Annotated in this window: 94 protein-coding genes and 3 pseudogenes (2 of these 97 running past the window's edge); 45 read left to right on the plus strand and 52 right to left on the minus strand. The window is 69.8% G+C overall.

The annotated features are described in order from the left end of the window. Both LXT21_RS32065 and LXT21_RS32070 read left to right on the plus strand, forming a co-directional pair. A protein-coding gene (locus LXT21_RS32065; protein ID WP_254042022.1) for an alkaline phosphatase D family protein crosses the window boundary here: on the plus strand, positions 1-451 show its final stretch. It extends 1,271 nt beyond the left edge of the window; the window shows 451 of its 1,722 coding nt (coding positions 1,272-1,722); its start codon lies beyond the left edge, outside the window; the stop codon is at positions 449-451. Positions 452-591: 140 nt separating this feature from the next. Continuing rightward, on the plus strand, positions 592-888 hold the full coding sequence (locus LXT21_RS32070) for a hypothetical protein (RefSeq protein ID WP_046710224.1): 297 nt from the start codon (positions 592-594) through the stop codon (positions 886-888). Positions 889-943: 55 nt separating this feature from the next. On the opposite strand, the gene LXT21_RS32075 is transcribed toward LXT21_RS32070, so the two are convergent. Together LXT21_RS32075 and LXT21_RS32080 are read right to left on the minus strand one after the other, a co-directional pair. Then, complete coding sequence (locus tag LXT21_RS32075) at positions 944-2,458, minus strand: insulinase family protein (RefSeq protein WP_254042023.1); 1,515 nt, start codon at positions 2,456-2,458, stop codon at positions 944-946. Next, positions 2,458-3,864, minus strand: a complete 1,407-nt coding sequence (locus LXT21_RS32080; protein ID WP_254042024.1) for a M16 family metallopeptidase — start codon at positions 3,862-3,864, stop codon at positions 2,458-2,460. The genes LXT21_RS32075 and LXT21_RS32080 overlap by 1 nt, the downstream gene beginning before the upstream one ends. Before the next feature lie 197 nt (positions 3,865-4,061). On the opposite strand from LXT21_RS32080, the gene LXT21_RS32085 reads away from it, so the two are divergent. Both LXT21_RS32085 and LXT21_RS32090 read left to right on the plus strand, forming a co-directional pair. Continuing rightward, positions 4,062-4,862 carry a B-box zinc finger protein gene (locus LXT21_RS32085; protein WP_254042025.1) on the plus strand — a complete coding sequence of 267 codons (801 nt, stop codon included), beginning with the start codon at positions 4,062-4,064 and terminating at the stop codon, positions 4,860-4,862. 114 nt (positions 4,863-4,976) lie between these two features. Beyond that, positions 4,977-5,456: a DUF2267 domain-containing protein gene (locus LXT21_RS32090; RefSeq protein ID WP_254042026.1), complete on the plus strand. Its 480-nt coding sequence runs from the start codon at positions 4,977-4,979 to the stop codon at positions 5,454-5,456. Positions 5,457-5,522: 66 nt separating this feature from the next. On the opposite strand, the gene LXT21_RS45510 is transcribed toward LXT21_RS32090, so the two are convergent. Both LXT21_RS45510 and dnaA read right to left on the minus strand, forming a co-directional pair. Next, positions 5,523-7,259, minus strand: coding sequence for a HEAT repeat domain-containing protein (locus LXT21_RS45510; protein ID WP_254042027.1), 1,737 nt, complete (start codon positions 7,257-7,259; stop codon positions 5,523-5,525). A 78-nt stretch (positions 7,260-7,337) separates the two neighbouring features. Next, a complete protein-coding gene (dnaA, locus tag LXT21_RS32100; RefSeq protein WP_254042028.1) occupies positions 7,338-8,690 on the minus strand; it encodes a chromosomal replication initiator protein DnaA in 1,353 nt (450 codons plus the stop codon). 520 nt (positions 8,691-9,210) lie between these two features. Here dnaA and rpmH point away from each other — a divergent pair. The 8 genes from rpmH (at position 9,211) to LXT21_RS32140 (ending at position 15,160) form a co-directional block, all read left to right on the plus strand. Then, positions 9,211-9,363: a 50S ribosomal protein L34 gene (gene rpmH, locus LXT21_RS32105; protein WP_015353655.1), complete on the plus strand. Its 153-nt coding sequence runs from the start codon at positions 9,211-9,213 to the stop codon at positions 9,361-9,363. Positions 9,364-9,375: 12 nt separating this feature from the next. Next, positions 9,376-9,798, plus strand: coding sequence for a ribonuclease P protein component (rnpA, locus tag LXT21_RS32110; protein WP_046717247.1), 423 nt, complete (start codon positions 9,376-9,378; stop codon positions 9,796-9,798). Further along, positions 9,795-10,013, plus strand: a complete 219-nt coding sequence (gene yidD / locus LXT21_RS32115; protein WP_046717246.1) for a membrane protein insertion efficiency factor YidD — start codon at positions 9,795-9,797, stop codon at positions 10,011-10,013. The genes rnpA and yidD overlap by 4 nt, the downstream gene beginning before the upstream one ends. 48 nt (positions 10,014-10,061) lie before the next feature. Then, positions 10,062-11,876, plus strand: coding sequence for a membrane protein insertase YidC (gene yidC / locus LXT21_RS32120; RefSeq protein WP_254042029.1), 1,815 nt, complete (start codon positions 10,062-10,064; stop codon positions 11,874-11,876). Beyond that, positions 11,873-12,649, plus strand: a complete 777-nt coding sequence (locus LXT21_RS32125; protein ID WP_254042030.1) for a hypothetical protein — start codon at positions 11,873-11,875, stop codon at positions 12,647-12,649. Before yidC ends, LXT21_RS32125 begins: the two co-directional genes overlap by 4 nt. 8 nt (positions 12,650-12,657) lie before the next feature. Continuing rightward, positions 12,658-12,885: a hypothetical protein gene (locus tag LXT21_RS32130; RefSeq protein ID WP_015353650.1), complete on the plus strand. Its 228-nt coding sequence runs from the start codon at positions 12,658-12,660 to the stop codon at positions 12,883-12,885. 70 nt (positions 12,886-12,955) lie between these two features. Next, a complete protein-coding gene (locus LXT21_RS32135; protein ID WP_254042031.1) occupies positions 12,956-14,470 on the plus strand; it encodes a tRNA modification GTPase in 1,515 nt (504 codons plus the stop codon). A 78-nt stretch (positions 14,471-14,548) separates the two neighbouring features. Beyond that, entirely contained in the window at positions 14,549-15,160 is a 612-nt protein-coding gene (locus tag LXT21_RS32140; RefSeq protein WP_254042032.1) for a Uma2 family endonuclease, read from the plus strand. Between the two features lie 12 nt (positions 15,161-15,172). Here LXT21_RS32140 and LXT21_RS32145 read toward each other — a convergent pair whose 3' ends face one another. Both LXT21_RS32145 and sppA read right to left on the minus strand, forming a co-directional pair. Further along, on the minus strand, positions 15,173-16,222 hold the full coding sequence (locus tag LXT21_RS32145) for a GspE/PulE/PilB domain-containing protein (RefSeq protein ID WP_254042033.1): 1,050 nt from the start codon (positions 16,220-16,222) through the stop codon (positions 15,173-15,175). A 349-nt stretch (positions 16,223-16,571) separates the two neighbouring features. Continuing rightward, the gene (gene sppA / locus LXT21_RS32150; RefSeq protein ID WP_254042034.1) at positions 16,572-18,365 is read right to left on the minus strand and encodes a signal peptide peptidase SppA; all 1,794 of its coding nucleotides are present in this window, start codon (positions 18,363-18,365) and stop codon (positions 16,572-16,574) included. 326 nt (positions 18,366-18,691) lie between these two features. Between sppA and LXT21_RS32155 the strand changes: the two genes are divergently transcribed. Continuing rightward, the gene (locus LXT21_RS32155) at positions 18,692-19,657 is read left to right on the plus strand and encodes an aldo/keto reductase (RefSeq protein ID WP_254042035.1); all 966 of its coding nucleotides are present in this window, start codon (positions 18,692-18,694) and stop codon (positions 19,655-19,657) included. Here the strand turns inward: LXT21_RS32155 and LXT21_RS32160 are convergent. Continuing rightward, positions 19,654-20,307, minus strand: a complete 654-nt coding sequence (locus LXT21_RS32160; protein WP_254042036.1) for a metallophosphoesterase family protein — start codon at positions 20,305-20,307, stop codon at positions 19,654-19,656. The genes LXT21_RS32155 and LXT21_RS32160 overlap by 4 nt on opposite strands. Before the next feature lie 85 nt (positions 20,308-20,392). Next, on the minus strand, positions 20,393-21,223 hold the full coding sequence (locus tag LXT21_RS32165; protein WP_254042037.1) for a hypothetical protein: 831 nt from the start codon (positions 21,221-21,223) through the stop codon (positions 20,393-20,395). Between the two features lie 277 nt (positions 21,224-21,500). Here LXT21_RS32165 and LXT21_RS32170 point away from each other — a divergent pair, with 277 nt between their 5' ends. Next, positions 21,501-24,329 carry a M16 family metallopeptidase gene (locus LXT21_RS32170; RefSeq protein WP_254042176.1) on the plus strand — a complete coding sequence of 943 codons (2,829 nt, stop codon included), beginning with the start codon at positions 21,501-21,503 and terminating at the stop codon, positions 24,327-24,329. A 139-nt stretch (positions 24,330-24,468) separates the two neighbouring features. Here LXT21_RS32170 and LXT21_RS32175 read toward each other — a convergent pair. Both LXT21_RS32175 and LXT21_RS32180 read right to left on the minus strand, forming a co-directional pair. Beyond that, a pseudogene (locus tag LXT21_RS32175) lies at positions 24,469-24,612 on the minus strand (ClpX C4-type zinc finger protein); the annotation flags it as partial. A 229-nt stretch (positions 24,613-24,841) separates the two neighbouring features. Then, positions 24,842-26,062: a multidrug effflux MFS transporter gene (locus tag LXT21_RS32180; RefSeq protein WP_254042038.1), complete on the minus strand. Its 1,221-nt coding sequence runs from the start codon at positions 26,060-26,062 to the stop codon at positions 24,842-24,844. A gap of 831 nt (positions 26,063-26,893) precedes the next feature. Here LXT21_RS32180 and mnmG point away from each other — a divergent pair. The 5 genes from mnmG to LXT21_RS32205 all read left to right on the plus strand — a co-directional run bounded on the left by mnmG (position 26,894) and on the right by LXT21_RS32205 (position 32,791). Further along, positions 26,894-28,744 carry a tRNA uridine-5-carboxymethylaminomethyl(34) synthesis enzyme MnmG gene (mnmG, locus tag LXT21_RS32185; protein WP_254042039.1) on the plus strand — a complete coding sequence of 617 codons (1,851 nt, stop codon included), beginning with the start codon at positions 26,894-26,896 and terminating at the stop codon, positions 28,742-28,744. 98 nt (positions 28,745-28,842) lie between these two features. Beyond that, on the plus strand, positions 28,843-29,496 hold the full coding sequence (rsmG, locus tag LXT21_RS32190) for a 16S rRNA (guanine(527)-N(7))-methyltransferase RsmG (RefSeq protein WP_254042040.1): 654 nt from the start codon (positions 28,843-28,845) through the stop codon (positions 29,494-29,496). Between the two features lie 116 nt (positions 29,497-29,612). Next, the gene (locus LXT21_RS32195; protein ID WP_254042041.1) at positions 29,613-31,178 is read left to right on the plus strand and encodes a poly(ethylene terephthalate) hydrolase family protein; all 1,566 of its coding nucleotides are present in this window, start codon (positions 29,613-29,615) and stop codon (positions 31,176-31,178) included. Between the two features lie 210 nt (positions 31,179-31,388). Beyond that, positions 31,389-32,057, plus strand: coding sequence for a hypothetical protein (locus tag LXT21_RS32200; RefSeq protein ID WP_254042042.1), 669 nt, complete (start codon positions 31,389-31,391; stop codon positions 32,055-32,057). A gap of 347 nt (positions 32,058-32,404) precedes the next feature. Further along, positions 32,405-32,791 carry a VOC family protein gene (locus LXT21_RS32205; protein ID WP_254042043.1) on the plus strand — a complete coding sequence of 129 codons (387 nt, stop codon included), beginning with the start codon at positions 32,405-32,407 and terminating at the stop codon, positions 32,789-32,791. Between the two features lie 454 nt (positions 32,792-33,245). Here the strand turns inward: LXT21_RS32205 and LXT21_RS32210 are convergent, their stop codons facing one another. After that, positions 33,246-33,395 (minus strand): hypothetical protein, encoded by a 150-nt coding sequence (locus LXT21_RS32210; RefSeq protein ID WP_254042044.1) that lies wholly within the window; start codon positions 33,393-33,395, stop codon positions 33,246-33,248. A gap of 1,005 nt (positions 33,396-34,400) precedes the next feature. Next, positions 34,401-34,949 (minus strand): hypothetical protein, encoded by a 549-nt coding sequence (locus LXT21_RS32215; protein ID WP_254042045.1) that lies wholly within the window; start codon positions 34,947-34,949, stop codon positions 34,401-34,403. Between the two features lie 4,637 nt (positions 34,950-39,586). Between LXT21_RS32215 and LXT21_RS32220 the strand changes: the two genes are divergently transcribed. From LXT21_RS32220 to LXT21_RS32250, 7 genes are all read left to right on the plus strand, one after another. Next, positions 39,587-39,907 (plus strand): hypothetical protein, encoded by a 321-nt coding sequence (locus tag LXT21_RS32220; RefSeq protein WP_254042046.1) that lies wholly within the window; start codon positions 39,587-39,589, stop codon positions 39,905-39,907. Between the two features lie 283 nt (positions 39,908-40,190). Then, entirely contained in the window at positions 40,191-41,003 is an 813-nt protein-coding gene (locus LXT21_RS32225) for a ParA family protein (RefSeq protein WP_255653697.1), read from the plus strand. A 94-nt stretch (positions 41,004-41,097) separates the two neighbouring features. Next, positions 41,098-41,991, plus strand: a complete 894-nt coding sequence (locus LXT21_RS32230; RefSeq protein WP_254042047.1) for a ParB/RepB/Spo0J family partition protein — start codon at positions 41,098-41,100, stop codon at positions 41,989-41,991. 3 nt (positions 41,992-41,994) lie between these two features. Further along, positions 41,995-42,444 carry a bactofilin BacM gene (gene bacM, locus LXT21_RS32235; protein WP_046717230.1) on the plus strand — a complete coding sequence of 150 codons (450 nt, stop codon included), beginning with the start codon at positions 41,995-41,997 and terminating at the stop codon, positions 42,442-42,444. 3 nt (positions 42,445-42,447) lie between these two features. Beyond that, positions 42,448-42,987, plus strand: coding sequence for a hypothetical protein (locus LXT21_RS32240; RefSeq protein ID WP_254042048.1), 540 nt, complete (start codon positions 42,448-42,450; stop codon positions 42,985-42,987). Between the two features lie 484 nt (positions 42,988-43,471). Beyond that, positions 43,472-43,939 carry a CoA-binding protein gene (locus LXT21_RS32245; protein ID WP_254042177.1) on the plus strand — a complete coding sequence of 156 codons (468 nt, stop codon included), beginning with the start codon at positions 43,472-43,474 and terminating at the stop codon, positions 43,937-43,939. Positions 43,940-44,136: 197 nt separating this feature from the next. After that, the gene (locus LXT21_RS32250) at positions 44,137-44,322 is read left to right on the plus strand and encodes a hypothetical protein (protein ID WP_223750918.1); all 186 of its coding nucleotides are present in this window, start codon (positions 44,137-44,139) and stop codon (positions 44,320-44,322) included. Positions 44,323-44,395: 73 nt separating this feature from the next. Here LXT21_RS32250 and egtD read toward each other — a convergent pair whose 3' ends face one another. Both egtD and egtB read right to left on the minus strand, forming a co-directional pair. Further along, the gene (gene egtD, locus LXT21_RS32255; RefSeq protein ID WP_254042178.1) at positions 44,396-45,418 is read right to left on the minus strand and encodes an L-histidine N(alpha)-methyltransferase; all 1,023 of its coding nucleotides are present in this window, start codon (positions 45,416-45,418) and stop codon (positions 44,396-44,398) included. A gap of 18 nt (positions 45,419-45,436) precedes the next feature. Continuing rightward, positions 45,437-46,780: an ergothioneine biosynthesis protein EgtB gene (gene egtB, locus LXT21_RS32260; RefSeq protein ID WP_254042049.1), complete on the minus strand. Its 1,344-nt coding sequence runs from the start codon at positions 46,778-46,780 to the stop codon at positions 45,437-45,439. A gap of 223 nt (positions 46,781-47,003) precedes the next feature. Here egtB and LXT21_RS32265 point away from each other — a divergent pair, with 223 nt between their 5' ends. Continuing rightward, positions 47,004-47,393: a response regulator gene (locus LXT21_RS32265; protein WP_254042050.1), complete on the plus strand. Its 390-nt coding sequence runs from the start codon at positions 47,004-47,006 to the stop codon at positions 47,391-47,393. A gap of 18 nt (positions 47,394-47,411) precedes the next feature. On the opposite strand, the gene LXT21_RS32270 is transcribed toward LXT21_RS32265, so the two are convergent. Continuing rightward, positions 47,412-47,603, minus strand: a complete 192-nt coding sequence (locus LXT21_RS32270; protein WP_254042051.1) for a hypothetical protein — start codon at positions 47,601-47,603, stop codon at positions 47,412-47,414. 400 nt (positions 47,604-48,003) lie between these two features. Here LXT21_RS32270 and LXT21_RS32275 point away from each other — a divergent pair, with 400 nt between their 5' ends. Both LXT21_RS32275 and LXT21_RS32280 read left to right on the plus strand, forming a co-directional pair. Then, positions 48,004-48,534, plus strand: coding sequence for a hypothetical protein (locus tag LXT21_RS32275; RefSeq protein ID WP_254042052.1), 531 nt, complete (start codon positions 48,004-48,006; stop codon positions 48,532-48,534). A 183-nt stretch (positions 48,535-48,717) separates the two neighbouring features. After that, on the plus strand, positions 48,718-49,098 hold the full coding sequence (locus tag LXT21_RS32280; protein WP_046717224.1) for a helix-turn-helix domain-containing protein: 381 nt from the start codon (positions 48,718-48,720) through the stop codon (positions 49,096-49,098). Positions 49,099-49,139: 41 nt separating this feature from the next. Here the strand turns inward: LXT21_RS32280 and LXT21_RS32285 are convergent, their stop codons facing one another. Beyond that, complete coding sequence (locus tag LXT21_RS32285) at positions 49,140-50,759, minus strand: serine/threonine-protein kinase (RefSeq protein WP_254042053.1); 1,620 nt, start codon at positions 50,757-50,759, stop codon at positions 49,140-49,142. Between the two features lie 297 nt (positions 50,760-51,056). On the opposite strand from LXT21_RS32285, the gene LXT21_RS32290 reads away from it, so the two are divergent. Next, a complete protein-coding gene (locus LXT21_RS32290; RefSeq protein ID WP_254042054.1) occupies positions 51,057-51,551 on the plus strand; it encodes a hypothetical protein in 495 nt (164 codons plus the stop codon). A gap of 7 nt (positions 51,552-51,558) precedes the next feature. Here the strand turns inward: LXT21_RS32290 and LXT21_RS32295 are convergent, their stop codons facing one another. Further along, a complete protein-coding gene (locus LXT21_RS32295; protein ID WP_254042055.1) occupies positions 51,559-54,420 on the minus strand; it encodes an Ig-like domain-containing protein in 2,862 nt (953 codons plus the stop codon). Positions 54,421-54,961: 541 nt separating this feature from the next. Between LXT21_RS32295 and LXT21_RS32300 the strand changes: the two genes are divergently transcribed. Continuing rightward, the gene (locus LXT21_RS32300) at positions 54,962-56,137 is read left to right on the plus strand and encodes an ankyrin repeat domain-containing protein (protein WP_254042056.1); all 1,176 of its coding nucleotides are present in this window, start codon (positions 54,962-54,964) and stop codon (positions 56,135-56,137) included. Positions 56,138-56,226: 89 nt separating this feature from the next. Here LXT21_RS32300 and LXT21_RS32305 read toward each other — a convergent pair whose 3' ends face one another. Both LXT21_RS32305 and LXT21_RS32310 read right to left on the minus strand, forming a co-directional pair. Beyond that, a complete protein-coding gene (locus LXT21_RS32305) occupies positions 56,227-59,076 on the minus strand; it encodes an Ig-like domain-containing protein (RefSeq protein WP_254042057.1) in 2,850 nt (949 codons plus the stop codon). A 507-nt stretch (positions 59,077-59,583) separates the two neighbouring features. Then, positions 59,584-60,543 (minus strand): ornithine cyclodeaminase family protein, encoded by a 960-nt coding sequence (locus LXT21_RS32310; protein WP_254042058.1) that lies wholly within the window; start codon positions 60,541-60,543, stop codon positions 59,584-59,586. Positions 60,544-60,621: 78 nt separating this feature from the next. Between LXT21_RS32310 and LXT21_RS32315 the strand changes: the two genes are divergently transcribed. Further along, entirely contained in the window at positions 60,622-61,572 is a 951-nt protein-coding gene (locus LXT21_RS32315) for a DUF1152 domain-containing protein (protein WP_254042059.1), read from the plus strand. A 20-nt stretch (positions 61,573-61,592) separates the two neighbouring features. Continuing rightward, positions 61,593-65,261: a protein kinase domain-containing protein gene (locus LXT21_RS32320; RefSeq protein ID WP_254042060.1), complete on the plus strand. Its 3,669-nt coding sequence runs from the start codon at positions 61,593-61,595 to the stop codon at positions 65,259-65,261. 8 nt (positions 65,262-65,269) lie between these two features. Here the strand turns inward: LXT21_RS32320 and LXT21_RS32325 are convergent, their stop codons facing one another. The 6 genes from LXT21_RS32325 to LXT21_RS32350 form a co-directional block, all read right to left on the minus strand. Beyond that, positions 65,270-65,839: a hypothetical protein gene (locus LXT21_RS32325; protein ID WP_254042061.1), complete on the minus strand. Its 570-nt coding sequence runs from the start codon at positions 65,837-65,839 to the stop codon at positions 65,270-65,272. A gap of 77 nt (positions 65,840-65,916) precedes the next feature. Beyond that, on the minus strand, positions 65,917-67,536 hold the full coding sequence (locus LXT21_RS32330; protein ID WP_254042062.1) for a sigma 54-interacting transcriptional regulator: 1,620 nt from the start codon (positions 67,534-67,536) through the stop codon (positions 65,917-65,919). A gap of 62 nt (positions 67,537-67,598) precedes the next feature. Next, positions 67,599-67,994, minus strand: coding sequence for a hypothetical protein (locus LXT21_RS32335; protein ID WP_254042063.1), 396 nt, complete (start codon positions 67,992-67,994; stop codon positions 67,599-67,601). 210 nt (positions 67,995-68,204) lie between these two features. After that, a complete protein-coding gene (locus tag LXT21_RS32340) occupies positions 68,205-68,633 on the minus strand; it encodes a DUF4326 domain-containing protein (RefSeq protein ID WP_254042064.1) in 429 nt (142 codons plus the stop codon). Positions 68,634-68,647: 14 nt separating this feature from the next. Beyond that, positions 68,648-68,929 carry a hypothetical protein gene (locus LXT21_RS32345; RefSeq protein ID WP_254042065.1) on the minus strand — a complete coding sequence of 94 codons (282 nt, stop codon included), beginning with the start codon at positions 68,927-68,929 and terminating at the stop codon, positions 68,648-68,650. Positions 68,930-69,122: 193 nt separating this feature from the next. Beyond that, positions 69,123-69,878 carry an SAM-dependent methyltransferase gene (locus LXT21_RS32350; RefSeq protein WP_254042066.1) on the minus strand — a complete coding sequence of 252 codons (756 nt, stop codon included), beginning with the start codon at positions 69,876-69,878 and terminating at the stop codon, positions 69,123-69,125. Positions 69,879-70,382: 504 nt separating this feature from the next. Here LXT21_RS32350 and LXT21_RS32355 point away from each other — a divergent pair. The 3 genes from LXT21_RS32355 (at position 70,383) to LXT21_RS32365 (ending at position 73,612) form a co-directional block, all read left to right on the plus strand. Beyond that, on the plus strand, positions 70,383-71,765 hold the full coding sequence (locus LXT21_RS32355; protein ID WP_254042067.1) for an FAD-binding oxidoreductase: 1,383 nt from the start codon (positions 70,383-70,385) through the stop codon (positions 71,763-71,765). A 187-nt stretch (positions 71,766-71,952) separates the two neighbouring features. Continuing rightward, positions 71,953-72,348, plus strand: coding sequence for a YciI family protein (locus LXT21_RS32360; protein ID WP_254042068.1), 396 nt, complete (start codon positions 71,953-71,955; stop codon positions 72,346-72,348). A gap of 1 nt (position 72,349) precedes the next feature. After that, positions 72,350-73,612: an RNA polymerase sigma factor gene (locus LXT21_RS32365; RefSeq protein WP_254042069.1), complete on the plus strand. Its 1,263-nt coding sequence runs from the start codon at positions 72,350-72,352 to the stop codon at positions 73,610-73,612. Positions 73,613-73,693: 81 nt separating this feature from the next. On the opposite strand, the gene LXT21_RS32370 is transcribed toward LXT21_RS32365, so the two are convergent. The 3 genes from LXT21_RS32370 to LXT21_RS32380 all read right to left on the minus strand — a co-directional run bounded on the left by LXT21_RS32370 (position 73,694) and on the right by LXT21_RS32380 (position 78,011). Further along, positions 73,694-75,283: a serine hydrolase gene (locus LXT21_RS32370; protein WP_254042070.1), complete on the minus strand. Its 1,590-nt coding sequence runs from the start codon at positions 75,281-75,283 to the stop codon at positions 73,694-73,696. 175 nt (positions 75,284-75,458) lie between these two features. Then, positions 75,459-76,289, minus strand: coding sequence for an alpha/beta hydrolase (locus LXT21_RS32375; protein WP_254042071.1), 831 nt, complete (start codon positions 76,287-76,289; stop codon positions 75,459-75,461). Positions 76,290-76,424: 135 nt separating this feature from the next. Next, complete coding sequence (locus tag LXT21_RS32380) at positions 76,425-78,011, minus strand: serine hydrolase (protein WP_254042072.1); 1,587 nt, start codon at positions 78,009-78,011, stop codon at positions 76,425-76,427. A 230-nt stretch (positions 78,012-78,241) separates the two neighbouring features. Between LXT21_RS32380 and LXT21_RS32385 the strand changes: the two genes are divergently transcribed. From LXT21_RS32385 to LXT21_RS32395, 3 genes are all read left to right on the plus strand, one after another. Then, positions 78,242-80,452, plus strand: a complete 2,211-nt coding sequence (locus LXT21_RS32385) for a phosphodiester glycosidase family protein (RefSeq protein WP_254042073.1) — start codon at positions 78,242-78,244, stop codon at positions 80,450-80,452. A gap of 442 nt (positions 80,453-80,894) precedes the next feature. Then, a complete protein-coding gene (locus LXT21_RS32390; protein ID WP_254042074.1) occupies positions 80,895-81,824 on the plus strand; it encodes a single stranded DNA-binding domain-containing protein in 930 nt (309 codons plus the stop codon). After that, the gene (locus tag LXT21_RS32395; protein ID WP_254042075.1) at positions 81,821-82,285 is read left to right on the plus strand and encodes a type II toxin-antitoxin system VapC family toxin; all 465 of its coding nucleotides are present in this window, start codon (positions 81,821-81,823) and stop codon (positions 82,283-82,285) included. The genes LXT21_RS32390 and LXT21_RS32395 overlap by 4 nt, the downstream gene beginning before the upstream one ends. Before the next feature lie 7 nt (positions 82,286-82,292). Here LXT21_RS32395 and epsA read toward each other — a convergent pair whose 3' ends face one another. The 5 genes from epsA to LXT21_RS32420 are packed head-to-tail and all read right to left on the minus strand — an operon-like array spanning position 82,293 to position 87,439. Then, a complete protein-coding gene (gene epsA / locus LXT21_RS32400) occupies positions 82,293-83,105 on the minus strand; it encodes an exopolysaccharide biosynthesis glycosyltransferase EpsA (protein WP_254042076.1) in 813 nt (270 codons plus the stop codon). After that, positions 83,102-85,303 carry a GH44 family glycoside hydrolase EpsB gene (epsB, locus tag LXT21_RS32405; RefSeq protein WP_254042077.1) on the minus strand — a complete coding sequence of 734 codons (2,202 nt, stop codon included), beginning with the start codon at positions 85,301-85,303 and terminating at the stop codon, positions 83,102-83,104. Before epsB ends, epsA begins: the two co-directional genes overlap by 4 nt. Positions 85,304-85,332: 29 nt before the next feature. Then, the gene (gene epsC / locus LXT21_RS32410) at positions 85,333-85,896 is read right to left on the minus strand and encodes a serine O-acetyltransferase EpsC (protein ID WP_254042078.1); all 564 of its coding nucleotides are present in this window, start codon (positions 85,894-85,896) and stop codon (positions 85,333-85,335) included. After that, on the minus strand, positions 85,893-86,921 hold the full coding sequence (gene epsD / locus LXT21_RS32415) for an exopolysaccharide biosynthesis glycosyltransferase EpsD (RefSeq protein ID WP_254042079.1): 1,029 nt from the start codon (positions 86,919-86,921) through the stop codon (positions 85,893-85,895). Before epsD ends, epsC begins: the two co-directional genes overlap by 4 nt. After that, the gene (locus LXT21_RS32420; protein WP_254042080.1) at positions 86,918-87,439 is read right to left on the minus strand and encodes a hypothetical protein; all 522 of its coding nucleotides are present in this window, start codon (positions 87,437-87,439) and stop codon (positions 86,918-86,920) included. The genes epsD and LXT21_RS32420 overlap by 4 nt, the downstream gene beginning before the upstream one ends. A gap of 153 nt (positions 87,440-87,592) precedes the next feature. On the opposite strand from LXT21_RS32420, the gene epsE reads away from it, so the two are divergent. The 4 genes and pseudogenes from epsE to sitA5 all read left to right on the plus strand — a co-directional run. Beyond that, complete coding sequence (gene epsE, locus LXT21_RS32425) at positions 87,593-88,819, plus strand: exopolysaccharide biosynthesis GT4 family glycosyltransferase EpsE (RefSeq protein ID WP_254042081.1); 1,227 nt, start codon at positions 87,593-87,595, stop codon at positions 88,817-88,819. A gap of 180 nt (positions 88,820-88,999) precedes the next feature. Continuing rightward, complete coding sequence (locus LXT21_RS32430; protein WP_254042082.1) at positions 89,000-90,349, plus strand: hypothetical protein; 1,350 nt, start codon at positions 89,000-89,002, stop codon at positions 90,347-90,349. A 276-nt stretch (positions 90,350-90,625) separates the two neighbouring features. After that, complete coding sequence (gene epsF, locus LXT21_RS32435) at positions 90,626-92,194, plus strand: response regulator EpsF (RefSeq protein WP_254042083.1); 1,569 nt, start codon at positions 90,626-90,628, stop codon at positions 92,192-92,194. 123 nt (positions 92,195-92,317) lie between these two features. Next, positions 92,318-93,292, plus strand: a pseudogene (gene sitA5 / locus LXT21_RS32440) (SitA5 family polymorphic toxin); the annotation flags it as partial. A 36-nt stretch (positions 93,293-93,328) separates the two neighbouring features. On the opposite strand, the gene wzy reads toward sitA5, so the two are convergent. Beyond that, positions 93,329-94,924: an exopolysaccharide repeat unit polymerase gene (wzy, locus tag LXT21_RS32445; protein WP_254042084.1), complete on the minus strand. Its 1,596-nt coding sequence runs from the start codon at positions 94,922-94,924 to the stop codon at positions 93,329-93,331. Positions 94,925-94,978: 54 nt separating this feature from the next. Here wzy and epsH point away from each other — a divergent pair, with 54 nt between their 5' ends. Then, positions 94,979-96,286, plus strand: a complete 1,308-nt coding sequence (gene epsH, locus LXT21_RS32450) for an exopolysaccharide biosynthesis glycosyltransferase EpsH (protein ID WP_254042085.1) — start codon at positions 94,979-94,981, stop codon at positions 96,284-96,286. An 11-nt stretch (positions 96,287-96,297) separates the two neighbouring features. Here the strand turns inward: epsH and LXT21_RS32455 are convergent, their stop codons facing one another. The 16 genes and pseudogenes from LXT21_RS32455 to LXT21_RS32525 all read right to left on the minus strand — a co-directional run bounded on the left by LXT21_RS32455 (position 96,298) and on the right by LXT21_RS32525 (position 112,917). Then, positions 96,298-97,206: a nucleotidyl transferase AbiEii/AbiGii toxin family protein gene (locus LXT21_RS32455; protein ID WP_254042086.1), complete on the minus strand. Its 909-nt coding sequence runs from the start codon at positions 97,204-97,206 to the stop codon at positions 96,298-96,300. Further along, positions 97,203-97,787 carry a type IV toxin-antitoxin system AbiEi family antitoxin domain-containing protein gene (locus LXT21_RS32460; RefSeq protein ID WP_254042087.1) on the minus strand — a complete coding sequence of 195 codons (585 nt, stop codon included), beginning with the start codon at positions 97,785-97,787 and terminating at the stop codon, positions 97,203-97,205. The genes LXT21_RS32455 and LXT21_RS32460 overlap by 4 nt, the downstream gene beginning before the upstream one ends. Positions 97,788-97,877: 90 nt before the next feature. Then, on the minus strand, positions 97,878-98,252 hold the full coding sequence (locus LXT21_RS32465) for a carboxypeptidase-like regulatory domain-containing protein (RefSeq protein ID WP_254042088.1): 375 nt from the start codon (positions 98,250-98,252) through the stop codon (positions 97,878-97,880). A gap of 216 nt (positions 98,253-98,468) precedes the next feature. Beyond that, entirely contained in the window at positions 98,469-99,035 is a 567-nt protein-coding gene (locus tag LXT21_RS32470) for a hypothetical protein (RefSeq protein WP_254042089.1), read from the minus strand. 172 nt (positions 99,036-99,207) lie between these two features. After that, complete coding sequence (locus LXT21_RS32475; protein ID WP_254042090.1) at positions 99,208-101,307, minus strand: YfbK domain-containing protein; 2,100 nt, start codon at positions 101,305-101,307, stop codon at positions 99,208-99,210. A gap of 129 nt (positions 101,308-101,436) precedes the next feature. Beyond that, on the minus strand, positions 101,437-102,645 hold the full coding sequence (gene epsU, locus LXT21_RS32480) for an exopolysaccharide biosynthesis GT2 family glycosyltransferase EpsU (RefSeq protein ID WP_254042091.1): 1,209 nt from the start codon (positions 102,643-102,645) through the stop codon (positions 101,437-101,439). A gap of 24 nt (positions 102,646-102,669) precedes the next feature. Then, complete coding sequence (gene epsV / locus LXT21_RS32485; RefSeq protein WP_254042092.1) at positions 102,670-104,196, minus strand: PCP family exopolysaccharide biosynthesis protein EpsV; 1,527 nt, start codon at positions 104,194-104,196, stop codon at positions 102,670-102,672. Then, positions 104,193-104,597 (minus strand): exopolysaccharide biosynthesis response regulator EpsW, encoded by a 405-nt coding sequence (gene epsW / locus LXT21_RS32490; RefSeq protein WP_254042093.1) that lies wholly within the window; start codon positions 104,595-104,597, stop codon positions 104,193-104,195. The genes epsV and epsW overlap by 4 nt, the downstream gene beginning before the upstream one ends. A gap of 30 nt (positions 104,598-104,627) precedes the next feature. Next, on the minus strand, positions 104,628-104,804 hold the full coding sequence (locus LXT21_RS32495; RefSeq protein ID WP_170300513.1) for a hypothetical protein: 177 nt from the start codon (positions 104,802-104,804) through the stop codon (positions 104,628-104,630). Positions 104,805-104,819: 15 nt separating this feature from the next. Beyond that, on the minus strand, positions 104,820-106,052 hold the full coding sequence (epsX, locus tag LXT21_RS32500; RefSeq protein ID WP_254042094.1) for an exopolysaccharide export protein EpsX: 1,233 nt from the start codon (positions 106,050-106,052) through the stop codon (positions 104,820-104,822). 3 nt (positions 106,053-106,055) lie between these two features. Continuing rightward, a complete protein-coding gene (epsY, locus tag LXT21_RS32505) occupies positions 106,056-106,673 on the minus strand; it encodes an exopolysaccharide export protein EpsY (protein ID WP_254042095.1) in 618 nt (205 codons plus the stop codon). A 9-nt stretch (positions 106,674-106,682) separates the two neighbouring features. Continuing rightward, the gene (wzx, locus tag LXT21_RS32510) at positions 106,683-108,233 is read right to left on the minus strand and encodes an exopolysaccharide biosynthesis flippase (RefSeq protein WP_254042096.1); all 1,551 of its coding nucleotides are present in this window, start codon (positions 108,231-108,233) and stop codon (positions 106,683-106,685) included. Positions 108,234-108,341: 108 nt separating this feature from the next. Then, the gene (gene epsZ, locus LXT21_RS32515; RefSeq protein WP_254042097.1) at positions 108,342-109,835 is read right to left on the minus strand and encodes an exopolysaccharide biosynthesis polyisoprenyl-phosphate hexose-1-phosphate transferase EpsZ; all 1,494 of its coding nucleotides are present in this window, start codon (positions 109,833-109,835) and stop codon (positions 108,342-108,344) included. A 342-nt stretch (positions 109,836-110,177) separates the two neighbouring features. Further along, the gene (locus LXT21_RS45515; protein WP_323395252.1) at positions 110,178-111,047 is read right to left on the minus strand and encodes a formate dehydrogenase accessory sulfurtransferase FdhD; all 870 of its coding nucleotides are present in this window, start codon (positions 111,045-111,047) and stop codon (positions 110,178-110,180) included. 27 nt (positions 111,048-111,074) lie between these two features. Beyond that, positions 111,075-111,683: pseudogene (mobB, locus tag LXT21_RS45520) on the minus strand (molybdopterin-guanine dinucleotide biosynthesis protein B); the annotation flags it as partial. Next, complete coding sequence (locus tag LXT21_RS32525) at positions 111,655-112,917, minus strand: molybdopterin molybdotransferase MoeA (protein WP_254042179.1); 1,263 nt, start codon at positions 112,915-112,917, stop codon at positions 111,655-111,657. The gene LXT21_RS32525 and the pseudogene mobB, both read right to left, overlap by 29 nt. A gap of 518 nt (positions 112,918-113,435) precedes the next feature. Between LXT21_RS32525 and mobA the strand changes: the two genes are divergently transcribed. Beyond that, positions 113,436-114,053: a molybdenum cofactor guanylyltransferase gene (mobA, locus tag LXT21_RS32530; RefSeq protein ID WP_254042099.1), complete on the plus strand. Its 618-nt coding sequence runs from the start codon at positions 113,436-113,438 to the stop codon at positions 114,051-114,053. 23 nt (positions 114,054-114,076) lie between these two features. On the opposite strand, the gene LXT21_RS32535 is transcribed toward mobA, so the two are convergent. Further along, positions 114,077-115,240 carry a hypothetical protein gene (locus LXT21_RS32535; protein WP_254042100.1) on the minus strand — a complete coding sequence of 388 codons (1,164 nt, stop codon included), beginning with the start codon at positions 115,238-115,240 and terminating at the stop codon, positions 114,077-114,079. Further along, positions 115,237-115,343, minus strand: partial view of a hypothetical protein gene (locus LXT21_RS32540; RefSeq protein WP_254042101.1) — the end only. The gene runs 298 nt beyond the window's last position; the window shows 107 of its 405 coding nt (coding positions 299-405); its start codon lies beyond the right edge, outside the window — the gene reads right to left on this strand; its stop codon occupies positions 115,237-115,239. The genes LXT21_RS32535 and LXT21_RS32540 overlap by 4 nt, the downstream gene beginning before the upstream one ends.

Below are 115,343 nucleotides of genomic sequence, written 5' to 3' on the forward strand. Positions count from 1 at the left end.
CCGGTTGATGGTGGACCTGCTCCAGTTGGCGAAGGCGTCGTGCTGCGCGGTGACGGTGGTGTCCGGGGACGTGCACGTGGGAGCGCGAGGGCTCATCCGCTCGCGCAACCCGGAGCACGTGCCGGCGGGGCTCGCGGAGGCGGCCATCGAGCAGGTGACGTCGTCGGGCATCGTCCACCCGCCGCCGAGCATGCTGCAGTTCATGGGCATGCGGATGCTGGCCGAGGAGTCGGTGGACGACCTGCCCTCGTACATGCAGACGGAGATGCTGCCGGTGGGCAAGAGCCGCTACCTGCGCGAGCGCAACTGGCTGTCATTGAGGGTGGAGCCCGCGCGATCGAAGGTGTCCCGACCCAAGCTGTGGCTGCGCTGGGAGGCTGAGCACACCGCGCTGTCCATGCAGGTGGTGGTGGAGCCTCCGCCGCTCGCGACGACGATGACGGCGGCGTGAGCCGGCCCGTCCACCGGGCATGCGGCCGGGCCCCGCTGTCGTCGCCCGGAGCTTGGTGTGTGCCCGCGTCGCTCCGACATTGTGCCCATGGGGATGCGGCGCGGGGATGCACCTCGCGCCCTTCGCGCGAGGAGCGCCACATGGGCACCGACAACAAGAAGAACGACCCCTCGAAGGGTGGCAAGGCCTCGGGTCATCGGCCCACCTTCGCGAAGGACCGCGTGGAGCGCGGCCTGGAGGCGGATGACACCCGGCCGCTCTACGCGGCGGACTCCATCCACAGCACCCAGGAGGCGAAGTTCGCGCTCGACAGCGACGCGCCCGTGGGCGGCGACGTGCCCGACATCCGCAGCCCCATCGACGAGGCGGACGAGCTGGAGCGCGAGCGGCGCGGTCGTGAGCGCTCGCTGGAGCGACAAATCGAGGAAGGGGACTGAAGCACCCGGCTCCGCCCGGAGGACACACCGGGCGGAGCGAAGCGACTTTGGGAGACTACGGCCCCGCGCGCGTCACGCCGGGCTGGGTGTCCGGCTCCACGGGCACCAGCTTGCCCAGGTTGAGCGGCGACACCTGCTCCTGGATGAGGAGCGGGTCACCCACGAGCACGATTTGCAGCGTGGCCGGGTCCAGGTACTTCTCGGCCGCGCGCTGCACGTCCGCGGCGGTGGCGGTGCGCAGCCCCTCCACGGTGCGGTTGAACTCGTCCATCGGCCGGCGCTTGCGGAACAGCTGCGACGCGCTGGAGCCCAGGCCCTCCACCGACTCGAAGGCGCCCGGGAAGGCGCGGATGAGGCCCTCGCGCGCGGCCTCCAGCTCCTTCTCGGTGATGGGCCGCGACTTCAGCCCGCTCACCTCACCCATCGCCTCCTTCACCGCGGGGCCCGTCACGTCCGAGCGCACCGAGGCGTACGAGGTGAGCGGCCCCACGCCCAGCCGCGGGTCCAGGCTGGCGCCCGCGCCGTAGCTGTAGCCCTTGTCCTCGCGCAGGTTCATGTTGAGCCGGCTGCCGAAGAAGCCGCCGAACACGGTGGTGGCCAGCTCCAGCGAGAACTCGTCCGGGTTGCCCGCGGCGATGGCGGGCCGACCCATGATGACCACCGTCTGGTCCAGGCCGGGCTTGGGCACCACGTTCACCTGCTCGCGGTTCGTGAGCTTCGGCGTGGGCGGCGCGGCGGGCAGCGTGGCCTGCGACTTCCAGGTGCCGAAGTGCTTCTTGGCGAAGGCCACCGCCTCGTCCAGCGTGACGTCGCCCGTCATCACCAGCGCCGCGGCGGCAGGGCCGACGTGCTTCTTGTAGAAGCCCTGCACGTCCTCCAGCGACAGCGCCTGCACGGTGTCCGGCATGCCCGCCGCGGAGTGCCCGTACGGGTGCGCGCTGCCGAAGGCGGCGGACAGGAACACAATCTGCCCCAGCGCGGTGGGCTGCCCCAGCCGGCGCACCAGGTCCGCCAGCTGCTGCTTCTTCCTGCGCTCGAAGGCCTTGGGCGCGAAGGTGGGCCGCAGCGTCACGTCCGACAGCAGCCCCAGCGCCGCGTCCACGTTGCGCGTCAGTACACGCACGCCCACCTGGGCGCCGTCCGCGGCGACGTCCTGGAAGGGGGACACGCCCAAATCCCCGAAGGCGTTGTCCAGCGCCACGGTGTCGCGGCTGCCCGCGCCCTCCAGCAGCATGCGGTACGTCAGGTCCGCCAGGCCCTGCTTGCCCGCGGGGTCCTGCGCGCTGCCCGCCGCGAAGGTGAGGCCCGCGAACACCAGCGGCAGCTCGCGCCGGGTGCTCACCAGCACGGTGAGCCCGTTGTCGAGCGTGGCCTTCTGGAAGCTGGGCAGCACCAGCTCCGGCGGCTTGCCCGGCTCGGGCTTCGTCGCGCGGAAGGACTCGGCGTCCGCGGGCGCGGTGGGCTGCGTGGCCTGGGGCGGGGTGGCCGGAGTCTCGCTGGAGGCGGGCTTCTGCTGGCTGGCGCAGCCGGCGAGGGAGACGGTGACGAGGGTCGTGATGAGGCGGCGCATCAGCGGCGCTCCTTCGGTTCGACGGGTGCCTGCTTCCGGGCGGGCGGCACGGCGTGGAGGATGACGCGTGAATCAGGGCTCAGGGTCTCTTTGGCGAACTGCTTCACCGCCTCTGGCGTCACCGTCTCGTAGCGCGTCAGGTCCTGCGCGACGTAGCTGGGCTCGCCGACGAAGTGGTTGTAGCTCTGGAGCACGTCCGCCTTGCCGCCGAAGCCGCCGATGGACTGCAGCCCCGCGAGCGTGCGCGTGTCGAAGCGGGTGCGCGCGCGCTGAATCTCCTCGGCCGTGATTCCGTTCTTGCGGACGTCGTCCAGCACCGCGTCCACTTCCTTCTGAATCGTGTCCGTGGACACGCCGGGCCGGGCCACCACGTTGAGGGTGAAGACCGACTGCGCGCCCTGGCTCTGCTGGGTGACGTCCACGCTCTGCGCCAGCTGCTTGTCCAGCACCAGGCGGCGGTACAGCCGGCTGGCCTTGCCCGTGCCCAGGGCCGTGGCGAGCACGTCCGCGGTGGCGTCGCCCTGCTCGAAGTACGCGGGCGTCAGCCACTGCATGGACAGCAGCGGCAGCTGCGCGATGCGCTCCTCGTGGCGGATGACCACGGGCTTGGTGAGCTTCACCGGCGCCACGGTGGGCCGCGTGGGCTTGGGGTGGCTGGGCAGCGAGCCGAAGTACTTCTCGATGAGCGCCTTCGTCTTCGCCACGTCGAAGTCACCCACGACGGCGAGCGTGGCGTTGGAGGGCGCGTACCACTTGCGGAAGAAGTCCTTCACGTCGTCCAGCGTGGCGGCGTCCAGGTCCTTCATCGAGCCGATGACGTCCCCGTGGTACGGGTGCGGCAGCGGGAACAGCGCGTGCCACGCGGCCTCGCGGGCCAGGCCATACGGCGCGGCCTCGGTGCCCTGGCGGCGCTCGTTCTTCACCACCTCCTTCTGGGTGGCCAGCTTCTCGGGCGTCATCGCATCGAGCAGGAAGCCCATGCGGTCGCTCTCCAGCCAGAGGGCGGTCTCCAGGTGGTGGGTGGGCACCGTCTCGAAGTAGTTGGTGCGGTCGAAGCTGGTGGTGCCGTTGAGGTCGGTGGCGCCCAGCTGCTCCAGCATGGAGATGTGCACGTCGTCGGCCACGTTGCGCGAGCCCTGGAACATCATGTGCTCGAACAGGTGGGCGAAGCCGGTGCGGCCGGGCTGCTCGTGGTAGGCGCCCACGTGGTACCAGACGTTGACGGAGACGACGGGCAGCTTGCGGTCCACGGACAGGATGACCTCCAGTCCGTTGGGCAGGGTGTACTTCTCGTAGGGGATGGCGAGCGCTTCGCGCCCGGGCTCCAACGGCTTCGCCTCTTGAGGGGATTGGGCGAGCGCCGGGAGCCCGAACAGGACGAGGGCTGCGGCGACGAGGGCCTTCATTCGGGACAAGGTTCCTCCGGGGGCTTTTCGTGCCAGGGAATCACCTCTCGCGCTTAGCACGCGTGCCTCGGGGCGTGGGCAAGGAATGACCGGGGGAATGGGTGGAGGGGCGCAACTGTTGAGGGCCGCGCTCAGGCGTGGCGAGGTGCGGCGTGACTCGTGCCCGCGAGAGCGGGGCTCCATGTCACACTGGGGCCATGGTCTCCTCCGTCGGTGTCGTGCCCCGCTGCGCGGTCCACCCCGAGGAGGAAGCGGGGGCCACCTGTCAGCGGTGTGGCGCGTTCACCTGTGACACGTGCGCGACGTGGGTGATGGGCGTGCTGTATTGCGCCACCTGCGCGGCCCGGCCGGAGGTGAACTACCTGGAGGCCTTCCGCCTGGAGCGCTGGGGTCGGCGCGACGCGAATGCCTGGACGGTGGCGGCCGTGTCGGTGCTGCTCGTGGGCCTGGCGGCGCTGGCCCTGTACCTGGAGGAGTGGAGGCTGGTGCCGCTGCTGCTCGGCGCGGCGGGGGTGGGCGCGGCGTTCTTCCTGGGGGAGTGGTGGGCGAGGCCGGGCCTGGTGCTCACGCCCGTGGTGGGAGGGCTCTGGGCCACGTCGATGTATGGCCCGGGGGCGCTGGTGGTCGGGTTCCTGATGTTCATCTCCTCGCTGCAGATCTTCCTCGACACCCGCACCCGGCTCTTCTTCTGCGTGCAGGTGTCCGAGAAGGACCTGCGGCGGTTGTGGAACCTGCAGGTGAACAACCCGCTGGCGCGGCACGCGTTGTCCGCGGGGGTTGCGTCGGTGGCCTTCCCGTTGATGGTGCCCATGGCGTTGGTGCTCGGCTTCCTCGGGCTGCGGGCGGTGGATGCGCAGGCGAGACCGCCCATCGGGCGCAAGGGGCAGGCGCTGGCGGGCATCGCGCTGGGGTTGGGCGCGCTCGCGCTGTGGGGGCTGGTGCTGTGGCGGCCGGTGTTGCAGGTCGTGTTCGACCGGGTGTTCGCCGACTGGCCCTGAGTGAGCGGGCGCGCCATGCGTCCGGGCCCTGGGATGTCGCCCCGGCGAAGGACGGAGGTCCCGTGTCTTCCTCTCCGCCGGTGGTCACGGTGAGGAGGAAGGGAGGGCCACGACATGGCGAATGAAACCGAAGGGCAACAGCAGCAGGCGGACGGGCGTGCGAGCGAGGAGCTGCGTGCGAAGCGGCACGCGTCGAGGACATCGCGCACGTATGCGTTCTTCATCCGGGACTTGGAGGCGAGGGCGGGCGTCGACCGGGCGCTCGCGGAGCGGGCGGCGGAGTCGGTGCTCTGCACCCTGGAGCAGCGGCTCATGGGCGGAGAGGTGAAGGACCTGGAGGCGCAGCTTCCCCAGAAGGTCCGGGACATGCTGCAACGGTGTCCGCGTCACGAGGGCCTGCCTCCTCGCAAGTTCAAGATGCTGGAGTTCGTGCAAAGGGTCGCGGACGACCTGGACACCACGCCGAACGAGGCGGAGCGGCTGTGCCGCGCGGTGTTCGTCACGGTGCGCGAGCACATCTCCGAGGGCGAGGCCGACGATGTGATGGGCCAGCTCCCCGCGGACCTGCGCGCGCTGTGGATTCCGGACGTGTGAGGCACGGGCCTCGTGTCGCCTCGTGCGAGGTCAGGTGCGCGACGGCGCGAGGGGGACGAGGTCGGGCTACTCCTGCTCCTTCGCGAGGAGTGAGGAGGCCAACCGACGGAGGTCCTCCGCGTCATCGCGCGCGGCCACGTCGCGAAGCAGCTCGGTGGCCAGGGGCTCCACAGTGAGCACCTGGCCCAGCATCCGCACCAGCTCGGCGCGGACGCGGGGCTCGGGCTCCGTGCGCAGGCACTGCGCCACCGTGCGCAGATGAGGGCCGGAGACGCGCTGGGCCATCAGGGTGGCGGCCTGCTCGCGGACACCGGCGTCCTTATCCGTGAGGATGACTTCGTCCAGCAGGGCTTCGATGCTCGCGCCCTTCATGGCGCCGAGTGCCCGTGTCGCGGCGGCGCGCACCTCGGGCGAGGTGTCCGCGAGTGACCTCCGAGCGTAGTCCCTGCCTCGGGAGGAGCCTGTCCGGGCCAGCACGTGCAGACACTCCCGTGCGTCGAGGCGCCTGGCTTCGCAGCGACGAAGCAACCCGTCGAGGAGCTCGACGGCACGGGCCGGCTCGCTGCGCTCGAGGCCTCGCACCACGGTGCCCAACGCCAGTCCCACCGCGTCCCTCAACGCGGGTTCCGTCGTCGTCCCGACGGCCCGAGCAAGTGCTCGAGCGAGCTCGAATGAGGGGCGCTCCACCCTCCCCACCATCGTGGTCATGGCCTGCGCCAAGGCGTGGGCCTGCTCGGGCGAGGGTGGATTCGTCTTCGACACGGCTCGGGCCAAGGTCTGGAGCAACTCCGACGAAGGTTGCTCTCCGCTCTCCGTCGAGAGGGCCCGCGAAGTCTCCGGTGAGGAGAGGACCTCGGCGCTCCACCGGGCGCGCGCGGCATGGAAGTCCTTCAGCGTGCTCACCGCGCGCTGCTCCGAGCCCAGGTGCGTCATCGCCACCCGCGTCTCCGTACGCACCAGCGGCAACCCCGTCGCGCCCCCTCCGGACTCCACCACGTCCGAGCCCGTCACCTCACGCACGAGCCCGTCCTCATCGAGCGTGAAGTCCCAGTGCCCTCGCGGCCTCGGAACGACGAGCCCCGGCCCACCAGCCCCCGAGGGCGCCCACACGGGCACCGCCGTGCGCAGGTACCGCCGCTTCGTCTTCACGTAGGTGTGGGCGCTGCCCCCGGCGCGGTACTCGGCCTCGAAGTCCCCCGTGGTGTCCTCCTCCTGCGTGGTCCACGCGCGTCCCTCCTCCGCCACGAACTGGGTCGCCGCCACCAGTCGCCGAATGAAGCGCCGGGCCCGCTCACCCACCGACAGGTCGAAGTGCACGGCCACCACCTGTCCACGCTCGTCCTGTGTCACGTACACGGGCCGCTCGAAGCTGGCGCGGAAGTCGCGCAGGGCCCCGTCCACGAGCGGCTCCGCGTCCTCCACCCACGTGGGCTTCACCCGCGCCACGAAGAAGTGCTGCCCTCCCTCCGTGCCCGCCCAGGTCACCGCCACCTCCCCGCTCCAGCCGGAGTGCCGCCAGGTGCGCCCCGCCTCCGCGCCGGGGAGCTGCTCCGCCGTCCGCGTGTCCAAATCGAAACGGTAACGGTGTGTCAGCCCGGCCTTCAGCACCCGCCGCACCCCCTTCACCCCGAAGGGGATGACGGGCGGCGTCAGCACGGGCGGCGGTGGGAAGCGCGGTGCGGGCTGGAGGGGCGCGAGCGAGGGCCGCTCACGAGGAAGGTCCCTCGCGGACTCGAGACTCCACAGCCCCACCACCGCCAACACGGCGAGCAGGGTCAGCAGGCTCTTGAGTCGAGGGGACACGGCACCTGGGATACGGGCGCGAGGCCCGTTCCTGGTTGTACCGTGCGTATGACGTGATGACTGACGGTGGGTGGGCGCTCAGTGCCCGCCGAGCCGCAGCTCCAGCTCCGCCAGCTCGCGCTTCACGGTGGGGTCCGACTCACGCAGGCCCTCCACCTTGCGCACCGCGGAGATGACGGTCGAGTGGTCCTTGCTGAAGCGCGACGCGATTTCAGGGAAGGAGCTCTTGGTCAGCTTGCGGCTCAGGTACATGGCCACCTGCCGCGCGTGCGCCAGGGCCTTGTGACGGCGGTCCTCCTTCAGCGACTCCACCGTGACCTTGTAGAAGCGGGCCACCTCGCGCTGGATGGCCTCCACGTCCACCACGTGCTGGGCGGGGAGGATGTCGCGGAGGACCTCGGCGGCGAACTCCTCCGTCACCGGCTGGCGCGTCAGGCTGTGCACCGCAGACAGCTTCACCAGCGCGCCCTCGAGCTCGCGCACGTTCTTCTGGATGTGCTTGGCGATGAAGTGCGCGACGGAGTCCGGCAGGTCCAGGTTCTCCGCCACCGCCTTCTTCTGGAGGATGGCGACGCGCGTCTCGTACGTGGGCTCGCGGATGTCCGTCATCAGTCCCATGGTGAAGCGGCTGCGCAGCCGCTCCTCCAGGCCCGGAATCTCCGCGGGCACCGTGTCGCTGGTGAGGATGATGGCCTTGCCCAGCTCGTAGAGCGTGTTGAAGGTGTAGAAGAACTCCTTCTGCGTCTCCTCGCGCTTGCCCAGGAACTGGATGTCGTCGATGAGCAGCACGTCGCACTCCTCCCGGAACTTGCGCCGGAAGTCGGTCATGCGGTGCTCGCGCACGCTCTCCACGTACTCGTTGGTGAACTGCTCGCTGGAGAGGAACACCACGCGCTGCGAGGGGTCCTTCTCCCAGATGTGGTTGCCCACGGCCTGGAGCAGGTGCGTCTTCCCCAACCCCGTGCCGCCATAGATGTAGAGCGGGTTGTAGTGGTGGCCCGGCTTGTCCGACACCGCCTGCGCCGCCGCCGCCGGCAGCTGGTTGCTGTCCGCCACCACGAAGGTGCTGAACGTGAAGCGGCTGTTCAGGCGCGAGGGCCGGCCTACACTGACCTTCACGGTGGGTATGGGCGGGAACTGGGGGTCGGGGACGAGTCCCTCGACGACTTCATAGGTCACCGAGGACAGGCCGTTGTCCATCCGGGCCAGGTGTCCTTCGAGCAAACCGCGGTAGTGGTCGTCCACCCAGTCGCGGAAGAAGCGGTCGGGGACACCCAGCACGAGGGCGTTGTCGCGGACCTCCAGCGCGCGCACCCGGTCCAACCACTGGAGCGCGTACTGACGGCCCTCCTGACGGACGGCCTCCAGCAACTTGTTCCAGAGAATTCCAGCACTTGGAAGGGGGGCGGAGGCCTGGGCGAGGGCGTTCAAGTGTGTCTCAACCGTGCAAAGCGGGCGGGACTGCGAGCGTCCGGCGGTGCTAACAGAGGGGTCCAGGTGGATCAAGCTATCGACCCAAAGTGGCGCCGCTGAAGGATCTTTTCCAGACCTCACGAATTGGCAACGGACGTGCCGAGTCAGGGCCGTTGTGGGGATCCGCTCCCCTCCCCCCAACCGCTGGGGCTCCGCCTCCCTGGGTTGACTGGGAGTACGGAACGCAAAACGCCCAAAGCCCTGTCGTGGGCCCTCGAGAAGGTGCGCGCGGATCCGCTCCCGGGTTGATCGAATCCGGTGCTGCCTGGTCGCTTCATATGGATCCACCCAGGCGGGCGGACGCTCCCGGGAGGATTCAGGCGCCTGGAATCCGTTCCCTGGATCTGGAAAATGGGGGTGGTCCAGGTGGTCCTTCGTTGACTTGCCCCGGAAATGGGGCTACGGACCCGGCCCTTTCCCTAGTTCAGGTCGCGCCGAAGCCGTAGGAGGCGCCACCCCTCATCAAGGAGTTCGAGCCGTGTCCAAGCGCACGTATCAGCCGTCGAAGCTGCGCCGCAACCGCACCCACGGGTTCCGCAAGCGCAATGGAACCAAGTCCGGCCGCGATGTCCTCAAGCGCCGCCGCGCGAAGGGCCGCAAGCGGCTGGTCGTGTCGGCCGCCAAGAAGTAAGCGAGTCCGCGTGTGAGGGCCGAGGGTGCGACGCCGGGCCGAGAAGGCCCGGCAGACCAGCGCTTCCCCAAGGCCCTTCGCCTGCTCAGCAGGCGTGAGTTCCTCGAGGTGCAGGACGGCGGGCAGAAGCTCCCCTCCGACTGCCTCCTCGCCCTCTACAAGCGCAATGGCCGGGCGTACTCCCGTGTTGGCCTCACCGTGTCGAGCAAGGTGGGAAACGCGGTGGTGCGAGCGCGCCTGAGGCGTGTGCTGCGGGAGCTGTTCCGCAAGCGGCGCACGCAATGGCCCCAGGGCCTGGACGTAGTGTTGGTGGCGCGCTCATCCGCGAAGGAGGCCTCTTTCGTGGCGCTGTCGCGCGCCTTCGACGGTGTCACCCGTAAGCTGCAGCGGCTCCCGCCGGCCGCCGAGCCGAAGCCGAAGGAGCCTCCCCGATGAGCCCGCTCGCCTTCGTCATCTCGCTGCCCATCCGGTTCTACCGGAGGTTCCTGGGGCCGCTGCTCCCGAAGGTGTGCCGCTTCCATCCCTCGTGCTCCACCTACGCCATGGAGGCGCTGGAAAAGCATGGAGGGTTCAAGGGTTCCTGGCTCACCGTGTGGCGTCTGATGCGCTGCCAGCCCTTCCACCCCGGTGGCATCGATCCGGTGCCTTGACGGGGTCTTCACCCCTTGCCGCACCCTCCCCCGCGGGGAGGGACACTTATGAACGATCCGCTCTCGCCCCAGTCGAACGACTCCCAGAAGCGGCTGCTGGTCGCCCTGCTGCTCTCCTTCGCGGTCACCGCCGGATGGATGTTCCTGTTCCCGCCCCCGCCGGCCGCCCCTGGCGCCGATGACGCGGGTGTGGCGGCCGCAGGCACGCAGGACGCAGGCACGCCGCCCGCACAGGCCGCGCAGCCCCCCACGGGTGAAGACACGCCTCCCATGGGCGGCATCAACCTGCCGCCTCCGCCCGCGAAGGAGGTCGACTCGCACCGCAAGGAGTCCGTGTACCGGTTCTCCTCCGTGGGCGCGGGCCTGACGTCCGCGCAGTTGCAGGGCGTGAAGATGCGCGAGCAGCACTCGCTGACCCTGGCCCAGGGCTACCAGCAGCTGCTCGGCAAGGAGGTGCCCCCCGCGCCGCAGATGAACCTGGCGCAGCCGGTGCCCAACCAGCCGCTGCCCCTGTCCGTCACCATCGAGGGCCAGAGCCCGCTGGGCGCCGGTGTCCCCTACGCCGTCGACGAGAAGACGGGCGGCGACGTGGAGACGCTCACCTTCACCGGCCGCCAGGGCCCGTGGGAGGTGGTGAAGGTGCTGACGTGGCCGAAGGAGGGCTTCGAGCTCACGTACACCGTGCAGGTGAAGAACACGTCCGGTCAGGCGCAGAACGGCGAGCTGCTGGTGCACTACGGCCGCGCCATCGACCCGAACTTCGAGCACGCGCCGTCCTTCTTCGGCGGCGTGGGCAACCTGAGCCGCTCCGCGTGCTGGGTGGATGACAAGCTCCACAACATGAACCCGGGCGACGACGCGCTCGACGTGGAGAAGAGCAAGGGGCAGATCCACTACTTCGGCATCAACCAGCAGTACTTCCTGTCCGCGCTCTATCCGCTGGAGGGCCCGCGCCCCGGCCGCTGCATCCTGGCCGCCACGCCCACCGCGCGTCAGGTCTCCGTGGCCTTCCCGCTGAGCGCCGCCGCGGGTGAGACGGTGACGCTGAAGCTCGGCGGCTACCTGGGCCCCAAGGACCCGGACCTGATGGCCGTGGTGCCCGGGCCGGAGCTGCGCAAGGTGGTGGGCCTGGGTGACGCGGCCTTCCACCCGAAGCTCGAGGACACCGTCGACTTCGGCATCTGGGCCGTCATCTGCAAGATTCTGCTCGGCATCATGAAGTTCTTCCATGGCATCACCGGCAACTGGGGCGTGGCCATCATCCTGCTCACCGTCGTGGTGAAGCTGGTGCTGCTGCCGCTCACCTACCGCTCCATGGTCAGCATGGAAGAGGTGAAGAAGCTCCAGCCGCGCATGGACGAGATTCGCAAGAAGTTCGCGGACAACCGCGAGCAGCAGAACCTCGAAATCATGAAGCTGTACCAGGAGGCGAAGGTGAACCCGCTCGGCGGCTGCCTCCCGCTGGTCATCCAGATGCCGGTGTGGATCGCGCTCTTCACGGCGCTGCGCAACAGCTTCGACCTGTATGGCGAGCCCTTCTTCGGCCCCATCTGGAGGGACCTGACCTACAAGGACCCCACGTACCTGCTGCCCCTGGCGCTGGGCGTGTCGATGATCATCACGCAGAAGATGCAGCCGCAGATGATGGATGCGACCCAGGCGAAGATCATGACCTGGTTCGTGCCCGGCATCTTCACGCTGACGCTGCTGCAGTACCCGGCCGGTCTGTCGCTCTACATCTTCACCAACAACATCTTCTCCATCGCCCAGCAGTACGGGTTGAGGAAGTGGTTGGACCGCAACAAGCCGAAGGCCGGGGGTGGTACGCCGGTGGTCGCGACAGCGGGAGGAAAGCGCAAGTGAGCGAGCAGCCGGTTTCCCAGCAGGCTCCCGTCGCCGGGGGCGCGGATTTGCGCCCCCGCGTGGAGAAGCTCCTCGGTGACATCCTGGGCCTGATGGGCTTCCCGGCCCGCCTGGACATGCAGGACGCGGCGGACGGCAGCCTGTCCGTCGCGCTGCACTTCGAAGCGGGGCCTCCGCCCGGCGTCGAGCAGGGCCGTCGCAGCCAGGTCCTGGATTCGCTCCAGTTCCTGCTCAACAAGATGCTGCACCGCCCGGGCGTCGACCGGCGCTGGGTGGTGCTGGGCTGTGGCGCGCACCCGGAGCCCCGTCAGCGTCGCGAGCCGCAGCAGCCGCAGGCCGCCGCGGAGAAGGTCCCCGCGCAGGCCGCGGCTCCGGCGCCCAAGGCGCAGGCGGCGCAGCCTCCCCCTCCCGCGAAGCAGCAGGCGCAGCGTGGGGCGGCTTCTCAGGCTCCCGCGCAGCGTGGGGCGGCCTCCAAGGCGCAGGCGGATGGGGACGAGCGGACGCTGGCGGTGGAGGAGGATGCCGCGTTGCGAGAGGCGGTCCGCAAGCTCGCGGAGAAGTCCGCCAGCCTGGGGCGTTTCTACGCGCTCGCCGCGATGAAGCAGGAGGACCGCGCGCGGGTGCTGAAGGCGGTAGAAGGAGTGGTGGGGTTGAAGGTCGCGGCCGAGGGTGAGGGCCGCAACCGCCGAGTGGTGTTCACGCCGGAGAAGCCCGCGCCGCTGCCCAAGCGGAGCCTGCTGCCGGACGATGACGAGGACGACTTCGACGAGTGAGGGCGTGCATGGGCAAGGCGAAGGGTCTCAAGGACAAGCTGTACGGCGCGGCGGTGCTGAAGATGAGCTTCCGCCTGCGCGGCGATGAGGAGTCCCCCGCCTTCCGCTTTGTCTACCCGGGCGTGCTGCGGGACTTGGACATCGAGGACGCGGCCGTGGAGAAGTACATCGAGGAGAACCGCGAGGCCGTCGAGAAGGCCGCCCGTGGCTCCACGCCCCCGATGGGGCCTCGGTAGGCCTGGCTCGAGCGCTTCCGGGGATGCGTGTCCCCGGCAGCGTGCCGAACGGCCGCCGTCTTCCGCTGACATGACGTCCGTCTCCCCCACCATCGTCGCCCTCGCCACCGCGCCCACCGCGGGGGCCGTGGGCATCCTCCGGTTGTCGGGTCCCGCCGCGTTGGAGGTGGGGCGTCGGCTGGCGCCGGGCATCCCCGCGGAGCCGACGCCGCGTCACGCGTACCTCGCGGCCTTCGTGGATGCGCAAGGGCGGCCGCTGGATGAAGGGCTCTTCCTGTACTTCCGCGCGCCGGCCTCGTTCACGGGCGAGGACGTGGTGGAGCTGCAGGCGCATGGGAGCCCGCGTCTGTTGCAGCTCTTGCTGGCGCGTGCGCTGGAGGACGGGCTCGCGCGGCTGGCGACGCCGGGGGAGTTCACCCGGCGGGCGTTCCTGAACGGGCGCATCGACCTGACGCGCGCGGAGGCGGTGGCGGACCTGGTGGCCGCGGACTCGGAGTCCGCCGTGCGCGCCGCCGCGGCCGGGCTGTCGGGGGCGCTGAGTGAGCGGGTGCGCGCGTTGGAGGAGCCGCTGCGCGCGCTGCACGCGGACCTGGAGGGCGTGCTCAACTTTCCGGATGAGGCCGAGGGCGCGGACGAGGACGCGGAGGCGCGAGTCCAGGCGCTGCGTGCACAGGCGGAGTCGCTGCTCGCGGAGGCGGGACACGGTCGACTGGTGCGGCGAGGCGCGCGCGTGGCGCTGTTCGGGCCGGTCAACGCGGGCAAGTCCACGCTGTTCAACCGGCTGGTGGGTGAGGCGCGCGCGCTCGTGGACGACGAGCCCGGAACGACGCGCGATGCGCTGGAGGCCCGTGTCGAGTGGAGCGGCCTGGGCGTGACGTTGTTCGACACGGCGGGCCTGCGCGAGACGCCGGGCCGCGTGGAGGCGCTGGGCATCGCGCGCACGCGGGAGCTGCTCTCGGGCGTGGACCTGGCGGTGCTCGTGCTGCCGCCGGGGACGTCCGAGGTGGACGCGGAGCGCTGGCTCGCGGAGGCGGGTGCCACGCCCGTGCTGCGCATCGATGGCAAGTGCGATGTCGAGGCGCGGTCCTCGGAGATGGCCGAGGTGCGCGGCGTGGATGCGCGCTCGGGAGTTTCGAAGATGACGCCTCCGCACCCGGGTGTCAGCGCCATCCCGGCCTCTGTGGACACCGTGCCGTCCGAGTCGTTGTCGACTCCGCGAGCTCCCTCCATGAGCTCATCGGCCTCCCCGTTCGAAGCGGACACGCCCCCAGGCACCCCACCCCGCCTCCGCGTCAGCGGACTCACGGGCGAGGGCGTGGACACCCTGCGTGAGGCACTGCTCTCACGCCTGTGGGGCGGCGGGACTCCCTCGGCGGTCGCCCTGGTGTCCGAGCGTCACGCCGATGCCCTGCGTCGCGCCTCCGAGGCGTTGTCCCGCGCGGAATCCGCGTCGCGACTGTCCACCCTGGAGGTCGTCTCCGGCGAGGTGGCCCTGTCCCTGGAAGCCCTCGGCGAAGTGTCCGGAACCTCCGCTTCCGAGGCGCTCATCGACGCAATCTTCCAGCGGTTCTGCATCGGAAAGTGACGCGCCGCCGCACGGCCCAGGCCGTGTCAGACCCCTCCCTAGAATGCCGCCCTCAACCGCCGCACTTTCGGAGGCGCTGTGACGGAAGGCATCATCCACCTGGCGAACCACTCCATGCTCCAGGCCCTGCCCGCGGGCTGGGTCGGAGAGATACTGGACGAGGAGCTCGTGGCTTCTCCCAGGCTGACGCCCGCTCAAACCCGCGCCGCCTTCATGCTGGGCGTGGAGCTGGGTGAGCAACTCGACCGGCGCCGCGGTGGCAGCGGACGCTGGTGCTTCCTTCGCGCCCCCGAGCTGCGCCTGGGCCACGACGTGCTCGTGCCCGATGTGGCGGGGTGGCGCCGCGACCGGGTGTCCTCACCCCTCGACCCGGACGTGCCCTTCCTCACGCTGGCGCCCGACTGGGTCTGCGAGGTGCTCGCCCCGTCCACCGTCGCCCTGGACCGCACGCGCAAGCTGCCCCTCTACGCGCGCCAGGGCGTCTCCCACGTCTGGCTGGTGGACCCGGCCGCGCGCACGCTGGAGACCTACCAGCGCGTCAAGCGAGGCTGGCTCCTCACCGGCTGCTACGACTCGGACGCGCTCGTGCGCGCCGAGCCCTTCACCTCCGCCCCCGTGGAGCTCGAGTCGCTGTGGCTCCCCGAGTCCTCCCTGGGCAACGTCTCCGCGATGCTCTCCGTGGTGCCGTGAGGTCCGCGCGCCTCAGCTGGCGCGCCTGAGAAACGTGGTGTCGACGGGCGCATGGGCCAGTCGACGCACCGTCCTGAGCAGCAGTTCCGCGTCCACCGGAGCCGCCACGAAGCCCCGCGCTCCCACCGCCTGCGCCCGGGGAAGGTCCACCTCGGGCGTCTTGCCCGCGGCCACCACCTGCGCGCCCACCCGCCGGCCCAGCGCCTCCAGCGAAGGCAGCGGCGCCACCACCACCTGCGTCTGGCTCGACGCCAGCAGCTCCTCGGTGCTCGCCACCCGCGCGGTGAAGCCCGCATCGGTCAGCACCCGCACCAGCCCCGACGCCGCCTGCGCGCCCCAGCCGTACACCAGCACCTGCGCCAGCGCCTGGGCGGGAGCCGCCGTCACCGTGGGCAGCTTCGTCTGGGAGGGCGTGCGGGGCCGAGGCACCGCAGCGATGACGGGCCGCGCCGTCTCCTCCTCCAGCGAGGACAACAGCGGCAGCTCACCCTCGGCGGCCACCACGGGCGGCGCCATGTTCGTCAGCTCCGCCATGCTGCCGCTGAGCACCATGGGCATCTGCTCGTCCGCCTCCGGCAGGGAGAACCCCTCCATGCCAGGACGACGGGGCGCAACCTCCGTCTCACCCCGGTACATCCGGCCGATGGCGCGGCGGATGGACGCGTCCGTGGCCAGCTTCGCCACCACCCGCGTCCGCCCCGTCACGCTCTTCACCGCGTCCACCGACGCCAGGCTCGCCGGCGCGGCGATGGCCACCACCAGCGTGTCCCGAGGAGCGTGTCCCTCCAGCCGCAGCGGCACCACGCGGTGCGTCTCCGCCACCCGCTCCGGAATCAGGCGCGCCAGGGCCGCCTCGGGGGGCTGCGCGTCCAGGTCCACCGTCTGCATCCCCACCTGCTCCGCCAGCGCCTCCAACACCTGCTGCGCCGTGCAGAAGCGCTGGTCCACCACCACCTGTCCCAGCGGAACGCCCCACTTGCGCTGATACGCCAACGCGGAGTGGAGCTGCAGCGCATCCATCATCCCGCGCTCGAGCAGGATGTCCCCCAGTCGCTTCTTCATGATGCCTTGCTCCTCAGGCCCCCCACGGCGGCCCCCTGCCCCTGGGAACGCATGCGTCCCGGAAACTTGAGTGTTCTCTACGCCCGCACCACCCGCGCGGCTTCCTCCGCCGCGACAGATGGTTCCACGTCCGCGACATCTGCAAGGAAGGGGCCCGATGCCCCCACCCGCCATGCCGCGTCGTCATGTCTCGATTTGAAACGGAGCACGTCCACGAAAGGTCTGTCGTGGAGCAGAGAAACACACGAGGCGGGAAGGACCCACGCACCTCGGGAAGCCAGGCGTCCGGACATCACGCCCGCGCGTCCAGAGGGCACGCGCGGACATGACGCCGGAGTGTCGCGGACGACTACCAGCGCGTCTGCGGAATCGGCGCGTGGAGCGAGCCACGCTCCGGTGCGAAGACACCCATGCGCACGCCCACCTCGTGCACCACGCGCGTGGCCTCCACCCACGGCGCCCACGGCGTCGCGAGTGACGTGGTGGCGGAGGCCTCGTCATCGCTGTTGTCGCCCGTCTCTCCCAGCATGGAGGACAGCACCTCCGCGGGGCTCTTCTTGCGCGGGTACTCCTCGACCCGGACCTTGGCGTCGGCGGGGAGCTTCGCGGCCTCACGCGCCAGCTCCAGCGCCTTGGGGTAGCCGCCGAGCGCGTCCACCAGGCCGTTCTCCAGCGCGTCCTCACCCGTCCACACGCGGCCCTTGGCCAGGCCCTGCAGCTTCTCCACCGGCATCTTCCGGGCGCTCGCCGCGCGCGTGGTGAAGTCCGTGTAGATGCGGTCCAGCTCCGCGTCCACGCGCGCCTGCTGCTCCGGCGTGTAGTCGGCGTCCGAGCTGTCCAGCGTGGCGTTCTTCCCGAAGGCCACCGTGTCGAAGTTGACGCCGAGCTTCTCCCAGAAGCCGTGGGTGACGAACTTGCCGGTGTACACGCCGATGCTGCCCGTCAGCGTGCCGGGCTGGGCGACAATCTTGTCCGCGTCCATGGCGAAGTAGTAGCCGCCGCTGGCCGCGTACGTGCCCATGGTGGCGATGACGGGCTTGCCCGCCTCGCGAGCGCGCTGCACCTCGCGGCGCACGGTGTCGCTGGCCACGTAGCTGCCGCCGGGGCTGTCCACGCGGAAGATGATGGCCTTCACCTGCGAGTCCTGCGCCGCCTTGCGCAGCGCCGCCGCCACGCTGTCACCGCCGAGCGCCTGCTCACCGAAGGGGCTGGAGTCGCTCTGGCCCCGCGAGATGGTGCCCACGCCGTACACGAGCGCGATGGTGTCGCCCGTGGTGTTCGGCCGGCCCGCGCGGTCCAGGTACTTCTTCACATACAACAGCTCCGCGCCGTCACCCGCCGCGGCCTTCTGCGCGGCGTAGACCTCGTCGCGGTAGAGCAGCCCGTTGAGCAGCTTGCCGTCCACCGCCTCCGGCGCGAGCAGCGGCGCCCGGTCGATGAGCGCGCGCACCTCGTCCTCCTTCAGCCCGCGCCCCTCGGCGATGCCGCGCACCATCTGCCCGTAGAGGCTGCCCGCGAAGCGCTCCGTGGCCAGCAGGTGCTCGGGCGTGTAGCCCTGCTCGGTGTAGCTGTTGACCGCGTTCTTGAACTCGTAGCGCTTGTCGAAGCGCGGCGTGACGCCCAGCTTCGCCAGCGCGTCGCGCGCGAAGGGCGTCTCGAACGCGAGGCCGATGACGTTCACGCTGCCGGACGGCTGCATGTAGATTTCATCGAACGCCGACGCGAAGTAGTACGCGCCCGTCGCGTTGCCCTCCTCGCCGAACGAGTCCGTGTAGGCGACGGCCTTCTTGCCCTTGGCCCGGAACGCCTTCACCGCGTCCCGCAGCTCCTGCGTCGTCGCGGGGCTGCCGGGGCTGGTGCCCACGCGCACCACCAGCGACTTCACCCGCGAGTCCTCGCCCGCCTTCTCCAGCGCGTCCACCACGTCGCGCACGGTGAGCGGGTCCTCGCCGAAGGCCCCGGCCAGCGAGTCCGCGGAGCTGCTCTCCGCGAGCGGCTTCGACAGGTCCAGCTCCAACACGAGGTTGGACGGCACGCTGGGACGGCTCGACGACGCGAGCACCACCAGGGCCACCAGGCCCACCACGAAGAGGACGGACATCGCGCCGATGACGGCCAGCGCGCCGATGAGAAAGCGTTTCATCCGAAGGAAGCTCCTGGTCCGCGCATGGGACTCGAATCCAGCAGCGGTCCTTACTACTTAACGGACCAGCGCGCCGGTGCTTGCACTCCGCCCCGTGTTCCCCCACCGTCCGAGTGACATTCCAAAGGCTGGAGAGCGGACTTACGCCCGGGTCGCAGGGCCCTCGTCGGGCGGCGCGGCGCTCGTCCCCACCCAAAGCGTTCCCGGGGGCGAGCATCCCTCCTCTCCAGGAGGGCGCCGAGGTGACAGGCTGGCCGGCCTGGGGACAGACCGCCATCCAAAGCGGGCCGGGGCCCGCACGACTGTGCAGCGGACAGGAGGAGTGTATGCGGACGCGGAGGCTGGGGTCATCCGACCTGGACATCACCCCGCTGGGCCTGGGGGCCTGGGTCATCGGAGGCAGCGGTTGGCAGTACACCTGGGGTTCGCAGGATGACGCGGAGTCCATCGAGGCCATCCGGCATGCGCTGGACTCGGGCATCAACTGGATAGACACCGCGGCGTTGTATGGCCTGGGGCACTCGGAGGAGGTGGTGGCGCGAGCGCTCGAGGGCCGACAGCCACGGCCGTATGTCTTCACCAAGTGCGGCATGGTCTGGGACGCGCAGGGGCGCATCTCCAAGGTGCTCGAGGCGGACTCGGTGCGCCGTGAATGCGAGGCCTCGCTGCGCCGGTTGAGGGTCGACGCCATCGACCTGTACCAGATTCACTGGCCGGTGGAGTCGCTGGACGTCATCGAAGAGGTCTGGACGGCGATGGAGGCCCTCAAGCGCGAGGGGAAGATTCGCTGGGCTGGCGTGAGCAACTTCAACACCGCGCAATTGGAGCGCGCGGGGAGCATCGCGCCTCCGACAGCCCTCCAGCCGCCCTACTCGCTCATCCGCCGCGACATCGAGCAGGACATCCTGCCCTTCTGCGAGCGACATGGCATCGGCGTCATCGTCTATTCGCCCATGGCCTCCGGTCTGCTCACGGGCTCGATGACGCACGCGCGCGTGGCGGGCTTCTCCGAGGATGACTGGCGCCGTAGAAACGCGAGCTTCCAGGAGCCGGAGCTCACGCGCAACCTGGCGTTGGTGGAGTTCCTGCGCGAGGTGGGGCAGCGACACGGACGCTCGCCCGCGGAGGTGGCCATCGCGTGGACGCTGCGGAACCCCGTCGTCACGGGCGCCATCGTCGGCGCGCGCAGCGCCGCGCAGGTGGATGGCTTCATCCAGGCCGGGGAGTTCCGCCTCACCGCCGACGAGGTGCGCGAGGTGGAGGACTTCCTCCGGAGACAGCGCGCGTCCTAGGACTCGGGGGCGCGCGCGTCGAGCTCCACCTCGACGGGCGGACGGATGCCGAAGGGGTGGAGGTGGCAGTTGGACACGTTGAGGAAGCGCGTGGGCACCTCGGGCAGGGACTGCTCGCCTGGGGCCTCGTGGATGTGGCCGTAGACGTGCAGGCGCGGGTGGACCTGCTTCACGCGGGCGAGCAGGTCCTCGCAGCCCACGTGCGCGCCGAGGAACGTGCGGTCCCCGAGGCCCTTGGGCGGGCCATGGGTGACGAGTACATCGAGCCCCTCGGGGATGCGGTCCCAGTGCGTGCGGATGTCGGCGCCGCGCTCGCGGTTGAAGGCCATGCCGCCGAAGCGGGGCGTCACCGGTGAGCCCCAGACGCGCAGGCCTCGGACGAGCACCTCCTCGTCGTCGAGGTAGTGCACCCCGGCCTCTTGGGCGAGCCTGCGCGTCAGCTGCGGCGCTCTCTCGCAGATGAAGTCATGGTTGCCGGCGACGAACACCTTCTCGCGCGCGGGGCAACGGGAGAACCAGCCGAGGAAGGACTCCAACTCCTCCTGCTTGCCTCGGCGGGAGAAGTCACCCGCGTGGATGAGCACGTCGCACACGGGGACCTCGAGCTCCTCGTGCCGTCGATGCGTATCGGAGATGAGCACCAGCTTCATGCGTCGCCCCTTGCGGACCTGGGCGCGACGCTACACCGACGCGAGGGGAACCGCGTGGAGTTCCCCTCACGGTGTCATCGCGGGGTCAGTTCTTGAGCAGCTTCGTCAGGATGCTCTCGTGCGCCTGCAGGCGCTTCTCGGTGGTGTCCTGCTCCACGGAGAGTCGGGCCACCTTCTCGTTGACGTGGAACAACCCCCGGCGCATCTCCGAGGCGTTGATGCCCATGGTCGCGGCGAGCTTCGCGAGCGTCTCCACGGATTCCTCGAAGCCCGCGCGCACCACCCGGAGGTCCCGGGAGAAGAGGTCCACGCGCTCGTTCATCTCCTCGTAGAGGCGGTCCGAGCGTTGGAGCTTGACTTCGATGGCCTGGTACCCGGTCTCCATGATGCCGAGTCGGGAGTCGATGGCATCGATGCGCTTGTCCATGGCGTCGAGCCTTCTGTCGATGCCCTCCAGTCTTGCATGCACGGCCTCCATCTTCCGCTCCAGGGAGAGGACCTTCACCTCCAAGGCCTCCACCTTCTGCTTGAGCAGAATCACGTCTTGTTTCAGCTCATGGACGTCGAGGCGGATCTCCTTGACGTCCTGCTTCAGCCCGCCGACTTCGCCCTTCAACCCCGAGACGTCGCCCTTCAGCCCGCTGACTTCCTGTCGCGTCTCCGCGATGGCCACGTGATGCTCGTGGACCATCTCCCGCAGCTCGCCGTACTCCCGCTGAGCCGCCTGGATTGACTGCCTGAAGTCCGCGTGACTCCGGTCCAGCGCGTCCAGGTTCACCCGCGTCCTGTCCATGTGCTGCGACAGCTTCGCGATGGCCGCGAGCGACTCCTCGTGCGCCTTGCGCAGGCGCTCCTTCAGCTCCTCCATCTCCCGTTGGAACATCGGCCCCAATCCCCCACCGTCATTGCGCGCCATCTCGACGTCCTCCTTCGAGCGACCCCATGTCGCTTTTCAGGTGGAAGGCACCCTAGCAAACCGACCTGACATGGAGGCAAGGCAGAGGACAACCCTTGGGGTTGTCACCGGAAAACACGACGAACCCGCTTCGAACCCACGGAGCGCGCCTCGCATGAGCCCCCTCGCCTGTCACACCGAGGACGCCTTCCTGGAGGAAGTGCTGGCTTCCGGGATGGCGGATGGGGTGTGCCGGGTTAGAAGCGCCGTGCACTTCCTGAAGACCCGCGAGGACCGCATGAAGCGTCGTACCCCGCTTTCCCTGCTGGCGCCCCTGATGCTGGTGGCCAGCCAGCCCGTCTGGGCCCAAGCCCCTGCCCCCTCTCCTTCCGCCGCCAAGGCCCCCGCCCCCGCCGCGAAGGCCGCCGCCCCCGCCACCAAGGCCAGCTCGCTCTCCCCCGTGACGAGCGTGGAGGGCATCACCGAGTACCGCCTGCCCAACGGCCTGCGCGTGCTGCTCTTCCCCGACCCGACCAAGCCCAACGTCACCGTGAACGTGACGTACTTCGTGGGCAGCAAGCACGAGGGCTACGGCGAGACGGGCATGGCGCACCTGCTCGAGCACCTGTTGTTCAAGGGCACGCCCACCACGAAGAACGTGCCCCAGGCGCTCACCGAGCGCGGCGCCCGTCCCAACGGCACCACGTGGCTGGACCGCACCAACTACTTCGAGACCCTGCCCGCCACCGACGAGAACCTCCAGTGGGCGCTCTCGTTCGAAGCCGACCGCATGGTCAACAGCTTCATCGCGAAGAAGGACCTCGACAGCGAGATGACGGTGGTCCGCAACGAGTTCGAGTCCGGTGAGAACGACCCGGGCAGCATCCTCCAGGAGCGCGTGCTCAGCGCCGCGTACATCTGGCACAGCTACGGCAAGTCGACCATCGGCGCGCGCTCCGATTTGGAGAACGTCCCCATCGACCGGCTCCAGGCGTTCTACCGGAAGTACTACCGCCCGGATAACGCGATGCTCGTCGTCGCCGGCCGCTTCGAGGCGTCCAAGGCGCTGGGCTACATCCAGGACACCTTCGGCAAGCTGAAGAAGCCCGACGAGCCCGTGCCCGCCACGTACACCGCCGAGCCCACCCAGGACGGCGAGCGCGAGGTGACGCTGCGCCGCGTGGGTGACAACCCGATGCTCGCCAGCGTGTACCACGTGCCCGAGGGCGCCCACCCCGACTTCGCCGCCATCGACGTGCTGACGCTGGCCATGGGGCACAACCCCTCGGGCCGCCTCTACAAGTCGCTGGTGGAGGGCAAGAAGGTCGCGACGGTGTCCGCGTACAACCTGCAGTTCCGCGACCCGGGCGTCATCGGCTTCAGCGCGGAGCTGCGCGAAGGCCAGCCGCTGGGCCCCGCGCGCGAGGCGCTCATCAAGAACGTGGAGGAGGCCGCCCGCAAGCCCTTCACCGAGGAGGAGGTCACTCGCGCGAAGACGACGCTGCTGAAAATCATGGAGCTGACGCTCAACAACTCCGAGCGCGCCGCCATCGGCCTGTCCGAGTGGGCCGCCACCGGCGACTGGCGCCTGATGTTCCTGCACCGCGACCGCATCGAAGCGGTGAAGCCCGAGGACGTCACCCGCGTGGCCACCGCCTACCTCAAGTCCTCCAACCGGACGATGGGCTCGTTCGTGCCGACGGCGAAGCCGGACCGCTCGGAGATGCCGCCGGCGGTGGACCTGGCGAAGGTGCTGGAGGGCTACAAGGGCCGCGCCGCCGTGACGCAGGGCGAGGCGTTCGACCCCTCCCCCGCCAACGTGGAGGCGCGCGTGCAGCGCGGTGAGCTGCCGGGCGGCATGAAGTACGCGCTGCTCTCCAAGAAGACGCGCGGCGAGATGGTGAACGCGTCGCTGTCCTTCCACTGGGGCACCGAGGCTGGCCTGCGCGGCAAGGCGGACGCGGCGGCGTACACGGGCCGCATGCTGATGCGCGGCACGAAGAAGCGCACGCGCTCGCAGCTGCAGGATGAACTCGACAAGCTCAAGGCGCGCGTGAGCGTGGACGGTGGGCTGTCCGGGGCTTCCGCCAACATCGAGTGCCCGCGCGCCAGCCTCCCCAAGGTGCTGGAGCTGGTGGCGGAGGTGCTGCGCCAGCCCGCGTTCGACGCGAAGGAGTTCGCGCTGCTCAAGCAGGAGCGGCTGGCGGGCCTGGAGGCCCAGCGCAGCGAGCCGGAGACGCAGGGCAGCATCGCCTTCTGGCGCACGCTGTCGGGCCACTACCCGAAGGGCCACCCGTACTACGTGCCCACGCTCGACGAGCGCATCGCGGGCGCGAAGAGCACCACGCTCGAGCAGGCGCGCGCCTTCCACAAGCAGTTCTACGGCGGCGCCAACGCGGAGCTGTCCGTCGTCGGAGACTTCGAGCCGAAGGAGCTGACGGGGGTCGCGGGCAAGCTCTTCGGCGACTGGAAGAGCCCTTCGCCGTACCAGCGCGTGCCGGAGGTGTTCAACGACGTGGGCGCCAAGGCCCTGGTGGTGGAGACGCCGGACAAGGCGAACGCGTACTACTACGCGGGACAAGCGCTGCAGCTGCGCGACCAGGACGAGGACTGGCCCGCGCTGATGCTCGGCAACTTCGTGCTGGGCGGCGGCTTCCTCAACTCGCGGCTGGCCACGCGCATCCGTCAGAAGGACGGCCTGTCCTACGGCGTCAACAGCAGCCTGAACCCGGGTGACATCGACGCGGTGGGCACGTTCATCACGTACGCCATCTACGCGCCGGAGAACGCGTCGCGGCTGGAGCTGGCCATGCGCGAAGAGGTGACCAGCGCGCTGCAGAAGGGCTACTCCGCCGAGGAGCTCGAGAAGGCCCGCTCGGGGCTGCTCGAGTACCGTCAGGCGGGACGCGCGCAGGACGGGAGCCTGGCACGCAGGCTCGCCAGCTACCTGTACCTGGGCCGCACGCTCGCGTTCGACGCGGAGCTGGAGCAGAAGCTCGCGAAGCTCAAGCCGGACGACGTGCGCCAGGCCATGGCGCGACACGTGGACTGGGCGAAGGTCACCCAGGTGAAGGCCGGCGACTTCGTCGGCGCGGAGAAGAAGGCCAAGGCGCCGGTCGCGCCGTGATGCCCTGACGACGCGTTCTCTCGCGTCATCCGCCCCGAGGTGCCCGCTGTGGCGCCTCGGGGCTTTTTCATGTCCGCGTGGCGTCAATCCGGAGCAGCGGCGTCGCTGACGCTCAAGTCGAAGAACCCTCTCGTTCTTAGTCCTCTTGGAGGATGTCGTTGCAGAGGCCCACGCATTCGTCGCAGATGTACGCGTGGGCGGCGGCGATGAGCTTCCTCACTTCGCGCTGGGGCTTCTCGCAGAACGTGCACTGCAAGTTGACGTGGTTGCCTGGCCCCCCGATGGAATTGGCAATCGAGAGGATCCAAGGCGCGCACCAGTCCGACAGCGACTTCTTCTCATCCTCGGGGTGGAGTGGACCGGCGCGACTCCACACGTGGGTATCGACCCGGGTCTTCGTCACGAGAGCAAAGCTCCCATGAGGAGCGGACCCACGGGCGGTCCACACACCACGTTAGCCTTTTCATGTGAGGCTTTCTCGCGGGTGGCCCCGTCCGGTGCGGGCTACGGGCTCACGCCGCCACGGTGGGCTCCGGCTTCGCCGCCCCCGAGCGGTGCCGCAGGAACGCGCACAGCCACGCGAGCGTCGCCGCCGCGGCCAACACCCCACCCATGGGCCTCGCGGTGCCGTCATCGAGCGCGCTCACCGCCCACGACGCCGTGGCCGCCGCGGCGAACTGCAGCGCGCCCAGGAGCGCGGACGCGAGCCCCGCGTGCGCGGCATGCCGCTCCAGCGCGATGGCCACCGAGTTGGGCCCCACCAACCCAATCGTCGGCACGAAGAGGAACAGTGCCGCCGCCAGTCCCCACAGGCCCCCTGCCCCGCTCCATGTCACGGCGAAGACGACCAGCGCCGTCAGCCAGCACCACGTCAATGCCAGACGCAGCATCCGATGCAGCGGGATGACCCCGAGCAGCTTGCGATTGAGCTGCGCCATGGCCACCAGTCCCACCGCGTTGGCGCCGAAGAACCAACCGAAGTCCTGCTCCGGCACGCCATGCAGCGTGATGAACACGAAGGGTGACCCGGCGATGTATGCGAACATCCCCGCGTACGCGAAGCCGCCCGCGAGCGCAGGGCCGACGAAGTCCGCGTCCTTCAGCAGCGCCCCCAACTGCGAGCGCACGCTGCGCGGCCCCGAGTGCGCGGGCGCCGTCTCCGGCAACACCCGCACCGTGGCCACCAACGCCACCGCGCCGATTCCCGCCAGCAACACGAAGATGGCGCGCCAGCTCGTGTACTGGAGCACGAGCCCTCCCAACAGCGGCGCGAGCACCGGCGCCACGCCCACCACCAACATCAACCGGGACATCGTCCGCGCCGCGTCCGCGCCGGACCACAGGTCCCGCACCACCGCGCGCGGCGCCACCAAAGCCACCGCTCCACCCAGCGCCTGGAAGAAGCGCATCGCCACCAACGCCGTCGCCGAGGGCGCGAGCGCGCAGCCGAGCGAGCCCAGCACGTACACCGCGAGCCCCACGTACAAGGGCCGCGTGCGTCCGAAGCGGTCAATCAGCGGCCCCGTGAAGAGCTGCCCCAGCGCCAGCCCCGCGAAGCACGATGCGAGCGTGAGCTGGATGACCGAGGCCGACGAGTGCAAATCCTCCGCGATGCGCGGCAGCGCCGGGAGGTACATGTCGATGGACAGCGGCGCGAACGCGGTGAGCGCCCCCAACAGCAGCTCCATCGACAACGTGCCCGAAGGGGGCGACTTCTTCGTGAGCGGGTTCATGCGAACTCGAGCGTGAGGCGCGCCCTCGTGGGGCGTGCGCGTCCATCGGGGCTCCGGGCCTGGGACGGTCGCTCGCGCGCGGCGCGGAAGACGACCTGTCGGAGAGGACCTCGGAGCGGATTCATCGTGAGCGGTGTGGATAGCGGCGCGGACCTCGGCTGACCAGCACTCCCCACCGTCAACGGTGTGTTCCCCACCTGGAACAATCCAGCGGCCCGAGCCTCCCCTCAGGGCCGTCTTCCGAGGGGAGCGCCCGCCTCCCACCTCCACCTCCAGGCCCCCTGCCCTGCGGAGGCCGGCATGTCAGACCCTCCGGTTATTCATATCCCCGTCGCGCACACGGGGGCGCAGGGCCCCTCAAGAGACTCGAGCTCTCCGTAGCGTCCTCACCGCACGGCCAAGGCTCGCCCTCCGTGTGTGCGACACCTGTAGGGGCCATGAACAAGCGAGGGGGCATGGGCCCGCCTCGTGAAGAGGGGGATTCGAGCGACCGCGTGAGGACGCGAGGCGCTCAACCGCAGGACCGGCGAGCCCGAGGAGGCCCGCCCGACATTCTTGGATTCGCCATCCAGGCCGAGGGGGGAAGCCCGTCGTACGGGACTGAACCTCACGGAGGATGGCCGGTGCGCGCGAGGCAGGCAGCTCCTCAACCCCTCCCACTGCCCGCCTCGCGCGCTCCCGTAAACCTTCCCTTTGCTTGCCAAGGGCGTCCGCCGGAGACATACGGACACGCACGGTCGCGGAGCGCCCGGAGCCAGGGTGCTCGGGGTGCCATGACGGAATGCACGGGCCTGGTCAGGCCCGGTGGCCCTCCGGCGACCCTCGTGAGCGATGGGACTCCGGTACGACGTCATCGTGGTGGGCCTGGGCCATGCCGGCAGCGAGGCGGCGCTCGCGTGCGCGCGGCTGGGGCTCTCGACGCTGGCCGTGACGCTGAAGCGCGAGCGCTCCGCGGTGATGAGCTGCAACCCCGCGGTGGGCGGCACCGCCAAGGGTCACCTGGTGCGCGAGCTGGATGCGCTGGGCGGACAGATGGGCCGCGTGGCCGACGTGGCCGGCACGCACTTCAAGATACTCAACGCCTCCAAGGGCCCCGCGGTCCAGGCCACGCGCATCCTCTGCGACCGCGAGCAGTACGCCGCGCTGATGCAGGACGTCCTCTTCCACACGCCGAACCTCACCGTGCGCGAGGGCGAGGTCAGCGCGCTGGTGACGGAGGGTGGTCGGGTGACGGGCGTGCGGATGGGCGACGGCACCGACGTGGCCGCGCCCGCGGTGGTGCTCACCACGGGCACGTTCCTCCAGGCGCTGATGCACGTGGGCGAGAAGAAGGAGGTCGGCGGACGGCTCGGGGACGACGCGGCCAAGGGCCTGTCGGATTCGCTGCGCGCGCTGGGCTTCACGCTGGGCCGCTTCAAGACGGGGACTCCCGCCAGGCTCTCCCGCGCGAGCATCGATTGGGACCGGGTGGAGCCTCAGCCTGGGGACTTCCCGCCGCGCCCGTTCTCCTGGCGCACGCGCGTGGAGCAGGCCGCCGGTGTGCCGTTCCCGCGTCAGCGCGAGGTGACGTGCGGCATGACGCAGACGACGCTCGAGACGCATCGGGTGCTTCGCGACAACCTGCACCGCTCGCCGCTGTACCAGGGGGAGATTGTCGGCCGGGGGCCGCGCTACTGCCCGTCGCTGGAGGACAAGGTGGTGCGCTTCGCGGACCGCCAGCGGCACCAGGTGTTCCTCGAGCCCGAGGGCCCGGACTCCCCACTCGTCTACCCGGCGGGGCTGTCCACCAGCCTGCCCGCGGACGTGCAGCTCGACTTCCTGCGCACCATCCCCGGGCTGGAGAAGGTGGAGGTCGTCCGCTTCGGCTACGCGGTGGAGTACGACTACTCGCCGCCCACGCAGCTGCACCCCACGCTGGAGACCAAGTCCGTCGCGGGCCTGTACTTCGCGGGGCAGCTCAACGGCACCTCCGGCTACGAGGAGGCCGCCTTCCAGGGCCTGTGGGCGGGGCTCAACGCGGCGCTTCAGGTGAAGGGGGAGCCGGCGCTCGTGCTCGGCCGCGACGAGGCGCACGGCGCGGTGCTGGTGGACGACCTGGTGACCAAGGGCGTGGACGAGCCGTTCCGCATGTTCACCAGTCGCTCCGAGCATCGCCTCAAGCTGCGCGAGGGCAACGCGGACCTGCGCCTGGCGCGCCATGGGCACCGCGTGGGGCTGTTGCCGCGCGAGGCACTGGAGCGGGCGGAGGCGCGGCAGCGGGCGGTGACGGAGGAAGTCACGCGGCTCAAGCGCACGGGGCTGGCGGCGCGGCTGAAGCGGCCCGAGGTGACGTACCTGGCGCTGGGGGAGGGGAGGGCGGACTGGCCCTCGGTGGGCGAGGACGTGGCCGAGGAGGTGGAGGTGGAGGTGAAGTACGAGGGCTACATCGCCCAGGCCGCGCGGGCGGCGGCGCGCGAGTCGGAGGCCACGGACCGGTGGCGGATTCCGGAGGGCTTCCGCTTCGGCGAGGTGCGCGGGCTGAGCAAGGAGGCGGCGGAGAAGCTGGCGTCGCACCGGCCCTCGACGGTAGGGCAGGCCCGGAGGATTCCCGGCCTGACGCCCACCGCGGTGTCCCTGCTGCTGGTGGCGCTCAAGCGCGTCTCGGGGCCCTCGGGCGGCGGGGACGGACACCCCCTGGAGTGATCAGGACTGGGGGTGTGGATAACGTGTGGGAAACTTTGGGGATGAAAATCCCCTGAATGATTCCGGGGGGTTGCGACTCCGCCGGCTGTGGAGGGGCTGTGGATAACACGCGGTTCGACGATCTGCTGGCATCCGGTTGCCAGGCGCTGGGCGTGTCGGTGGGGCCGGACGTGGGGCCCCGGTTGCAGCAGCTGATGGCGGAGCTGCTCAAGTGGAACGCCAAGGTGAACCTGACGGCGATTACCGCCCCGGAGGAGGTGCTGGAGAAGCACTTCCTGGACTCGCTGGCGGTGCTGCCGGAGGTGACGGGGGCGGCGTCGCTGCTCGATTTGGGCGCGGGCGCGGGCTTCCCGGGGCTGCCGTTGAAGATTGCGCTGCCGTCGCTCGGCGTGACGCTGGTGGACACGGTGGGCAAGAAGGTCGCGTTCATCAAGGCGGCGGCGGCGAGCCTGCGGTTGCAGGGCGTGCGCGGGCTGCATGCGCGGGCGGAGGGACAGCCGGAGACGGAGGGCATCCCCCGCGCGGAGCTGCTGATTGCCCGAGCGTTCATGGACCTGCCGGACTGGTTGGGATTGGCGCCCGCGTACGTGGCGGAGGGCGGGCGCGTGGTGGCGATGCTCGGCAAGGCGCAGACGGACGCGGAGCTGGCGGCGCGCGCCGAGGAGCGTGAGCTGCGCGTGGTGTCCGCCCGTGCGTACCGGCTGCCGTTCTCCGGCGCCGAGCGTCAGGTCGCGGTGTTCGCGCGGCGGTAGGGCAGGGGAGGACCCTGGGCACCGGGCCGCTCCGGTGCGGTGTGTTCCTCGGTTGCAATCGCCACCCGGTCTCTTCGTGAGGAGAAGGTCCGGGTGGGGGAGCACGGGGAGGCAAGGTGTATCGAGCGGTGGTCGGTATGGTGTTGTTGGTGGGGCTGCCCGCGGCGGCGAAGCCCGCCCCCAGTCCTCTGTGGGGTGAGCTGGTCCCCGGGCCTCATGCCGTCGGGTATCAGGTCCTGTATCGGTTCGACATGAGCCGCACGTGGGAGGTGAGCCGTCCCTACGGCAAGGCCTTCACTCCGGACTCGAGGGGCCGACCGCTGCGAATCAGCGTCTGGTATCCGGCCGCGAGCGCCACGGGTCGACGGCTGCGTTTCGAGGACTACTTCCGGGGCGGCACCGCGCCCAAGGGCTTCGCCGACGTCGAAGCGCTCCTCGTCGAGCGGGAGGGTGGCACGTACCAGCGCAACTTCCGCGAGGCCTACTCGACGCTCGCGGCCACGCCGGTGAATGCGTTCGCCAACGCGCCCGCCGCCACGGGCCGCTTCCCGCTGGTCCTCGCCACGGGAGGACAGGGGGCGATGCTCACGACGAACGCCACGCTGGCGGAGTACCTCGCGAGCCACGGCTACGTCGTCGCCACCGTCTTCACGTTGGGGGTGAGCCGTGATGAGCCGTCATTGGGGCTGAGCCCCGCGGAGGTCTCGGTCACGGTGAGGGACCATGAGTTCGCGTGGTCCGTGGTGCGGGCGTTGCCCAACGTGGACCCCGCGCGTCTGGCGATGGTGGGGCACAGCCTGGGTGGCAGCGCGGCGCTGCTCTTCGCGATGCAGAACGCGAACGTCTCCGCGGTGGTGGGGCTGGACGGCACGTATGGGTTTCCCAACCCGCCCGCCGAGCCGGGAATCCTCTCGGTGACGCAGGGCTATCACCATGCGCCCCGGAAGATGCGGGCCGCGCTCCTCGACCTGCGACGTCAGCAACCGTGGATGGATTTGAGCGCGGTCCGCTCGTATCGACACTCGGAGCGGTACCTGGTGACGCTCACCCAGATGTTCCACACCAGCTTCACGGAGGGCACGCTGCATCAGCGCTTCTCTCCGGAGTTCTCCGCGAACCCCGAGGGGACGACGCCGCGCTCGAGCGGAGAGGGCTTCACCTGGTCCTGCGCGTTCATCGAGGCGTTCCTGGATGCGCAGCTCGGCGTGGATGCGAGTGGACTCCGTCGGATGAAGGAGGCGGTCGCGAGCAACCCGAGGGCGACCCTGGCTCATGAGCCCGCGTTCCCCGCGAGGCCACCGCCCGCCGTCGTTCTCGACGACGTGGCGGCGCGGGGGCTGGACGCGGTCATCGCGACCGTCGAGCAGCTCCGCCGGGAGCTCCCCGAGGAGCCCGTCGTCGAGGAGTCTGTCTTCGTTGCGTTGGGTTACTCGTTGTTGGGACAGGGCAAGGCCGAGCGTTCGGTGGTGGCCTTCCAGCTCGCCGCGCACTTCTCGCCGAAGTCGGCGAACGCCGCGGACAGTCTGGGCGATGGTTATCTGGCGGCGGGTCGGAAGGAGGATGCGTTGAAGGCTTTCGAGTGCGCCATTCAACTGGCTCCAGAGGACCCCGCGCTCAACGCCGAGTCCCGGGCCTCGCTCCTCGCGGAGAGCACCCGGAAGAAGAAGGCGCTGAGTCCCTGAGCGCGGTGGGGGAGGGGAGGGGTTGTGACGGTCCTCCTCCCGAGTCGTGCCGTGGGGCTTCGGACAACGGTCATCGGGTTGCGATGGGGTGGTGGGCCAGGGGCCTCATTCGAGCAACTGTTGTGAGGTGTCAGTGGGCGTCTCCGGAGCGAGGAGGCGCTGCTGAAGACCGTGGGTGTCGACGTTAGGTTCGAGGTGGAGGTGCCCTGGATGAAGCCGCTTCCGACGGACCGCCCCGTGGTGTGGGGCGATGACGAGCCCTCGATTCCTTTCATTGTCGCCGCCGCGGAAATACCGCTCGCGGACTTCGAGCGACGCTGGGGACCTGCGCATCTGCGCGACGAGGATGGAGACGGTTTGGGTCCCACCCGTTATTGGGGATGGTGCGCGGATTGTGGCTTCAAGTTCGTCGTCGAGTTCCTGGAGGTGAAGAACCTCTTCCATGTCATCGCGCGAGAGGACGAACTGGACCACGCGCTCGCGCACCTCGACTGGTGGCGAGGCGAAGTGATGTGGCGGGTGGATGCCGACAAGCCTCGCGCGAAGGATGGCTGGGCGGTGTACCGGCAGGACGACACGGGCAACCGTCATGATGTCTGTGTGATGGGGCAGCGAAGTCATGCGGAGTGCCTGGCGCGCAGGTTGGAGGCACGGGCGCACAAGCAGTGGTACGCGGTGGAGGCGCGCGGAACACCGCCTGTTCCACCGTCGCGCCCGCGTGAGGGTTGGGCCGTGGTCCGACAGGATGAGCACGGCAATCGCGCGGAGGTGGCCGTGTTCTCGAGCGAGCCGCGCGCCCGGGAACTCGCCACCGCGTACGACGCGGAGCCTCGACACAAGCAGGCCTACTTCGTGGAACGTGTGCCTCCGAAGTCCTGAGTCGGAGAGAGGACCTTCAGGGTCGGATGGCGGGTCGGCCGCGCGCGGAGGGGGACGGTCCGTGAGGTGAGCTCGCGGGCCCCGCTTCGGAGGCCCGTGTTGCTCGACTCGATGTGCGCGTCGCGGTGTGACAGGTCTCGGGCCGTGAGGTGCTCCGAGCGCGCGGTGGCTCTCCTGGTCATGCACTGACGATGGGGTGGATTCCTGCCATCGCATTGCCGCGTGAGCACATGGCTGCCGTGGACAACGCCATGCTGGTGGCACGTCGTCGAGCGCGTGGTGGCGCGCATCACCTCGGTCATGCGAGTGGATGCAGTCCTCGACGCGAGGATGGAGTTGGGATGGACATGGGCAAGATGAGGGTGGCGCGTCCGACACGGAGTCTCGCGCCCGTGGTGAGGTTCTATCGGGAGGGACTCGGCTTCGAGCTGCGAGGTGGCTTCGAGGACCACGCGGGCTTCGACGGAGTGATGCTCGGTTGCCCCGGCATGCCCTACCACCTGGAGTTCACGGTGGAGCAAGGTCACGAGGCTCCGCGTGCGCCGTCGAAAGACCACCTGTTGGTCTTCTACGTGCCGGAGCGCGACGAGTGGAAGGCGAGGGTGACACGCATGGTGCAAGCGGGCTTCGAACCCGTGCGCTCACACAACCCTTATTGGGATGTGAATGGGGTGACCTTCGAGGACCCGGATGGGTACCGCGTGGTGCTCTATCAAGGAGAGTGGACGCGGTAGTGCGGTGCATGCGTTGGCGCGGTGATGAGGGGGCCGTGCCATGCGTGGACTTCGATGAGGCACGAGCTGCACGGTGATGCGTACGGCTCGCGCGGAACGAGGGTCACTCGGTGGGCACCGAGGACGTGTTCGTACACGCATCGGTGAGAGCCACGAGAGTTCCGACGACGATTGAAGACGAGCAGTCGAGGCGGCGAGCGCTCTCCGAAGTGGAACGGTGCACATGCGAGGGGCCCACGGTTCGCTGCCGCGACGAGCGAGCAAGTCAGTGCTCCTTTGAGTCAGGCAGCGCCCTGCTTGGAGGCCAACGCGGGATGCGTGCGTGCATGCGCTCCGTTGCATGCAGTGGGGTGCGGTGTGCCTGGTGCCGCGTCGAACCGTACGTGCACCGGGACGACACGAGCGCCGCCGGATTTCGAGTGGCCGCGCGTGGTGTTTCGGGACGTCGACGGGGTCACTCGAACCATGTCGATGAGGCGTTCTCGGGCGACACCGCGGAGGGCTCGGTCAGCCAGTTCTTGCTGTATCCGCGGAGGTGTCCACCCACGCGCACGCTTCGAGACCGCGTGAGGCGCCCGCTGAGGTCCTCGGGTTCGAGCGACATGGGCACCGACTCATGCATGAGTCAGTGGCTGCGAGGATGCTCGTTGTCGGAGTGAAGTGATGGAGGCACTGCTCACGGGGAACGCGAGCACTGCGACTCGATGGAACGAGCCCACGCTCGCTTGCCCGACTGCATCCTGAGCGAGGTGGACACCGGCAGGTCGCGAAGTCGAGTGCAGTTCGCGCGAGAGGAGGCTTTCCAGCGCGGGATGAGTCGACCTTTCGAGCCGATGAATCGCGCTCGTGTCGTCAGCGAACCGGCGAAGGGCTCGGTCCGTTGCATGAAGCGCAGGCCTCCCTTGGACCGGCTGGCCCCTGGAGCCCCGAGGTCGACGCGGGACTCCGGTGCTGCGCGCCGTCCGAGTCACCCATGTTGGAGCGACAAGACGAACAGTTGCAGATGCGTGAGCGACTGATGCGCGAGCTGGGTTCCACGTGGAACGCGGGTGGAGACGGGGTCAGGTCCACGTCGGGACGGTGAGGGGCTTCTCGACGAGAGCCCCAGTCCACGAAGTGCTGGCCTCTCGGTCCCTGTCATGGAGTGGCGGAGGCCTGGTGCTGAGTGCACGGTGGAGCACCGCACCTGCACGATGCCATCGACGTTGGCGGAGTATCCGACTGCGTTGCATGCGGAGCTCGGCTGGGCACCGAGGAGACGAGTCCGACGCTGACGACGCTCGTGTTTTCAAGGACGCGAGCCAACGAAGGATTCGGTGTGGTTCCTTGGCCGGTCACCTGGGCCGCGTCCTCCCGGACCAGCGAAGCGATGCGCGGTTGGACGAGCCCGGCCTGTCCCATCTGGAACGCAGCGTGCCCGAGCCGTGACCTACGCTTTCGCGCAGCGGTTCGGATGGCGGGTCGCCGAGAACGGGGGCACGGAGAGGACCGAGTCGCTGACCTCATGTGGAGACCGCCGACCCTCCATGAATCGCGTCCAACACGGGGGGGATGCCAGACCTCGTTGCGCGTGGGGTGAGGCATCGGTCCATGACGGGGAGGCGCGCCGTCAGTGCCCGCCTTCAGGGGCGGTTCGAGGAGTCGGCCGATGCCAGTCCGGGTTCGACAGGTCCACGAATGCGGCACAGGCAGCGGCAACATGTGTCCTGGGGCTCGCCATCGCGATGCGGTTCGACCGGATGAAGGTGGGTTGAGTCGCTGGCCGTCTTCGCGGGAAGAAGTCGGACACCACAACGAAGACTCGCGCCGCCATCACCGCGTGGACGCGATGAAGGGCGAGCAGCCCGCCGATGACCACGAGGCGTTCCACGTGGAACGCGCATCCGCATGTGGCGAGCGCCGTCGCCTCGACGGCCTCGAAAGGCATGAAGGCGAAGGAGTCCGCACCAAGGGCCATGCCGTGGACCAAGTCGAACCGCGCACCCGCATGCCGCGAGTGCCATCGGCTCGCTGGCTTCGACGCCGAGAAGGCGAAGAAGTCCGCATCGAGGTCGTGTTCCACGTGGAACGTGCATCGGCATGTGGCGTGTGCCGGCACCTCGTTGATGTCGTTGCCGCGCAGGCGGGAAGTCCACGGCCAGGTCATCTCGTGTTCCATGTGGAGCCGTGCGTCCGCATGGAGTTCAGGCGGGTGCTCCGCTGGCTGCACCGCCACGAAGGTGGAGAGGTCCGCACCCAGTCCCGTCGTGTTCCACGTGGAACGCGCGTCCGCCTGTGTCGCGTGCAGTTGCTTTACTGGCCGCCCCACCACGAACGCGGAGAGGCCGCGTCGAGTCCCGTCGTGTTCCACGTGGAACGCGCATCTGACTGCGTCGCGTGCCGGCGCATTACTGGCCGCCCTGCCACGAAGGAGGAGAGCTCCGCACCGAGGTCGTGTTCCACGTGGAACCGTGCATCCGCCTGCGGCGAGTGCTGTCGCCAACGGCCCCGCCTCGAAGGCGGAGAGGTCTGCATCGAGGCCTCGTCGTGTTCCACGTGGAACGGCGCATCGGCATGGTGCGTGTGACGGCATCCATGCGCTTCGTTGTCGCGAAGGTGGCGAAGGACCGCACGTCGGCCATGTCGTGTTCCACGTGGAACCACGCATCGGCATGGTGCGTGTGACGCACCCATGCGCTTCGTTGCCGCGAAGGTGGCGGAGGACCGCACGGAGACCATGTCGTGTTCCACGTGGAACGTGGAAGAGCACCGCGAAGAAGTCCCTGTCCGAGGTCCATCACGAACCCAGAAGAAGGGCAGGGTGGCCGGTCCGAGCCTCAGTCGAACGGGACGAGTGACCACGCGAAGGACTGCTGAAGCCCATGCGGATGAGGGACTCGTGAAGGCGGTGCCGTGTTCCACGTGGAACTCGCGCATGCGCACGACGAAGGTGGCTGCGTACCTGAGGTCGCATCACGGCGAAGCAGGATGACGGCTGCGACAGCCTGGGCGTGTTCCACGTGGAACGAGGAATGGCTCCTCGGATGCCACGCGTTCCGATGTGAAGCGGCATGGGCTGCAGGTGAGGCGCGTTCGTGTTCCACGTGGAACGTGGAACGTGGATGAGGCCAGCTGGCGGATGCGTGCGCCCATCAAGCGCAGGCGCGCGCGAAGCAGGCGGACGCCTGTTCGTGTTCCACGTGGAACGTGGAACGTGGATGCGGCCAGTTGGTGGGCTCGTGAGCCCATCAAGTCGAGCTTCACGAGAAGCAGGCGGACGCCTGTTCGTGTTCCACGTGGAACGTGGATGAGGCCAGTTGGCGGATGCGTGCGCCCAGCAAGCGCAGGCGCGCGAAGCAGGAGGACGCCTGTTCGCGTTCCACGTGGAACGTGGATGAGGCCAACTGTCGGATGCGTGCGCCCATCAAGCGCAGGCGCGCGCGAAGCAGGCGGACGCCTGTTCCACGTGGAACATGGATGAGGTTAGTTGGTGGGCTCGTGAGCCCATCAGGTCGAGCTTCACGAGAAGCAGGCGGACGCCTGTTCGTGTTCCACGTGGAACGTGGATGAGGTCAGTTGGTGGGCTCGTGAGCCCATCAAGTCGAGCTGCACGAGAAGCAGGTGGATGCCTGTTCCACGTGGAACGTAGATGGGCCTCACGAAGATGTGCACGCGCAGGGGTCCATCGACCTGGAGCAACACAGGAGGCACGTGGATGCCTGTTCGTGTTCCACGTGGAACGTGGATGAGGCCAGTCGGCGGATGCGTGAGCCCACTGGCGTGGAGCAACACAGGCGCCACGTGGATGCCTGTTCGTGTTCCACGTGGAACGTGGATGAGCATCGCGCAGGTCGTCACCTGGGCTCGCTTGTGGAAGGTCGAGCCGTGTTCCACGTGGAACGCAGAACGGACGCCATCCCTCCGAACCCGGCGTGACACCGCGAGATGAAGGTGTCGATGGTGGCTCCGTGGCTCCACCGTTCCGCGTGGACCGTGGATGGGCAGCACGGAGGCGTACTCGCGCAGGTCGTCACCTGGGTTCGAGCGTGGAAGGTCGTTTCGTGTTCCACGTGGAACGCCACGGGATGGGCACCCTCAGGTCGAGCACCACGCGAACGCATCGATGAAGGTTGCGAGGACGTGCGGATGGCGGCTCCGCGGTTCCACGTGGAACACGACCTGAGTACGGCGAGGCCATCGCATGTGTGGCGCGGCATCGGCGCCAAGTGGGTCGAGAAGCCTGGAGGGTCGAATCGTGTTCCACGTGGAACGCCACGGGATGGGTCCACGACCTTCGCCTTGAGCACGGCAGAGGCTTGGCGGATGCCAGGACCTGTTCCACGTGGAACGTGGATGGGCACCGCGAGGTGAGTGGATGACGGTGCCGCCTCGATGGCGCGCGGCGCCGCACGTCAGTTGATGGCCTGACCGTTCCACGTGGAACGTGGAGGCGGGGCGTGAAGGCGCGTGGTGACTGAACGGCGTCGGCGCGAAGTGTGAAGGATGCCGAAGGATGGCCAGCCGGGTTCCACGTGGAACGTGGATGCGCGCGACGCGGGCTCCAAGGTTCGGATGCCGCATCGCCGCGAAGCAGCGGGAATCCGATGGAGGTGAGTCTCCGGCGCAACTGGAACGCGGATGCGTGTGATGCAGGTCCACAGGTGCAGCGGCCGCATCGCCGTTTGGCGGTGAGAGGTCGATGGAGGTCGGTTCCTGTTCCACGTGGAACGTGGACAGGCCTCGATGCACGTCAGTGGTGGGGACACGGCATCGGCATGCTGCGGGCGGGAGGCTGATGGAGGTCAGCTCCTGTTCCAGGTGGAACGTGGACGACTTCGATGCGTGTCAGCGGCGCGGACACGGCATCGACATGAGGCAGGCGCGAGGCTGAAGGAGGTCAGCTCCTGTTCCAGGTGGAACGTGGACGGCCTGGATGCACGTCGGTGGTGGGGACACGGCATCGACATGAGGCAGGCGCGAGGCTGAAGGAGGTCAGCTCCTGTTCCAGGTGGAACGTGGACGACCTCGGTGTGCGCCAGCGGCGTGGACACGGCATCGACATGAGGCAGGCGCGAGGCTGAAGGAGGTCAGCTCCTGTTCCAGGTGGAACGTGGACGACCTCGATGTGCGCCAGCGGCGTGGACACGGCATCGACATGAGGCAGGCGCGAGGCTGAAGGAGGTCAGTTCCTGTTCCAGGCGGAACGTGAACGGCCTGGATGCACGTCGGTGGTGGGGACACGGCATCGACATGACGCAGGCGCGAGGCTGATGGAGGTCAGTTCCTGTTCCAGGTGGAACGTGGACGACCTCGATGCGCGTCAGCGGCGCGGACACGGCATCAACGTGAAGCAGGCGGGAGGCTGATGGAGGTCGGTTCCTGTTCCATGCGGAACGCGGACGAGGTCGATGCAGGGCGGAGGCGCGGCTGCGGCATCGGCGTGAAGCGGCGAGGAGTCGATGGGAGGCCCGTCCCTGGTCCAGGTGGAACGTGATGAGGCGCATGACGGGCCAACAACACGTAGCGCGGTGGCGAAGAGGCGCTGTCAGAGGCTGGTCCCTGTTCTTCATGAACGTGGATGAACTCGGCGCAGGTCAGTACACGGATGCGGCATCGGCCTGAACCTGGGGAACGATGGGTCGGTCATCGGTTCACGTGGAAAGTGGATGAGGCAGGAAGGCTCTGCCCTCCGTCACGCGGCGTCGGCTCAAACGAGGTCGATGGAGTTGGGCTCCTGCCCCAGGTGGAACCCGGATGAGGAACAGGAAGGTCCAGCCCCGTGCGACCTGTCATCGGCAGGGAGCAGGAGAAGTCGAGGGAGGTCGGTCGCTGTTCCTCGTCGAACCCGGATGACCGGCACGAAGGAGGTCAGCCATCCATGGCGCGGCATCAACGCGATGCTGAAGCGAGGTCGATGGCGGTCGGCTCCCGCTCCACATGGGTGAGGAAGTCTCATCCATGTGTGGCGTGGCATCGGCGCGGAGCCGCGAGAAGTTGATGGCTGTCAGCCGCTGGTGCGCGTGGCTGAGGAACTGGAATGCCCCATCGGCGCGGAGCCGCGAGACGTCGATGGAGGTCGCCCTGTTCCAGGGGGAGCTTGGATGAGGAGCGCTGAGTCCCGGCCCCGCGTGACGCGACATCAAATCGGAGCTGACCGAAGTCGCTGAAGGTCAGTGCCTGTTCCTCATCGAACCCGGATGAGGAACACGAAGGCTCAGCCATCCATCACGCGGCATCGGCGCGAAGTCGATGGAACTCGGTCCGCGGCCCACGCGGGAACTCAAGCGGGGCGGGGCGAACCGAGTCCGGGTGGAACTTGGGTGGCCGTCGCGACGGTGAGTCCCTGTGGCGCCGCATCCGTGTGACGCAGTTCGCGAAGTCAGCTTCGAGTCCAACCGAACTCCCCGTGGCCTCCCTCCAGGTGTCACGCAGCTTCGTTCACGCAATGGGGTGCGAACCCACTGGTCCTCGAGGTCCGCGCGGAACTCGAAAGACCAAGGTCGCATGCGCGGAAAGTGGCGTCGTCGCGATGCTGACCAGGTCGCATCTGCCTCAACGCGGTGTTCCGCGTGGAACGCCGGCGCGGCTCACGTGAGGGACCGCATGACGCGCAGAACGAACCTGCGGACGATGCGCACGACCTCCGTCACGCGAACACCAAGAGCAGGGACGCCATCCTCAGTCAGCCAGATGAAGCCGTGCTGACTCCCACCACCCCGAGGCGCGAACACGGAACCCCCACCCATGTTCCACGAGGAACGTCGTGTCCGGACACCCTCCATCCCCACGTCCCCCTCCCACTGGAAGGAAGACCCCATGTCTCCAGCTGATGACGAAGCGCTGTCCGACATCTCCCGGCGGTGGAAGTCCGCGCTCCTCATCGAGCGTTGGAGGTCACTCCCTGCCGCGTCCCGCGAAGAGGTCCTCGCCGACATGGAGGACTCATCACGCACGCTCCGCGACCACGACCGCCAACTGTCCGAGTCCTTCGTCGCCGCGATGGACGCGCTCGATGTCGTCGGCCTCGATGGAACGCTGCACCTCTGGACCCAGGCCACGGAGGATGTGCGGCACCTGCTCGACGAAATCACGCGCCTTCGCGCCGAGCTCCAACGCGAGCGCACCCGCCTCAAGTAGCCCACGCGCCTCCTTATAAGGAGGGCATCCGAGCGGGCTCGAGCCCACACCCCGAACCCAGGATGCCAAGGCACCGCTCGCCGGGTTCTCCAGCATGAAGACCACTCTTCCAAGTCTTCGGAATCAGGCCGTTTGGCCGGCTGGCAGGCCCTCGGATGAAGCGTCCGCGTAACGTGCGCCGCGAATTTGATCCAACACCGAGGCGCATGTTAGCAGCGGGATCAGCGTGCAACCGTGCACCGCATCACGCACGGCGCCTGGCTCTCGCCGGGCATGAGAGAGGATGGGGCTCGTGGGTCGAATCATCTGCATCTCCAATCAGAAGGGCGGCGTGGGCAAGACGACCACCGCCATCAACCTGGCCGCGAGCCTGGCCTCCGCCGAGCGGCGCACGCTCCTGGTGGACATGGACCCGCAGGGCAACGCTGGCAGCGGCCTGGGCCTCAAGCAGGACAAGCTCCACGGCACCATCTACGACGCGCTCCTCAATGGACGCCCCATGAAGGAGCTGTTCCACCCCACCGAGCTGCGCTACCTCCAGGTCGTCCCCGCCACGCCCGACCTCACCGGCGCCGAGGTGGAGCTCGTCGGCCAGGAGAACCGCGAGTTCCGCCTGCGCGACGCCTTGCGTCCGCTCGCCGCCGAGTTCGACTACATCATCATCGACTGCCCGCCCTCGCTCGGGCTGCTCACCCTCAACGCGCTGTCCGCCGCAGACTCCGTCCTCATCCCGCTGCAGTGCGAGTACTACGCGCTCGAGGGCCTCTCCCAGCTGACGCACACCATCGACCTGGTGAAGCAGGGCCTCAACCCGGACCTGAAGATGGAGGGCATCCTCCTCACCATGTTCGACGCGCGCGCCAACATCGCCCACCAGGTGGTGGAAGAGGTGCGCGGCTACTTCAAGGACCAGGTCTTCCAGGTCGTCGTCCCGCGCAACGTGCGCCTGTCCGAGTGCCCGTCCTTCGGCAAGCCCATCATCCTCTATGACATCAAGTCGAAGGGCTGCGAGAGCTACCTGGCGCTCGGCCGCGAGTTGATGAAGCGCGACACCCCCAAGTCCCCCCGTCAGGCTCCCCGTCGTCGGGTGGCCTGAAACCCTTGCCGCGCGCCGTGCGCCACCGTCACGCGCGGTCCGCTCGCGCCGCCCATGCCCGCCGTGAGCCGACTCATGGCGCTGGAGTCATGTCTTGGTGAAAGCAGACACGCAGAAACGCGCCCTCGGTCGCGGCCTCTCCGCGCTCATCCCCCAGGCCGCTCCCGGTGGCGGCAAGGCCGCCGAGCAGGCCGCGCTCAAGGCCGGCGTCCTCAAGCTCCCGATTGAGTCCATCCACCGGGACAAGGACCAGCCTCGTCATCACTTCGACGAGGAGAAGCTCAAGGAGCTCACCGAGTCCATCCGCGTACAGGGCGTCATCCAGCCCATCCTCGTGCGCAAGGACCAGGACGGCTACCGCATCATCGCGGGTGAGCGCCGGTGGCGAGCGTCCCAGGCCGCGGGCCTCAAGGAGGTCCCCGCCATCGTCAAGGAGGTCACCGAGGTCCAGGCCTTCGAGCTGGCCCTGGTCGAGAACCTCCAGCGCGCGGACCTCAACCCGATTGAAGAGGCCGAGGGCTACAAGCGCCTCTCCGACGAGTTCAAGCTCACGCAGGATCAGATCAGCCAGCGCGTGGGCAAGGAGCGCTCGACGGTGGCCAACGCCCTGCGCCTCCTGGCCCTGCCCGCGGACGTCAAGGGTATGGTGGCGGACGGTTCGCTGAGCATGGGACATGCGCGCGCGCTGTTGGGCGTGCCCCGGCTGCCGGAGCTACAGAACCTGGCCAAGCAGGTGGCCGAGAAGAAGCTCTCCGTGCGTGACACGGAGCGGCTGGTCCAGCAGAGTCGCTCCAACGGCAAGAAGGATGCGGGCAAGACGCCGCCGAAGCAGAGCCCGCAGGTGAAGTCCCTGGTGGAGGAGCTCCAACGTCGATTGGGGACGAAGGTCCGGTTGACCGAACGAAGCCCCGGAAAGGGCACCATCGAGGTGGACTTCTTCTCCTACGATGACCTGGACCGGCTGTTGAAGCTGCTCAGGAAGGAGTAGCGCGTGGCGCTCCTTGGCGGGAAGAAAGACGAAGCACCCAGCAGGCCCTTGTTCAAGCGGGAGGAGGAATCCGTGTCGCAGCGCTCTGGTGAGGTCCATACGCTTCTGGGCAAGGGAAGCGAGTTCGAGGGGAAGCTCACCTTCGAGGGACAGGTCCGTATCGACGGGAAGTTCCAGGGGCAGATCATCACCAAGGACGTGCTCGTCATCGGTGATGGCGCCAAGGTCCAGGCCGAAATCCAGGCCGGCACCGTCATCATCAACGGGCAGGTCGAAGGCAACGTGAAGGCGACGCAGATCATCGAGCTCAAGACGCCCGGTCGCGTGAAGGGCAACCTGGAGACGCCGTCCCTGTCGATGGACCGGGGCGTCATCTTCGAGGGCTCGCTGAAGATGGAGAACCTGGGCGGCAACACCACCCGTCCTCCTCCTCCTGGCGGCGAGAAGAAGTAGCCGGTGCGGCGCGCCAGGCACATCGCGTCCGGCGTGGTGCTGGCGCTGTCGATGCTGTCCGGGTGCAAGGGCTGCGACGGGGGGAAGGACTCCCCCGACGCGTCCTCCCCGGAGCAGACGTCGCGCTCGGGTGTGAAGGTGCCGCTGCCCGAAGGTTGGTCCGCGCAGGTGGCTCCCGATGACAGCTTCCAGGCGGGCCCTCCCGGCCGCCCGGTGCTGCGGGTGGACCTGCGACGCGGCAAGGGCGAGGAGATGTCCTCCGTGGAGGACCTGGCGGACCGGGTGCGCTCGGAGTCGAAGAACTTCGAGGTGTCCCTCGACCAGGAAGAGGAGAAGGACACCTACGCGCTGTTGCGCGTGACGCTGGCGCCCAAGCACGGTGACGGCGGCATCGGCGCCGCGGCGCCCGCGCTCTTCGGGGCGCGCCGCGTGGGCAACGACTTGTTCCTCTGCGCGACGCTGCCGGGGGCCACGCCGGAGGATGTGCGGCTGGCCACCGAGGCGTGCCGCGAAATCGAGATCCAGGCGGCCCAGCCGCGCTGAGCCTCACGGCGCACCGGGGTCTCCCGGGCGCGATGTCCCCGCTCATCTCCGCGCGTCTTCCGCCGTCGTGCCTCGGCGGGGCCCGTCCTTCGCACGTCCCATGCTCACGCGGCGTCGTGTCTCGGCGGCATCCGCCCTTCGAGTGTCCCATGCTCACGCGGCGTCGTGCCTCGACGGGAGCGCACGAGACGCTGTCTGCTCGGGGCGCTCCCTTCGCCGCGGCACCACTGCTCCTCGTGGAACATCTGCCTCGGCGCCATCGGCGCAGACCCAGACGGTGCTCCCTCCCCACTGCGAGCAGGCGGGCAGGAGGGCCCCGTTCCACTCGCCTCCCCCACGAGCGCAACGCGGCATGCGCTGGGGCGTCTGTGCCTGGGACTCGGACCTCACGGGTGGGCTGTTCCCCGGGGGTGACGGCTTCGCGAGGATGGGCGGGTCGCTGCTCGAGGCCGGCGTTGAACGGTGGTTCGTGGTGGAGGTGGTCATGGACTGGAGAGCGAATCTCATCGAGGACGACGCGGGCGTCCGGGACGTGCTCACGCGCTCCCGACGGGTGGCGGTGCTGGGCATCCGCCCAGAGAGCCACGCGCACAAGCCCGCGCACTCGGTGCCCGCCTATCTGGCGAAGCACGGCTACGACATCGTGCCCGTGCCCGTGCACGGTGAGACGGAGCCCATCCTCGGACGGCCCGTGTATCGCGCGGTGGCGGACATCCCCGGACCGGTGGACCTGGTGCAGGTGTTCCGTCGCCCGGAGGACATCGATGCGCACGTGTCCGACCTGCTCGCCAAGAAGCCGCACGCGGTGTGGTTCCAGCTGGGCATCCGCAATGACGCAGCGGCCGAGCAGCTCGCGCGCGCGGGCATCCGCGTGGTGCAGGACCGGTGCATGAAGGTGGAGCTGGCGCGGCTGTCCCAGGAACGGGAGCTGTCCGGAGCGAGTCCTTCGTGACGCCCGGGAGCAAGCAGGCGTGGCGCGGTCCTGAACATTCCGCGAGCGCCAAGCGTCCCACGCATTATGGAAGGATGGAGTGGGGACTTCCCCATTCCGTCGCGAGTCCTTAACCTTGTCGTTACCCCGGCCCGTGGTGGGTGAACACCCCGACCCATCCCAGGACCTCCACGCAGCGCCCAGCAAGGAGTCCCCGCATGTCGTTCACCGGAATGCTCCCCCTCCACCTTGCCACCGTGGACCTCAGCCCCGTGGGTGAGCGGCTGTTCGCCGCGAGCGGGCTGGCCGTCACCGTGCTGGCCGCGCTCTGGTACGCGTGGACGCGCCCCGTCGCGCAGCCCGTGCCCGTGCGCGTCTCCTCGCGTCGCAACCCGCGCCGTTAGTCGCGGATGGGCCGTGAAGCCCTCGGGCCCGAGGGCCGGGTGACACCCGACCCCAGGCCCGAGTCCGGACGTCTCAGCCGCGCTTGAGCGCGAGCGACAGGGCGAAGTCTCCCGCCTCGTCCGTCCACCACGCGGCGAGCCCCAGCCCGGCCGCGTCCAGCTCCGCCTCCACGCGCTGCTGCTCGAACTTGCAGCTGACCTCCGTGCGCAGCACCTCGCCCGCGGCGAAGTCCACGCGGCGCTTGAGCGACTGCATCCACACGGTCTGCTCGCGCCGCGACACCAGGCGCATCTCCACCCAGCGGTTGTGCTCGTCGAAGGGCGCGAAGTGCTCGAACCCGTTCGGGTCGAAGTCCGCGCCCAGCTCGCGGTTGAGCACGCGCAGCACGTTGCGGTTGAACTCCGCCGTCACGCCCGCGCTGTCGTTGTACGCGGCGTACAGCCGCTCGCGGTCCTTGATGAGGTCGGTGCCCAGGAGCAGTCCGTCACCGGGGCGCAGGCCCGAGGACAGCTCCGCGAGGAAGCGCGCGCGCTGCGCGGGCTTCAGGTTGCCGATGGTGCCTCCGAGGAAGGCCACCAGTCGCCGTCCCCCCTGGGGCAGCCGGTTGAGGTGGTGCTCGAAGTCGCCCACCACCGCGTGCACGCTGATGCCCGGGTACTCACGCGCCAGCGTCCCCGCCGCGCGGCGCAGGAAGGACTCGCTCACGTCGAAGGGCACGAAGCGCGACAGTTGCCCCGCCGCCTCCATCGCGTCCAGCAAGAGGCGCGTCTTCTCGCTGGTGCCACTGCCCAGCTCGATGAGCGTCGTCGCGCCGCTCAGCCGCGCCACGTCCCCGGCGTGGGCGAGCAGGATTTCGCGCTCGCGCCGCGTGGGGTAGTACTCCGGCAGGCGGGTGATGTCGTCGAAGAGCTGGCTGCCGCGCTCGTCATAGAGCCACTTCGGCGACAGCTCCTTGGGGGTGTTGCACAGCCCCTGGAGCACCTCCTGCTTGAGCGCGCGCCGGGCATCTCCCGGCTTCACGTAGACCTCCACCTTCACCCCGGGGAAGCCATTGGGCTTCTCCTCGAGCGTCGTCGTCTCCACCGCCTCCACCATCGAGCTCATCGCCTCTCCTCACGCCTCTGACGCACAACGAAAGCCGGCGAAAATCTGCCGGCGGATGGGGTAGTCCCAGTTGCGGAATCCATTGCGGACCGCCACCGGCGCGCTCGCCCACGCTCCTCCTCGCAGCACCTTGTATTCGTCGCCGAAGAACACCTCCGAGTACTCGCGATATGGGAACGCGCCGAAGCCCGCGTAGGGCTGGAAGTCGCTCGCGGTCCATTCCCACACATCACCCAGCAGGCCCCAGACCCCCTCGGCGCTCACGCCCTCCGGGTGGCTGCCCACCGGCAACGGGCCCCACGTGTCGCCGCCCAGGTTGGCGTGCGCGGCGGTGGGAGCCGCGTCACCCCACGGGTGCTCACGCGTCACGCCGCGGGCGCCGTGCGCGGCGCGCTCCCACTCGGACTCCGTGGGCAGACGCTTGCCCGCCCATCGCGCGTAGGCGTCCGCTTCGTACCAGCACACGTGCTGCACGGGCTCGTCCGTGGGCAGCGGCTCCACCTGACCGAAGCGCCTGCGCAGCCAGGGGCCCTCCCGCTGCGGCAACCAGAACTGCGGATGGGCGAGCTTCTGTGCGCGCACGAAGTCCCAGCCCTTCGGGTGCCACCAGCGTGGCGCGTCGTAGCCGCCGTCCTCGATGAAGGCCTGGTACTCGCCGTTGGTGATGGGGTGCGCGTCCATCAGGAACGGGCGCACTTCGCGCGTGTGCACCGGGCGCTCGTTGTCGAAGGCCCACGGGTGCGTGCTGCCCAGTCGCGCGACGCCGCCTTGGATGAGCACGGGGTGTCGAGACACGGACACGGGCGTGGGGCGCGCGGGCGTCGGCGGCAGGCGGTACTCCACCTCCGTCATCAACTGGAGCGTGGCCGCGAGCGTCTCCGCGTGTTGCTGCTCGTGCTGCGCCACCATGCCGAAGACGTATCCACCGGCGAGCAGCGGTGTGTCGCTGTCCTCCGGCACGCGCTCGGACAGGTGCGCGCGCACGGCCTCTCGCACGCGCGCGGCGTAGGCGAAGGCGGACTCGGGCGGCAGCAATGGGAGCGTGGAGCGTGTGCTCCGGGGATGTCGGAAGGCGTCGTAGATGGTGTCGAAGGCCGGGTCCGTCAGGGCCGGGGCGCCGAGCGCGCGCAAGAGCCACTGCTCCTCGTAGTTCGCCACGTGCGCGACGTCCCAGATGAGCGGCGACATCAGCGGCGAGTGCTGGTTCATCAACACCCGCTCGGGCAACCCGGCGAGCATGCGCAGCACCCGCGCGCGCGCGGTCTCCAATTGGGCCCAGGCGCGCGCCTTCCACGCCTGCCTCGTTCCATCCCCTGTCGGTGCTGTGGTCGAGCGGCCCATCGTGCGGGACATGGCGGACTCAACCTAGGGAGTGCCTGGGCGCGGAGGTAAGTCCCAGGCCCCCGGGGCCCGAGACCCTCGTGTTGGAATGTACGTTTCCGTGGAGAGCGGCCGACGCGCGAGGTGTGTCGTCACCTCGTCGACACCTCGCGCGGGGCGTGCGCCGCTCGGAGTTCTGTCCACTATCCCCGCGTCGTACAGGGCCCCCGGTCGCGGCGAGGGGGAGGGGGCCTCTATGCTGCGCGCCATGTCCAGTGCCGCGAAGCACAGCACCGTGCTCGTCGTGGAGGACGAGGACGACATCCGGGCCGCCATCGCTGAAATCCTCGAAGTGGAGGGCTACGACGTCACCGTGGCCTGCAACGGCCGCGAGGCCATGGAGGAGCTGACGGACGTGCGCTACGTGCCGGGCCTCATCCTGCTCGACCTGATGATGCCGGAGATGAACGGACACGAGTTCCTCGAGCGACGTAAGTCCATCGCCAGGCTGCGCAACGTGCCGGTGATGGTGCTCACCGCGGTGACGACGGACATCCCCCATGGCGCCAACGGCCTCCTGCGAAAGCCCTTCTCCGTGGAGGAGCTGCTGGACGCGGTGCGCAGCATGTTGCCCATCGCCGCGTGAGGCAGGCCGCGTGCCCGCTCACGGCTCGCGCTCCAGCGACAGGAGCGTCAACGTGCGCGAGCGGTCATCCCACGCGTAGCCCAGCACCAGCCCGTGGCGTGAGAGCCGGTGGTGCCCCGCCCCGCCGCCCTCCGGCAACGGCCCCCTGACCGAAGCGTCCCCCAGCCGCTCCAGCGCGCCCTGGAGCTCGCCGAAGGCCTCCGCGCTCATGCGCCCCACCTCTCGCCACGCTTGGGGCGAGTAGTGGATCCGATGAGGTCCTTGCGGACGCTGGCGAAGCTGCAGGGGCATCGGCCGGAGCCCTATGCCAATGCCGTGCCCACGCGATGGCGCCTGGGACTCGGAGCCCAGCTGCGGGGGAGAAGGTTTGAGCCTGAAGGAGTTACAGATCAGCGCCCTGGGAGACGGAAGAAACGACAGGTGGCGAGCGGGCGGGGGCCTGGGAGTCCGGGCGGGGGCAGGGCGAGCGCCGGGGCCCCTCTGAGCGCCGTCCGGGTGCCCGAGGGGGAGGCGACATCCCGAGCCGTCGCCGTGCGCTGGCTGCCCGTGGATGGCGTACGTGCTCACGTTGACACATGGGGCGACGTGTCCCCGGACAAGGAGAAGCCAAATGGCGGCACGGAGGCGGTACACCCCCTGGTCTGCCACGAACGGGCTGCTGTTCGGAGTGGCCGCGGGCGTGGTGCTGGCGCTCGCGGAAGTGGTGATGGCCCTGGCCTCGGGTGACAGCCCGTGGCGGCCGGTGCGCATGTCCGCGAGCGTGGTGTTGGGGCCTCGGGCTTTCGGCGAGGACTACCCGCTGGGGACGTTGGTGATGCTGGGCGTGGGGATGCACCTGGCGCTGGCCGCCATCGTCGGGGTGTTCTACTCGTTCCTGGACGCGATGCTGCCGCCGGATGGACGCGGGCGTTGGGAGTTCCAGGCCGCGGTGGGGATGCTGTTCGGCATCGGTGTGTGGCTGGTGGACTTCCAGTTCGTCGCGCGCGGCTACTACCCGTGGTTCCTCGACGTGCCGCAGTTCGCCCAAATCGTGTTGCACGCCGTCTTCCTGGGGCTGCCGTTGGCGATGCTCTTCACGGCGGCGGAGCGGCGTCGCGCGTTGATGGACATCGCGGAGAGCACACCGTCGTCAGCGCCGTGAGGCGGGGGCTCGCCGGAGCGCGTGGAGGCGTGCCACCAGAGGCGTGGGCGGGCGCGACGCGAGGCGTCGCGCGTGTTTGAAAAAACGCTGAAGGTATGGTGAAAGTACCCGACCTTCAGGGTTATCCAGGAGCCCTCGTGGCACCTGGGTAGGGCCCCCCTTTCGTGGACGACTGACACAGGCATGGACACAGAACTGGCGAGCATGCTGGGCGCGGCGGCGAGGGCCGCCCGGGTGCGGATGGGACTGACGCAGGCGGATGTGGCGGAGCGCATCGGCATGGCGTCGGAGGTGTATGGGCGCCTGGAGCGGGGCCACATGCTCCCCAGCGTGCAGAACCTGCGGCGACTGTGCGTGGTGCTCAACGTGCCGCCGCACCAGTTGCTGGGGTTGGGGGATGACCTGGCGGCGCCGCCTCCCGCGAAGGACAAGTCGGGCGCGAAGGCGCGCGAGGACGACACGCCGGAGATGCGGCGGCTGATGCGCAACCTGCGCAAGCTGTCCCCGGTGCAGCTGAAGCTGATGAACCTGGTCGCCTCGGCGATGCAGCAGAAGAAGAAGTGACGCGTCGCGGCCCCGTGTGCACGGGGCCGTGGGTGACGGCGTCACGGGCGCCGGTCGCGGATCCGCTCGGGGCGGGGTGACTGGAGGGATGCGCCCGGGTGCGCGGCGCTCTCGAGGGCCGTCTCCAGCGTGCAGCGCAGGGCGGCGAAGGTGCCCCCGAACAAGAACAACAGGCCCAGCCACGTGCCCGCCATCCAGAGCTTCCGCGCGCGGCTCCAGTGAGCGGGGTCCACCCGGCGCAGCCACGCGAGGGCGAGGGCCTCTTCCGTCGGAGTGATGCGCCTGGGGACGGTGCGGGTTCCACGGGGTGGGGTGGAGGCGCGCGGGTGGGCGCGCCTCGCCTCGGAGGAGGGCCTCGGGTGCGAGTGGGTGCCCTCGGACGAGGTCCTCGCGCGACGACGCGCGGCCTCGCGTGGATCCACGGAGTGCTCATGTGCGTGGGCGTCCTCGGAGGGGGTCCTGGTGCGGGGGCGTCCACCCTCGCGCGGCTCCTCGTCGCGCTCATGTGAGCGGTCGCCCTCGGACGGGTGCCTCGTGGGGGGATGCGCATCCGAGCGTGGATCCACGGAGTGCTCGTGCGCATGGGCGCCCTCGGATCCACTGCTCACATGGGAGCCTCCCGACGAAGTCGCGTGCCGCAGGTGTCTTCGCGCCAGTCGCACGGGCCACGGACTCGCGGAGGCGTCGTCCGGTGGCACCTTCCTCCGATTCACCTCCGAGTCCGTGGGAGACGGAGTCCGTGGGAACAACGGCCGGTCCCACTCGGGCGTCGCCGCGCGCAAGGCCGCCTCGAGCGCCGCGTGCAGCGAGCCTCCCTCCTGGAACCGCTCCTCGGGCTTCTTGCGCAGCAGCCGCTGGGTGATGGCGTCCAGCTCGTTCGGGACGCGCTCGTTGAGCGAGGACGCGGGCGCGGGCATGCGCGTCTCGATGTGCTCGGAGAGGACCTCGCGCGGCAGCGTGAGCGAGAAGGCCGGCGCACCCGTGAGCATCTCGTGCAGCGAGACGCCCAGGGCATACAGGTCATCCGTGGCGCGGAAGGCGTAGCGCGCGGCGCGCTGGGCGTGGTGCTCGCGGTGGAAGCGCAGGGCCTCCGGGCTCCGGTACTGGGGCGTGCCCGGAGGCAGCGGGCCCTCGGTGAGGGGCAGCGACTCCGCGTGGTTGGCGCTGCCGAAGTCCACCAGGACGGGCGACTCGTCCGAGGCGCGCACGAGGATGTTGGAGGGCTTGAGGTCTCGGTGGAAGACGTGGCGCGAGTGCAGCTCTCCGAGCGTCCACGCGAGCTGGGAGAACAGCCGGGCCACGCGCCGCGCGGAGGGGGCCTCGCGCTTCACCCACGTGGCCAGCGTGGCGCCCTCCACGTAGTCGAGCACCACGTAGTGGTAGCCCGTCCGGACATCCGGCCAGCGCCCGTGCGCCCAGACGCGCACCACATGCGGATGCACGGCGTGCAGCAGACACGCGAGCTCGCGGACGGCGCGCGCGTCCGTGCGGTCCAGGTCCTCGCTGCCCGGTCCTCGCAGCGCGAACTTGAGCGCGTGGAGGCGCCCGCCCTGCTCCACCTGGAACACCGCGCCGAAGGCGCCCTGGCCCAGTCGGGCACGGACGCGCCACGGGCCCACCTTCATCCCGGGACGCAGCGCGAGGGGATGGCCCGTCATCATGGGGTGCCTCGGGGGCTGTGGGCCATGAGGGTGATGGGGGACGCAACGGGCCGGTGTGCAAAGGGGGCAATCATCGGCATGACCCTGGGGTGGGGTTGGAACACTGGGTGACGACCTCCTGGGTAGCGAACCTAACAGGGAGGCACCACATTCAGTGATGGAACAGGTCGTGTCCTGTCACGCCGTGGATGAAACCCCCGGAAATCCCCGGGCTGTAACCCGTGGGCGCGTCCCGGCGTAGCGAGGAAGTCCCGCTCGGGCCGGCTCCGGTCCGCGCCTCTTCGCTCGAGGTCCCGCGTGCGTCCCACCTCCCTGCCGTGCACCGTGCTCCTGGCGCTGGTCGCCTGTGGACCCTCGTCGTCCGTGGACGAGGGCCTGGGGGAGGTCGGCGGGCTGGACACGTCCGAGGCGGGCATCACCGCCTTCGTGCGGGAGGGGCGCTACCGGGAGTGGCTCGCGGAGCCGGCACCGCGTCGCTCGGTGCGCTCCCATGGCGACCGGGTGCGCGTGTTCTTCAACGACGTGCTGGCCCGCTCCATGGCGGAGGGGAACCGCGTCCACCCCGTGGGCAGCATCACCGTGAAGGAGCTGTTCGAATCGGATGGCCGTACGTCGCGAGGCCACGCCCTCGACGTGAAGGTGGCCGAGGGGACCGGCAAGGACACCTGGATCTTCTACGAGGGCTTCGGTCCGGACTACGACGACAACTACTACGGCCGGGGACACGACACGTGCCACGGCTGCCACGCGGACCAGGGGACGGACTACGTGGCCACGCCCCTGCCTCGCTGACCTCGGGCTACGGCCGGTTGAGGGTCACGAAGGGGAAGGTCTGGATGACGAAGTTCCCCGCGTGGTCCTCCAGCCACACCTCCACGGTGTGCGGGCCGTCCAGCAGCTCCCGCGTGTCCAGCTCCGCCGTCCAGAGGCCGTCCCCCCAGTCCGTCCCCGCGCGGATGCCCGAGCCGTCCCGCGTGAACGCGACGCTCCTCACGCCGCTCACGTCGTCCGTCACCCGGACCTCCAGCACCACGATGCCCGACACGGCCTCGTCCGGTCCCGGCGAGAGCAGCTGCGCGCGCGGGGGCATGTTGTCGTAGCGCACCGTGCGGGTGAGGGTGGTGCTCAGGCCCGTCTCGCTCGTCGCGACCATCGTGAAGACGTTGTCCCCGGGCACCAGGGGCAGCCGGGCCATGAAGACGCCGCCGCCGCGCGGCACCTCGTACGTGCCTCCGCCGGGCGTCACCTCCACCCGCGTGGCCGACTCCGAGTACACGGCCAGCTCGTAGTCCATCATGTCCCCGGGCTGCGGCCCCACGAGCCACCCGTCCGGCAGGCCCGCCACGAGCCACGGCGCCTCGGCGTCCACCCAGAAGGTGAGCACGTGCTCCGTCACGTGGCCCGCCGCGTCCGTCGCGCGAATCAACACCTCGTTGGCCCCGGGGTTGAGCGCCAGCTGGTGCGCCACCAGTCCTCCGCCCGCGGGCACCTCCGTCACGTGCACCCAGTTGGTCTCCACGCGCACGGGGGAGGCATCGTCCACCCACACGCGGACCTCCGTCAGCAGCGAGCCCACCATCGAGCCCTCCGCGGGGTACAGCACCGTGAGGGTGGGTGCCACCGCGTCCACGCGCACCGTGGCCTGCTGGCTCGCGCGTCCGCCGAACGTGTCCGTGGCCACCAGCTGGATGACGTTGAGGCCGTCGCGCAGCGGGAGCTCCGTCCACACGAAGCCGCCGCTGTCCTGGGGCACCACCGGGTACTCCTCGCCGTGGAGGATGAACGCGGCGGACTCGATGAGGGCCCCGGGCGCCAGCGCCGTCACGAAGCCGCACACGCCCAGGCTCGTCTCGCCCATGAAGTCGGGCAGGCCGCACAGCGTCACCGAGGGCAACGGGTCGGGCGATGGGAGGATCTCCACCGCGCGCGTCCCGGTGCTGCCCAGGCGGTCCAGCTCCCGCGGCTGGAGCGTCACGCCGGAGAACACCGCGCGCACCTCCGAGTCGCCCAACACGCCCCAGCTCCCACGCGGACGCCACACCACCGAGTAGACGCCGTCCCCATCCGCGTCGTGGTCCGTCCCCACGGTGACGCCAGCCACCTGGAACGTCACCTGCCCCAGCCCTGGCCCTCGCGCACTCCAGCCATCGGCGCTCGTCACCCGGGCGGAGAGCGGGTTGTCCCGCCCCACGGTGAGCTGCGCCCCCGCGAGCACGGTGGTGATGGTCTCCACACCCTCGGTGGGCGGCGGAGGATTCGTGTACGCCGTGAGCAGCGTGGCGCCCGACACGCCGGGCCGGCTCATCGACGTGGCCGTCACCCGGACCTCCGAGGTGAGGGACGGAGCGAGCTCGATGGGCGTTCCCACCGAGAGCGTGAGGGACGTCCGCTCGCCAGGAGCGAGCGTCACGGTGGTGCGGTCCAGCGTCGCCGTCCAGCCCGGCAGTCCGCCCGAGGCCTCGAGCGCGAACGTGTCCGCGCGGAGCCCCAGGTTGAGGACCGTCAGCGTGTACGTGACGCGCTGGGGGTGGGGCAGGGCCTGGGCCACGGGCTTGCTCGCGGCGTCGTCCACGGTGACGCTGACGCCGTCACCCTTCTCGGGGAAGCAGGACAGCGCGAGCGTGGCGAAGGTGGTGGGGATGTCCGGATGGCGGGAGGTGCCCACGCCCCAGCCGCCGTCCTCGGCCTGCCGCGAGGTGAGCCACTCGAGCGCCCGGGCCACGCGCGGCTCCTGCTCCGGCGTGCGGCCCGCGAGGCACAGCGCGTACAGGGCGAAGCCGGTGGAGGTCTCGTCCGGAGTGTCTCCGTCGATGCTGCCCCAGCCCGGCGCGTCGTCGAGCGTGCGCGTGGCGAGCAGCCGCGTGGCCACGGACTCCAGCGCCACCGTGTTCTCACCCTGCTCACCGGGGCCCGCGGCCTTCAGTCCCACGGCCGCCCAGGCCACCTGATACGTGTACCGCTGGGCGTCGTCGAACGGGCCCTCGGACAGGTCGTTCAGGTGCTCGCGCAGGTACGCGGCGGCGCGGCGGAGCGCGTCCTGGTACCTCGCGGCGCGAGCGGGGTCCGCGCGCACGCGGGCCTGGGCGAGCGCCGTCATCAGCCGCGCGGTGACGCCCATGGTGGAGGCGCCCACGGGCCTGAGGGGATAGTCCTCCACCCAGCGTCCGCTCATCTCCTGCGTGCTCACGGCCCAGTCGGCCGCGCGCGCGAGCGCCTCCGAGTGCCGGTTGCCCACCTTCGCGTCGTAGCCGGCGAGCCCGAAGGCCGCGTAGCTGGTGTACGCGTTGCGGTAGTGCATGCCCTCCAGCGACCACGAGCCGCTCGTGTCCTGGCCCACGAGCAGGTCGCGCGCGAGCCGCTCCATGTTCTCGCGGTTGGTGCGCCCGTTGGTGGTGACGGTGTCCAGGTCGAAGCCGTTGGCGCTGGCCTGGGTGAGGCCGAAGAGCGTGGCGCCGTGGCGGTGGCACGACGTGCAGCCCTGGTCCTTCGTCCACGTGACGGCGTCCGCGCTGACGAAGTCGAGCGCGCGCTGGGCCGCCTCCACGCGCTCGTTCGCGCGAGAGGTCGTGGCGGACAGCAGCGTGACGAGCACGAGCCCCAGCAGCGAGGGCGAGACGGAACGAAGCGAGAGCGCGCGGATGGACATCGGACGTGTACCCATGGAGCCGGGCCCGCGCGCGGTTCACGCCCAGAGACTCAGCGCCCGGGATGAATCATGACCCGCACGCGCTCAATCACAAACAAAGGAGCGCGCACTTTCGAGCCTGCCTGGAGGGCTTGTGTAGAAGGTGTCATCAGACCCAGCACCGGGCCGCGAAAAGGTTGTCCGTGAGAGCGGCATACTGGGTGAGCGCGGGGGATTTGATTGGGAATCCACGAGTCGATTCCGCCTGTCCATGGAATCCCGAATGACAGTCATTGTGTAACGTGCCCGAGCACCCAGTCGCTCAGCGGGCGAGGAGCCGGGCCCTGTGCTCTCGCGGCGCGCGAGCCGGGGCTCTCACAATGTCAGACTCCAGGGTGTGTCCGGACTCGCGAAGTCCCGATGCACCGCTCGCGGGGGTGGATGCATCGTGTCATCGCGGTTGGCTGCTGACGGTGCGCGCTGAAACATGCGAGGAAGGCCGCCTGTCTCGCGCCTCATCTCGCGGCCCATCCCGGTGCTCGTCGCTCGCGCGTGGGGACAGGAAGGAAGACCCTCGATGTCGCAAGCGCTGCTCGAAGCCATCTCCCAGGACGATGTCGCCGCCGTGAAGGCTCGGGTCGCGACGGCGGATTGGAGTGTCCGCGACGGGTTCGGTCGTGCCCCGCTCGGCGTGGCGGCCTCGCGCGAGGGTGCCCAGGCGCGGGACATCCTGGCGGTCCTGCTGGACGCGGGCGCGGACGTGAACGCGGCGCAGGGCGCGGACAGTGACGAGGAGGAGGGCTGGACGGCGCTGCACCAGGTCTGTGTGCGCGGCACGTCGCCGGAGACGCTCGGGGCGGTGGAGGTGCTGCTCGCGCGTGGGGCGAAGGCGGATGGGGTGAGCGACAAGGCGTCGGTGACGCCGCTGGAGCTGGCGCTGCGCACGCACCACCTGGGCATCGCGGAGGCGCTGTTGAAGGCGGGGGCGAACCCGGACGCGGTGGGCACGTCCGGCCTGGCGCCGCTGCACCTGCTGGTGCAGCTGTACCGCGAGCGTGAGGGGGACCGGTACAAGAAGGGCGAGCGTGAGCACATGGCGGGGGCGGCGGTGAAGCTGCTGCTCGCGCACGGCGCGAAGGCGGGGACGAAGGACCGGAAGGGTGAGACGGCGCTGGCGAAGGCGCTGCTGTCCCGGCTGCCGGAGGACTTCGTCCTGGCGCTCGTCGCCGCGGGCTCGCCGTTGGATGAGTGGGTGGATCTGGGCACGCCGCCGGAGAAGGTGCTCGTCACGCCCGCGTCCATGGCGGTGGGGTTGGGGCAGCCGCCCTCGGTCATCAAGGCGATGCTGGAGACGGGGCTCGACACCACGAAGCCCGTCGGGCCGGACCAGCAGAACCTGCTGCACTACGCGGCGATGAAGCGCTTCGCCGCGCTGGCGCTGGTGCTGGAGCACCGGCCCACGCAGGACGTCGACGCGCGCGACGAGTCGGGCTCGACGGCCCTGTTCCTCGCGTCGTGGAAGGGGCTCACCAACAGCGTGCAGGCGCTGCTCGCGCGCAAGGCCAACCCGGACATCCCGGATGTGGATGGGAACACGCCCCTGCACACGGCTGCGCGCAACGGCCTGCAGGAGGTGGTGGAGGTGCTGCTCGCCGCGGGCGCGAACAAGTCGCTGCGCAACCAGGCGGGAGAGACGGCGGCCGACCGCGCCCGGCAGAAGGGCCACGAGAAGCTGGCCGCGCTCCTGGGCTGAGCGGTCCCGCGTGGGCCCACGGGGATGGGGCTCACATGAAGCAACGGGGTGGCCTCCGACGAAGAGGCCACCCCGGACCTACGGATGCATCAGTTGTCGACGAAGAAGTTGAAGCGCTGGACCGTGGAGTTGCCCACGCCGTCGCTCATCCACACGTCGACGGTGTGCGAGCCGTCCAGCAGCTCGGTGGTGTCGAGTGACGCGGTCCAGTCACCGTTCGCCTGCTGCGTGCCCGGGCGGATGCCGGACATGTCGCGGCTGAAGCCCACGTTGGTGATGGGGCCGAAGTTGTCGGTGACACGCGCGCGCAGGGTGATGGTGCCGCTCACCGTGGCGCCCGAGGCGGGCGACAGCAGCGTGGCGGTGGGGGCCTGCACGTCGTAGTTCACCCGACGCGTCGTGGTGGTGGAGACGCCCGTCTCGCTCAGCGTGACGATGGAGAGGTTGTTGACGCCCGGGGTGAGCGTCAGCGTGCTCTGCACCGCGCCGCCGCCGCGGCCCACCGACAGGGGCGCGCCGCCGTTGATGCGCACCGTCGTGCCGGACAGGGACTGCACGTTGACCGTGTACACGAGCTGGTTGTTGGGCTGCGCGCCGAAGGTCTGGTTGTCACCGGGGTTGGTGGAGACGACGGGCGTGCCCGGGTCCACCCAGATGAACACCAGCTTCTCCGTCACGTTGAAGGCGCTGTCCGTGGCGCGCACCAGGATGACCTGGTCGCCGTAGTTCATCGGCACCGTGTGCTCCACCGTGCCGTTGCCGAACTCCAGGATGGACGACGCCACCCACTGCGTCTCCACGCGCACCGGCGTCTGGTCCTGCACCGACGACGTCACCGTCACGTTGAGCTGGCCCAGCGCCGCGCCGTTCACCGGCGACTGCACCGTGAGAACCGGCGGCACGCGGTCCACCGTGAGGTTGACCTGCTTGGTGGTGACACCGCCGAAGCTGTCGCGCGCGGTGAGCTGGATGATGTTCGGGCCTTCCTGCAGGGTGATGGTCGTGTAGATGAGGCCGCCGTTGCCCGGCGTGAGCGGGATGACGGTGGCGCCGTTGATGATGAAGGCCGCGTAGGTGACGTAGGCGCCCGGAGCGCGCGGCGTGGCGTAGCCCCAGATGTCCAGCGTCGTCTCGCGCGTGAAGGCGGGCGGGTTGCCGATGGTGACCGACGGCGTCAGGTGCGGGAACGGGTCGATGATGACCGTGCGCGCGTCGGTGCTGCCCAGCAGGTTGGACTGCGGCGCCGAGCGCTCGATGCCCGAGTACACCGCGCGGAAGTCCTGCGCGCCCGTCACCGTCCACGAGTCCGCGGGCGGCACCCAGTCGAAGGTGAACAGGCCGTCCGCGTTGACGTCCGCGTCCGCGCCCACCGGGACACCGGCCACGTAGAACGTGACGACGCCGTTGGTGGGGCCCACGACGGGGTTGTTGTTGGCGTCACGCACGCGCGCGGACAGGATGTTGCCCGTGCCGATGGTGATGTGCGCGTTGACCGCGGGCGTCTGGATGGTGGTCGTGGTGGCCATGCCCGTGACGGGCGGCAGCGGCGGCGTGTAGGCGTTGACGCGCGCGGAGCCGGACACGCCCGGGGCGCCGCCGGAGACGGCGGTGAGGGTGAACTCGGACGTCAGCGCGGGCAGCAGGTTGGACGGCGCGTTGACGGTGACGGTGACGGTGCCCTCGCCGCCCGCGGGCAGGAAGAGGCTGACGGGGTTGGGGAAGGAGGCCCAGCCGGGCAGACCGCCCGACGTGCTCAGCGTGTACGTGTCCGCCTGGTAGCCGTGGTTCTTCACGTTGAAGGTGAACGTCGTCTGCTGGCCCTGCTGCGAGCCGATGAGCAGCTGCTTGCGCGCCTCGCCCACCACCGTGACGTGCACGCTGAAGTCGCCGTAGCAGGACAGGCCCAGCGCCGCGAACGTCGTGGGGATGTCGAACGTGACGGAGCCCGTGCGCCAGCTGCCGTCCGCGGACTGGCGCGTCTTGAGCCACTCGATGCTGCTGCGCACGCGCGGGTCCGTGGCGGGCTCGCGGCCGGCCAGGCACAAAGCGTAGATGGCGCTGCCGGTGGCCATGTCGTTGGCCGCGGCGTTGTGCAAGTCACCCCAGCCCGGGTTGCCGGGCGAGGCGCGCGCGAGCAGCCGGTTGGCCAGCGTGTCGATGGCGGTGAGGTTCGCGTTGGAGGGGCCGGGGCCCGCGGCCTTCAGGCCCACCACGGCCCAGGCCACCTGGAAGGTGTACGGCATGCCGTTGCCCGTGGCGCCCTGGTCCGCGTTGTCCAGGTTGGCGCGCAGGTAGGCGGCGGCGCGGTCCAGCGACGCCTGGTACTGCGCGGCCCGGGCCGGGTCCACGCGCTGCTTCGCCTGGGCGATGCCCACCATGATGCGCGCCGTGGTGGGCACGCTGCCGTGGTTCACCGGGAAGTTGGTGTAGTCCGACGGCCACCGGCCGCTGGCCTCCTGCGTGAGCAGCGCCCAGTTGGCCGCCGCCACCAGCGTGGCGCTGTACTGCGTGGACACGGACTGGTCATACCCGGCCAGGCCGAACGTGGCGTAGGACGTCTTCTCGTTGCGGAACGAGGAGCCCTCGTGAATCCACGAGCCGTTGGCCAACTGCTCCGTCGCGATGCGCTGGCCGAGGAACTCCAGGTTGTACTGGTTGGTCCGCCCGTTGGCGACGACGGCCGTCATGTCGTAGCCGTTGGCCCGCGCGGCCGCGAGGCCGAACGTCGAGGCGCCCACGCGGTGGCACGCCGCGCAGCCGTTGCCCGTCACCCACGTGGCGACGTCCGAGCTGAGGAAGTTGACGGCGCGCTGGGTGGACTGCGTGTTGGTCTGCGTCTGCGCGGACGCAGGCGTGGACAGGAAGGCGAGCAGCACCGTCAGCAGGCCGACGAGGGCCGACGGACGCGTGACACGCCGCGACGAGGCGGGGTGGAACATGGGTCTCCGGACAGGCGAAGAGCCGGTGCCAGTCATTGGCACAGGGCGCGGCACCTCCGGGGGCGCCTGGACGCACGAAGACCCGTCCTGAAGGAGGACCCAAGGCCCTCCGCCAGAGCGGACACGTCCAGGATGTGTGGATGGCTCCCCCCCGCAGGCAGCGCGTATTGGTGGAATACTCCACAGTGGTTGAAATTGTCCAGTCACCGAAAATCGGACAGTTTCAGTGATAACGGTGTTTTAAGTGACACCCACCGTCCGTGGGAGAGCGGCGCGCTCGGAGTGGTCTGGAAGGACCCGCAAGCGAGACTTGCGTGACACTCCCGTCACATGGCCCGGGGGCACGCCGGGGATTCATGGTGAAGACGGCGCGCTCGAGCGGGAGGGTTGGCCTCGCGGTGGGGCCGCTTCGCGCGACGTGAGGTGCTGGCCGCGGCGCGCCCGCGTGGGGGCCCCACCCGCGCGCGAGGGTGTCTGCTCGCGCGCGGGGACTGGAGACGCGGGACTTCAGCCGCCGACGATGTCGAGCGTCTGGCCGACGCCCTTCGCGCGGGCGACGTCGTAGAGGGCGCGGGCGAGGGCCACGTCCTGCAGCGCGAGGCCGGTGGAGTCGAAGATGCTGATCTCCTCCCCGGAGCGGCCGGGCTTCTTGCCGGCCACGACTTCGCCGAGGGTGCCGGCGATCTGCTCGGCGCGCAGCACGCCGTCATGCAGGGGGACGTTGACCTCGCCGGAGTGCAGGGCCTGCTCGGTGTCGTCGATGAAGACGCGGCCCTCGGTGAGGATGCGCGGGTCCAGCTCCTGCTTGCCGGGGGCATCCGCGCCCATGGCGTTGATGTGGGCGCCGGGCTTGACCCACTCGCGCTTCACCACCGGGGTGCGCGAGGGCGTGGAGGTGCAGACGATGTCCGCGCCGGAGGCCTCCTGGAGGCTGACCACGCGGCCGCCCTTCTCGGACTGGAGGGCCTTGGCGGCGGCGTCGGAGGCATCGGCGAGCAGCAGCTCCAGCTCCCCGAAGAGGGCGCGGTGCGCGTCGATGAGGACGCGGGCCTGCACGCCACAGCCGACGAGCCCGAGCGTGCGGGGCTTGGGCTTCGCCAGGTACTTGGACGCGACGCCGCCCGCGCAGCCGGTGCGCCACGCGGTGAGCCAGGTGCCGTCGAGGATGGCGAGCGGGGACGCGGTGTCCGGGTCGCTGAGGATGTAGAGGGCGCGCACGGTGGGCAGGCCGTGCTTCTTGGGGTTCTGGGGATGGGCGTTGACCCACTTCACGCCGGCCGCGCCGTCGAGGAACGCGGGCATGGCGCGGAAGTCGCCGTCGTACTGCGGCAGGGAGAGGTACACCTTGGGCGGCATGAGGGACTCGCCGCGGCCGTGGGCCCGGAAGGCCTTCTCGACGGCCTGGAGTCCGAGCTCGACGGTGTAGAGACCGCGCAGCTCTTTCGCGCTGAGGATGAGGGTGGACATGGCGGCGCTATATACCGGAGGTGTCGGTACGCCGCCCTGTGGGTGATGCTCCAGGGCCTGGTGAAGGGAGCTTCTTCCGTGGACTTGTGCACTTCCCCGCTGTTCGAGCGACTCGCCTCCGCCCGCCACGTGCTCATCGCCGGGGGCGGTGGAGGCTTCGACGTGTTCAGCGGGCTGCCGCTGTACTTCCGGCTGCGCGCGCAGGGGAAGACGGTGTCGCTGGCCAACCTGAGCTTCACGCGGCTGGAGCGCGTGGAGGGGGAGTGGACGGCCCCTGGGGTGGTCCGCGTGGACTCCACCACGGTGGGACCGGAGCACTACTTCCCGGAGGGGTGGCTGGCGCGCTGGTTCGCGCGGCAGGGGGAGGAGGTGTCCATCTACTGCCTGGACCGGGGCGGCGTGGCGCCGGTGCGGAAGGCCTATGCCACGCTGCACTCACAGCTCGGGTTCGACGCGGTGGTGTTGGTGGATGGGGGCACGGACATCCTGATGCGCGGGGATGAGGTCGGACTGGGCACGCCGGTGGAGGACATCTCCAGCCTGGGCGCGGTGCACGCGCTGCCGGAGATGACGAAGCTGGTGGTGTGTCTGGGCTTCGGCGTGGACCGGCACCATGGCGTCTGCCACGCGCACTTCCTGGAGTCGGTGGCCGCGCTCAGCAAGGACGGGGGCTACCTGGGCGTCACCGCGCTGCTGGAGTCGATGCCGGAGGTGGCCCGGTACAAGGACGCGGTGTCGTTCGCGTGCGAGCGGATGCCGAGCGCCCCGAGCATCGTCTCGCTCTCCGTGGTGTCCGCGCTGGAGGGGGAGTACGGCGACGTGCACCGCACGGTGCGGACGCAGGGCAGCACGCTGTGGATCAACCCGTTGATGAGCATGTACTGGGCGTTCGATTTGTCGGCGGTGGCGCGCAGGTGTCTGTACCTGGAGGCGCTCGCGGACACGCAGACGCCGTGGCAGATGGGCCTCATCATCGAGAAGTTCCGCGAGGAGCGTCCCATCCGGCCGTGGATGGACATCCCGGTGTGACGCGCGAGGAGTGCGCCAGCGTGAGTGAGCAGGACGAAGCGCAGCTGCGGCAGGCCGTCGCCGAGGGGGTGCTCGCTCGCGACGAGGTGGAGGCGCTGCGCGCGGAGGCCGTGCGGCTGGGACAGCGTCCGCTGGAGTTGCTCCGGGCGCGAGGGCGGCTCTCCGAGGACACGTATGTGTCCCTGCTGCGGATGGGCCGGGATGCGCGGGAACCGGTGACGCCAGGGGCACCCGTGGCTGGCGCTGACACGGCGGAGGTCGTCCCCGGACGCCCCGGCGATGCGCCCGTCTCCGACGACACGCCCGGCCTTCCAGGCGGGAGCCCCGGTCCCTCGGACAGACTCGGCGTCGACGTGTCACCCGGACGAGGGACCTCCGACGCCGACGTGCCCGCGTTCCCGGTGCCGGGGTGGGAGCGCTACTCGCCCGTGCGCTTCCTCGGTCAGGGCGGGATGGGCCGCGTGTTCCTCGCGTGGGACGCGCGGCTTCATCGTCACGTGGCGCTGAAGTTCGTGCGCGGGGACGAGCCAGAGCTCACGCGTCGGTTCGTCTCGGAGGCCCGTGCGCAGGCGCGGGTCTCGCACCCTCGGGTCTGCGAGGTGTACGAGGTCGGCGAGGTCCAGGGGCGCGTCTACATCGCCATGCGCTACGTGGACGGGTTGCCGCTGCAGTCGCAAGTGGAGTCGCTCGGCGTCGAGCAGAAGGCCCGCGTCCTGCGCGACGCCGCCGAGGGTGTACACGCCGCGCATCGCGCCGGGCTCATCCATCGCGACATCAAGCCCTCCAACCTCCTCGTCGAGCGCTCCGCCGACGGCGAGCTGTCCGTGTACGTCATGGACTTCGGGCTCGCGCGCGACTGGAAGGAGGGGGCCACCGCGACGGGCACCGTGCTCGGCACGCCGCACTTCATGTCGCCCGAGCAGGCCCGAGGTGAGGTCGCCCGGCTGGACCGACGCGCGGATGTGTACAGCCTGGGCGCCACGCTCTACGCGCTGCTGACGGGGCGCGCTCCCATCCCCGGTGAGAACGGGCTGGAGGTGCTGGGCAACATCGCCACCGTGGAGCCGCGTCCTCCGCGGGCCCTGGACGCGGACCTCCCCGTGGACCTGGAGGCCATCACCCTCAAGTGCCTGGAGAAGGACCGCTCCCTGCGATACGGCTCGGCGCGCGAGCTGGCGGAGGACCTGTCGCGCTTCCTCGACGGCGCGCCCGTGCTCGCGCGCACCGGCCCGGGCTACCGCGCGCGCAAGTGGCTGCGCAGGCACCGTCGCTCCGTGGCGCTGGGGACGGGGGCGCTCGTCGTGGTGTCGCTCGCCCTGGGGCAGGCGGTGCTCGCCCGTCGCGAGGTCTCCCAGCGCGAGGCCCTGACCCGCCGCTTCACGGAGCAGGTGGAGCGCATCGAGGCCCAGGCCCGCTACACGGGCATCGCTCCCGTGCATGACACCCGCGCGGACCGCGAGGCCCTGCGCGAGCGCATGCGCGAGCTGGAGGCCGCGATGCGTGAGGCGGGGCCCATGGCCGATGGCCCGGGGCACTCTGCGCTGGGGCGAGGCCACCTCGCGCTCGGGGATGACGTGCTCGCGCACCATCACCTGGACGCGGCGTGGCGGGCGGGGAACACCGAGCCGCGCGTGGCGTACTCGATGGCCCTGGTCCTGAGCCACCTGTACCAGCGCGCGCGGCTGGACGCCGAGCGGACCCGGGACGAGAAGACCCGCGCGAAGCGGCTCCACGACGCCACCCGTCGGTTCGGTGAGACGGCGCGCGACTTCCTGCGCCGGAGCGAAGGGGCCCAGGTCCCCTCGCCGGAGTATGTGGCCGCGCTGCTCGCGTTCCTGGAGGACCGTCACGACGAGGCGCTGGAGAGGCTGGAGGCGCCGGGCTCACGGCTGCCCTGGTTCCATGAGGCTCCGTTGCTGCGCGGGGACATCCTGGTGACGCGGGCCGCGAGTCGCTGGAACACGGGGCAGCGGGACGGCGCGCTCGCGGACCTGGAGGAGGGACGACGGGCCTATGCGCGCGCGGCGGACATCGGTCGCAGCGTGCCCGCCGTGTCTCTCGCGCGGGCGCGCCTGGAGGGCTGGGCGTTGTTGCTCGCGCTGTATGGCCAGGGCGAGGTGGCGCCTCACTACGAGCGGGGCATGGCGGCGGTGTCCCAGGCGCTCGTGCTCGCGCCGGACAACGCGGAGGCCCATGAGCTGGAGGCGGGCTTCCATCGACGCCTCGCCGAGCACCAGGCCCGCCTGGGGGGTGAGGTGGAGCCGCTGTTGGACCAGGCCCTGGCCTCGGCGCGCCGGGCGATGGAGTTGTCGCCGCTGCGGCTGGAGGGCTTGCATGAGCTGGCCCTGGTGCACTGGCAGCGGGCCCGGCTGCGACAGGAGAAGGGGTTGGACCCGCGGGACTCGTTGCGGGAGGCCGTCGCCGCCTTCGACCGCATGGTCCCCGAGACGTGGGACTACGACTTCCACGCCGACCATGGGCAGGTGTTCCGGGTGTGGGCGGACTACGAGGACGGGGTGGGGGGCGATTCGCTGCCCTATCGGCAGCGGGCCATCGACTCGCACGAGCGCGCGGTCGGGCTGGATGCCAAGCGGCCCGAGGCGTGGATCAACCTGGGGACCGAGTACCTCGCGCGCGCCACGAATCCTCGGGCGCCGAGCCCCGGGGAGGACCTGGACAAGGCCGTCGCGGCCCTGGAGCGCGCGCGGACCCTCAATCCCGAGCACGTGGTGCCTTGGTTCTACGAGGGCGAGGTGCAGCTGGCCCGGGCCGCGAGGCAGCGGGACTCGGGCGCGGACCCGGGGCCGGCGTTGAGGCGAGCCCATGAAGCGTATCTGCGGGGCGTGGCCATCAACCCGAGGCTGCCTCCGCTGCACAACGGTCTGGGCACCGTGTGGTTCGAGCAGGCGAAGGACACGTGGGAGCGCGGGGGAGACCCGGGGCCGTCGTTGCGTGAGGCGCTGAAGTCGTTCGAGCAGGCCATCGCGTTGGCGCCGGCCCAGGGCTACGGACAGAACAACGTGGGGGAGGTCCACGCGTGGCGTGCGCGGATGCGAGTGCTCGAGGGGCGCTCTCCCGAGGCCGAGGTGAAGGCGGCCCGCGCCGCGCTGAAGGACGCGTTGGAGAAGGTGCCGGACCTGGCCCCGCCGTGGATGAACCTGGGCACGGCGCTCCTGGCGGAGGCTGAGTGGAGGAGTACGCGGGGACAGTCGGTGGAGCCCGTTCTGGCGGAGGCGGTCCAGGCCCTGCGCCGCGCGCTGAAGCTGAACCCGAAGCAGGCCCAGGCGTGGCGGGTGCTGGGCGAGGCGCTGGCCGTGGATTCGCTGGCGAAGGGAGACGCGGAGTCGCTCACGCAGGTGGACCACGCGTTCCAGCAGGCCCTCACGCTGGAGCCGACCCAGCCCGAGCATCGTCTGGCCTTCGCGCGCTTCTGTCTGCTCTGGGGGCAGCGGCCTGGTGCGAGTGATTCCAAGAGGCTGGAGCGTGGACGGGTGCTCACGGAAGAGGTCCTCGCGGTGAGGCCGACGTGGCCACGAGCGCGGGCCATGCGAGCCGGAGCGCTCCTGGCCTCGGAGGAGTCGGGACTCGCCCAGGTGGAGGCGCGCGAGATGTTGTCCCGCGCGCTCGGCGACAATCCGCACCTCACGCGTGGGTGGGGCCCGGTGCTCTCCGTGGAGAAGTCTCCGTGAGGAGAACTTCAGTCCGGGTCCTCGGTGGGCTCGGGCACCTTGGTGACGACATCGAGGTTGCCGCGGATGGTCTGGTCATCCGTGACGCAGTCGGCGCTCTTGCAGCCCTGGGAGCAGTGGTCGTCCGTGTCGTTGCAGATGCTCAGGCAGTACTCGCCCGAGGGCAGGTCGGGGGCGGACCACGAGCCCTTGCCGCGCAGCTTCGTCAGGGCCACGACGCCTCCATCCGCGGAGGAGCGCACATCGCGCAGGTCGATGCACAGGTCCTTGCTCAGGTCGGAGGTGATTTCGATGCCCTGCCCGGAGCACAGCGTCCAGCCCTTCGAGCCGGGCCCCGGGTCGAACCGCTTCCCCGCGCCCCCGGTCTCCACGAGGAGCTCCAGGCAGCCCCCGTCTTGCGCCATGCACGGGTCCACCGCGCAGCCTCCATCGGTCTGCTGCAAGCGGGGCAGGCCGTCCGCCCGTGCATGCTGTTGATTCGACTCCGACGCGTTGCTGACTGGCTCACGCGTCCGTGATGCACACGCCGCCCAGCCCGCCACGAGCAACACTCCCAGCACCCCGCTTCTGTTCCTCACGTTCCCTCCCATCGACACATGTCGCGATGCACGTGGAGAGAGCATGCACCGTGCCACGCGTGTCGCGTGGGAACGTGTCACTCACCGCGAGGCGTGAGGCCCAGCTCCTTCATGCGCCGGCCCAGTGCCTTGCGAGACACCTCCAGCGCTCGTGCCATCGCGTCCAGGTCACCGCCGTGTGCCTCGTATGCCCGAGCAATCTCGTCCGGGCGCAGGTCGCCCGCGGTGCGCAGGTTCGGGCTCTTGTCGATGAGGTCGTAGAGCGACGGCCTGGGAATGCCCAGCGCCTCGGCGGTGGCCTTCAGGTCCCATGCATGTTCGCGCAGCGCGGCCAGCAGCTCCTGCTCCGTCACTTGTGAAGCCTTGCGACGCGGCGTCACCGGAGTCCGAGTCTCCGCGACAGGCTCGGGTGAAGACACCGGTGCGCCAGGGGTCGAGGCCGCGGCCACCTCCAGCTCGTGCTCCAGCCGAGGCTCGGCCTGGAGCGTCGGCTCCCCACGGCTGCCGATGACGAGCTGCCTCGCGAGGTTGCGGAGCTGACGGATGTTGCCCGGCCAGGGGAAGCGCACCAGGCGGGTCGCCAGCGGCGCGGGCAGCCACGGCGCCGCATACGCGTCCTCGTTGTCGAGCCGATGCGACTCCCCCAGCGTCGCCAGTTCCTCGCGCGCGAAGTGGAAGAAGAGCCGGCCCAGATCCTCGCGCCGCTCGCGCAGCGGAGGCACGTGCACCTCGTAGCCCGCGAGCCTGTGCAGCAGCGGCGCCTTGAAGCGTCCATCACGGATGCGCTCATCCAGGTCCGCATCCGTGGCGGCGAGCAGCCGCACGTCCACGGCCACGGGCGTGGTGCCTCCGACGGGATACAGCTCGCCCGTCTCCAGCACGCGCAACAGCATCACCTGGACCTCGGGCGGCGCCTCGCCCACTTCGTCCAGGAAGAGCGTGCCCCCATGCGCCGCGCGGAAGAAGCCATCACGGCTCTGCGCCGCGCCCGTGTACGCGCCCTTCTGCGTGCCGAACAACTCCGCCGCGGCCAGCTCCTTCGGAATGGCGCCCAGGTTGACGCTGAGGAAGCGGCCCTCGCGTCGACGGCTGCGTTGGTGGATGGCCTGGGCCACGCGCTCCTTGCCCGTCCCTGTCTCTCCTCGGATGAGCACGGGCACATCCAGGTCCGCCACCCGCTCGATGTGCCGACGCAGCCGTCGCACACCCGTGCTCTCGCCCACCATGCCGAGCGCATCCCCCGTGGCCGAGTCATCCCCCGCATCCATCAGGTGCAGCAGCACCACCACGCGCCCACCCAGCTCGAGCGGCACACCCTGGACGAGCTCCGCCTCGGACAACTCCCAGGTTCCCTCGAGCACCGAGCCGGCGATGACCACGCGCTCGCCGCCCTCCGTGCACGTCAGCCGCACGCTCCCCGGCTTCGAGCCCGGAGCGAGCGTCAACGGCTTGCGACTGATGAACGGGTCGTTCAGCGGCTGCCCCAGCACGGACCCGGGACGCGTGAAGTCGGGCGCGTTGCGAGACAGCGCCACCTCGCGCCCCGCCACCAGCGCATCCAGCCGGAGCCGCTCGCCCACGCGCGCCGGCACGGGGTGGGAGACGAGCGTCAGCGCGGGCACGAGACGAGGCCCCTGCGGACCTCCGCCGCGTTGGGGCATGGCGGCGGTGGACACATCGGCGAGCGTCGGAGACATGGTGGCCGGGCCTCATGCTAGCCGAGTCGGGAGCATGAGGCCCTCGGGCCCGCTCGCGTGCCTCAGCCCGCGCTGACGAACCAGGACGCGGAGATGTTCCAGCCGCTCAGCGAGCCGCTCTGGTTCGCGACCAGCCCCGGGCTCGTCGGCCAGCTGAAGTTGTTGGAGCCCACCGAGGGGATGTCCCAGTTCAGCGTGAAGGTGGCGTTGTTCACCGCGGAGGCCTGGTACACGACGAAGCCGGCGGCGGGATTGCTGAAGTCGCCGGGGCTGGTGAAGCGACCGGACTGTCCCGCGGGGATGACGCTCGGGGGCGGCAGCGTCCACTGCTCGTCCGTGGAGGACTTCACCAGCACCAGGTCGCCCGAGGTCTGGTTGACGATGGTGGCGGTGAGGCTCTCGGTGGACTCGGGGCCGGGCTTCGTCTGGTTCGGCTTCTCGACGCTCACTTCGGGCATGACGCACTCCTGAGGAATGGGGGAACGGGTCCCGTGGGCCGGAGGCGCATCCACCTCCGGTGCCTGCCCTCAGTGCAGCGCGTGTGCCGTGCGCCCCGTGTCCGCGTCTCCGAGGAGGCCCCCTGTCGACACGGCCTCCGACACACGGGCCGACACGGCCGCCGACACGTCGGACCGCGAGCCCGACGTGTCGACACCGGGCGTGGGGCCTCAGCGCTTCGCGCGCGAGTCCAGCCAGGACACCAGCACGTCGGCGTGACAGGGGCCGGGCTTGCACCAGCAGCCCAGGCGCTTGCCGCGCAAGGCGAGCACGTCCTCGTGCCAGGCGGCGTCATGGCGGGAGCGCAGCTCCAGGTACCAGCGGAACGACTCGAAGGCGTCCACGTCCGGCCCCATGCGATGGAGGGCCTCCTCGTGGATGCGCTGCTGCTCCGCCTCCGGCAGTGCGGCGACCCAGGGGGCGAAGTACTTCTTCCACATCGCGCCTGGTGTGCCGACGCCACCGGGCTTGAAGGGGTTGCCGAAGTGACCGGGCACGGGGTTGGTGGGGCTGGGCTTCGCCCACGCGCGGAAGGCCCGGCCCACGTACACGTCACAGCCGTCGTGGACATGGACCGCCTGGGTGCGCGTCCCGGTCATCGGCGTGTCCCCGACTACTTCTTGCGCTTCTTGCCGGCGGACTGGGCAGCGGCGGCGGCCTCGGCGGCGGCCTGCTCGACGGCGACCTTCAGGTCATCGCGCTCCTTGGTGACGCTGGCCACCTCGCCCTCCAGCTCGGTCACCTTGGTCTTCAGCGCCTCGTTCTCCGAGCGCAGCTCCTCCGTGGTCTTCTTCAGCACGTTCGTCTCGGCGCGCGCGCGGTTGAGCTCACGCGAACCACCGCAACCGACGAGGGGAACCACCGCCAGCATCGCCACGGCCATCCAAGCCTTCATCTGAGTCTGCTCCTGTGTGGCCCCGGAAGGGGGATTTCCGGGGACCTGAGTCATCCGGCACGGAAAAGGGGGGACGCACCACTCCAATGTCCTTCCGCCCGGCATCGGACCGGCGAGCCTAGACAGTAAGGCCCACGAGAGGAAGCCACTGCAGGGTGGGGTGCACCCGCTCCCTCGGACCGGAGAGGGATTCTCACGGAGTGGAAGTCGGGACCCGGGAGGTGGAGTCCAGGACTTCGTGAATCCAGACAGGCTCCAGGCCCCAGGTGAACAGGCCCTGGTGACGGGCGCGCGGGGGGAAGTCCGGAGCCTCGATGGGACGGGTGACGGTGAGGACGCGAGTGCCGGGGCGGCAGGTGCGCAGCCGGTCGACGAGTCGGGTGCGCGTCTCCGGGGCCAGGGCCGTCCAGTTGACGAGGACATGGGTGGCCTCGTCCAGGTCGGCCAGGGCCGCGTCGCCCTGGCGCAGCACCGCGCCCGCTCGGGACAGGGGGACCGAGGCGAGGGTGACGTGCTCCTCGAGCAGCTCGATGCCCGTGGCCCGGGCCCCCAGCCAGCGCGCGGCGAGCAGGGCCCGGCCGCGTCCAGCGCCCAGGTCCACCAGGTGGCCGTGGGCGGTGAGCCCGGCCTTCTGGAAGAGGCGCAGGGCGGTGTGCACGGGCGTCTCGCCGTACATCAGCTCGTCGAAGTCCTGGCCGCTGGCCTGGAGGAGGCGAACCACCTCGAAGGAGCGACGCGGCCGGTAGGGCGACACGAGCAGCTCGCGCAGCCACAGCGACAGCGCGGGCCCGAGGAGGCGAGGTCGCCACACGAGCACGGCCAGGTCCGCGGCCCGGTTCACCGCGTCCAGCCACAGGCTCCAGAGCCGCACGAGCAGGAGCCGGGGGAAGGACAGTCGGGGGACCTGGGGCCGGGTGGATGTCGTCGGGGTGGAGGCGTCCTCGGCCATGTCTTGGAGGCAGAGGTTAGCCGAATCCGGTGCGAGGGCTCGGTGGGTGTCGAGCCCGGTGACGCGGATGCAAGGCGTTGCGCCGTGAGGACGTGTGCGGCCACCGCATCCGCGCAGAGGGGCGCGAGGGCCATGCGTCGAGACATTCGTCGCGCGGTCTTGGGGCTCAGGCCTGTCTGGCAAGGGCCTCCCAGTGGCCATCCCGAATGCGCTCCTCGGCGGAGGAGGTGGGTGGCGTGGCGTACTCGCCCGCGGGCAGCTCGGAGCGGTTGCTGATGAAGCTGACGTCCTGAGGTGAGAGGTGCGACGTGAAGGGCGCCGTGGCCCGCTCGTGCCAGAGGTCGTCCGCGGCTCGGGGGGCGAAGACGGCGGCAGGTCCGCGGCACCGAGTTTAGAAATCGTTCGAGAAAGGGCTTTTGCCGAGGAAGTCGTTACGGCTTTGTAGAAATCGTTGGAAACGGCGCCTCGGCTTCAGAAATCGTTACGCGGCCGTGAGGTCACTCCATGACGAAGGACACGAACGCAACCCTGTTGCGAGAGCTGTCGGCGGTGCTCCCCGTCGAAGCCCTCGTCACCGACGCGGACGTGCTGGAGGCACACCGTCGTGATCAGGCCGAGTGGGCCCCCGCGGGGACCCCTGGTGTCCTGGTCCGCGCCACCTGCACGGAGGACGTGCGCGCGGTGCTCCGGGTCGCCTCGGCGCACCGGGTCCCGGTGGTGCCCCGGGGCGCGGGCTCGGGACTGTCCGGCGGAGCCAACGCGGTGGACGGCTGCATCGTGTTGTCGCTGATGCGGCTGAACCGGGTGCTGGAGGTCGACGCGAAGGGGATGCTCGCCGTCGTGCAGCCCGGGGTGCTGAACGCGGAGGTGAAGGCGGCCGCGGCGGCGCACGGGCTCTGGTACGCGCCGGACCCCGCGAGCTGGGAGTTCTCCAGCCTGGGCGGCAACCTGGCCACCAACGCCGGCGGCCTGTGCTGCGTGAAGTACGGCGTCACGGGGGACGCGGTGCTGGGGCTGGAGGTGGTGCTCGCGGATGGCTCGGTGGTGCGCACCGGCGGGCGCACCGTGAAGAACGTCGCGGGCTACGACTTGACGCGGCTGTTCGTCGGCTCGGAGGGAACGCTCGGCGTCATCACCGAGGCGACGCTGCGCCTGCGCCCCAAGCCGCCCAAGGCGACGACGCTGGTGGCCACCTTCCCCACGCTCGCGGGCGCGGGCCTGGCCGTCACGGACATCATGGCCCGCACGCGCCCGTCCATGCTGGAGCTGATGGACCAGGCCACCTGCCGCGCGGTGGAGGCGTACAAGCCGCTGGGCCTGGACGTGGACGCGGCCGCGTTCCTGCTGGCGCGCTCGGACGCGGGAGGCGAGCAGGGCGTGGCGGAGATCGAGACCATGGCCGCGGCCTGCGCGTCCGCGGGCGCGACCTTCGTCACCCACTCCTCAGACGAAGCGGAGGGCGAGCTGCTGCTCACCGCGCGCCGCCTCGCCTATCCCGCGCTCGAGCGACAAGGCGCCACGCTGCTGGACGACGTGGGCGTGCCGCTGTCGAAAATCCCCGACCTGCTCGCCGCCGTCGAGCGCATCGCCGCCGAGCGCGGGGTGCTCGTGGGCACCTTCGGCCACGCGGGCGATGGGAACATGCACCCCACCGTCGTCTTCGACCGCCAGGACCCGGCGGCGCTCACCCGGGCGCGCGCCGCGTTCGATGACATCCTCGCCGCGGCGCTGGACCTGGGCGGCACCATCACCGGAGAACACGGCGTGGGAGCGCTGAAGCAGCCCTTCCTGGGGCGCCAGCTCGGCGAGGAGGGCCTGCGCCTGCACCACCGCCTCAAGGGCGCGATGGACCCGCTCGGCATCCTCAATCCGGGCAAGGTGCTCTAGGTTTTCCTGCCGCGCCCCGGGGCGTGTCCGGCCCGCTTTCCCTTGGAATGACGTGGGGTTGCGGAGCCCTGGAGGAAAACGGCCGGGTATTTTCGGGGGCATGTCGAGAAGCTCTCCGCGGCTTCGACATAGGGGTGAACGCACCCCGATTCCGGGGCGCGGCGGACACGGAAAGAGGGAGCCACCCATGAAGTACATGCTGATGATGAACCACGCAGGTCAGGGCCCGTACGCGATGATGAGCTGGCCGCAAGAGGACATCCGGGCGCACATCGCGTTCATGGTGTCGTTCGCGAAGAAGCTCTCCTCCACGGGAGAGTTGCTGGCGGCCGAGGGGCTGGCCGGGCCGGACCAGGCCAGGCTCGTGAAGGCGGGGGCGGACGGCAAGCCCATCACCGACGGCGTCTTCCCCGAGTCGAAGGAGTTCCTCGTGGGCTACTGGATGGTCGAGGTGGACAGCCCCGAGCGCGCCCACGCCATCGCCGCCGAGGCGTCCACCGCGCCCGGCCTCGGGGGCAAGCCGATGAACATGAACATCGAGGTCCGGCAGGTGATGAGCGGTCCTCCTCCCGAGTTCCTGTGACGTGAAGTCCCCGGCCAGCCACCCCATCGAGTCCCTGTTGCGCGAGCACGCGCCCAGGGTGCTGGGCGCCATCCTCCGCCGGTTCCGTGACTTCGGAGCCTCGGAGGACGCGGTCCAGGAGGCGCTGCTCGCGGCCGCGATGCAGTGGCCCGTGGGGGGCGTGCCGGAGAACCCCCGCGCCTGGCTGATTCAGGTGGCCTCCCGGCGCATCACCGACCAGGTGCGCGCCGAGGCGGCCAGACGCCACCGCGAGGAGCTGGTGGTGAGCATGGTGCCGCCGGAGCTCCAGCTCGTCCTGCCCGTGATGGGGGACGAGTCGATGGGGCGCGACGACACGCTCGCGCTGCTCTTCATGTGCTGTCACCCGGCGCTGACGACGTCCTCGGCGATCGCCCTCACGCTGCGCGCGGTGGGCGGCCTGACGACGGCGGAGATCGCCAGGGCCTTCCTCGTCCCCGAGGCGACGATGGCGCAGCGAATCAGCCGCGCCAAGCAGAGCATCCACGCCTCCGGGGTGCCGTTCCAGAAGCCCACGCCGGAGGAGACGGCAGCGAGGCTGGGCGCGGTGCTGCACGTGCTCTACCTCATCTTCAACGAGGGCTACACCGCGACCTCCGGACCCCAGGTGCTCCGCACGGACCTGTCGGGCGAGGCCATCCGGCTGACGCGGATGCTGCACACGCTGTTGCCGGAGGACGGCGAGGTGGCGGGGTTGCTCGCGCTGATGTTGCTGACGGACGCGCGGAGGGCCGCGAGGACGGGGCCCTTGGGAGAGCTGATTCCGCTCGACGCGCAGGAGCGCGGACGCTGGGACGCGGCGATGATTGCCGAGGGCGTGGCGCTCATCTCGGCCACGCTGTCCAAGGGCTCCCTGGGGCTGTACCAGGTGCAGGCGGCCATCGCGGCGGTGCACGACGAAGCGGTGCGCGCCGAGGACACGGACTGGCCGCAGATTCTCGCGCTCTACGGCGTGTTGATGGGACTGACGGACAACCCGATGGTGGCGCTCAACCACGCCATCGCGACGGCGATGGTGCACGGGCCTCGCACGGGCCTGACGTTGCTGGACGTGCTGCACCAGAGCGGGCGGCTCGACGGGAGCCACCGACTGGACGCGGTCCGCGCGCACCTGCTGGAGCGAGCCGGCGAGCCCGCGAAGGCGGTGGTGCATTACCGCAAGGCCGCGGAGCGCACGACGAGCCAGCCGGAGCGCGACTATCTGCTGCTGCAGGCCGCGCGGTTGAGCGAGGGGATGGGCGCGTAGCCGCGCGGCGGATGCGGACCGGGGCGAAGCACGGGCTCCTGGCAAGAGCACCGTCCTCGCCCCGGAGACAACTTGGACGGGCTACTTCGTCGTCGCGGCGGTGCCGAGCGTCTCCAGCACCTTGCGCGCGTTGTCGTTCTTCGGGTTGAGCTCCAGCGACTTGCGGTAGCTCGCGGCGCCCTCGTCCTTGCGGCCCGCGGCCACGTAGCCCTCACCCAGGCTGTCGTGTGCGTTGGCGTCCTGGGGGAAGAGCGCGACGTTGGCCTCGAACACCTTCACCGCGTCGGCCTGCTGACCCCCGCGCATCAGCGAGTACCCGAGCTCGTTGAGGATGTCGGCGGACAGCTTCTTGTCCTGGGGCGCCTCCGTCTTGCGCGCCTTGAACCACGCGACGGCGTCCTCGACGCCCTTCGTGCGCACAATCAGGTCCACGGTCACCGAGGGGTGCTCGGGCTCGACGGTGTAGCCCTTCCAGCCGTACACGGAGATGGCGCTGGCGACGAGGCGCTCGAAGAGGCGCGAGCCATTGTCCGAGTTGGTCATGACGACGATGCCGCTGCCAGACTCCGCGAAGGCCACCATCACGGCGCGGTAGCCCTCGTTCGCGCCGCCGTGACCGAACCAGCCCTGCCCCGGGTTCCGCATGAAGCCGATGCCGAAGGCCTCCGACTCGGGCTGACGGGTGAGCATCTGCTTCGCCATGGCCTGCGACACCACGCGCTTCGACTGGCCCTTGGTGGCCTTGGACATCTCCAACGCGGCGCGCGCCAGGTCCGACGGCGTCGTCCACAATCCCGCCGGAGCCATCTCCGGGTAGACGTGCCAGCCGCCCTGGACGCTCTTGCCGTCGGGGTGGGTGCCGGTGGCGGCGCGCGGCGCGAGCGACGCGGGCAGGGGCTGCTCGAAGGTGCTGTCCTTCATGCCGAGCGGCGTGAGCACCGTCTCCTTCATGATTTGGGGGAACGGCTTCTTCAACTGGTCGGCCAGGAACTGCTGGACGATGGTGGTGCCGCCGCCGCTGTAGCGGGTGATGGTGCCGGGCACGGTGTCCACGCGCACGGCCGACGTGTTGGCGGGCTTCTCACCGTCGAGGATCTGCTGCGTCGTGGGCAGGGGCGCGTCGACGGCGTAGCCCCCGAAGCCGTGCACGGTGGTGCCCGCGGTGTGCGAGAGCAGCCGGCGCAACGTGACTTTCTGCTCCTTCGTGAAGTCGTTGTCGGGGAGCTTCCACGACACCAGCTTGTCGTTCACGTTCTCATCGAGCGACCACTTGTTCTTCTCGGCGTGGTGCATGGCGGCCATCGCCGTCACGGGCTTGCTGATGGACGCGGCCTGGAAGAGCGTGTCGATGGTGACGGGCTCGGTGCCGCCCGCCTGCTTGACGCCGTAGCCCTTGGCCCAGACCAGCTTGCCCTGGTCGAACACGGCGAGGCTCAGGCCGGGGACCTTGTACAGCTCCATCCACTGCGGCAGGGACAGGTGGCGCGGCGTCTCTCCGGGCAACGAGATGCCGGGCAGGCCCTCCTCCACGCGGGCCACGCGAGCAGCCTCCGCGGGACGCGACAGCCACTGCGTCTGGGGTTTGGAAGGGGCCGCGCCGGTGAGCAGACCGAGCGCGAGCGCGCCCGTGAAGGACACGGCGGCGAGGCGGGAGGAAGGGACTCGAGACATGGACGGGGTTCCTGGAGGACTCGCGCGTTGACGGGGTGTGTACGCGGAGGCCCTCACATGATTGCCTCGGCGTGTCGTCGCGAGAAACTCCCGGATTCTCCGGGGAGCGTCGACCCTGGGTCGCCAGGCGACGCGCGTGGGGACACTCCCCGGGCTTGCTTCACGACAGGGACGCTCAGTTGCGGACGGCGGCGTGCTCGACGGCCCAGCTCAGGGCCTGGTCCGCGATGGCCTCCCAGCCGGGCTGGGCCACGGTGTAGTGCGAGCGGCCGGGCACCTCGACGTACTCCGTGACGGCGCTCGACTTCGCGTAGCGCTTCGCGTTCTCGCGCTGGATGCTGGCCGGGAGGATGACGTCCAGGTCACCCGAGAGGAACAGCAGCGGGGCGCGCGCGTCGTTGCGCAGATTCACGGTGACTTCCGAGTGCGGCGTCAGGTTCGCCAGCGCGCCCTGGAACAGCGCCCGGCCCGAGCCGGGGATGTACTGGGTGCGGTAGATTTCGTCCGACTCCGCCTGCGTCAGCGTGTTGGTGAAGGCGTAGTGGAACTGCTCGGGCGTCATGGGCGCGTGGCGCTTGACGTTGGCGGGGTTGAGGAGCGTCGACGCGGTCGACTTGATGGTGGTGAAGGGCAGCGTGTAGACGCCCTTCACGGGGGCCGAGTGGATGGCCACGCCCGCCGCGCCCACGCCCCGGTCCAACAGCATCTGCACGAAGGCGCCGCCGAACGAGTGGCCCATGAGGATGGGCGGCGTGGGCAGCGCGCGGATGATGCGCTCGTAGTGGTCGACGATGTCCTTCACGCCCAGGTTGTTGAGCGGCGTCGGGTCCTTCTGCAGCGCCTCGACGCCGCCCTCCAGCCCGGGCCACGTCGGGGCGATGACGCGGTAGCCGGCCTTCTCGTAGCGGGCAATCCAGCCCTGCCAGCTGCGCGGCGTCATCCACATGCCGTGGATGAGGACGATGGTATCCGGCTGGCCCTGGGTCTGCTGAACGGTGGCGCTCATGACGTGCTCCCTCTTGGTTCACCGCGTCGTCGCGGTGTGCGGCGTTGACAAGGGGAACAGTACGGATTCGGGCCGGGGCGAAAAACAGGCGCCTGGGAAGAGCACTGTTTCCGCCCCGGAAACAATCCGGACGGGCTACTTCACCGTCGCGGCGCCGAGCGTCTCCAGCACCTTGCGCGCGTTGTCGTTCTTCGGGTTGAGCTCCAGCGACTTGCGGTAGCTCGCGGCGCCCTCGGCCTCGCGGCCCGCGGCCACATAGCCCTCGCCCAGGCTGTCGTGCGCGTTGGCGTCCTGGGGGAAGAGCGCGACGTTGGCCTCGAACAGCTTCAGCGCGTCGGGCAGGCGCCCCTCGCGCAACAGCGAGTAGCCCATGTCGTTGAGGATGGCCGGGCTCAACTGCTCGTCCTGGGGAGCCTCCGCCTTGCGCGCCTTGAACCACGCGAGGGCGTCATCCACGCCCTTCAGGCGCATCAGCAGGTCCGCCGTCGTGGCGGGGGCCTCGGGACCGACTTCGAAGCCCTTCCAGCCGTGCGCGGCCTGGACGCTGGCGATGAGGCGCTCGAAGAGGAGCGAGCCGTTGTCGGAGTTGGTCATGATGGCCACGCCGTTGCCGGACTCGGTGAAGGCCGTGAGGTTGGCGCGGTAGCCCTCGTTGCCTCCGCCGTGGCCGAACCACGCCTTGCCCACCGGCCGCATGAAGCCCACGCCGATGGCGCCCGACACGGGGTCATGCGCGAGCATCTGCTTCGCCATGGCCTGCGACACCAGGCGCTTGGACTGGCCGTGGTAGGCCTTGAACATCTCGATGGCGGCGCGCGCCAGGTCGGACGGCGTCGTCCACAGGCCCGCGGGCGCCAGCTCCGGATGGACGCGCCAGCCGCCCTCGACGCTCTTGCCGCCGGGCGTGGTGCCCGTGGCGGCGCGCGGCGCGAGCGCCGGGGACAGGGGCTGCTCGAAGAAGCTGTCCTTCATGCCGAGCGGCGTGAGCACCGTCTCCTTCATGATTTGGGGGAACGGCTTCTTCAACTGGTCGACGAGCAACTGCTGGACGATGGTGGTGCCGCCGCCGCTGTAGCGCCGCAGCGTGCCGGGCACGGTGTTCACGCGCACGGCCGGCGAGTTGGCGGGCTTCTCACCGTCGAGAATCTGCTGCACCGTGGGCAGGGGCCCGTTGACGGGGTAGCCGGCGAAGCCGCCCACGGTGGTGCCCGCGGTGTGCGAGAGCAGGCGGCGCAACGTGACCTTCTGCTCCTGCGTGAACTCGTTGTCGGGGACCTTCCACGACACGAGCTTGTCGTTCACGTTCTCGTCGATGGACCACTTGCGCTTCTCGGCGTGGTGCAGCGCGGCCAGCGCCGTCATCGGCTTGCTGATGGACGCGGCCTGGAAGAGCGTGTCGATGGCGACGGGCTCGGTGCCGCCGGCGTGTTTGACGCCGTAGGCCTTGGTCCAGACGAGCTTGCCCTTCTCGAACACGGCGATGCTCAGGCCGGGGACCTTGTACAGCTCCATCCACTGCGTCAGGGACAGGTGACGCGGCGTCTCTCCGGGGATGGAGACGGGAGCCATCCCTTCCTCCACGCGGGCCACATGCGCGGCCTCGGCGGGACGCGACAGCCACTGCGTCTGGGGTTTGGAAGGAGCCGCGCCGGTGAGCAGGCCGAGCGCGAGCGCGCTCGCGAGGGACACGACGGTGAGGCGAGGGGAGGGGAGTCGAGACATGGAGGAGGTTCCTGGAGGGGCTCGCGCGATGACGGGGAGACGCGTGAGGGCCCGCATGATTGCCGCGGGGGCGCCGCGCCTCGTGGAAAGCCACGATACGAAACGAACGCTCGAAGCGGAGTCTTGTCTCTCCGACAACTAAATCGAGCTCGGTGAGTGTCCCGAGGAACTCCGGAATTCGTCGGAACGAGAATCGGTAGACGGTCTCGATTTCCAAAAAGGGGTGACTGATGGGCGGCACGACGTCGATTCGTGGTGGCTCTTCGACAGGTTCGTCCTCGGGGTCCTCGGGGTCCTCGGGGGCGGACGCGGCACGACGCGCCGAGGAAGCCCGGCAGCGGGCCGAGGCGGCGCGCAAGGCGGCGGAGGCGGCGCGCAAGGCAGCGGAGGCAGCCCGCAAGGCGGCGGAGGCGGCGCGGCTGGCGCAGGAGAAGGCGCGCGCGGACGCGGCGAAGGCGAAGCAGCAGGCACAGAAGCCGGGGCAGACGCCCGAGGAGCAGAAGGCCTCTCGCAAGGAGGCCGAGGCGGCGGCCAAGGCCCAGAAGGCGGCCGAGCAGCGTGCGTCCAAGGCCGACGAGGCGCTGCGGGCCGCGGAGGAGAAGGCGGCGCGGACGGCCCGGCAGGCCCAGGGGGCGATGGGGCAGGCGAACGTGTTGGCGACGCAGCAGGGGCTGGCGCAGCCGTTCGACGACAAGAGCGTCAACGGCGTGAAGCCGAGGGCCGGCACGTCGGACGTGTCGTCGTTCGACGCCGCGCCGCGCAAGGAGGGCATGGACAAGTTGTTGGGCAACGTGCCCGCGCCGCCGGGGAGCGTGGAGGGCTCCACTCTGCTGACGGAGGACGCGAAGGACGGGAAGGTCAACTGCCTGGACGTGGCGGCGGACTGGGTGGACAAGGCGTCGCCGGAGCTGCGTGCGCGCTCGGAGATGGTGTTCCTGCAGGACCAGCGGCCGGGGGCCGAGGGGCAGACGGGGCACGTGGTGGTGCGGCAGGGTGAGCAGGTGTTGGACCCGACGACGAACCAGTCGTACGAGTCCATGGAGGCGTACAAGAAGGCGCAGCCGCAGTACCAGGAGGTGGGCAGCGTGCCGGCGGCGGACGCCAAGCGCATCTTCGACACGCAGCCGGGCTCGCCCGAGCGCGCCGCGGAGCAGGAGAAGGCGAAGCTGTCGCCCGCGCTGCAGAACATGATGGTGGCGGACGTGAGCGGGCCCGAGCAGCAGGCGTGGGACGCCTACGACGCGCACGTGAAGGCGGGGCCGCCCAAGGACCTGCCGCAGAACATGGGCTTGCGGCAGGAGATCCTCGAGGCCCACCAGGCGAAGACGAAGGAGCTGGCGGACGCGGCGAACAAGGCGTCGGTGGAGCGGCTGCGCACGGAGCTGGGCTCGACGCCGGAGGGCAAGAAGGTCCTGGAGGACCTGGACGCGCGGGGTGTCGGCATCAACGTCGTGGACGACGCGTCGTACGCGCAGCTGCCGGGCGCGGGGACGGATGGGCACGCGTTGCCGGGCAACGGCGACATCACGTTGAGCCGCGAGGGCGCGACGGTGGACGTGCTCCGGCGCGAGGCGCAGCGCTCGGCGGAGACGCAGCAGTTGAAGTTGCCGACGACGCCCGAGGAGGGCGAGCGGCTGGCGTTGTCGGTGTCGGAGACGTTGAAGGCGAATCCCAGCCAGCCGGTGGAGTTCGAGGACGCGGGCATCCACGTCGTGGCGATGAGGAACCCGAAGGCTTCGCTGGTGGAGAACGGGGGCAGCGTGCTGGACGTCGCGTCGTTCTCTCCGTCGTTCACGCAGGAGGCGCAGGAGGAGGGGAAGAAGCCGGGCAGCGACACCATCGTCAACACGAGCTTCTACGACTTCGCCGCGTGGGGGACGAACCCGGTGGGGCAGGTGGTGAAGAACGGCGAGGTGATTGCGGGAGGCTCGGACCCGGACCGCTTCTACGCGGCGTGGACGGACTCGGGCTTGAAGTTCGGGCAGGGAGATCCGCCGAAGGACTCGAACCTGGCGTTCGGTGGCGCGGTGCCGGTCATCATCAACAACACGCCGTATGGCGTGGGCAATCAGTACAAGCCAGGGACGGACGCGGCGGCGCCGGACAAGGGGGACCCCGGGGCGTTCGCGGGGGACCTGACGCAGCGGAACAACGAGAGCTTCCGTGCGCAGGAGGAGCGCGGCAAGGAGGTCGGGAAGATCATCGTCGGGTATGACCGCGACACGGGCACGACGTACGTGGTGGCGCAGGAGGACGGCTCCAAGCCGGGCAAGACGCTCTCGGAGATTCGCGACGCGCTGGTGAAGCTCGGCGTGGATGACGCGGTGTCGTTCGACGGCTCGGACTCGGCGACGCTCGTGCGCGACGACCAGGTGAAGGTGGAGCCGGGCTGGGCGAAGAACCAGACCATCCCGTACGGGCTCCGGCTCAGCCTGGATTGAGCTGCGTGACTCGGAGCGGCGCGTGAGTGGCGCGCCGCTTCGAGAGACCACGTGGAGGACGGGCCCGTCACGTCGATGCGAGGGTGCTCGGCGCTGACGGGCGCTGTGTGCATCCGGGATGGGATGTCGCGTCCGCGCGCTGGGATGCCCGTTCGAAACACCTGAAGTTCATGCGCGGACAGCTGCCGCTCGGGTGGGCGGTCCTCCGTGCGGGTGTGACTCCGTGGGCCTCGTTCGTGCAGTCGCCGGCTTCGCTTTGGCAGGGGTGCCAGAGCTGTTTAGATTCATTCCTGCGGCGAGGACGAGTGACACGGGGTCGAGATGCGGCACCGGGCATGGCTCCCTTCACGCCAGGGAGGAGATGCATGCTCGAATCAGACGTCACGCCTGCTTGCCTGGGTTCGCGGCGAGTCCTCCATGAGCTCCAGCCTGGAGGCCTGCCATGAGCCTGCTGCATGAAATCAAGTTGAAGGGGGCCGCGGTCCATGCGGAGCGAATCTCGGCGCCGCTGTTCCAGGACTTGCTGCACATCTTCGTGGAGGGAGCGCAGCGGGCCCTCCGCTTTCGCATCGAGGGGCGCAGCACGGCTCGAGGAGGCGTGCCCGCGTGGCTCAGGTCCGCCGCGCAGTTCGATCTCCTCCTCGAGTCGGAGTCCGAGGCTGGCGTCTTCAAGGTGGAGTCGAGGCCGCTGAAGCAGGTGCTCCCCGAGCATCTGCGCTCGAGTGAGGCCCTGGCCGACGTGGGCGCGGAGGGGAGCGCGGTCGACCTGTTCGAGGCGGGGCTCGAGGATGCGCTCGCGGGCGTGGCGGACAGCGACAGGTTCGATGAGGGGCTGGTGGAGACCTTCAGTGCGTTCGCCAGGCTCTTCGACCAGGGCGTGGAGGGCATCGAGGTCATCAACGGGCACGCCTTTCCCATCGACGTGGAGGGCGTGGAGCGAGTCGCCCGGCTGCGGCGGCAGACGCCCCCTCCTCGGGCCATCCGCATCGCGGGGAAACTGGATGCCATCCGGCACAGTGACCGCTTCTTCACCCTGATTCTGGAGAGTGGTGCCGCGCTTCGAGGGGTCTGGGAGCGCCTGGACTCCGACAGGGTGACGGCGTCGTTCGGTCAGAAGGTCATCGTGTCGGGGGTGGCCGTGTTCCGCCCCTCCGGCTCGGTGTTGCGCATCGAGGCGGAGCACATCGAGCCCGCGTCTTCGCGGCAGGCGACGCTCTGGTCGGTGCTCCCCAGGCCGCTGTTCACGCCGATGGACCCGAGAGCCTTGCGGCAATCTCAAGATGAGCGCTCGGGCCTCTCTGCGATTTTCGGCCAATGGCCGGGCGAGGAGACGGAGGACGAATTCTCCGCCGCGCTGCGGGAGCTCTCGTGAGCACGTCGACCGGGTTGGTGCTCCTCGATACGAACATCCTGGTGCATCTGTTGAGGGCCTCATCTCTGGGCAAGAAGGTGGCCGAGGACCATGCCTTGCTGGGCAAGGGGCCTCGGCCGCTCATCTCCGTCGTCACGGTGGGAGAGGCGCTGGCCTTCGCGAAGAAGCGAGGTTGGGGAGCACAGAAGGTCTCGAAGCTTCACGCGCTGCTTCGACAGCTCGTGGTGGTGGACATCCACCTGGACGCGGTGCTCGAGCGGTATGCGAACTTCGATGCCTTCTGCGGGTCGAAGGGGCGAGCGCTCGGCAAGAACGACTTGTGGATTGCCGCCACTGCGTCGGCGGTCAGCGCGTTGCTGCTGACCACCGACAAGGACTTCGACCTGCTCCACTCCGAGCGCTTGTTGGCGCGTTCCTGGTTCGACCCGGCACCTGTCGGGGGTACGGCCGGCGGCGTGTGAGGCGCGCCTACTCCGGCTTCCCGCCCGTCCGCTTCCACAGCTCGCGCGCCAGAATCGTGGCGAAGCGCGAGTCATTCAGGATGTACCGGCGCCACAGGCGCTTGGGCTCATGGGTCAGGCGGTACAGCCACTCGAAGCCCGCCTTGGCAATCCACTGCGGGGCGCGCTTCGCCGTGCCCGCGATGAAGTCGAACCCCGCCCCCACGCCAATCGCCACCGTGGGACCCAGCTTCTGCGACACCTGCGAAATCCACACCTCCTGCTTCGGGCTGCCCAGCGCCACGAAGAGCAGATGCGGGTCCTTCTCCCGGATGCTCGCGACAATCGGGTCGTTCTGCGCGTCCCCCGCGTCCGTGCGCACCATCGGCGAATCCCACCCCACCACCTCCACCCCGAACTTCTCTCCCACGATTCGCGCCACCTTCTCCGCCACCCCCGGGCCCGCGCCCAGCAGGTACACCCGCCACTTGCGCTCCGCCCCCAGCTTCATCAGCGGCAGAATCAAATCCGAACCCGCGATGCGCTCGGGCAGCGCCACGTCCAGCGCCTTCGACGCCCAGACGATGGGCATCCCATCCACCACCGAAATCGCCGCGCGCGAGTACGCCTCGCGGAACTGCGCGTTGTCCTCCGCCAGCACCACGTGGTCCACGTTGGCCGTGAACACGTAGCCGCCCTGGCGTGAGTCCACCAGCCGGCCAATCTCCAGCACCGCCTCCTCGAAGGTGAGCTGGTCGATGGCCAGCTGGCCGATGCTCAGCCGAGGGTGGCCCGTGGTGAACGGCGTCGTCTGCTTCGTGTCCGGAGTCGCGGCAGTCATGGCTTCTTCACCGTCAAATCAAGCACTGTCATCGAGTAGGGCGGCAGCCGCTGCGTCAGCCCCGCCGCCGTAGTGTTTCCCGCCGGCTGCTGCAGGAACCCGCCCGGCGCGCCCGAGTACCCCAGCACGCGCACGCTCTCGAGCGTCCCACAGCCGTTCAGCTTCACCCGCGCCTGCGCCGCCTGGTCTGGGTCGAAGTTCAGCACCACCGCCACCACCTTGGTGCCGTCCTTGTTGCGCGAGGCGAACACGCTCGTGCCCTCCTCCGCCTTCGCCGGCACCCAGACGTCCTGGAAGCGTCCACCCCGGCCGTCGAAGTCCCTGAACGCGCGGAACGCCCAGAACACCGGGCTGCCATTCGTCGGGTACTGCCAGAAGTAGGCGGAGTAGATGTTCTCCTGCGCGAAGCGGCCCAGCGCCTCGGCCTGCGCCAGGCCTCCGCTCATGTGGCCGAAGGCGCCGAAGTTGTACTCACCAATCGAGATGCGCCGGCCCGGGTAGTTCTGGGCAATCCACTCCTTCATGCGCGGGAGCAGCCGCACCGGCTCACCAATCCACGACTCGTCCTTGTACGTCGGGTCCCACAAGGCGCGCGTGGAGCGGATGCGCCGCGCGTTCGTCTCCGGGTCCGTGTTCCCCTCCAGCCCCACGCCCACGTTGGTCTGCGGGTAGAAGTGCAGGTCCACCACGTCCAGGATGCGAACACCCGTCTTCTTCTCGTGCTCGCGCAGCTGCCGCAGGTACCAGGGCAAGAGCGGCACGTCGCCATGCGCGCGGCGGTCCGAGTGCGGCGCCTTGCCCGGCGCGAAGTCCGCCGCGGACCAGAGGTAGTTCGTCCATCCCCACTCGGCGGGGCCCGCGATGAGCGCGTCCGGGTCCGCCTTCCGCACCGCGGTGCCGTACGCAATCGTGCGCGACAACAGCCCGTCGTACGTCAACGGCTCCGGGAACACATCCCGGTGCGTCGAGTTCCAGAGCATGGGCTCGTTGTCGAGGATGTACATGTGCACGCTGCGCTCGCCGCGAGCCTCATCCCTCGCGCGGATGGCGCGCACCCACTCGGCGACGAACTCGGGGGAGGCCTCGGTGCTCGTCTGCGCCGGAGGTCCGGGCTTGAGCGGCGTGCCGTCGCGCGTGACGCCGTTGCCGGAGCCGTTGTCCTCGCCGCGCTGCGGCCCGAACTTCGCCACCGGGAAGCCCACCGAGCGCGTGTCCTTGGCCACCCACCCGAGCAGCGGCACGGTGAGCGCGGAGCTCATCCCGTTCTTCCGGTTGGACTCGAGGAAGTCCGCGTAGCCCAGGCCGATGTCCACGTTCTGGAAGAACCAGTCGTTGGCCGTGTTCCACGCGCCGCCCAGCTTCCAGTTGTAGCGGGAGGTAGGGTTGCCGCCCCAGCGGCGCGTCGTCGCGCCCATCTTGTACTGGTGCTGGTCCTTCTTCTCGCGAAGGCCGTCCAGCGCGATGCCGTAGATGAGCGGGCTGATGTCATGTCCGGGCGCGGTGCAGTCGATGGTCATCGACGTGTCGCGCCCGCTGCCCTTGCCCGTGCGGCCTCCGCCCGCGGCCAGCGCGGCGGCCACGTCCGGCGGCAGCGGCACGAGCGCCACCTTGTCGAGCAGCACCCAGTCCCGCCCCACGTCCTTCGACGCTCGCAGCACCACGCGGTCGAACGGCTCCCCCTTGGGGTTGAGCAGCTCCATGGGGATGACGACGTCGACCCACTCGCCGTCCTTGCGCACCTGGAGGTCCGCGGTGACGGGGATGCGCGGGAAGGACACCGCGCCGGGCGTGTCCAGCCGCACCTCCAGGAACTCGCCGTAGGCCTCCGGCGCGCTCAGGCGCAGGGACAGCGCCCCGAAGCTGCCCGCCAGCTTGGGCTGGTAGAGAATCCAGCCGCCGTAGTTGAACAGGCGCATGCGCGCCGGGGCGCCCTTGGGCAGCTCGCGCGGCGCCCAGCCGATGTCCTTCCAGCCCTTCCCGAGGCCGCCGTCGTAGAGGACCACCGGCGCGGTGCTCGCCGCCTCGACGGCCGCGGGCTTCGTCTCACCCGGCTTCGCGGCGTCACCCACCGCGGGCTTCACTTCTCCGGAAGGCTCACCGCCGCGCGCCAGCGCCACCGAGCCACCCGCGGCCACCAGCGTGCAGACCACCACGGCGGCGCCCGCCTTGCTCCGCGCACCCTTCACACCTGCCTCCATGGACTCATCTCCCCCGGGCCCGGGGGCCCTCACAGCACCACGTCGTCCGTGTCCTTGCGCGGGAAGATGCGCGCGGGAATCCCCACGGCCACGCTGTCCGGCGGCACGTCCTGCAGCACCACGGCGTTGGCGCCGATGCGCGAGCGCGCGCCGATGCGCACCGGCCCGAGGATGCGCGCCCCGGCGCCAATCCACACGTCATCCTCGATGACGGGGTAGCCGTTGTCCTTCGCGGTGCCCACGGTGTTGTTGCCGTAGAAGCGCACGCGGTCGCCGATGCGCGCGTCCCCACCGATGACGATGCCCAGGCTGTGCACGAAGTACACGCCCTTGCCCAGCGTCACGTCCTTGCCGATTTCGATGCCCAGCACCGCCGTCTGCGCCACGCGCAGCACGTGGTTGACCAGGGGGATGTGGTAGTCGAGCGCGGCCTCGCGGGCGCGGTTGAGCGCGGTGATGCGGTACGAGTCGCTGGTGAGCACCACCTTGGCGATGGACTTCGCGTCGGTGTGGCCATTGGCGGCCCGGGCCAGCTCCATCGCGTCGGAGACCAGCGCGCCGAGCATCGAGCGCTTCGACTTCAGGAAGTTCATCGGTTCCCCCCGCCCTGGAGGTAGCGGACCACCTCGCGGGCGATACCTGTCCAGCCGCCGGCCTCGGTGCGAGCGCCGCGCAGATACTCCATCCCGTACACCACCGACGTGCCCGCGAACGCGGCCTTCTCCAGGCCCAGCTTGTCCGCGGCCTTCGCGGCGCTCATCACCGCGCCCGTCAACATCCGCGTGGCCTCGGGCGCGACGACGGTCGCCGCGAGCAGGGGGCGCGCCAGCGGGTTCGTCTCGAAGAGCAGCCGCCACGGATTCACGCCGCGCACGTCCGGGTGCTTGCGCGCCACGTGCGTGTCGAACATGCCGTAGCGGTGCGCGCGCTTGAGCCAGCGCTCGAAGGACACGTGGTCGCTGCCGTGCAGCACGTGCGCGTCGCTGGCGAACACGAACGCGCAGCCCGCCTTCTCCAGCCGCACGCCCAGCTCCACGTCCTCGGACTGGCCCAGCGACTTGTCGAAGCCGCCCACGCCCACGTAGTCCTCGCGGTGGAAGGACACGTTGCCCGTGTACAGGTGGTTGCCGTGCGCGCGCGCGCCGGGGGTGGACAGCTCCTCCGCCATGCGGTGGTTGAGGTACGCGTACCAGCGCTCGAACAGCGGCATGTCGCCGATGGACGGGTCCGGGCGGATGCGGCCCAGCACCACGTGCCGCGAGCCCTCCGGGTGGTGCGCCAGGTGCCGCTCCAGGAAGTCCTTCTCCACCTGCATGTCGTCGTCGGTGACGAGGACGATGTCGCCCCGCGCCGCGAGCACGCCCCGGTGCCGCGCGGCCGCCGCGCCCGCGTTGGCCTGCACCTCCACGCGCAGGGCGTAGGGGAGCTTCTCGCCGAGCGCGTCCAGCGGGGCCTTCACCGGCTCCTTGGAGCCGTCATCGACGACGACGACCTCGTAGCGCCCGGGCGGGAGCGTCTGGTCCGCGAGCTGCCCGAGCAGCCGGGTGATGAGGGGCAGCCGGTTGTAGGTGGCGACGACGACGCTGAGGCGGGGCGTGGAGGCGTCCGAGGGCGTCATGGCTTCTTCTTCTTGCGGGAGAGGAGGCCCCGGCCCTTCTTCTGCCGGGGGAAGGTGACGCTGCCCACGAAGCGCTCCTGGCCGATGAACTCCATCGTCTTGCGCGCCGAGCCGAAGTCCGTCTCCCCCAGGGTGACGCACAGGAGGACCCCGTCGGCGGCGAGCGCCACGGGCAGGCTGGCCGGGCGGGTGAGGACGGAGTCGATGACGGCGACCACGCGCTCGCCCCGGGCCACGCGCTCGCGCAGCTCCAGCACGCGACGGGGGGCCTCGGCGGGGGACAGGCCGATGGCGTCATCCAGGTGGATCTTCTGCGTGGCCGCGTAGGGGGCGCCGGCCTCCAGGATGGCGGTGGCCGCCTCCAGCGCGGGGGCGCCTGGGTGGGCGGGGACCACGGTGAGGAAGCTCCAGCCGGTGCGCTCCAGGGCGAACCACAGCCGCTGCAGTGCCGGCGAGGGCACGGTGCTGTCGGAGACCTCGGCGTCCGAGGTGGAGGGCGGTGCGCTGGAGTCGGCCATGGAGCGCCGCCCGGTATAGCCCAACGCAAGGCGTCGCCCAATGACCTGGCGGGCGGGCGGGGGAGCGGGTGCCCTGCGACCTGCCCCAATGAGTCCGGGGGCTTCCGGGCCCTCCCCGTGGGGCCGTGGGAGCTGACGTGCTATGGGAAGTCCGTGCCGAAGATTGGTTACCTCATCCCTGAGTTTCCCGGACAGACACACATCTTCTTCTGGCGAGAGTTGCAGGCCCTTCCCGGGAAGGGCGTGACTCCGGAGCTGGTCTCCACCCAGCCGCCGCCCGCGCGCATCATCTCCCACAGCTGGGCGCGCGAGGCCATGGCCCGCACCGAGTACTTGGCGCCGCCCGGGACGCTCGGCGTGGTGAAGGCCGTGGCGGAGATTGCGCGCGCCATGCCCACGGGCTGGGCGCGGTGCCTGGCCTCCATCGCCCGCGCGGAGGGGCTGGACGCCAAGGGCCGCGCGAGGCTGCTGGCCTTCGCGGTGATGGGCGGGCGGCTGGCGTCGCTGGCGCGCGAGCGCGGGTGGACGCACGTGCACGTGCACTCCTGCGCCAACGCCGCGCACGTGGCGCTGTTCGCGAACCTGCTGTCGGGGCTGCCGTACAGCATGACGCTGCACGGGCCGCTGGACGACTACGGGCCGAACCAGCGGGAGAAGTGGCGGCACGCGAGATTCGCGTTCGTCATCACGAAGAAGCTGCTGGGCGAGGTGAACCAGGAGCTGGCGGGGAGCCTGCCTCGGGACATCGAGCTGGCGCCGATGGGCGTGGAGCTGGGCAAGTTCAACCGCTCGACGCCGTACGCGGCGTGGACGGGCGAGGGGCCGCTGCGCCTCTTCTCATGCGGGCGCCTCAACCCGTGCAAGGGGCACGCGGACCTCATCGACGCGGTGGGGATGCTGCGGGCGAAGGGCATCGACGCGCGGCTGTCCATCGCCGGCGAGGACGAGGCGGGCGGCACCACGTACCGCAAGTTGCTGGAGGCGAAGCTCGCGGAGTCCAAGCTGGGTGACGCGGTGACGCTCCTGGGCGCGGTGGGCGAGGACGTGGTGCGGGACGGCATCGAGCGCGCGCACATCTTCGCGCTGGCGAGCCTCCAGGAGCCGTTGGGCGTGGCCATCATGGAGGCCATGGCCATGCGCGCGCCGGTGGTGGTGACGGGCGCGGGCGGGGTGAAGGAGCTGGTGGACGACGGCGTGGACGGGATGCTCGTGCCGCCGCAGGAGCCCGCGGTCCTGGCCCAGAAGCTGGAGGCCGTGGCGCGCGACCCGGCCGAGGCCGTGCGCCTGGGTGAAGCGGGCCGGCGCAAGGTGGAGACGCAGTTCAGCAGCGAGCGCAGCGCGGACATGCTCGCGCTGATGCTCCAGCGCGCGGCGGTGTAGACAGCGCCCGTTGGCCGGTCGTGGAACCCATCGGGTCCCGTTGTGACCCGAGCCGCCCGCGAGGAACGGGGCGGCCCGCTCGGTGGGTTTCCAGGGGACTCCGGGGGGAGTTCGCTGGATGTGGAGGGTTCGCTAGGATTCCTGGCGCCCAGAGCAGCACCCATCTCGACAGGAGTGGCCGTGGCGACGCTGGAGTTGAAGAAGGAAGGCATCATCTGCACCCTCACCGCCGAGGACCAGCTGAAGGTCGAGCTCCAGGCCTTGAAGGTGCCGCTGAAAGTAGGCCAGAAGGGCTTCTACGAGTCCTGCACGCTCGCCTTCCAGCGGGCCGTCGCGGTGGACACGGCGAAGAACAGTGGCGCGGAGGCCGTGCTGCTCGCGAAGGCGTGGGCGTTCGTCTGCAAGTGGGCGGGCAAGACGGACCCCTTGCCCTCGGTCAACAGCAAGAAGACGCCGACGAAGGTCGTGGCGTCCTCCAGCGTGGCCACGAGCACGACGACCGCCCCTACGTATCACCCGGACCTGGAGCGGGACGCGGCCGCATGGGTCACCGCGGTGACCCTGCTATGCACCAAGGCGGGTGTGTCGACGGTGGACATCAACTGGGTGTGGGTGAAGGACAACGTCCTGGTGCTGACCACCTATCGCAACTCGGACGGCTACATCTCGGCGGTGCTCGGCCGGGTGGCCAGTATTCCCTTGGACCGCATCACCGCGGTCGCCGGGCGACTGAAGAGCAATGAAGGGCTCACCGGCGTCATCAAGAAGTTGTCGAAGGTGGTCGACACCCTGAAGGCGGTGAACGAGTCCGCCAACTTCTACGGCGCCTTCAACGAGGTGGTGGGGCTGCTCCTGTCGATGGTGACCTCGTCGCCAGGGGACCGCTTCTCCATGCCCACCCATGACAAGAACTTCGAGTACGTCGACCTTCCGCTCGGTGGACGCATCGACGGCAAGGCCCTCAAGGTCCAGGACATCGACCGCATCGAGGTGCGCGGTGGCATCAAGTTCTACATCGAGGTGAAGTCCGATGTGCGCACCGCGGTGCAGAAGCATCAGTCCGGCGTGGAGCCCGCGGACGCCAGCAAGTACGCCTACCAGCGCGACACCTTGAACCCGCTCCCGTCGGACGACGAGAAGTTCGGGACCTCGCAGCAGCTGCTGCGAATCCTGGCGGTGACCCAGCATCGACAGGGGAAGGTCGGCTCCACGGCGACGAAGAACCGCATCGACGGCATGGAGGTGGCGGTGTCCATCCTGAACGAGAAGGACTGGCTGGAGCTCTTCACCTCGGGGACCGCGCGCACCTACTCGCGGCTGGGGTTCCATCTCTTCATCGGGGACTTCGCCTTCACCCCCACGAAGCTGGGGGTCATCTGTGACGAGGTGGAGCAGCGCGTGGCCGATTGGGCCAGGCTCACGCACTCGGTGGAGTGGACCACGCTCCTGTTCAAGGAGAAGAAGAACCACCGCCACAACTACTTCAAGCTCCACGTGAACTCCTTCGAGCCCCCCAAGGTCTTCATCTAGCGCGACCGATGGGAGCGAGGGGGCGGGCAGGCCCCCGCTCCACGGGCGGCGTCACGCGGGAGCGGTCCACCCGAGGGACGGACGGGAGGGCGTGCCATCGCGCCTCCGGCTCCATACCCTCACGGGAGCAATCTCGACGGACCTGGGGGTGGGGCCTCCAGGCATCCGAGCGCGGGGTCTCCCGGTGATGGGCCGGGCCGGGGAGGCATGTGGGGGCTGTCCGTGGGCGCCGCGCTGATTAAGCGATGGTGTCTCACGGAGGGAGGGAAGGGAGGAATGGCCTTGGAAGGCACCGAGCAACTCACCCCTCATGTGCCCATCCGGGTGGAGCCGCGGACGACGAGCATCCTCCTGGTGGACGACCACGCGTCGAACCTGCTGGCGCTGGAGGCCATCCTCGAGCCGATGGGGCAGAAGCTGGTGAAGGCGGCCTCGGGTCCGGAGGCGCTGCGGTGGCTCTTGCGCGAGGACTTCGCGCTCATCCTGCTGGACGTGCAGATGCCGGGGATGGACGGCTTCGAGACGGCGCGCATCATCCGGCAGCGCGAGCGCTCGCGGTACACGCCCATCATCTTCCTCACCGCGCACGGGCGCGACGAGGCGAACCTGGTGAGCGGCTATGCGTCCGGCGCGGCCGACTACGTGGTGAAGCCGTTCCACCCGGAGGTGCTGCGGTGGAAGGCGGAGGCGTTCGTCGCGCTGTACGTGCGGCAGCGGGCCTTGCAGCGGCAGGAGGCGGCGCTGTGGGAGCGCGAGCGGCGGATGCTCGAGCGACAGGGCGAGCTGCGCTTCCGACGGCTGGTGGACTCGATGCCGCAGTTCGTCTGGGCGCTGCTGGCGGATGGCACCATCAGCTACGCGAACCGGGGCTGGCTGGACTACGCGGGGCTGACGGCGGAGCAGGGGCGTCAGCGCGAGGACAACCTGCGCTGCTTCCATCCCGAGGACCTGGGGAAGGTGCGGGCGACGTGGGACGTGCTGCGCCGCTCGGGGATGCCCAGGGAGCAGGAGTACCGGCTGCGCCGCGCGACGGATGGCGAGTTCCGCTGGTTCCTGTGTCGCACGCTGCCGGAGCGCGATGGCGCCGGGCGGCTCGTCGGGTGGATATCGACGGCGACGGACATCGACGACGCGCGGCGCGCGGTGGAGACGCTGCGCGCGACGAACGAGGCGAAGGACATGTTCCTCACCCTGGCGGCGCACGAGCTGCGCACGCCCCTGCAGGCGGCGCGCAGCTACGCGGACCTGGCGAGGAAGAAGGCGGGGGAGGAGCAGACGCCGAAGGTGGCGCGGGCCCTGGAGGGCATCCAGCGCAGCGTGGGGCGCATGGCGCGGCTGGTGGAGAACCTGCTCGACGTGGGGCGGCTGCAGCGCGGGGAGCTGTCGTTGGAGGAGGGGGACGTGGACGTGCGCGCGCTCCTGCGCGAGGTGGCGGAGCACTTCGATCCGTTGCCGGAGGGGCGGGACATCCAGGTGGAGGCCCCCGAGGGGCTGGTGCTGCGCGCCGACGGAGAGCGGCTGGACCAGGTGCTCACCAACCTGGTGTCGAATGCGCTGCGCTACTCACCGGACGGAGGGGACATCCGGCTCCGGGCGCGCGAGGAGGGCCGGTGGGTGCACGTGGAGGTGTTGGACCACGGGCTCGGCATCCCGGAGGACCGGCTGGAGAACATCTTCGAGCGCTTCGGGCGCGCGCATGGCGTGTCCTATGGCGGTCTGGGATTGGGGCTGGCCATCGCGCGGGGCATCGTCGAGCGCCATGGCGGGCGCGTCTGGGCGGAGTCCTCGGGGCGGCCCGGTCACGGCAGCACGTTCCATGTCGTGTTGCCCCGGCCGGTGAGCTGAGGCGCCGGGGCGTGCGTGGCGCGGACGCGTGAGACACGTGTCCGTGTCGCGGCGAGGGATGTCGGAGTCGGTTGATATGTGAAACCCATCAGGTGATTTCGGCGCCCATGCCGGAGGGCTGAGATGGGTCGTGGTCGGGCTGTGTCCTTGTGTCTGTGCTTGTTCCTCGTGACGGGTTGCTCGACGACGCGGAGCGTTCGTCTGGAGCTGGGCTCGGGGGAGTCCGTGCATCACATCCCCCTCGAGGGCTCCGGGCCGGTGGCGCTGGAGGAGGACGCGTTCCAGGAGGCGATGACGAAGCTCGCCCGGGACGTGAGGCCCTTCGCGCATCCGCTGCGGGAGGCGCGGCTGCGCTTCGGTGTGCCTGAGCGCGGCGGCGTGTATCTGTATGAAGGGCGCAGGCTCCACGCGGTGCGGGAGGGCGCGGATGAGACGTCACCGCATCTGTTGGAGTCGTACGCGGACGAGGCGCTGACGCGCGGTTACGGACGCTGGTGTGAGCGGGAGCATCGCGCGGGGGACTGTCTTCGACTGCTCGAGGAAGGGCCGCTGTTGGGCAGTGATGGCAAGTACGCGCTGGCGTTGGCCATCGCGATGGAGGACGTCTGGGAGGAGACGGCGGAGTCCCTGCGGGGAGTGGGGGACCCGGTGGCCCTCCGCGCGACGCTGACGGCCTCGGTCTCGATGTATCTGATGCTGTGGTCCTTGCCGGAGCCGGTGTCGAAGGGGCTGTCGGCGCTGCTCACCGCGACCGCGATGGCGTACCTGGGCGTGGACACGCTGTGGCGTGTGTTGGATGCGTGGGTGGTGCTGGTGCGGCGGGTGGACCTGGCGCGCTCGTTCGAGGAGCTGGAGGCCGCGGGTGAGACCTTCGGGGAGGTGCTGGGTGACAGCGCGTCGCGGATCTTCGTGATGCTGGCGACGGCGGCGGTGGGGCGCTCGGCGGGGCTCGCGACGAAGGGGCCGGGGCTTCCGGGCGCGGCGCGAGCGGCGGTGTTCTTGAAGGCCCAGGCGGGCTTCTCGTACCCCGCGCTCGAGCGCGTGGAGTCGGTGGCGCTGACGACGGAGGGCTTCACCGTGGGCCTGTCCACGGCGGCCCGGAGTGGCGAGGATTGAAGGCCGATGGCGCCGGGCTCAGCCGTGCTTCGCGAGCGCGGGGGCCTGGGGCTCGTCGCCGGGGTTGGTGTGGATGATGGCGCCCGGAGGCGGCACGGGCGCGGACGGCGCGGAGGGGACCAGGGTGGTGTGTGGCATGGGCCACGCGCCGGTGGCCACGGCCAGCTTGCCGGACGTCACCACGCACAGCGACACGACGAACGTGCAGATGTACGAGATGATGCCCATGTCTCCGAACACCTGGTTGATGTAGCAGATGACGGAGCCCACGATGATGAGCCCCGCGGCGCGATGCTCGGAGATGTTCGAGCGATGGTACGCGCGCACCGCCAGGAAGACGGTGACGACCAGGTACATCCACACGCCCGTGTAGCCGACCATCCCGCCGAAGGCGAACAGGCCCAAGAGCGAGTTGTGGGGATGGTAGCGGTACTGCGGGAACACGAAGGCGATGTTGGGCAGCGGGATGGGCTCGAGGAACTCGTGGCCGTAGCCGGTGCCGAGCAGCGGGAACTGGGTCCACGTCGCGATGACGTCCAGGTTCTCGATGTCGCGATAGTCCAGGTTGCCCTCGCCGCCCTCGCCGTCGATGAGGGAGCGGACCTTGTGCACGGGCGCGAAGGCGCCGCCGCGCGCGTTCCAGCCCACCGCGAAGTAGACGAGCATCAGCGGCGCCATCAGCACGAGCCCTCGGGTGAAGGTGCGCTTGAGCGCGGGCCACGGCGTGATGAGGTAGCCGGCCAGCAGGCAGCCCACGAAGCTGACGTAGGCGAGCCGACGGTCGTTGTAGACCATGCCCATGAAGATGCAGAACATGAGCAAGAGCCCGCGCACCGCGTGAGCCCCCTTGGGCTTCTCCAGGAAGCGCATGGTGGCGACGAGCAGGCAGAAGTTGAACGTCATCGAGTCCGAGTGACACGTGGTGTACTCGACGAAGACGCCCATGGCCGGCACGACGATGGCGCCGAAGTAGACGCTGATGGCGGCCTTGGTGAGCCCCGCGGCGATGACGGTGCGCGCGAAGAGGGGCCAGTCCTCGGGGCCGCGCATGGCGTAGTGGAACATGGCGACGATGAACGGCATCATCGCGGCCTGGTGCCACTGCCACAGCGAGTTCTTGAAGTCCCCGCCGCGCATCACCCCGCGCACCTCCATGAAGAGGATGGCGATGAGTGACAGGGCCACCACGGCGATGAGCGGCCGGGGCATGGGCAGCGCGGGCGGGTCGATCTTCGACTTCGTCACCCGCCGGTACATGGCCAGGCCCAAGAGGCCGACGATGAGCACGTCGACCAGCGGGAAGCGCAGCGCGCCAATCTTGGTGATGTAGCTGAGCTGGGCGAAGAGCAGCTCCCCCAGGGGGTGCAGGGGGGAGGGCCAGAACCCGGACTGGGGCCGCTCGGGGACGTAGTCCACCGCGAGCACCAGGTAGGTGACGATCATCACCGGGTAGCGGACGGGGACCTTGAGGACCAGCCACACCACGGCCACGAGCAGCACTGGGGCCAAAGCGACCACAGGGTGCAGGAGGGCCCCTCCCACGGTGGCGAGCACCAGGAAGCCAAGCAGCGCCACGAAGCGCAGGTAGGAGGGCCGGTCCGGGGCGTACGTCACGACGGAGGGGAGGCTACATCTGGAGGGCCGGTTGGGATAGATGAAGCCTCACGTATGCCTGCTCCCAGACCACGCGTCCTCCTGATTGCCGAGCTGTGCAACCCCGACTGGGTGAGTGTCCCGCTGGAAGGCTGGTCGCTCTACCGTGCGCTGACCGAGGTGGCCGACGTGCACCTCGTCACCCACGTGCGCAACCGGGAGAACATCCTGAAGCAGGGGGTGCAGGAGGGCTCTGGGTTCACGGCGTTGGATTCGACGCCGGTGGAGAAGCCGCTCGACAAGGTGGGGGAGCTGCTGCGGGGCAAGGCGGGCGTGGGTTGGACGACGGCGACGGCGTTGAGCGTGCTGCCGTACTACTACTTCGAGGAGGTGCTGTGGCAGCGCTTCGGCGCGCGCATCAAGGCCCGGGAGTTCGACCTGGTGCATCGCTACACGCCCATCAGCCCGACGACGCCGAGCACGCTGGCCCGGCGCTGCAAGGCGGCGGGAGTGCCGTTCGTGATGGGGCCGCTCAACGGCGGACTGCCGTGGCCCAAGGGGTTTGGTGGCGCGCGGCGGCGGGAGAAGGAGTGGCTGAGCTACGTGCGGGACGCGTACAAGCTGATGCCCTTCTACAAGTCCACGCGGGAGAACGCGTCGGCCATCATCACGGGCTCGCGGGCGACGCGGGGGCAGGTGGCGCGGGAGTGGCAGGGGAAGACGGTGTACGTGCCGGAGAACGCCATCGACACGCGGCGCTTCGGGACGGCGAAGTCGGAGGGGCCGGTGGAGTTGCCCCTGCGGGTGGCGTTCGTGGGGCGCTTCGTGCCGTACAAGGGCATGGCGATGTTGATGGAGGCGGCGGCGCCGCTCATCCGCGAGGGCAAGGTGGTGCTGGAGTACATCGGCGACGGGCAGGAGATGCCGAACCTCAAGGCGCAGGCGGCCAGGGAGGGCATCGAGTCCGGGGTGACGTTCGCCGGGTGGGTGAAGCACCAGGAGCTGCAGGGGCGGCTGGCGAAGAACCACGTGTTCGGGTTCCCGAGCGTGCGTGAGTTCGGCGGGGCGGTGGTGTGCGAGGCGATGGCGTTGGGGTTGGTGCCCATCGTCATGGACTACGGCGGTCCGGGCGAAATCGTGAGTCCGGCGACGGGGTTCGCGGTGCCCATCGGCACGCCGGAGGAGATTGTGGCGCGGGTGCGCGGGGTGCTCACGAAGCTGGTCGAGGACCCGTCGGTGATTCGTCCCATGGGTGAGCGGGCGCGGGAGCGCATCTTCAAGCACTTCACCTGGAAGGCGAAGGCGGAGCACGTGCTGGAGGTGTACCGCTGGGTGATGGGTGAGCGCGGGCAGCCGGACTGGGGCATGCCGCTGGCGGACTGACCGCGTGTCACTCAGGGCCTGGGCGTCCATGTCCAGGCCGTGGGGCTCCAGGTTGTCGCCAGGTCCTCGTCGAGGAGGACGGGGTCGAGGAAGGCGCGGACTGCTTCCGTGAGGACGTCGAGTGTCTTCCATGGCAGGCCGTCCTGGGTGGCCATGGCCCGATAGGGCCGGTGCCATTCGGGCGGTGGCGAGGGAAGGAAGAACGGGACGCCGTGTGTCTTCCGGAAGGAGAAGGTCCGCGTGAGGGCCTGTCGCAGGCGCCTCGCTTCGAGCGCACGGATGCTTCCCAGGAGCGCGAGGTCCGGGAGGTCCTTCACCCGGGTGTTCGGCCGCGCACGAGGCAGCGTATAGGCGTGGAGCTTCTCCGCCAGATGCGTCTCGAGGGGATAGACGTGGAGCCTGGGCGGAGGGATGCCGGCGAAGCCGAGTGTGTCCGCCACCTCGATGAGCTCGGGCGCTCCCTCGAGGGGGTCTCCGATGGCCACGTCGACGCCGAAGGGTTGGCCGAAGAGGTCTCGCTCGATTCGGCACTCGGCGCGGAACCGACGTCCGTCGTAGCGCACTCCCTCGTTCTGGATGTCGGGATGGTGGGGGTCGGGTCGGAGCTCGAAGCGCATGAAGTCCCCGAGGTCCAACTGGCCTGCCTGCTGGAGGCGCGCGAGCAGGTCGCGTGGGTCCCCGGTGAGCCGCAGGTCGACGTCCCGGGTCGTGCGTGCTCGCTGAAGCCTCAGCTCGAGCACGAGTCCTCCCTTCAGGGTGATGGCCTCTCCGAGGACCTGGGTCGCACGCGCGAGGAAGCGGTGGAAGACGAGGAGCTGGCGCCGCCGGTTGAAGTCGTCCCCATGAGGGGCGCTCTTCCTCAACCGCTGCTCGAGAGCATTTCTGAAGGCGTCGCCGGTCAGGTAGCGGCGAACGCTCATCGTGTCCGCCGCTCCTTCGCCACGCTCGCCTTCTGGATGCGCGCGAGGTCGGACTTCCGGATGAGTCCACGCTCGAGGGCTTGCGCGATGGCTTGGTGGAGCAGGTCTGGAGCGAGATGGGCGCTCGCGCAGTCTGTCAGTGTCCGCAGGGGCGAGGTAACGGGCACCGCGGCGGGCCAGGTTCGCTCGGCATCGTCGATTGCGGCGTGATGGATGATGACGCCAGGAGGAACGCGAAGCCTGCGTTGCCTCCACGTCGTGGGAAGCGTCAGATGGAGTCGAGAGGGCAGCACGTCCGAGAGCTGATGCAGGGCGAGTGCCGTCTCATGTGAGAAGACGCCCTGCTGCTCCGACCACAGCCACACGGTGACGAGCGCTTCGTCCTGGCCCTGGGGGTAGTGCACCAATCGGTACACCCCTCTCCGGAGTCGGACCACCTTGCCGATGTGCAGATAGTGGACGAGGAGCTGAGACGAATAACCCGCCTCCGCCGCCTGCTTCGTCGTGAACAGGCCGGCCTGTCCCAGCGCGAACTCGAAGAGCCGATCCCAATCCGGCGCCTGCTCGCGCTTGCCCGTCATGCACAAAACTTAAATGAGATTTTAGTTTCGTGCCAATCCAGGTCCGTCACTGCACGAAACTAAAATCAGATTTTAGCTTCGTGCGGGAACTCAGGCTCGGGAGGTGTTCGGGCGCAGCGCCACCCTCGAGCGGATGGCGCGGTTGGCTCGCAGCAGGATGTCCGCGCGGGACGAGGGGGCGTAGTCCGGGTGCTCGAATCGCAGCGTGTACGTCCCCGCGGGGAGCAGGGGCAGCCGGTAGCGGCCCTCCGGGTCCGTCCAGGTCACGTGGGCCTCCGCGTGCCCCGACGCGCTGGCGCTGACCTTCACCCTCACGAGCGGCGCTCGACTGTCCCCGTCGATGACGAGCCCCAGGAGCACGCCCGGCGGCGGCGCGTACTCGCGGCTCTCCGCTCGGGCCAAGACAGGCACCGTGACGATGAGCACCAACATGCAGAGCAGATAGGGCACGAGGTGCGTCAGCACGGATGGGGCCTCGGTGTGGCTCGGGGAGAGGGGCCCATTCTTCCGGCTCGGGCTGACGTGAACCGCATGCGCGGCTCTTTGTGCCATCACCGTTTCGGCATGAGCCCCGCTGGGGTCCTCGCGGTGACGTGGGGCGCCGAGCGGCCACGTCCGAATTCCAGCGACATGGATGCCGCCAACTCCATATCCGGGGTCCTTCGCGCGCGTGCGTGCTGATCAGCGACTCACGACGTGTGCCTCGGGCTGCCGGGCCTCTTCCCCTTCGGGGGCGCCGAGGGCCGCCTGCTCCGGAGTCCCCGGGGCCAGTTCCGCGAGGGACCGGAAGCGCCGCAATCGGAGCGCGGGCTCCGAGGTGTCACGCTGTGCAGGGGCTCCGCTCAGCGCGTCCTCCAGAGCCGACATCTCCCGCGTGGATCCGTTCGCACCGAGGTCCTCGCGCGACTGCGCTGCCGCGGGGCGTACGGCGATGCGCCGGAGGAACTCCTGGTCCACCCGCACGCCCGTGGTCATCGAGCCCACGTCGACCGTCGGACCGTCCGTCTCCCGGCGCAGCGTCTCGACAGGCCAGGTGCTGCCCCCCGCGTCGAGCGTGACGACCGGACGGCTGGGCCTGCGAGTGACCTGGGACGACGTCGGGAGCGGCGCATCCTCGACCGTGGCACTCGACGCCTCCGTGGAGGCCGGGGCCTGTGCCTCGGCGCTGGGTTCCGCCTCCTGCGCCCTGGCGGCCGGGGAGAGCATCCACACGAGTCCACACAGCACACCGCGAAGGAAGGGCGTCACGTGCTCGACTCCAAGGCCTCGGGGAGAACGAACCGCATCATCCGGGACCACCGCGGAAGAATCTCCCACGCGGGTCCCCGGGTTCATCATGGCTCGGTCATGATTCGAGGCCCTGGGCATGATGGAGATACGACCCCAGGCGTCATTTCGGGTCGAACAGGCTGGGTAGCGCTCAGGAGCCCGAGGGCGGGCGGTCGAAGTCCATGGTCCGCAGGGGCGCGAAGGCCTCGAATGGATCCACCCTCCGGTCCAGGGCACCGGCCTGGCGGATGAGGTCTCCCAGCTCGCGCACGTCCTCGCGCTCCTTCAGCTCCGGGCCCACCCCGTTCCACAACTCCAGGAGCGAGCCGTAGGTCAGCGGCCGCGTCCAGTACGAGCCCCGGAGCTTCTCGGCGAGGGCGGAGGCCACATAGGCCAGTCGAGTGGACTCACCGGCCTGGGCGTAGCTCGAGCGCAGGGCGGCTCGGGGCAACGAGGTCGCCAGCTCCTTCAACGCGCCGCCCTCGGGCGACTTGTAGCGGATGCGCAGCGTGCCCAGCGTCCGGGCGTTCTCGCGAGGCTTCACTTCATAGAGCGCGGTGACGGAGTGGCCCGCGCCCACCTCGCCCGCGTCCACGCGGTCATCACGGAACTGCTCGGCCGTCAGCGCGCGGTTCTCGTACCCGAGCAGCCGGTAGAGGGAGACCGCCTTCGGGTCGAACTCCACCTGGAGCTTCACGTCCTTGGCCACCACCTGGAGCGTGCCGGTGAGGTTCTTCACGAAGACGCGGTGGGCTTCCTTCAGCTCGTCCACGTAGGCGTAGTTCCCCTCGCCGACATGGGACAGCCGCTCCATCAGCGCGTCGTTGTAGTTGCCCATGCCGAAGCCCACGGTGGACAGGGTGATGCCCCGTGCCGCGAGCGACTTCACCTTCGCCCAGATGCCATCCGCATCGGAGATGCCCACGTTGGCCACGCCATCCGAGCAGAGGATGACGCGGTTGATGCCGCCCTCACGCAGGTGTTCGACGGCGATGCGGTAGCCCAGCTCCAGTCCCGCCTGGGCGTTGGTGGAGCCCTCGGTGCGGAGCCCGTCGATGGCGTTCAACAGTCGCGGTTTGTGGAGCGCGCTCGTGGGCGGGAGCACCTGCCGGGCCTCCGAGCCGTATACGACGAGCGACACGCGGTCACGCTCGTCCAGCTCCGCCACCAGCAGGCGCAGGGACTGCTTCACCAGCTCCAGCCGGTTCTCCATGTCCATGGACCCGGACACATCGATGACGAAGACGAGGTGGCTGGGCTTGCGCTCGGCGCGGGAGACCTCGCGAGCCTTCACGCCGATGCGCAGCACCTGGTAGCCCTTGCGCACGGGGGAGGGGAAGCCCTGCACATGGACGCCGAAGGGCGCGTTCTTCGGGTCCGCGTAGCCGTAGTCGAAGTTGTTGACGAACTCCTCCACGCGGACGGCGTGCTCGTCCGGGAGGAGGTTGCGCTTCAGATAACTGCGGGTGAGCGTGTACGAGGCGGTGTCCGTGTCGACGGAGAACGTGGAGAAGCGCTCTTCCTCCGTGTTGACGGTGGGGTTCACCCCGTACCCCTTGAAGTACATGTCGTAGTAGCGCGAGCGGGTCATCGGCTCGTCGCGCCGGGGCTGCGTGCGTGCCTGTCCCGAGGGGACGGGGTGCAGTCGCAACGTCATCGACATGCCGGGCATCGCGGGGGCGGCGTTGTGCTGAGGTGGGGGACTGGCGACGGCGACCTGCTCGTTGATGGAGACGACGTACGCGTCGCTCGAGGAGTCGGGCGTCAGCTCCGACAGTTCCTCGAAGGTGCGCATCTTCCCTTCGGACGAAGGTGAGGTCAGGCGCTTGATGAACTCCTGGTCGATGTTGACGCCCGTGGTCGTGGAGCCCGGGCCGATCTCCGCGGGCGCGTCAATCATCTCGAACGTCTCGAGGTGGGACTCGGGGCGCAGCTCGACGTTGACGCGGATGGTGCGGTTGAGCCGCAGCTGCACGTCGGTGCGCGCGCTGGGCGCGTAGTGCTCCTTCTCGTATCGAAGGACGTACACGCCAGGGGGAAGCTCGGGGATGCGGTACTCGCCCTTGTCGTCGGTGACAGCGGTCTTCTCTCCGACGAGGTTGGGCGATAGCGCGGTGACCATCACCCCGGGCACGGGCTGACGGCCCTCGGCGGCGATGATTGTGCCGATGATGGTGCTGCTCTGGGCGAGCGCCTGCGAGGCCAGCAGGAGCAGCAGCCCGCATAGCAGTCGTGAAAGGACGGCGTTCATGAGGTCCACCTCGGGGTGTCGAGAGGAGGCCATCATCCAGATGAGGAGCGCCTCGCATCGCACGCGAGGCTCCAGGCTCCATCATGGTTTCAGCACGGGCCGCTTGAGGCCCGTCACAGCATCAACGACTCAGCGCCGCTCGGCCTCGCGCTCGGTGCGCACCCACTCGCCGCGCTTCTCGGCACCCGGGCCGCGGAGCATCAACCCCACCTTCCACACCACGTACACAGGCGCCCAAGCCAGGTCCAACAGCCCGCGTGGACCCACGCCGGACACCCACCATCCGCGCAGCACATAGGCCCCCAGGCTCATCAGCGCGAACCCCGCCACCGCCGAGGCCCACACCGCCGTCCCACCCGACAGCCACACCAACACCGACGCCGCCACCGCGCTGCCCACCGCCGCCAGCACCAGCTGACTCAACGGCGGCACCAGCACGTCCATCGACAAGTCCAACAGCAGCCCGCTCCGCTGCTTCAGCGCATCGCTCAAGAGCGGCCACCCGTGCAGCTTGCGCATCTGCGCGCGCCCACCCTCCCAGCGCTGACGCTGCGAGCGGCTCTGCTTCTCCGCCGACACCATCTCGCCCTGCACCTCCGCCTCCCAGGCGTAGTGCACGCGGTGCCCCTTGCGGCCCAGCCGGATGCCGTACTCCAAATCCTCCACCACGCTGAACGCGTCGTGCGGCACCTCGCGCAGCACCGCGTGCGTGAAGCACATCCCGTTGCCACGCAGGCCGCAGGACACGCCCACCGCCTCGCGCCCCAGCGAGCGCACCTTGTGGAACATGCCCAGCGCAATCGTCATCAGCCGCGTGCGCCACGACGCCGTCGGGTTCATCACCCCGTAGTGCGCCTGCACCGCGTGCGCCCCGTCCTCCAACCTGCGCCCGTACGCATGCAGCAGGTTCGGCGACACCACCGTGTCCGCGTCCACCACGACGACGGCGTCCGCGAAGCCGTCCTTCTGGCTGAACTCGAACGCGTGCGCCAGCGCGTACCCCTTCCCGCGCTTCTCCGTGTCATGCCGCTCGAGCACCGTGGCGCCCGCCTCGCGCGCCTTCTGCGCCGTCGCGTCCGAGCAGTTGTCCGCGATGACCAGGATGCGCCGCAGCGACGCCGGGTAGTCCACCGCGGACAGGTTCGCCACCGTCCGGGCGATGCCCAGCTCCTCGTTGTGCGACGGAATCACCACGTCGAACTTGCGCGTGGGCGCGGGCGGCACCGGCGCCGCGCGTCGCCACGACAGCACCGTCAGGAGCAGCAGATAGCCGCACGCCACCGCCACCGGCAGCAGCGCCACGCACAGCGCCAGGTCCACCCAGGTCCACACCGTCACGACTGTCTCCCCCGAGCACGCGCCCTAGCGCCGCTCCAGCTCCGCCAGCACCGGGAGCTTCAGGATTCGCTCCACCTGCCACTTCTCCAGGATGCGCCGCCGGATGATGTCCAGCGCCACCGCCGCGAAGACGCCCATCGCGATGCCGCCCACCACACCCGCCGCCAGGATGAGCTGCACCTTCGGCTTCGACGGCTTCTCCGGGAACGTCGGCGGCGCCAGCACGCTGAAGCGGTGCTTCATCGACGCCCGCGAAATCTCCAGCTCCGTCTTCGCCTGGTCCAGCCGCCGCATCTTCTCCTGGTGCCGCATCACCAGCATCCGCACCCGGTCCGCCGCCACCGACACCTCCGGGTTGTCCGCCGTCGCAGGCCCCCCAAAAGCCGCCGCGCCCAAGAGCGGCCCACCCGTGGTGCCCTGCTCCAGCTCCCCCGGGTCCCCGCCGTTGCGGATGTACTCGTTGATGAGCTCGTTGAACTCCGAGCGCAGCGCCACCAGCTGCGGCGAGTCCTCCTGGAGCACGATGATTCGCTGCTCCAGGTCCGTGATGAGCGGGTGCTGCGGCGAGTAGATGACGCGCTGCTCGGCCAGCTGGTTGCGCAGCTCCGTCAGCCGCCGCGCCCGGAACTCCTCCACGTCCGAGATGGCCCGGCGCTTGGTCTGCACCATGAACCGCATCTGCGCGAGCAGGTGGTTCGTGTTGATGCCCAGCGCTCCCGCCTGCTCCGCCGTGCCGCCCCGACCTCGGCCCTTGTTCTGCTTGGCCTCCTCGCGCTTGCGCCTGGCCTCCACGCGCTTCACCGTGGCGTCCAGCGCCGCGATGGCCTGCTTGATGCCCTCACCCTCGTCCACCACCTGCTTGTCGAGGATGGTGATGGCCTCCGCCACCGCGCCCATCTCCGCCTGCTGCCGCATCTCCAGGAAGTTCTTCTGCGCCGCCTCGACGATGTTGAGCGCCAGCTGAGGGTCGCTCCAGTCCACGCCGATGGTGACGGTGCCCGTGCCGCCCTCGACCATCACCAGCATGGCCTGCTCCAGCATGGCGCTGAGCGCGTCCGCCTTGTCCTCGTCGGACATGGGCGGCGGCGGCTTGCGCAAGAGCTTCTCCTTCAGCTTGCTGATGGGCGAGCGCTGCAGCTCCCAGTACTCCACCAGCTTCGCGTCCCGGACCACGGCCTTCAGGTTGTCGCTCTTCATCACCATCTCCCACGCCGCGCGCGTGGGCTGGTCCGCGTCCACCGGAATGGAGCGGCCCGGGTTCGCCAGCGAGGCGATGATGAAGTTGCGCTGCGTGAGCATCCGCGTCTCGACGTGGTACTTGCGCGGCATGATTTTGGTGACGCCCGCCGCCAGGCCGGACACCGCCGCCATCACCACCAACGCCAGGAACCAATGCCGCAGCACCGCGTTCTTCAAATAGAAGACCGCGTCGATGGCGAAGCCCCAGTCGATGAGGTCCGACGGCGCGTTCGTCTCCACGCGCTCGGGCGTGTACGCCGGAGCGGTGGGTGCGGCCCGGGGGCCCCGAGGCCCGAGGGCCGGTGCCGTCACGAAGGCCTCCTCGCGGGCGCGTTCTTGAGCAGGTGCTTCACCCGCTTGGAGAACTCCTCCTGCGTGAAGGGCTTGCCCAGGTAGCTGTTGGCGCCCGCCTCCTCGGCGTGGGCCTTGTCCTCCGGCAGGTCGCGCGCGCTCACCACCAGCACGGGCACGTCCGCCATGCCCTGCGTCTTGCGGATGACCTCACACAGGTCGTAGCCGGAGATGTCCGGCAGCGTCAGGTCCAGACACACGAGGTCCGGACGCTCCGCGCTCGCCAGATGCTTGAGCGCCGCCTGCCCGTTGGGCAGCTCCACCACCTGCTTGAATCCCATGGCACGCAGGTAGTCGCCCAGCATCTTCCGGAAGAAGGGCGCGTCCTCCACGAGGAGGACCGTGTGCATTTGGGGCTCCATTGCGTCGTCAGCCTTTCTTCTCAGTCGCGCTCAGTGGAAGCCGAGCCGTGGCACCCAGACGATGACGCCGTAGGTGTAAGCCGCGTTGAAGAGGATCACCCACAGGATGGCCTTCTTCAGTCCTCGCGACGGATTCGGGTCCCTCGCCGCCTTCGCGGGGAGGGCAATCGTGAGGATGAGGACGGACATCAGGATGAGCTTCGCCATGGCCTTCGCTTTGGCTCAGAGGATACCAGTTTGCCGCAACGACAGGCCCAGCACCGCCGCCCATTGGAACCGGGCGGCCGGCAGCTCGGGCGAGCGGCTCCACGTCCCCCGTGTGTCCGCATCCACCGACATCCAGGTGTTGAGAATCCAGGACGCCGTCACCCCGCCGGACACCAGCCGGTCTCCCGTGGCCCCGCCCACCGCGAAGGCCGTCCCCGCCGTGGCGCCCACGCGAACACGGGGCCCCAGCGCCCAGGTCCCCGTCGCGGTGAGGTCCGCGCGCGGGTACACGCGCGCCGTCAGCCGGTCCGTGAAGGGGGACACGCGCAGGCCCAGCCGCCCGTCGAAGTCCGCCGTGCGCGAGGGGATGCGGTGCCCCACTGCGAGCGTGAGGTTGGGTAGCACTTCGGTACGAGGCGCCGGGTCCGGCTCGACTCCGCCGGGCGCTGTCATGGTGTGGACAATGCTCGCGCCCGCGCCGGCCTCCAGCGCCGTGCGGCGGGTCATCCGGCCCGTCCAGCTCTCCGTCAGCGTCACCACGGTGTTGTTGGCCCCGGTGGAGAAGCGCGCGTACGTGGCGGCGGCCGAGGTGGTGATGGCGCTGAGCGACGTGAGCGCGTGGCTCAGGGACACGTCCAGGCGCGGGCCGTACTGCAGGGGCACGGCCTCGCGCGCGGGGCCGTCCAGGCCGCCGCTGACGGTGAAGCCCGTGGTGCCGGACAGCTGCCAGCGCCGGCCCAGCCAGCCCGTCTCGCCGGTGAGCGAGGTGGCGGAGGAGAGGAAGTGGACGGTGTCCGCCTCCGGCAAGGGCTGCAACGGGCCTCCGCCCTGCGGCGGCCGGATGGGGCCGTCCGGGTCGATGGGGTCCGGGTCCAGCGAGGGCAGCGCGTCGAGCGTGAGCAGGTTCACGCTGCCCAGCACCAGCTCCTCGCTCAAGCGGAAGGACAGCCCGCGCTCGGGGCGCCAGAGCGCGGCGAAGCGGCCGATGTGCTGTATCTCGGTGCGCGCCCGCGACGTCACCTCGCGCAGGCTGATGCGCGGCGCGTAGTCCAGCTGGAGCGACGTGTTCCCCTCGCGCCGCTCCAGGCCGAGAATCGGCGTGAAGTCCGTGTCAGCGGCGAGGGTGGGCGCGTCCTCGGCGGGGTCCTCGTTGGAGCGCACGCGCGAGTCCACCCGCACCGACGCGGTGTAGGAGACGGAGGCCCCACAGACCTCCAGCCACATCGCGGTGAGCGCCGCCCCCAGCACCGCTCACTCCACCACCACCACGTCACCGGGGCGCAGGCGGAATGACGTCGCGCGCCCCTCGGCGTGGATGAGGTCCTGGTAGCGGAAGCGGATGCGCACGGGCGCCTGCCCGTCGTCCTGGCGCATGACGAAGATGCGGTCCTTGTGCGCGTACTCGGTGAAGCCGCCCGCGCCGGCCAGGGCCTGCAGGAGGCTGGCGCCCACGTCGATTTCCAGCGGGCCGATGCGGTTGATTTCGCCCACCATGGTCACCTTGATGGGGCGCGGCATCTCCAGCGCCACCGTGACGACGGGGTGGTTGATGTAGTCCTTCAGCCGCGTCTGGATCTGCTGCGACAGCATGGCCGGGCTGTGGCCCGCGGCCTCCACGTCGTCCAGGAACAACAGGCTGATGCGCCCGTCGTCGCGCACGCGCGCCTGCGTGGTGAGCGACTCCTGGTTCCACACGCGGATGTTGAGCAAGTCCCCCGCGGCGATGCGGTAGCTGGCGTCCAGCGGGGGCGGCTTCTCCTGGTACTCGTCCACCCAGGTGTACTTGCCGAGCCCCGTGCAGCCGGAGGCCACGAGCACCAGCGCGGCGGTGGTGAGCACGCGGAAGAGGGAGCGGAGCGGGGAGGTCATGGGGCTCCTTCAGGGCGTGGGAGCGACGGCCACGACGGCCGGCTCCGGTTGGGGGTCGCCTCGGTGGCGCGCCAGCTTCACCACCGCGAGCACCTCGCCCGGCTTCACCGCGCCGAGCGCCAGCACACCCACGACGTACAGCGAGGCCTCGACGATGAGCCGCGGCCAGTCCGACAGCGGCGCGAGCACCGTGCGGTCCAGCGCGACGATGGCCACGCACACCACCGCCGTCTTCGCCACGCGCACCAGGAGCCGCTGGTCCACCGCGGAGCGGCCCATGCGGCCGAGCATGATGATGGTGATGACCACCTCCATCAGCAGCAGCGAAATCGCCGTGCCCGCCGCGCCGCCCCCGTCGCCGTACTTCGCGTACAGCCGGGGCACGAGCAGCAGGTTGAGCAGCGGGTTGAGCAGCAGGCTGCCGAAGATGCTGGTGCCCGTCACCCACCACTCGCGGTTGGTCATCGTGAGCCACGCGCCGCACGTCATCGTCACGAACGCGAGCACGAACAGCGGCGACTGCAGGCGCAGCAGGTTGACGGCGAGCGAGTAGTCGCGGCCCAACAGGCCAATCCACAGCGGCGCGCCCATCACGATGAGCATCATCATGGGGACCGTGACGGCGAGCGTCCCCTCGAGCGCGCGGCGCGCGATGACGCTGACCTCTTCCTCCGAGCGCGCGGCGGCGCGCGACATGAGCGGCAACAGCACCCAGCCCATCACGGGGTTCAGCGCGAAGGTGACGTTGGAGATGCTCCACGCGGCGGAGTACCAACCCACCTCCTCGTGGCTGCCGAGCATCCCCAGAATCATGATGTCCAGCCGCCCGTTGGTGGCGAGCGCCGCGGCGGTGAGGAAGTAGGGCAGGCCCGCCTTGCACACCTTCCACGTGGCGGGGAAGTCCACGCGGAACACCAGGCCCATGTGCACGCGCGCCAGGTACCAGCCGATGCCCAGCTTGAGGGCCTCCGACGCCACGACGGGCACCGCGAGCCACGGCAGGGGCAACCCCAGCACGCCCACCGCGAACAGGCCGCCGCCCCACACCACCTTGGTGAGGACGTTGGAGATGGACAGCCCCGCCACCTTGCCCTTGGCGTGCAGCAGCGCCGCCATGGACGCGTTGCACATGACGAGCAGCTGCGCGACGCCGAACACGTACACCAGCGCGCGCATCTCCGGCGGGTCCTGCCGCCACGCCATGACGAGCGACAGCGCGCCCATCAGGACGACGGTGAGGATGAGCCGCAGCAGCATGGAGGCGCCGAAGAAGTCGCTGGCGTGCTCGGGCCTTCGCGACACCTCCTTGCGGATGTACATCTCCAGGCCCAGGTTGGTGGCGATGAAGAAGATGGCGGAGAAGCTGTCCGCCCAGTTGAAGCGCCCGAAGGCCTCCGGGGACAGGTAGTGCGTCAGCAGCGGACGGATGCCGAAGGCGATGGCATACGTCACCAGCAGCGAGCCACCGAGCTGCAGGCCGTTGCGCACCGCGCCCATCGCCTCGTGGGAGCGCTCACGCTCCTGGGCGTTCTGCTGAGAGGATTCGCTGGGGGTCGTCACGTTGGAGTCGGGCGCTCCCGGCGTCGGCCGGACGGCCCGGGTGCATAGAAGACGAGCGGGGGCGGCACGTCAATGCCACCCCCGCGGGAAGTCAGGTCGCCTGGAGGCCTAGCTGGCCCCGCGACCCGTAATCACCACCGGCACCGTCTGCAGGAGCAGGCGCAGGTCGCTCGTCAGCGTCCAGTGGTCGATGTACTGCATGTCCAGGTACATCCACTCCTCGAAGGAAATCTGGTTGCGGCCGGAGACCTGCCAGATGCACGTCAGGCCCGGGCGCACCGACAGCCGGCGGCGCTGCCACGTCTCGTACTTGGCCACCTCCGTGGGCACCGGCGGCCGCGGACCGACGATGCTCATCTCCCCGCGCAGCACGTTGATGAACTGGGGCAGCTCGTCGATGGAGAACTTGCGGATGAAGCGGCCGATGCCGGTGATTCGCGGGTCGTTCTTCATCTTGAAGACCGGACCCGACTGCTCGTTGAGCGTGGCCAGCTTCTCCTTGAGCTCCTCCGCGTTCACCACCATGGAGCGGAACTTGAGCATGTAGAACGGCTTGCCGTTCTGCCCGACGCGGTACTGCTTGAAGAAGATGGGCCCCTTCGACGTGAGCTTCACCATCAGCGCCACGAAGCCCAACAGCGGCAGGAGCATCCACAGCGCCACCGCGGACACGCAGATGTCGAACAGGCGCTTCATCGCCATCTGGTGCGGCTTGGGGCTCACCGCCGCGAAGTGCAGGAAGCCGTCCGCCACGGCGCGGCTGTCGACGGGGCGCGCGCGGTCCAGGCGGAAGGTGTGCGCGGGCAGCGCGAAGGGCACGCCGAAGCGCTCGGCCAGCTTGATGGCGGCCTGCATCGCCTCGCCCTGCTTGAGCGTGTTGCCGGCGATGTAGACCTCGTCCACCGCCGTGTTGCGCAGGATGTGCTCCAGGTCATCCACCGTGCCGAGCACCTTGGAGGGCAGCTCGCCGATGGAGCCCGTGTCGTCGTGGAAGCGCACGTAGCCCAGAATCTGCCGACGGCCGCGGCGCGTCAGGTCCTCGCCGGAGTAGCGGCCCATGGCCCCCGTGCCGACGATGAGCACCGCGTCCATGGGGCGCTCCTGCGCCGCCACCGGACGGAAGACGAACAGGCGCAACAGCAGCGCCACCGGCCAGAACAGGATGAGCAGGGGCGCCAGGCCCGGGACCTTCAGCGCCTCCGGCAGGGCCAGGTTCGCCACCGCGAGCACCGTCACCACGGCGAGCGTCGTCACCGACACCAGCGCGACGTGGTCCAGCCGGCTGCGCTCGGCGAAGCGGGAGTCGTACAGACACAGGGCCGTGCCGGTGATGATCCACACCACCAGCGACGCGAGCACGACGGCGGGCAGGAACCACCCGGGCTCCGCGCTCAGCTGGCCGTCCAGCCACGCCGAGGCCGTCAGGACCACCGTCATCAGGAACAGGTCCACCGTCAGGTTCAGCTTCGCCGCGAAGCCGGGCGCCAGCTTCGGCCCCGGAACCTGCTCTTCCGCCGCGACGACCCCCACGTTGCCCTGAGCGGATGCCGACCCAGGAGCACCGACCGCCGCACCAGTACTTGCGCTGCTCATCGTGTCCACCCCCCTCTACCTGCTCGACCGAGCGTTCAGTCCAGATAGAGGCTGCCGTTGAGGCTGAAAATCTTCAAGTCGGAAAGAACTGCTTTTTGCCATGCTTGTGCGGCGCGTTGCAACCCCCCGCACGGTGAGTAAGACGTGACATGATGTGAAATCTTTGGATCATCCGACTCTCGTCGCATCTCACGGGGTCCCAGCGAACACCGGGATGAGTCCCTTCGCTTCCCCGCGGGCGAAGGAGTCAGCGCCGGACGTACTGCATCTACGGTGCCGGTCTGACGTGAAGGGATACGGGTGTGGTGGGGCGCTGGATGCATGCGCGCCGGGCGCCAGGATTTCATGGGTTTATGCGCCGGCCAGTCGTTCCGCGTGGGAGTGGACGTTGAAGCGTCCGTCCCGGACGAACGTGGCCAGCGTTACGCCAGAACGCAGGGCCAGGTCCACTGCCAGGGTGGTGGCCGCGGAAACCCCCGCGACGACTGGGATTCGGGCGCGGACGGCCTTCTGGATGATTTCGAAGCTGACGCGTCCGCTCACCGCGAGCAGCGCGGGCTGACGCGTCAAATCCTTGGGGTGTGCGAGGACGAGCGCGCCGACCACCTTGTCCACCGCGTTGTGGCGGCCCACGTCCTCGAAGCCGGCGAGCAGGCGCCCTTCCAGGTCGAGCGCGGCGGCGGCGTGGACACCTCCGGTGCGGGCGAAGTTGCGCTGCACGTCGCGCAGGCGCTCGGTGGCGCGGGCCACGGCGATGGGGGAGAGCACGGGCCCTGGCGGCAGGGGTGCGCAGCCGGTGAGCAGGTCCTCCACGCTGCGCCTTCCGCACACTCCACATGCTGAGGTTGTGAGAGTTCCGCGACGGGTGGCGCGCAGGGGTTCCGGGTCGAGGAAGACGCCTGGGGCGGGCGTGACTTCGAGCACGTTTCCCCAGCCTTCCTCTCCGGGGCGCCCGCAGTGGGCGAGGGTGCCCAGGTCATCCGCGCCCCGGATGAGGCCCTCGGCGAGGAGGAAGCCCACGGTGAGCTCTCGGTCGTGTCCGGGGGTGCGCATGGTGGTGACGAGTGACTCACCATTCACACGAATCTCGAGGGGCTCTTCGACGGCGAGCGAGTCGTCCTCGGTGGGCAGGAGGGTGGCGCCGTTCCAGCGGCGCACGGGCTTGGAGGCGACGCCGCGCGCGTCGGCGGGAGCGAGGGGCGCGGGGCGGGGCGGGCGCAGGTGTTCGAGGAGGGCGTCGGCGATGGCGCCGATGTCCTCGGGAGAGAGGACCTGGGGACCTGGAGGGCTCTGCGGGAGCGAGTCGGTGATGAGCGCGAAGACTTCGGGCCGTGACGGAGCCAGGGGTGGGCCGAGTCCCTCGCGCCATACCTCGACCTTGGGCAGCGGGCCATCCTTCCAGCCCTCGACGAGGGCGAGGTCCAGGCGTCCGACGAGGCGGGAGAGGAGCGTGGGCAGGCTGTCCGCGGGGGCCTGGTCGTGGGTGAGCTGGACGCCCTCGGGGGTGGCGAAGCCGGTGAGCACGGCGCCAGCTTGCTGGAAGCGCGCGGTGTCACTGCCGGGGCGGTGGAGCGGGTGGGCGTCCGAGGAGTGCTTCACGGCGGCGACGCGCAGGCCTCGCGAGATGAGCTCCGGGAGCAGGCGCGCGAGGAGCGTCGTCTTCCCGGCGCCGGACCAGCCGATGATGCTCACCGCGGGGACGCGGCTCATGGGTGGAGCCCCGGGCGCGTCGTGTCGTCGACGTGTGTGGAGCGGACGGGGCGCGCGACGTCGACGCGGTCTGCCTCGGCGCGGGAGCCGAGGACGATGCCCACCGAGTGGACGCGGCTCATGCGCGAGGCCCCTCGTTGGTGGCATCGACGGCGGTATGCGTGGGACGGTCGAACAACTCCACCTCGACCACGTCTCCCTCGGCGAAGTCGCCCTGACCTGGGGGGAGGATGGCCCAGCCGTCCGCCTGGACGTTCTGGAGGATCTGTCCGGCACCCTGCGGGCGCAGCACCGCTCGGGCGCCCGTGTCGTCGTGCTCGAGCAGGGCGGTGATGAGGTACGTGAGGCCCGCCTGCTTGTGGCGTGGCTCGGACAGGCGCGCGCGGACGCGGCGGCGCGTCTCGAGGACACCCTGGTGCTTGTGCAGCAGCGGCCGTGCGAGCTGGTCGAACGCGACACTCGCCGCGCCGGGATTGCCCGGGAGCACGACGACGGCGGTGGTGCCCAACCTCGCCACGGCCACGGGCTTGCCCGGCTTGAGCGCCACGCCGTCCACGAGGAAGCGCGCGCCCAGGCGCGTGAGCACCCGTTTGACGTGGTCCTTGTCTCCCACCGAGGCCCCGCCCGTGGTCACGAGCACATCGACCTGGGGCGCGAGCTGCTCGATGGACTCACGCAGCGCCTGCTCATCGTCACGGGCGCGGGAGAGGTGACGCACGTCCGCGCCGGCCTCGCGAGCGAGCGCGGCTATCAGAATCAAGTTGCTCTCGTACACCTGATGCGAGAGCGCGGGCTGGCCCGGACGGACGAGTTCGTCACCCGTGGCGAGCACCGCCACACGCGGCGCGGACCGCACGCGCACCTGGGTCTCTCCCTGTGACGCGAGCACGCCGAGCACCGACGCGCTCACGCGCTGACCCGCGCTGAACAGGAGCGTGCCCTCGAGCACCTCCTCCCCCGTGAGGCGGATGTCATTGCCTGGCGGGACGGTGATGAAGAGGTCCACGTGGTGACCGTCCTCCGACGCGCGCGCGGCTTCTTGTCGGATGACGGCATCCGCGCCCGAGGGAATGGGCGCGCCGGTGAAGACGCGGGCCGCCTCTCCGGGCTGCAGCGCACGCGAGGGCAGGGCGCCCGCGTAGACGGTGTCGACGACCCGGAGCCGCGCGGGGCGGTCCCGGTTGGCGCCCCGAGTCTCCTCGGCGCGCACGGCCCAGCCGTCCATCGCGGAGTTGTCGCAGCCGGGGAGCGAACGCACGGCTCGGACGTCCTCGGCGAGGAATCGGCCGTGGGCGTCGAGCAGGGGCATGGACGCGGGAGCCGTCGGTGAGAGGGCTTCGAGCGCGGCCTGCCGGGCGGTGTGGAGGGGCGTGAGCGGCATCGACGCGGCGCAGACTACGTCGAGGGAGCGGCGCATTGTCCATCGTCCCCCGTGACGGTTGCCCGCCTGCCGTACACGACGTGGGCCGGTGCGTCATCCGGAGAGCGTTGGCCAGGTGAGCGACCTCCAAGGAAATGGGAGCAGCGCCTGGGGAAGGGGCTGGGCGATGCCCCGAAGCGGAGCCAGGCGTGGAAGACCACGGCACTGGCGGGCGCGAAGATCATCGGACGGCGCGCCAGGCATGAAGACCCACCAGGCAGCTGACTCGAGAGACGAAGCCATGGTCTCCCGAGGATGCGCCCGGCGCGCTTGTCGAGAGCCCATGCGGACCACGATGGACGGACACCCCGCCGGGCGCGGGGCCCGCGCTCGGGTTGGGCATGAGGGTGCGTCATGCTCCGAGGGTGGATGTGCGGGACCTGTCCGCTACAGGCCTCCGGTGGACGTATGACATGCTCCGGCCGCGGACGCGCAGGGCCTGGCCCTCACGTTCCCCCAGTGCACGCGAGCCCCTCGTCATGGACCCCCACCACGGCACCGAGTTCCCGGACGTGACGCTCGCCATCATCGCGGGTGGCCAGGGCCGCCGCTTGTCGGGTGTGCCCAAGGGGCTCCTCGAGGTCGAGGGGCGCACCGTGCTCACACGGCAGCTCGCGCTGTCTCCCCACTTCGGGGACGTGCTCCTGGTGGCGAACGTGCCCGCACCCTACGCGGGATATGCCCTGCGCACGGTGGCGGACCAGGTCCCCGACAAGGGCGCTCCGGGCGGTGTGCACGCGGCGCTGACCGCGTCTGGCACGCGCTGGGTCGTCACCGTGGCGTGCGACATGCCTTTCGTGTCGATGGAGGCGCTGCGGGTGCTGCTCGACGCGCGCGGCGAGGACGTGGACGCGGTGTGCTTCGAGGTCGAGGGGCGGATGGAGCCGCTGCTCGCCGTGTATCGCGCCGAGCTGGCCCCCCACTGGCGGGCCCTGCTCCCGGAGGACCCGTCCCTGCGCCTGTTGCTCTCGCGCTTCCGCTCCCGGGTGCTGCCCGAGAGCGCCCTGCGCGCGGTGGACCCCACGCTGCGCTCCCTGGTCAACGTCAACACCCCCGAGGACCTCTCGCGGCACGGTGTCTCGCTGCCGCCACGGTGAGCCACTCGAGGTCCGTGCTCCCCTCACCTTGGAGTCGGAACGGACTGGAGCAACGTGGGCAGCTCCGCCAGGTCGAGCACGAGGCTGGGGCGAATCTGTCCGAGCGCGTCGGACATGTCCTCGCCCTGACCCTGCACGCCCAGGCCCACCGTGAAGCTGTCGCCCAGGCGCACCCGCGTGCTCGCCACCACACTGGCCCGCCGCGACTGCGTGCCGCCCAGCTTCAGCAGGGACTGGGTCGCCTCCAGCTTGAGCTGGAAGCGCGGCGACGCGACGCCGAACGACAGGCCGATGTCCACCCACTTCTCCATCGACAGCTCCGGACGCGCGCGCTCCTGCAGCACGCGGACCTGCAGGGCCACCTCCAGGTTCGCGTCCGCGTTGCTCAACAACTCCAACGTGGCCGCGCCGAAGCCGCGCTGGATGGCGACGCCATCTCCCTCCCGCGACTCGAGCCCCGGCGTCACCCAGCGTCCTCCCGCCGAGAGGAACAGGGCACTGGACGACGAGCGGCTCTCCTTCGTGCACGCGGGGAGCCCCTGACGGATTCTCGCGATGCCCGACTGCCGCGTCGCCTCCATCGCGACCCGGTACTCGGCGTTCGCCTTCTTGAAGTCGTCCTCGCTGTCGTAGTCCCCGGGCAGGGGCTTGTCGGGGAACTCGTACAGGCTCGGGTCCGCGAGCACGTTGGCGATGCACTGGCTGTAGCGCGCGCCGTAGATGCTGCGCTCGCCGAGCACGTCCATCGACACGCCCGCCATCACCGTGGCGAAGCGGCCCTTCTGCGGCGTCGCGTCCGGGAAGGGCGTGTCCTGTCCGATGCCCAGGGTGATGGCCGTGTCCTGCAGCAGCCGGGTGACGAGCGATGCATCGCGAGAGGCGACGGCCTCCGAGTAGAGCCGCTCGAAGCCCTCGGTGAGCAGGTAGGGATTGAACTGCAGCGCGAACGAGGCCTGGGTCCCATCGAGCACCGCGCCCACGCCGCGCAGGCTCGCCACCAGGGCCGTGGGATTCGCCGGGTGCACCAGCTCTCCCGCCGTGGCGACATCCAACCCCGCGGCCGCCTCCGAGCCGCCACGCAGGATGCTCGGGAAGTCCAGCTCCACCGTGTTCGGCTTGGGCGGCGCGGCCTGGGCGCTCGCGACATCCGCGCAGAGCACCATGAGCAGCGCGAGCGCCGCCCTCATTCCACCACCGTCCAGGTCAGCGTGATGAAGTCCGCCACCGAGCCCTTCTCCAGGGAGAAGTCATCCCAGAGGGCCTCCTTCGTGCCCTTCTCGAAGACGAGCG

Origin of the sequence: Myxococcus guangdongensis, assembly GCF_024198255.1 — a bacterium.
Taxonomy (GTDB): domain Bacteria; phylum Myxococcota; class Myxococcia; order Myxococcales; family Myxococcaceae; genus Myxococcus; species Myxococcus guangdongensis.

What these genes read in the sequence shown, in the direction of transcription:
- sppA (WP_254042034.1), bottom strand. Translation starts at nt 18,365, where the DNA reads ATGAAACGCTTTCTCATCGGCGCGCTGGCCGTCATCGGCGCGATGTCC.
- epsA (WP_254042076.1), bottom strand. Translation starts at nt 83,105, where the DNA reads ATGACTGCCGCGACTCCGGACACGAAGCAGACGACGCCGTTCACCACG.
- epsF (WP_254042083.1), top strand. Translation starts at nt 90,626, where the DNA reads ATGGCCTTGGAAGGCACCGAGCAACTCACCCCTCATGTGCCCATCCGG.
- yidC (WP_254042029.1), top strand. Translation starts at nt 10,062, where the DNA reads ATGAACGATCCGCTCTCGCCCCAGTCGAACGACTCCCAGAAGCGGCTG.
- epsC (WP_254042078.1), bottom strand. Translation starts at nt 85,896, where the DNA reads ATGAACTTCCTGAAGTCGAAGCGCTCGATGCTCGGCGCGCTGGTCTCC.
- LXT21_RS32390 (WP_254042074.1), top strand. Translation starts at nt 80,895, where the DNA reads ATGAGCCTGCTGCATGAAATCAAGTTGAAGGGGGCCGCGGTCCATGCG.
- LXT21_RS32355 (WP_254042067.1), top strand. Translation starts at nt 70,383, where the DNA reads ATGACGAAGGACACGAACGCAACCCTGTTGCGAGAGCTGTCGGCGGTG.
- LXT21_RS32370 (WP_254042070.1), bottom strand. Translation starts at nt 75,283, where the DNA reads ATGTCTCGAGTCCCTTCCTCCCGCCTCGCCGCCGTGTCCTTCACGGGC.
- LXT21_RS32455 (WP_254042086.1), bottom strand. Translation starts at nt 97,206, where the DNA reads ATGAGCGTTCGCCGCTACCTGACCGGCGACGCCTTCAGAAATGCTCTC.
- epsD (WP_254042079.1), bottom strand. Translation starts at nt 86,921, where the DNA reads ATGACGCCCTCGGACGCCTCCACGCCCCGCCTCAGCGTCGTCGTCGCC.
- LXT21_RS32270 (WP_254042051.1), bottom strand. Translation starts at nt 47,603, where the DNA reads ATGAGCGCGGAGGCCTTCGGCGAGCTCCAGGGCGCGCTGGAGCGGCTG.
- LXT21_RS32280 (WP_046717224.1), top strand. Translation starts at nt 48,718, where the DNA reads ATGGACACAGAACTGGCGAGCATGCTGGGCGCGGCGGCGAGGGCCGCC.
- LXT21_RS32155 (WP_254042035.1), top strand. Translation starts at nt 18,692, where the DNA reads ATGCGGACGCGGAGGCTGGGGTCATCCGACCTGGACATCACCCCGCTG.
- LXT21_RS32285 (WP_254042053.1), bottom strand. Translation starts at nt 50,759, where the DNA reads ATGATGACGGGCCATCCCCTCGCGCTGCGTCCCGGGATGAAGGTGGGC.
- LXT21_RS32300 (WP_254042056.1), top strand. Translation starts at nt 54,962, where the DNA reads ATGTCGCAAGCGCTGCTCGAAGCCATCTCCCAGGACGATGTCGCCGCC.
- LXT21_RS32535 (WP_254042100.1), bottom strand. Translation starts at nt 115,240, where the DNA reads ATGAGGGCGGCGCTCGCGCTGCTCATGGTGCTCTGCGCGGATGTCGCG.
- LXT21_RS32080 (WP_254042024.1), bottom strand. Translation starts at nt 3,864, where the DNA reads ATGAAGGCCCTCGTCGCCGCAGCCCTCGTCCTGTTCGGGCTCCCGGCG.
- LXT21_RS32075 (WP_254042023.1), bottom strand. Translation starts at nt 2,458, where the DNA reads ATGCGCCGCCTCATCACGACCCTCGTCACCGTCTCCCTCGCCGGCTGC.
- LXT21_RS32360 (WP_254042068.1), top strand. Translation starts at nt 71,953, where the DNA reads ATGAAGTACATGCTGATGATGAACCACGCAGGTCAGGGCCCGTACGCG.
- LXT21_RS32200 (WP_254042042.1), top strand. Translation starts at nt 31,389, where the DNA reads ATGAAGCCGCTTCCGACGGACCGCCCCGTGGTGTGGGGCGATGACGAG.
- LXT21_RS32335 (WP_254042063.1), bottom strand. Translation starts at nt 67,994, where the DNA reads ATGCCCGAAGTGAGCGTCGAGAAGCCGAACCAGACGAAGCCCGGCCCC.
- LXT21_RS32220 (WP_254042046.1), top strand. Translation starts at nt 39,587, where the DNA reads ATGTCTCCAGCTGATGACGAAGCGCTGTCCGACATCTCCCGGCGGTGG.
- LXT21_RS32210 (WP_254042044.1), bottom strand. Translation starts at nt 33,395, where the DNA reads ATGTCGCTCGAACCCGAGGACCTCAGCGGGCGCCTCACGCGGTCTCGA.
- egtB (WP_254042049.1), bottom strand. Translation starts at nt 46,780, where the DNA reads ATGTCCCGCACGATGGGCCGCTCGACCACAGCACCGACAGGGGATGGA.
- LXT21_RS32340 (WP_254042064.1), bottom strand. Translation starts at nt 68,633, where the DNA reads ATGACCGGGACGCGCACCCAGGCGGTCCATGTCCACGACGGCTGTGAC.
- LXT21_RS32460 (WP_254042087.1), bottom strand. Translation starts at nt 97,787, where the DNA reads ATGACGGGCAAGCGCGAGCAGGCGCCGGATTGGGATCGGCTCTTCGAG.
- mnmG (WP_254042039.1), top strand. Translation starts at nt 26,894, where the DNA reads ATGGGACTCCGGTACGACGTCATCGTGGTGGGCCTGGGCCATGCCGGC.
- LXT21_RS32495 (WP_170300513.1), bottom strand. Translation starts at nt 104,804, where the DNA reads ATGGCGAAGCTCATCCTGATGTCCGTCCTCATCCTCACGATTGCCCTC.
- epsB (WP_254042077.1), bottom strand. Translation starts at nt 85,303, where the DNA reads ATGGAGGCAGGTGTGAAGGGTGCGCGGAGCAAGGCGGGCGCCGCCGTG.
- LXT21_RS32475 (WP_254042090.1), bottom strand. Translation starts at nt 101,307, where the DNA reads ATGAACGCCGTCCTTTCACGACTGCTATGCGGGCTGCTGCTCCTGCTG.
- LXT21_RS32525 (WP_254042179.1), bottom strand. Translation starts at nt 112,917, where the DNA reads ATGCCGCTCACGCCCCTCCACACCGCCCGGCAGGCCGCGCTCGAAGCC.
- LXT21_RS32295 (WP_254042055.1), bottom strand. Translation starts at nt 54,420, where the DNA reads ATGGGTACACGTCCGATGTCCATCCGCGCGCTCTCGCTTCGTTCCGTC.
- LXT21_RS32375 (WP_254042071.1), bottom strand. Translation starts at nt 76,289, where the DNA reads ATGAGCGCCACCGTTCAGCAGACCCAGGGCCAGCCGGATACCATCGTC.
- LXT21_RS32420 (WP_254042080.1), bottom strand. Translation starts at nt 87,439, where the DNA reads ATGGCCGACTCCAGCGCACCGCCCTCCACCTCGGACGCCGAGGTCTCC.
- LXT21_RS32180 (WP_254042038.1), bottom strand. Translation starts at nt 26,062, where the DNA reads ATGAACCCGCTCACGAAGAAGTCGCCCCCTTCGGGCACGTTGTCGATG.
- LXT21_RS32345 (WP_254042065.1), bottom strand. Translation starts at nt 68,929, where the DNA reads ATGAAGGCTTGGATGGCCGTGGCGATGCTGGCGGTGGTTCCCCTCGTC.
- LXT21_RS32330 (WP_254042062.1), bottom strand. Translation starts at nt 67,536, where the DNA reads ATGTCTCCGACGCTCGCCGATGTGTCCACCGCCGCCATGCCCCAACGC.
- LXT21_RS32275 (WP_254042052.1), top strand. Translation starts at nt 48,004, where the DNA reads ATGGCGGCACGGAGGCGGTACACCCCCTGGTCTGCCACGAACGGGCTG.
- LXT21_RS32245 (WP_254042177.1), top strand. Translation starts at nt 43,472, where the DNA reads ATGGACTGGAGAGCGAATCTCATCGAGGACGACGCGGGCGTCCGGGAC.
- LXT21_RS32205 (WP_254042043.1), top strand. Translation starts at nt 32,405, where the DNA reads ATGGGCAAGATGAGGGTGGCGCGTCCGACACGGAGTCTCGCGCCCGTG.
- LXT21_RS32380 (WP_254042072.1), bottom strand. Translation starts at nt 78,011, where the DNA reads ATGTCTCGACTCCCCTCCCCTCGCCTCACCGTCGTGTCCCTCGCGAGC.
- LXT21_RS32090 (WP_254042026.1), top strand. Translation starts at nt 4,977, where the DNA reads ATGGCGAATGAAACCGAAGGGCAACAGCAGCAGGCGGACGGGCGTGCG.
- epsY (WP_254042095.1), bottom strand. Translation starts at nt 106,673, where the DNA reads ATGACCTCCCCGCTCCGCTCCCTCTTCCGCGTGCTCACCACCGCCGCG.
- LXT21_RS32250 (WP_223750918.1), top strand. Translation starts at nt 44,137, where the DNA reads ATGTCGTTCACCGGAATGCTCCCCCTCCACCTTGCCACCGTGGACCTC.
- LXT21_RS32085 (WP_254042025.1), top strand. Translation starts at nt 4,062, where the DNA reads ATGGTCTCCTCCGTCGGTGTCGTGCCCCGCTGCGCGGTCCACCCCGAG.
- LXT21_RS32145 (WP_254042033.1), bottom strand. Translation starts at nt 16,222, where the DNA reads ATGAAGAAGCGACTGGGGGACATCCTGCTCGAGCGCGGGATGATGGAT.
- LXT21_RS32385 (WP_254042073.1), top strand. Translation starts at nt 78,242, where the DNA reads ATGGGCGGCACGACGTCGATTCGTGGTGGCTCTTCGACAGGTTCGTCC.
- LXT21_RS32310 (WP_254042058.1), bottom strand. Translation starts at nt 60,543, where the DNA reads ATGTCCACCCTCATCCTCAGCGCGAAAGAGCTGCGCGGTCTCTACACC.
- LXT21_RS32160 (WP_254042036.1), bottom strand. Translation starts at nt 20,307, where the DNA reads ATGAAGCTGGTGCTCATCTCCGATACGCATCGACGGCACGAGGAGCTC.
- LXT21_RS32070 (WP_046710224.1), top strand. Translation starts at nt 592, where the DNA reads ATGGGCACCGACAACAAGAAGAACGACCCCTCGAAGGGTGGCAAGGCC.
- epsW (WP_254042093.1), bottom strand. Translation starts at nt 104,597, where the DNA reads ATGGAGCCCCAAATGCACACGGTCCTCCTCGTGGAGGACGCGCCCTTC.
- LXT21_RS32130 (WP_015353650.1), top strand. Translation starts at nt 12,658, where the DNA reads ATGGGCAAGGCGAAGGGTCTCAAGGACAAGCTGTACGGCGCGGCGGTG.
- LXT21_RS32165 (WP_254042037.1), bottom strand. Translation starts at nt 21,223, where the DNA reads ATGGCGCGCAATGACGGTGGGGGATTGGGGCCGATGTTCCAACGGGAG.
- LXT21_RS32135 (WP_254042031.1), top strand. Translation starts at nt 12,956, where the DNA reads ATGACGTCCGTCTCCCCCACCATCGTCGCCCTCGCCACCGCGCCCACC.
- mobA (WP_254042099.1), top strand. Translation starts at nt 113,436, where the DNA reads ATGGACCCCCACCACGGCACCGAGTTCCCGGACGTGACGCTCGCCATC.
- egtD (WP_254042178.1), bottom strand. Translation starts at nt 45,418, where the DNA reads ATGGTGGAGGCGGTGGAGACGACGACGCTCGAGGAGAAGCCCAATGGC.
- LXT21_RS32265 (WP_254042050.1), top strand. Translation starts at nt 47,004, where the DNA reads ATGCTGCGCGCCATGTCCAGTGCCGCGAAGCACAGCACCGTGCTCGTC.
- LXT21_RS32170 (WP_254042176.1), top strand. Translation starts at nt 21,501, where the DNA reads ATGAAGCGTCGTACCCCGCTTTCCCTGCTGGCGCCCCTGATGCTGGTG.
- LXT21_RS32350 (WP_254042066.1), bottom strand. Translation starts at nt 69,878, where the DNA reads ATGGCCGAGGACGCCTCCACCCCGACGACATCCACCCGGCCCCAGGTC.
- yidD (WP_046717246.1), top strand. Translation starts at nt 9,795, where the DNA reads ATGAGCCCGCTCGCCTTCGTCATCTCGCTGCCCATCCGGTTCTACCGG.
- LXT21_RS32305 (WP_254042057.1), bottom strand. Translation starts at nt 59,076, where the DNA reads ATGTTCCACCCCGCCTCGTCGCGGCGTGTCACGCGTCCGTCGGCCCTC.
- LXT21_RS32215 (WP_254042045.1), bottom strand. Translation starts at nt 34,949, where the DNA reads ATGGAACACGAGATGACCTGGCCGTGGACTTCCCGCCTGCGCGGCAAC.
- LXT21_RS32225 (WP_255653697.1), top strand. Translation starts at nt 40,191, where the DNA reads ATGGGGCTCGTGGGTCGAATCATCTGCATCTCCAATCAGAAGGGCGGC.
- epsH (WP_254042085.1), top strand. Translation starts at nt 94,979, where the DNA reads ATGCCTGCTCCCAGACCACGCGTCCTCCTGATTGCCGAGCTGTGCAAC.